Genomic DNA, 115,343 nt, shown 5'->3' with positions numbered 1-115,343 from the left:
AAACAGTGACCAAAAGGCAACGGTAGACAAACTGTCCAAAGAGTTTGCCGCAGAACTCAATAGCATGGGTATCAAAGTAGACGCTCTTGACAAAAAAGTCGACAACATGGTTAAGATCTCCGGCGACGCCCGCGTACGTTATTTCGCGGCTGACGACGCCAAAGACAACGAGGATTATGCCGATTACCGCGCTCGCGTAAGCTTTGACGGCAAAATCAACGACAATATGAAATTCAATGCCCGTCTTTCCAGCGGCAGTGCATTATCGGAAGACAAAGGACCTGGTATCTCCCTGGAAACCGCTAATGTCAGCTTCAACGCCCTTGGTCTGAACAACACCATTGGCCGTCAGGACATTAAACTTGGCTCCGGCTACCTGCTGGACGGTCAAATGAACGGTATTGCCACCAAAGCCGGCGGTCTGAAACTGTTTGCCGGTAATGCTTCCTCGAACGCAAAGGTGAATGATTCCGCAAGCCCGTATGCTAACGGTGTAACTACTCTTACCACTACTCCTGCTACTGTCTGGAACAAAGTATATGGCGCTGAATACGGCACCAACATTCTCGGCGCTCAAGTTACTGCCGATTACCTGAAAAACAACACCAGCAAAGATGAATTCATCGGCGCTAACGTTGGTTTCAAACTCTTTAACGGCGTAACTGCCAACGCTGAATACTTCCAAAACAGCGGCGACAACAAGAACGACGCAACTGCCAAAGCTTATGGCGTAAAACTGAACAACCTTGGCCTCTCCGCCACTTACCGTGATGTAGAAGCTAACGCAGTTACTCCGTTCAGCACAATGTTCACCAGCACCAACACCCAGTTTGCTGATCTGAACGGCGGCTTCAAAGGTATGGAATATCAGTTCGACAAAGCTCTTGACAAAAATGCTACTCTTACTGTGAAATACCAAGATTTCGAAACCCAAGACGGTGCTAAGCTTCCTGCTCGCACCAGCGCTGCTGTTAACGTTAAATTCTAAATCAAGCATTCCGCAGCAACAACGGACGCCTTCGGGCGTCCGTTTTGTGTTTTGGGGCTGTTTGTGCTAGTATCAGAATAGAGGGCAGCTAATCAGGATATAAGCAGGTTGTTCATAAATGTATAAGTTAGACTGGAACGATAAGACATGATAAAAAAGGAATAGAAGGAAATTCTCTTACATAGAGTATGAAGGGGGAAGCCAAATGCAAGAACTTCAGATTCTTGCCGTTGATCCGGGACGGGAGAAATGCGGCCTTGCCGTGGTACATAGAGAACAAGGTCCTGTCTATCAGACAGTCATTGAGACAAACAAACTGACCGCCACAGTCACCTTTCTTGCGCAAATGCATATGCTAACTACGGTAGTGATTGGTGATGGTACGACATCGCGCTCGGCGCAGCAGGCCCTGAAAAGCGTCAGAATGGCAGGAAAAGCATTAACCGTTATTCCGGTGGGGGAATACCGTTCGACAGACGAAGCCCGCAAACGCTATTGGCAAGCACATCCTCCCGCCGGTTGGAAGCGGCTGCTGCCGACAACCATGCTGGTTCCGCCGGTACCCGTGGATGATTATGTGGCAGTTATCCTGGCGGAACGTTATTTTGGCAAACGCTAACGCCGTATTGTTAAGATTTAGCAAAAAAATGTTATTTTTTTGTAAAAAATTCTTAACAAACAAGCAGGAATATATATAACAGCATAGAATACATTATTATGTAAAAAGTTCCAACTATAACATAGTTTGGTCTTTTCGCCTGGATAGACAGGCGTTGAGATAAGAGCATAAACCCGGGAAGATTGATTTGAGGAAACATGGCCACTCAGATTGTCTCTTCTTAGGTAAAGGCTCAAAAATACAAAACCTAAGGGGGAAACAAAAGAATGAAAAGACAAACCGCTATGGCTCTGGCAGCAGTATTTGCTATGAGCGTAGCAGGAACCGCTCTGGCTGCTCCTGCAAATCCGTTCGTTGATGTACCGGCAAAACACTGGTCCTACGACTCCGTTAACCAATTAGTTAAAGCCGGTGTAATTTCCGGCTACGGCGACGGCACCTACAAAGGCGACAAAACTCTTACCCGTTATGAAATGGCTACTATCGTAGCAAAAGCAATGGCTAACAGCGACAAAGCCGATGCTCAAATGAAAAAAAACATTGAAGCTCTGAAAGCCGAATATGGCGCAGAACTCAACAATCTCGGCGTTCGCGTTGACAACCTTGAGAAAAATGCCTCCAAAGTAAAGTTCACCGGTGAAGTTCGTTCACGGTATGATTGGCAAGATAAGAAAGACGGCCAAACCTTTGATAATACTGACGAACGTACCCGCCTTCGTTTATACATGGAAGCGCCTATAGATCCAAATGTTACTTTCCATGGTCGTTATCAAGCTGAAAGTGGATGGGGTACTGGTGCTGAATCCAAACTGGATCAAGCTTACATCACTGGTAAACTAGGCGGACTTGAATACAGCTTTGGCCGTCAGCCTGTTTGGCTGGGTCAAGGTATGATTGCCGATGTTTCAGATAGTAATGACGGTTTGTTCTTGACTGCTGGCAAAGATGTTAAAGTTACCGTAGGTGCTTTTAAACGTGATGTGGCTGGATATGCTACCGCTAAAGATTGGGGCTTTGACTTAACTGATCCAGACGATTTAACTGATTGGAATAATTTGAAAAATAGCGTTGAGAAAAATTTCTATGCGGCCAATATCGATGCAAAACTTAATAAAAACCTCAATTTGTCCTTGTCCTATTTGGCAGATAAAGAGTCTAATATCTACAAAACCACATCTGCTGGCTTAAACTATACCGGCTTGAAAAATTTCACAATTAGTGGCGAATACGGTCAAAATGATTCGGATGCACTACAAGGCGAAAAAGCCAAAGCCTGGATGGGAAAAATCAAGTATGCCGGTGCCCAGAAAGATAAAGTAGGCTCTCTTGGTGTATGGGCTGGCTATAGAAGCGCTGAAGTTGGTTTTGATCCTGCCGAACTTACCACTCTTGATTGTGGTAGAAGATTAGACACCTCTTATGGCATTTTAGATAATGTCAAAGGTCCTGAATTTGGTATTGAATATACCGTATTCCGTAACGGGATACTTACTATTCAATACAATGACCTTGAACTAAAAGATGTAATCGCTACTACTGGCAATGGCACTAACAAAGATAAAAAGAGCCTCTTCGCTCAATTAGTTTATACTTTCTAAATCTAAGTGTTATATAAAGCCGCTAACTTTTGGTTGGCGGCTTTATTTTTTACAAAAAAATTTAAAAAAGCTAAAATATTATTTTCCATAGCAGGAATATGATACATAATGTAGAATATATTTCCCATGAGTAAACTACAGCGAGAGAAGTATGAGGAAACATGGACACTCATAACAGTCTCTCCTTAGTAGCTCAAAAATAAATTTCCAACATTCTAAGGAGGAAAAAACATGAAAAAACAAACCGCTATGGCTCTGGCAGCAGTATTTGCCATGAGCGTAGCAGGAACCGCTCTGGCTGCTCCTGCTAATCCTTTCGTCGATGTACCCGCAAAACACTGGTCCTATGACTCCATCAACCAATTAGTTAAAGCTGGTGTAATCTCCGGTTACGGTGACGGCACCTACAAAGGCGACAGAACTCTTACCCGTTACGAAATGGCTACTATTGTAGCAAAAGCTATGGCTAACAGCGACAAAGCCGATGCTGCAGCCAAAAAACAAATTGAAGCTTTGAAAGCTGAATTCGGCTCCGAACTGACTAACCTCGGCGTTCGTGTTGACAATCTGGAAAAAAATGCTTCCAAAGTAAAATTCACCGGTGAAATCCGTGAACGTTATGAGTATAGTGATGATGCTGTTGCCAAAGCTGGCGACACTGACAAATCTGTAGCTAAAACCCGTGTTCGTTTATATATGACTGCTCCGATTGACAAAAATGTAACCTTTAAAGGCCGGTTGGCCGCTGAATCTGAAACTGGTGCAACGGACAGTACAGGTACTGCGGACAATAACGTGAAACTTGACCAAGCTTACATCACCGGTGAAGTCGGTGGAGTGACATATAACTTTGGTCGTCAACCGATTCTTCTCGGACAAAAAATTATTATTAATAACTCTGGCAACAATGACGGCTTAGTGTTAAGCGCTGGTAAAGATGTTAGAGTGACTGCTGGTGCCTATAAATTATCATCGACTAATTATAAAATTGGCAATGTTGATTTCAAATTGAACCAAAACCTCCATCTTACTGCTTCTTATCTGGCAGACGACAAAGATGATAATTCTAACAAGTATAAAGATAGTGCCGTTGGTTTGAACTACACTGGCTGGAAAAACTTCGCAGTTACTGGTGAATATGCACAGAATAGTGCAGATTATGTAAAAAATAATAATGATGGTGATAAAGCAAAAGCCTGGGCTGCTAGACTCAAGTATAAAGGTGCAACCAGTGCTAAAGGTTCCTACGGTATGTGGGTTAGCTACAGAAAAGCTGAGAATAATTTTGACCCCAATAAGACCAACTGGAATGATTTCACCGATAGCGTCAGCTGGGTTAACGGCATGGCCGAAATGAACGATGTCAAAGGTTTAGATTTTGGTGTTGAATATGCATTGTTCAAAAATGGTATTCTGCGTGTTCAATACAGCGACTTGACTGATGAAAAAACTGGTGATGTTGATAAGAAAAACATGTTCGCTGAACTGGTTTACACTTTCTAATTTTTCAATCAAAACAGGAAACCTGCTAACTCTGTTAGCGGGTTTTTCCTGTTTTGTCTATTAATATGAAATTTTCCATGTACTATGGAATGTCATGTCTATCCAGAAAATTTTTTCTAGCAGGATATACCTTTTTTGTGGCGAATTAATCCCTATATAATTCGTCAAGGAGGAATCAATCTGCATGATCAATAAAAAAATTACAGCGATAATTACCACGCTGATGCTTATCATTTCTGCACTTGCTGTACCTGTTTTCGCGCAAGCGGACGGTCAGCCTACGGTTATTGGCAAGCTGGCTGTTATTGAACGGTCAGTCTACGGTTCGACCCAAACAGGGGCTTTAGCAGATAGAATCAATAAAGTGGAAGAAGATATTTATGGGGCCAAAGTCCAGGATGCGCTGTTGCCGCGGGTAGACAAACTGTATAGCCACGTGCTGGAAACATCCGACCAGTCGCCTTCTATGCGTACCAAACTGAATGCGGTAGAATGGAATTTAACGCATCGGGTCAGCGACAGCCCGATTAAGGCACGGATCGAGAGCCTGGAAACCACAATGAATGGCAGCCCAGAGACCGGCTCCATGGATTCACGTCTTACCAAGCTGCTTAAACTTTCCTATACAGGCGGTCAATTTGAGGTAGCTGCCACGACAATACCCAAAGATACGTTAATTAAAATTAAGACTTTGTCTACACTTAACAGCAAAACCAGTAAAGTCGGCGATTCGGTGGCGTTAGGCATTGCCGAAGATGTAGTGATTGACGGTGTATTGCTGCTGCCGCAGGGGGCTGTGGGCAATGGTAAAGTCACCAAGGTGGAAGCGGCTAAAAATTTCGGACGTGATGCGAAACTGGAAATCAGTTTTGATCATGTTACCGCTATGGACGGCAGTAAAGTGGAAACATTGCTTGGCGACAAGGCGAAAAAGGAAACCAAATCTCTGGCCACAGCAGCCGGAGCCAGTGTGGCCGGTATGATTGTTTTGGGACCTGTAGGCATCATTGGCGGCGCGTTTGTAAACGGTAAAGAGGCGAACATACCGATTGGCAGTCAGCTTTACATACAGACCAAAGAGGATGTTACAGTTTATGGAATTCGAGTTAAATAGTAGGTAAGATTTAAGCAAAAAGCCGCATTTATGCGGCTTTTCTACATATTACTAGCCATAAAATGAAGGAATAGCGCCATAGGTATAGAATTATTTCTAGATAGTATACCTATCTTGTGATATTAAATGACAGGAGAAGAGCAAGCGTTATGCCTAATAATAAAATGATACTTGGCGTATTGGCATTAACCATTGTTTTTGGCGCTTATAATATCAGCCATGCCCAAGAACAAACAACCACTCAGGAGCAGTCGACGACCCCACAGTCAACGACTCAGCAAACAACGACCCAGCAGCCGGCAACTCAGAAGTCAACAACACCGCAACCACCTATTGTCATTGAAGCCAATGAATTATCGTTTAGTGATGAGACCGGTGATATTTTGGCAAATGGCAAGGTAGTTATTACGAATCAAGGGCAGCGGCTAGAAACGGAACATCTAGATGGAAATTCAAAGTTGAATGAGATCTGGATTAATGATACGGCTACATTTTCGGAAACCGGTACTTCGCCCAGCAAGTCCAGCAACCTTACCGGCAATCATGTAATTTACAACTACAAGCTGAAAACCGGCAGTATGGAACAGGCTAAAGGCAAGATTGAGCGTAAGTATGTATCCGGCGAAACAATCAGTGTGCTCCCGGACAAATATCTGATCAGTCACGGGACAGCGACAAATTGTCCGGCCAAAATTCCCGATTATCATGTCAGTGCCGACAAGATAGAAATCTGGCCTGAGGATAAAATGATCGCCTATAACGCCAAATTTTGGATAGGTAATACGGTTATTTTTTCATTACCCAAATATCAGCAGGGCTTGGGTAAAAATGCAGGTGAATCGTCTTTCCCCCGCATCGGCTATGATGGTGACCAGGGCTTATATATAAAACAGCATCTGGAATACCCGTTTACGAATAAATTTTTTGCCTATGCGAACCTTGACTACTATAGCAAAGCCGGCTATAAACCGAGCTACGGCTTGGTGCGGCGCGAAAAGAACTTCTCTGTGGAAGTGGTTGACGGGCATTTTCTTGATAATGATGATAACTGGATTAAAAAAGAACCGGAATTCAGATTTTCTTATCATTCCCGGCGTTTAGGACAATTGCCGGTAAGCTACACGTTTACCGCCAGCTATGGCAAATGGATAGACAGTTCGAAAACAAGCTGGCATCAGGAGTATGAGGTTTACTTTACCCGCGATCCGATTAAACTAAATAGTACAATGAACTTGCATTTAGGTACTGGCTATGAAATTATTCATGAAAGCTATGACAATTCCGTGCAAAATATTTTTAAATATGACATCACGGTAGATAAAAAATGGTCTGACCGCTTCACAAGTTATGTGGGGTATCATTATACTCAACCGAATAAAACACTGTTTGCCTATGACAGTGATGACATGAATCGTGAACTTGATGCAGGGATTACTTATAAAATCGACCACATGAATTCAATTGGAGTAGTCCGAAATTACGACTTGGATAGTAAGAAAGTTGAGGATTTGAATTATATCTGGTATCGGAATCTTCACTGTTGGCAAGGTACGCTTACTTACAAATCCAAGGAAAATAAGTGGAAATTTGATATAACTACCACTCGCTGGTAATACCACCCCGTGAAAGGAGCCTTATTTGTGTCCCAGAATCTAAGCCGGCTTATCGATAACTTGCAGCAAAAAAAAATCATGGTGATTGGCGACATGGTAGCCGATGTCTATTTGGAAGGAGCGATTTCCCGAATATCCAGGGAAGCTCCTGTTCTCATTCTTGAACATGCCGGCGAAACTGTCGTACCCGGCGGCGCCGCTAATGCCGTGCATAATGCCGCTACTTTAGGGGGGCAGGTGTATGCCGTTGGGGTAGTTGGTAATGATCAGGCCGGTCAGCAGCTTGCGCAGCTGCTGGGCGATAAACAGGTGAATACCCAGGGTTTTATTACCGATCCTTCCCGGCCAACGATTACGAAAACCCGGGTAATGGCCGGCGGACAGGCCACCGTACGCCAGCAAGTGGTGCGCATTGACCGGGAATGTAAAGAAGCACTGAATGCAACAGTCGAACAAAGGCTTTTGCAGTATATAACCGAGCATATCCGGCAGATGGATGTCGTAGTCATGAGCGACTACGGCAGTTCTACCATTTCGCCGGCAGTCAGGCAGGTGGTGATTGACGCCTGCAATCAGGCTGGCATACCCTCCATGGTGGATTCGCGCTACAATATTATGGACTACAAGGGAATCAAGTTTGTTAAACAAAACGAGTCAGAAGCTGCTGCTGCCTTGAAAATCAGGATTCGTGACCAAAATTCGTTAAACCAGGCTGGGCGGCAGCTGTGTGAACAGTTACAGGCGGAGGGTGTGTTAATTACCCAAGGCCCGGAAGGTATGACCTTGTTTGAGCGGGCCGGCGCCATTTCTCATATCCCTGTGAGCAATAAAAGTGAAGTATATGACGTGACCGGCGCGGGGGATACGGTTGCCATTACCATGATGCTGGCATTGGCTGCTGGTGCTACAGTCTATGAGGCCGCTTGTTTGGCTAACTTTGCCGCCGGTGTTGTCGTGCGCAAGCCCGGGACGGCAACAGCTACTCCGGCTGAGTTAAAGCAGGCGTTAGGAGATATCACGTATGAGCATTGTTAGCCGCGCTGACATCAGCACACTTGCTGCCACTGAAAAAGCCGCCGGTAAAACCATCGTATTTACCAATGGCTGTTTTGATATTCTCCATGCCGGGCATGTGCGTTACCTAACCGGCGCCCGGCAATTAGGAGACTGTCTCATTGTCGGTTTGAACAGTGATAAGTCGGTGCGCAGCTTAAAAGGCCCGACCCGTCCGGTTAACAGTCAGGACGACCGGGCAGAAGTATTGGCGGGACTGCGGGCAGTTGACTATGTGGTTATTTTTCATGAAAAAACAGCGGAAAACATTATCAATGAAATAAAACCGGATATCTATGCCAAGGGGGGCGACTACTGCGTCAAGGATTTACCGGAAAGCAGAGTCGTGGAAGCGAACGGCGGACGCATTGTTCTTCTGCCGGAAGTTGTGGGACGATCATCTAGCCGGATCATCAAAAAAATCAGCGACCAGACGTCGTAAAAACCGGCGATTGCCAGATGCATTGTCTGAATGAAAGAACAAGAATGAAATAGAGGGATAATTTGAATATTTTACTCTTTTTTTCACAGCCCTGGCGAGTTGGCGGGGCGGAAACGCACGTGGAAGCCTTGATCAAAGGGTTGCCTCAGGATAGGATATTCCTGATCGTCAATAAAGGCAGCGATGAGCAAAAACTTGCGAACCTACAGCAGAATTACCCGGAACTGCGAATTTATAGGCTGCAATTTCGCGGGCTTAACGCATTTAGTTGGATAAGCGATTTTATTAAAATCATATCCATCATAAAAGAACACCAGATTGACGTCATTAGTGCCCAGCAACGTACCGCCGGAATCTGGTCATGGCTGCTGCATAAGTTTACCGCAGTCCCGTTTACTGTTACTATGCATGATGCCTGGCACAGGGCTCTGTTTTGCAGACTGTATTCCCGCCTGTTTCCGACGATGATTGTGGTCAGCAACAACTTGCAGGCAATACTAACAACCAAATTCGGCTTTCTGAAATCACAAATCCACTTAATTAATAACGGGGTGGATTTTTCTAAGTTTGTATCCCAAAATAAAGAGGCAAGCCGGGCCGCTCTGGGACTACCTAAACAACAAAACTTAATAGTTCATGCTAGCCGCTTAAGCAGTATTAAGGGAGCGGTAGCGCTCAGCCTGATTGACTGCATGCGCGAGGTGGTCCGGTTTATTCCCGATGTCCGGCTTGTTATTATCGGCGAAGGCCCGCTGCGGGATGCTATCGAGAAAAAAACGGCTGCTTTTAACGCTCAATATGGTGATGTCATTCAACTAGAAAAGTTTACAGACACCATTACAGGGTGGTATAATTCTGCTGATGTGATTGTTGGCGAAGGACGGGTAGCGATCGAGGCCCTGGCCTGTGAACGCCCGGTTGTGGCAATCCGTAATGCCAACACCTTTTTGGGAGCGGTAACCGCTAGTAATATTGGGGAAGCGATGGAAGCTAATTTTGATAAAGCCGTCCAAACAGTAACGCCTAAGGCATTGGCTGCCGAAATTCGCACCGCGTTTTCGCTCGACGAAGAAGAATGTGCCTGGATAGCGGACGAGGTCCGGCAAAAACTAGGCATTGACAAAATGGCTGCTAAGTATAAAATGATCTTTAGTAGTCTTATTGACAAGCATTAAGACTTACATAGATGTAAAGGTGGTAACCTTGCGAAAGATATTAATTATTAACCGTCTGGGCATTGGCGATGTCGTGCTGACTACCCCGCTGGCTCAAGGAATTAAGGAACTGTACACAGCCAGGGTCGGCATGGTGGTGGCTCCTAAAGCACCGGATGTTGTGACAAATCATCCTTATATTGATGATGTTTTTCCTTATCGGCTTCCTTCCAAGCGGGAGATGATTGACCGGATCAGGGAAAAAGGATATGAAGAGGCGCTAATTGTTGACGGACGTTTTTCCTCAACGATGCTGGCAATCAAAGCCGGTTGCAAACCTATTCATCCGGGATTTGAAATATCCATCGGCCCGCGCCGCCTGTTTACGGGAAAGCGGCGCGCCGAATCAGCCATTGTCGACTATACCGCCTTTCTTGCCTATTTGGACGCCAGCAAGCCTGTTCCCGATTTGCCGGCGCGGGTGGGCGATGCAGATGAGGCGAGCAGGAAAAAGGTGGCAGACTGGTTTGCGGTTCACCAGGCAATGGCGGGTAGGCTGATATTGGTGATTCCCAAAGGTCTGTCTGAAAATAAAAACTGGGAACAAGCCTATTTTTCCGAAGTCACCGGCTTTCTTAACCAAAAAGGCTATATACCGGTATATTTAGGCGCTAAGCATGACTGGGAGTATATTGAAGGAATTGCCGGCGAGAAAGTGAATTGTGCCGGAACCTTTACCCTGCGGGAACTGCCGCTGCTGGCCTGCAAAGCTCTTGTCTGCATTTCTGTTTGTACAGGTCCTATGCATGTGGTGGCCACCACCGGGGTGCCGATTATTGCTTTATACGGTCCCACAGCGCCTAAAAGGTGGGCTCCCCGGAGCGCTCAGGTGCTCCAAAGCCAGCGGGCCTGTGTACCTTGTGAAAAGCTTACCTGTGACCAGTCAGTCTTCAGAGCCTGTATGCAAGAAATTCTGCCTGAACGGGTTGTTCAGGCAATTGACAGGATTCTTGCGGCCGGACCGCAGGAAAAGTATGAGAAATAAGGAGCATGGCAAATGTTTTTTAAAACACTTAAGATCGTGCTGCTCAAACTGCTTGAGCGAGCAGCCTATCTGATTATTGGCTGGGGACTGATTATTCCTTTGACTTGCCTGATACCCAAAAAGAAAAATCTGGTCCTGTTTAAGGGATCCTCCAATAATGTTAAGTACTTATTTTTCTATGCCTGCCAACAGGATAAAGAGCAGGAGACAGAAGTCTATTACCTGACGCGAAATAAAAATGTGATCCGGCAGTTTGCCGAACACGATCTGCCGGTGATAAAATACCCGAGTCTTGCAGCCCTCTGGAAAATGTTGCGGGCAGGCAGCTATATCATCGATAATCATATTTCCGCGCTTAATTATTATATTTTTTATCGCAGTAATAAGATTCAGCTCTGGCATGGCATTCCTTTAAAACAAATTGGCCCATCTTCCATTAAAGGCTTAAAAAAACTACCGCCAAGCCTGCTAAAAGAAATCGGCCAAAAAATTGCATTTTACCCTAAATATGATATTTTTATGTCTACGTCTGATTATTATACCAATGAAATTTTTGCGTCAACCATCAAAACCAAACACTATGTGGATTACGGTTACCCCCGTAATGACATGCTGTTTCATCCAGTGCCGGTAGATAACGATTTATTAGGAACAGATACCGCCAACAACCAGATTATCCGGCACTTTAAAGAGCTGGGCGGGCAGGTGGTGCTGTTTGCGCCTACTTTCCGGGATACGGGCGGTGATCCGATTTCCGACAAGGCCATTGAGTTAAACCGCCTGAATGCTTTTGGTGAAAAACATAATCTCTTGTTTGTTTTTAAATTCCATCCGACGACACCGGCTCATTCGCTGATCAAGGGCTTGTCCCATTGCCTTGAATACAACAAGAGTAAAGACATTTATCCGGTGATGAATCTGATCGATCTCATGGTTACCGATTATTCGTCCATTTATCTGGATTACTTACTGTTGAAACGCCCGGTTTTATTTTTTCCCTATGATTATAAAAAATACACGGAAAAAGACCGGGATATTCAGGTTGACTATAACTGGATTACGCCCGGACCGAAATGTTCGACCCAGGAGGAACTGGAACAGGAAATTACCGCCATGTTGATTAACAAAGAGGATAAATACCAGGAAAAACGCCGGGAGATTCTGAATATCGCTTTTAAGTACCAGGACGGAGAGGCTTCCAGGCGCATTTGGGACGTCATCAAAGCGCACAATCAAATCGCCTGACAGGTGGAAAGGACCAGCCCATGGGCAAGGAAATTCCTATTTTAATGTATCATTCGGTCAACGATGTCCCGCATGATCGCAATACAGTATTAACGAAAAACTTTTCCCGGCAATTGCATTACCTTCGCACGGCCGGATACCATACGATTCACTTGTCGGAATTGCAGGCCTATAACGAGTCCGGTGCGCCGCTGCCGCCTAAGCCTGTGATTCTTACTTTTGACGACGGTTACGAGGATAATTATACATATGCTTTGCCGCTGCTGATAAAATACGGTATGAAGGCAACCGTTTTTCCGGTGGCTTGCTGGGTGGGACAGCCCTGCGGCTGGAAAAGGAAACCCGGTAACGACCGCCTAATGTCCTGGGAGCAAATCAAGGCCTGGCAGGCGGCCGGCATGGCGGTGGGCGCGCATACTGTTCACCATGTCCGGTTAAGTTCACTGTCAGACAAGGAGATTGAGTCCGAACTAACAGAAGCGAAAAGCATCCTGGAGGGAAATCTCGGCACAGCGATTGAATTTTTATGTTATCCTTATGGCGATTTTGACGATAGAGTTAAGTTTTACGCCCGTCAGACGGGCTACAAAGCGGCCCTCGCCATATTTGCCGGGACTTCGCCGCGGCATCCTGAGCTGTTTGCCTTGCCGCGGGTCGGGATTTCATCCCGGGTTCCTTTGTGGGAATTTACCTGTAAGATTGCTTATCCCCGGCTATTTGTCGGGGCACGGCTGCTGGAAACGAAATTTAAGAATTTGTGGAGGCATTCTAAGTGAAACTTTTTATTTTGGCTGCAGGCAAAGGCACAAGACTGTGGCCGCTTACCAAAAACACCCCTAAATCTCTGATTGATTTGGGGGACGGAACAACCATTCTGGAACGACAAATTACCACGGCCATTGAGTCTAATTTGTTTAATGAAATTATCATTATTACCGGCTATAAGGCTGAACAGATTGATGCCAAGGTTGTGGAATATGGCAAAAACATTAAGATTACGACGCTTTACAATCCGTTTTTTGATTCCAGCAACAACCTGGTATCGTTATGGTTAGCCCAGTTCCGGATGCTGGAAGACGACTTCATTATAACCAATGGCGATAATATTTATAAAGAAAATGTGCTAACTAAAATTGTAGCCGACGAGGAAGAAATCATTCAGGTTACCGTGGACTTTAAAGACAGTTATGACGAAGACGACATGAAAGTCAAACTTGATGGCAGCGGCAACATTGTAAGAATCCATAAAGATATCGCTTTGGCGGAAACCGGTGCCGAATCGGTAGGATTGGCCTTGGTAAAGGGTGCCAGACAACGGAGAATCTATGTCAATAAATTGTGCCAACTAGTAAAAAAAGAGGAATATATTAATAAATTTTGGCTGGAGACCTTCAATTCCTTGATTGAAGACGGGATAACGATTAAAAAGACAGCCATTGAACAGCAGGATTGGAAAGAAGTTGATTTTCATCCTGACATGGAAAGCCTCAAAAAGCTGATCTTGAGTGGTTTCTAATGGCAGGCGCAACGTATCCTCATATTTTGCTGGTTGTACCGCGTCTTAATATTGGCGGCGCCGAGTCCTATGTCGCCACCACCGCGGTTGCTCTGGCGCGGCGAGGATACCAGGTTACCGTTGCCTCCTGGGGCGGGCAGCTTGCTGCCAGATTGAAGGATGAAGGCATCCGGCATTATCTGGTTCCCATCAGGTTAAACAGCTATCTGGCCTCCTGGTGGCTCTATTATATTATCAAAAAACACAATATCAGCCTGGTTCACGCCAATTCGGCGGCAGCCGGCGCGGCTGCCCTGAAGGCCTGTCGGCGGCTTAACATACCGCTCGTGTATACTGCGCACGGTGTATTTGGCTACAACCGACAGGAAATGGAACTGGTTCATGTCGATAAAATTATTTGTGTAAGCAATTTTGTCCGGCAGCGTTCCCTGGCAATCGGGATTCCGCCTGAAAGATTAGTCACTATCTATAACGGAATTGATCTGACAAAATTCGTACCCCAGCCTGAGCGCACCCTTCTGGTACGGCGGGAATACGGACTGCAAGCAACTGATTTTGTGTTGGGAATTGTTTCGCGTATCAAAAACCTCAAAGCCAAAGGCCATGAGGATATGCTGCAGTTGCTTGCGAAATATAGTGGACGGCAAACCCCAAACTGGCGCCTGCTTGTTGTGGGCAAGGGAAAAGGCGAGGTGGAACTTAAACGGGAAGCCAAACGCAGGGGCTTGGGCGATAAGATCTGTTTTGCCGGGCATCAGACCGATGTACCCCAGATCATGCAGGCTATGGATGTTGTCGTATTGCCGTCTGATTTTGAGACTTTTGGCTTGGTGCTGGCGGAAGCCATGGCCATGGGGAAGCCGGTCATTACCTATGCGGTTGGCGGAACGCCGGAGGCCATCGAAGATGGTGTTACCGGTTATCTAGTGCCTAAGGGCGACATTGACGTCTTGTATGAGCGGATTAACAGATTGTACACTGATCCCCAGTTGCGGAACAGAATGGGACAAAACGGCATAACCCGTGTCCGGAAAATGTTTGACAGTGAAAAAATGATGGAACAAATTATTGCCGTATATGATGAACTATTGCCAGTCAAACCCACATCTAATGTTTGAAATGAGGAAGCTCCTATGAACAATGTTTTTGTGGTGGGTACCCCGCTGCAATTATTGTCAGCCTATATTTTGGCCGGTGAATTTTTTCCGGAGGCAACCAACCAATTGTTGCTTATTAATCCCCGGCAGGAAAAGCTCTGGCATTCCAGTACCTCCTTACAAAGAATGGCCAGTGATCAAACAATTTGGTCACAGATTGTTTCGATTAACTACTGGCTGCGGCGTGACTATGTATGGAACTATCCCCGGCAAATGCGGGCAATGCGGGAACGGTTGACTGCCTTCGGTTCGGTGACTCAGGTATTTTTAGGATCAGATAAGATCATTCAAAACCAAATTTTGGTTGAACTGCTGGGCTGTACCCAGTATGCCCGGCTGGAAGACGGCATATGGTCTTATCACAACCGGGACAGGCGCGAGCTAAGCAAACTGTGGCAGTATATCCGAATTAAATTTTTTCGCCATATTGGCGGTATTTCCAGCCAAATGCAGCACAACTTCGGCGGGGTAGGTCACGGCAGAGCGGCGAATGCCGATTACCTCTTTAAGCCGGAACTGCTGGAAAGACCCTCGCCCGCTGCCGTGCAGATTGAGCGGGCGGCCGTACAGCGGGTGATGAGCAGGCTAACGCAGGATATGCAGAGTATCGCCGCCATGTCGGACAGTAATTGCCTATTGTTTTTAGGCAGTACTTTTGTGGAAAGCAATGATTTGTCCCCGGAAGAGGAGCGCAAGCTGATAGGTAATGTCTATCAGCTCGCCTGTACGGCGGGGATGACCATGGTATATAAACCCCATCCGCGTGAGGATGCCGGCAAGGTGGAGAGTTATGCCCGGGAATACCCGGAATTGACTGTTGTGCGGGTTAATGATCCGATTGAAGTAATTTATGCCAAACATCATAATTTAAAGTGCGTAGTAAGCATTTGCTCGTCTGGCTTGCTGTATGCCGATGTGTTTTCCCAGGATATTGTGCCTATAGGATTATTTAAATTGTGTTCTCTAAAACAGTGCGACGCTGTCCTTGCCAGAATGATGGAAAAGGCCGGTGTCATGCTTCCAGAAAATTTAGCTGCGTTGCGGCGGGTATTGGATAAAAAAGAAACTGTCACCTTCTAGTTTTAGAGGTGACAGTTTCTTTTTTACCGCCTTATTTCTGTTGCGTCGGAATCAGTAACTTTACCAGCTAGCCTTTCCTAACTACCTGCACTCCGGGCATTAACATGGTAGATGATAAAGATACCGCTACTGTTTATAGTATAAGGATACGATACTTGAAAATTTATGAAGGAGTTTCAAAGAGTTTCCGCGAAAAAGATAGTCATAACTGCAAAATATATCCAAGGGAGCCAAAATATGATTATCAATTATGAAAATATTGTCAAGTATTACTGCAAAACACATTTGCCGTTTTTGTATAAGTTGAAGGAAAAGCACAAACAAAATAAATACCGGCGGAAAGTGACGGCGGCCATTGCTAAATACCGTGACCAATATCGCCAAAACGGGGTTTATCCCCTTTTTACCGTGATCGAAATCGAAACATTGAACCGGTGTAACAATACTTGTTCATTTTGCCCGGTTAACAAGCATGCTGATACCCGTGAATATAAAGCAATGGATCAAGAGTTGTTTGTAGCAATCTTAGAACAGTTACAGGCACTGCGTTACACAGGTACGGTGCATCTGTATTCGAATAATGAACCGTTTCTTGACAACCGGATTATTGATTTTGCAAAGCTTACGAAAGAATATGTACCCCAGGCCCGTTTGAAGATATTTACGAACGGGACGTTGCTGACACTTGATAAATTCAAGGCTATTATACAATATTTGGACCGGATTGTCATTGATAACTATAATGATGATCTTCAGCTTATTCCCACCATTGAAACTATCTACCAACATGCCAAAAACAATTCTGTATATAACGACAAAGTTCGAATTCGTCTACGAAAAATACATGATGTTCTCAGTACCAGAGGAGGCCAGGCACCTAATCGGGCCAGCGAAGAAATCTCCAGTTTGCCCTTTGGCTGTTTATTGCCATTCCGTCAGATGATTGTTCGTCCTGATGGCAAGATCAGCCAGTGCTGTAATGATGCTTTGGGCAAAATCACCATGGGTGATTTAACCCGCGAGTCAATCGCGGCTATATGGCAAAACTCAAAATATCTTGCTTTGCGGGAACAAATCACCCAGGGGCGGGCCGGGCTTCCCTTATGCGACAACTGTGACTCACAATTGTAATTTCACTTGACTTTGCCTTGTAATTTGGCGAAAATGTAGGGAAGCGATTCTAAAACAAGAGGAAAAACAAAATGAGCTATAGCAACATCCTTATTGTCAAACTGAGCGCGATCGGCGATGTGATTCATGCACTGCCGGTGGCAACGGCCTTAAAACAACAGTTTCCTGCCGCGAAGATCACCTGGGTGGTTGAGAAACCAGCTTATGACCTATTAACCAATAATCCGTATATTGATGAACTTGTTATTTTTGATAAGGCTAAGTATAAATCACTGGGCGGCTTGCTGAAACACGGACGGGCATTGGCCAGGCAGCTCAAAGCTAAAAAATTTGACCTGGCGCTTGATTTGCAGGGTTTGTTTAAAAGTGCCGCCATCATCTATCTTAGCGGCGCAACGACCCGCCTTGGCTACTGCAATATGCGCGAGCTGAGCCATTTGGTGAGTCGGCCAGTTTTTGGACCCAATCAAACAGGCCATGTTGTGGACAGGTATCTTGATGTGGTCAGAGCGCTGGGCTGTGAAGTAAATCAGCCGGTTCGTTTTCCCATTCAGATTACCGCCGAGGAAGCGATGTCTGCTGAAGCCGTTGCTACTCATGCCGGTCTGCGTCAGGGTAACCGCTATGTTGTTTTGGCGCCGGGAACAAATTGGCCGACAAAGTGTTGGCCGGTCAGCCACTTTGCTGAGTTGGCGAACATGCTGTGGCAGGATCAGATTATTCCGGTATTAATCGGCGGCAGGGGCGACCAAAGATTATCGGAAGATATCAGTCAATCAGCAAGTATTCCACCGGTCGACTTAACCGGTAAAACCGGCTTAAAGCAACTGGCTCATGTTATTAAACAAGCTGTTTGTTTTATCGGCGGCGATACCGGACCGATGCACCTAGCAGTTGCAGTTAATACCCCGGTGATTGCTCTGTTTGGTCCAACCGATCCGTTGCGCAACGGGCCATACGGAGCCGGAGCCGGCCACCAGGTTTTGCTGACCGACAGAGCCTGCCGGGACTGCTGGAAGAGGGAGTGCCCCCGGCATGAAATATGCTTGGATGTCATTACGCCTGGCCAAGTCTATCAAACTGTCGGTGCCGTTTTAACAAAATGTAGTGCCACTCCCCCAAAAAATTCAACAATCAAAAGCAAGAAATAATTGACAATTAAATTAATCCAAATTATACTAAAATTGTAAATTTATCTAAAAAGTATATAATCGGCAAACTTTCTGAAAAGGAAGGACGCAAAGCCATGGGTCTAACGATATGATAGAATCTAAGACAGCCAGGTTGCAATCAACAGCAATCTGGCTTTTTTTATTATTACTTAGTCCTAGACCAAATATAAGCGGGAAAGGTGAGGTTAATATGAATGACCATGGCCGAATCAATGAGTTGATTATTCAATTAGAAAATTTGGGGTATTTGCGCTATCAAATTCAAGATATGGTACAAGAAGTTATTGGGACAGCTAAGTTAGAAAATTTATCACTAGAAGAAGAAAAAGATGTTATTGAAGCACTCGAGGAGCATGTTAGTTTTGCAAATAAATGCCGTAAAGCAAAATTATGATAGGTAACAGGAATATCGTTTGACAAATGAAAAAGTCCGAGCTACACTAAATTTGTTGTTATAACTACGATTTAGTCTAAAGGAGTAGCTTATTCATGCTGGATTTACATTGTCATATTATACCAAACATTGATGACGGAGCGAAAAATCTGGAGACTTCCCTGGAAATGTTGCGTATTGCCCAACAAAACGGCACAAAAGGTATTATTGCCACTCCCCATGCTATTGAGGGTGAGTGGCTGCCTTCCTGGAAACAGATTCTGGAAGGTTGCGAATTGCTTAGGCAAGAGGGTGCCAAAGCAGGGCTGGATATTCCCACTTATCCGGGTGCAGAAGTAGCGATTCACCAGGATATTTTGAATATTATTCAAGGACCGGGGCCGTATTGCCTGAACGGTGGCCGGTATATGCTGGTTGAATTGCCGGCCATGGAGATACCCGGTTTTACCGAAGATTTTTTCTTTACTCTTCAGACTAGGGAAATTACCCCGATTTTGGCTCATCCGGAACGTCATCCTATTCTCGCTAAAAATCCGGAACTATTAGTGGAATGGATACAGAGGGGGATTATGACACAGATTAACGGCACTAGTCTTATCGGTAAAATGGGCGAGCGGGCCAAAAACCTGGCCGAACTTTTACTCCAAAGAGATATGGTTCATTGTATTGGCTCAGATGCGCATAGTGCCGGACACCGCAATCCTGATTTAACTGCTGCCGTAAAAAAGGTGGTATCTATTGCCGGTGAAAAAAAAGCCAAGTGCATTATCGCCACCAATCCGGAGAATGTCATTAACAGCAGGGATGTGGAAATGTTTGTAGTAAAAGAAGGGAACATATCGAAAAAAACAAATTTTTTTAAAAAATTACTTGCCCGGTTTATCAGTTAAGTAACTGGGTTGTAGAATTTATTAAGAAAATGTTGGTAAAAAGTTAATAACCCTGTTATAATATAAAATGAGACAAAAGTCTCAGCAAATAAGTGGAATTGTCTGGAAACACAGAAGTAATTGCTCAATTGACCTTACTAGACCATGAAGATATCAAGTTTAGAGTATTGTGCAAGAAGTAGCTTATGGGTCAAAAATAGATGACCTTGCCCTCGAAAAGGTTAACCGGATTGTAGAGTATTTAAAATATTACCTGCTATTTGCGAAGAAATGTGGAAAATAAAGCTTAGCAAATAGCTAGAGAGCTAGAGGAGCATCCTCGACTTAAAAGTCGGGGTGTTTTTATGCTTTTTGGATTAAATTACTGGGAAATAATACTATTTAGATGTTCGAAATTATGGTAAAGGATTTTGTAAAAAAATAGAGAAATATAATCCGTAAACTTAATAGAATTGGAGGTTAATGAGTGAAAACCAAATCCGGTGTCTTAATATTAGTGTTGCTTTTTTTTATTGTTTTTAGTGTATTTCCAGTTTATGCGCAATATTATCAGCTTGCCCCGGGGGATGTACTTGAAATTAGCGTTTGGGGCTATGAAGAATTGCAAATAAAAGAAGTTCCGATTAGGCCGGACGGGCGCATATCTTTTCCGCTGGTCGGCGAAGTACAAGCCGCAGGTCTGTCCCCGGTAGCGCTAAATCAAATAATAACGCAGCGCCTGCGCAATTTTGTAAAAGATCCGATTGTAACTATAAATATACTCAAGTTACGGACAACCAGGGTTTATGTACTGGGAGAGGTAGCAAAACCCGGTATGTATGAACTGGAAAAGCAGCACAACCTGCTGGATGCCATAGGTATTGCCGGCAGCTATACGAAGTATGCCGCTAAAAAAAAGGTCTTTGTCATTCGTAAAGACCAGACGGGGAAACCTCTGAAAGTTAACTTATTGCAGTTGCTGGAAAAAGGCGATATGTCGCAAAACGTGGAATTGGCCGATGGGGATGTTGTTTTCCTTAGCGATAACGGCCGTATTGATTTTGCCAAAGACATTTTGCCGTGGGTTTCTGCGACATATCAAATCCATGAGATGCAGGATGACAACTAAACATCTGCATCATCTAATTAGAATTTGGAGGCTGACCAGTGGAGGAAACAACCTTAGATTTGCGAGATATTATCAAGACTCTAAAAAAACGGCGTAAGCTAATCCTAAATACGTTCTTGCTGTTCGTGATAACAACCCTTATAGTCAGCTTTTTGATACCCCCTACTTATGAAGCCGAGACTACGCTGAGAATTAAGCAGCCTAAGGGATTGGCGGATTCCTTGCTTGCCGACTTGCCGACAGGCAATCCGATGAGTACCAAGCAGCTTATGTCTACTTATGCCGAGATAATAAAAAGCCGGACGGTCGTTCAGGAAGTCATTGATAAAACGCAGGCTGATAAAGAAGAGCCGCCTACATATGAGGATATGTTGAAAAGGATTACTACACAGCCTCTGAAAGATACCGAAATCCTGAATATCAAGGTAAAGGCCAAATCGCAGGAAGAGGCGCAAACCGTAGCCAATACCCTTGTTCAAGTCTTTCTTAACAGGATGACCGATTTAGTCCGCTCCGAACAGTCAACGGTGCGGGGGTTTATCGGCGAAAGGATGCGGGAGTCAAAACAGGAACTCGAGCAGGCTGAGGACCGCTTGCAGAAGTACAAATATCAAGAGAAAATAGTATCTCCTTCCGATGAAGCCAAGGCGATGGTAGACAAACTTTCTGATGTGGATAAGCTTGCCGCCGATAATCAGGTCGCTCTGGCTTCGGCTCAGGCTAAGATGAGCAGCACGAGCCAGCAATTGAGGCAGGAAAAAGCAGGTTTTATTGCCGACAGCCCTTTGATTCAGCAATATAAAGGGAAATTGGCCGACCTGGAAGTACAGCTTGTCAGCTTGTCGCAAACGTATACCGGCAAACACCCTAAAATCATTGAGCTGCAAGCCGCTATTGCGGAAACCAAAGCTAAACTCAACACCGAAATAGCGCGAATAGTTAATTCGGAAGCTCCCTCGGTGAACCCGGTCCACCAGGGACTATTGCAGGAAAATCTGCAGTCGGAAGCCGAAATTGCTGTTTATACCGCCCGCAAACAAGCAATTGACAAAATTATGGCGGCAGGCCAGCAACAGATTGTCCAATTGCCGGCCAAAGAGCAAGGGCTTGTCAAAGTGATGCGTGACGCGAATGTTGCTCAGGAAATTTATATTATGCTGGCGAAACGCTATGAAGAAGCCCGTATCAGTGAAGTTATGCAACCAACCGATGTGCAGGTGATCGACATAGCGATTGCACCGGAAAAACCGGTGTCGCCGAAAAAAATGTTGAATATTATTATTGGCTCTATTTTAGGACTCTTTGTAGGAACGGGCTTGGCTTTTGGTCTGGAATATATGAACAGATCGATACGCACGGCCGACGATGTCCGGCAATATCTTGATTTGCCGGTATTGGGAAGTATTCCGGATTTTGATGCAGAAGAAAAAAGGAGTTCCGGCAGTCAATGGAAAAATTTTACTGGACTATTCCACAAAGATAGGCAAAGGGGGATGTAAACGATGGCACATATTCGCAGGCTAATTGTTCACGAACAGGCTAAATCTCCCATTGCGGAAGCTTTCCGGACATTGCGGACCAATATTCAATTTGCCAAAGCAGACGGCGTCATCAAAACAGTCATGATGACAAGCGCCGGTCCCGGCGAGGGAAAATCGACAACTATGGCCAATCTTGCCGTGGCTTTTGCTCAGTCAGGCAAAAAAGTAATTCTCATGGACTGTGATCTTAGAAAGCCGGTTGTACATAAAATTTTTGGTGTAAAAAATAAAGGCCTAACGAATATTTTAGTTGATGATATCCCAATCGACAATATCATTCAGCAGACTGAGGTGCCCAATCTCCAAGTAGTTACTAGCGGACCTATTCCACCGAATCCGTCGGAATTGCTGGGTAGTTCTAAAATGCAGCAGATCATTAACCAACTGAGAGATAAAGCCGATATCCTGTTTTTGGATGCGCCGCCTACAGTTGCTGTTACCGATGCATCCGTGCTGGCTGCTAAGGTTGACGGTATTGTACTTGTTGTGACTTCCGGCATTAATCGCCCAGAAATGCTGCAGAGAGCAAAGGAATTATTAGTAAAGGCAAAAGGGACTATTCTGGGAGTTGTATTAAACCGGGTGGAGATTGAAGAAGAGCATGCATATTATTACTATTATTATGGCAGCGGTGATCATACCCAAAAACGATCACATAAGAGGAGTGAGTGATGATATGCCCCCAGAGACTGAGACGCTTGTTTTGGAGCAACGATTTGCATTATCCAACGCAAATCGAATAGGAAAATGGATTGCACCGATAGTGTTGTTTTGTGTGGACTATGGAGCTGTTGTTGCTGCATTACTGTCAGCGTTATTTCTGCGGGATAAGGTTCTTCTTGGCATTATGCCACAATTGCAGCATGCATATATACCGGATAGTTATATATTTTTTTTAATCCCGATCATGTACTTGGGTTTCTTACTATATGAAGGGCTTTATTCGAAACGGTTGCCTTTTTGGCAATGTGTAGAAATAATATTTAAGAGTTCCTTGTTTGCCACATTGATGACTGCTAGTATTCTTTATTTTACCGGAGTGGCGAAAGAGACATCCCGTTTATTTATCTTATTTAGTTGGATTTTTTCTTTTCTGTATTTGTCAATTACTCGCCATGTGACGAAAAAGATACTATTGAAATTTGGGCTGTGGCAAAAATCGATAGTTGTTATTGGAGCCGGAAGAACAGCGGAATTATTAGCAAAAACTTTTAATGATGAACCTGGTATGGGGTATAAAATAGTTGGATTTATTGAAGATAAAGACCGGCCTCTATTAGATGAATATCCACATTTGGGTTCATTTTCAGATGTCGAACAAGTAATTCAGACTACTGGGGTGCAAGATGCCGTTATAGCTGTACCGGGATTAGAACGCGAGCAGTTACTTAATTTAGTTTGCCGCATTCAGCCCTATGTCAGAAATTTGACGATTGTTCCTGATTTATTCGGTGTTCCACTAAGCAACATGACAGTGGAAACCTCGTTTAATGAGAGAATGGTCATGTTAAATGTTTGTAATAATCTTGCCGAGGCTCGCAACCGTATGTTTAAAAGAATTTTTGATCTTCTTATTGGCATACCAATTTTAATTACTATAGTACCTGTATTGATTATATTGAGCATTATCGTAAAAATAGATTCACCGGGTCCGGTATTGCATATTGCAAAGCGATTGGGGAAAAACGGCCAGGAATTTTTGTGTTATAAATTTCGTACGATGTATGAGAATTCTGATGATATCTTATTAAAGTATTTTGCGCATAATTCCATAGCGGAAGAGGAATGGAATAATTTCGCAAAATTGAAGGGCTATGATCCACGGGTAACACATATGGGCAAATGGTTGCGTAAATTTAGTCTTGACGAGCTGCCACAAATTTTTAATGTCTTGAAGGGTGAAATGAGCTTGGTGGGACCCCGGCCTTATTTACCGCGGGAAAAAGAAAAAATGGGGTATTTTCTTCCGGCGATTTTGCAGACTGTGCCGGGGATAACTGGCCTATGGCAGATAAGCGGCCGTAATGAGATTGATTTTAACGGACGGTTAAGAATGGACGAATGGTATGTTCGAAATTGGTCAATGTGGCATGATATTGTGATGTTGATTAAGACAATCAAGGTTGTTGTGACGAGAAAGGGAGCTTACTAATGGGTAAAATATGTGTTGTTGGACTTGGCTATATTGGATTGCCTACAGCCAGCTTACTTGCTACGAAGGGATTTCAAGTACATGGTGTGGATTGCTTAAAAGAGATAGTAGATAGTATTAAAAATGGTAAAGTGCATATTTACGAACCTGATTTGGATGTTTTAGTGAAATCTGCAGTTAATAGTGGACATTTGCAGGTAGCTACACAGCCGGAAGAAGCGGATGTTTTTGTTATAGCTGTACCAACTCCTTTTCGAGATGAACATAAGCCGGATTTATCCTATGTCGAGGCAGCTACCAGGGAAATTGCACCCTATATAAAATCTGGCGATTTAATCGTTTTAGAGTCAACTAGTCCGGTGGGAACAACTGAAAAAATTGCTCAATGGCTGCGGCATGAGCGTCCTGATCTTTCTATTCCGTTTTATAAACAAATTGATTATGAAAAAGATAAAAATCAAGGTCAAGTATTTATTGCTCACTGCCCGGAGAGGGTGTTACCCGGATGCATTCTACGCGAGTTGATTGAGAATGATCGCATTATTGGCGGTCTAGATAATTCTTCAGCCCAGAAGGCACTAGCTTTTTATCAAACCTTTGTTCACGGTCAAATCTTTCTTACCGATTGCCGTACCGCAGAAATGGCAAAGTTAACGGAAAATGCATTTCGCGATGTGAATATTGCTTTTGCCAATGAACTATCGCTTATTTGCGATAAACTAGAAATTAGCGTCTGGGAATTAATTGACTTAGCGAACCGGCATCCACGCGTAAATATATTGCAGCCTGGTCCGGGAGTTGGCGGCCATTGTATTGCCGTAGATCCATGGTTTATTGTGGATTCAGCTCCAGAACAGTCAAAATTAATACATGCTGCCCGGCTCGTCAATGATAATAAACCTAAATATATTATAGAAAAGGTTATTCAGAAGGCGGAACGATTTAAAAAGCCGGTTATTGCTTGTCTAGGTTTAGCTTTTAAACCAGATATCGACGATTTGCGGGAAAGTCCGTCAGTAGAAATCGTTAAAACTCTAGCTAAAAACAGAATTGGTGAAATATTGGCTGTTGAGCCGCATATAAAACAATTGCCGCTTGCGTTGCAACAGTATCCCGATATTATATATACGGATACTTCTCAGGCAGTACAACAGGCGGATATCATATTATTATTGGTGGATCATAAAGCGTTTAAGCTTATTGATCGAAATATGCTGAACGAAAAAATAGTTATTGACACCAGGGGGATGTGGCGTTGAAGCAAGTGCTTATAAAAAAGGGACAGGCCATTGTAGAGGAAGTGCCATCTCCTCAGGTAGAAGCGGGACAGATACTGGTAAAAGTAGAGCGCTCCTGCATATCGATTGGTACTGAGATGAGCGGCGTACGCAATAGCGGAGTGCCTCTGTGGAAAAGAGCGCTTAACCAGCCTGAAAACGTAAAAAAGGTACTGAATTTGGTGAAAACCCAAGGCGTAGCAAAAACAACAAGCCTGGTGAAAGGAAAGCTGGATTCGGGTGTTCCTACCGGATATTCCGCAGCAGGAAAAGTAGTCGGGATTGGTTCCGGTATACATGACATAAAAATTGGTGATAGAGTAGCGTGTGCAGGCTCACAGTGCGCTTTTCATGCAGAATATATCAATGTGCCACGTAATCTTGTTGTTAAAATGCCTGATAACGTTCCGATGGAGGAAGCAAGTACAGTCACCCTCGGAGCGATTGCTCTGCAGGGAATTCGCCGGGCTAATCCGACATTGGGTGAAACCTTCGTAGTAATCGGGAACGGCATATTAGGGCAATTGACGGTTCAAATGCTTAAGGCTAACGGCTGCCGGGTGATTGTCAGCGATTTAGACCGCCAAAGAATCAAAATTGCTCTCAAGAATGGGGCTAGTTTTGGCATTCACCCTGAAGATGGACTGGATGTTGAGCAAGTTGCCCGCATCACTGCCGGAATAGGTGCCGATGGAGTAATCATCACGGCAGCTACCCCTTCCGACAGTGTAGTGTCAACGGCTTTTAAAATGTGTCGCCGCAAAGGCAGAGTGGTACTGGTAGGAGATGTTGGGTTACATCTAAACCGGGAGGATTTTTATCAAAAAGAAATTGATTTTTTCATATCGACATCCTATGGGCCAGGCAGATATGATCATCATTATGAAGAAGAAGGATTGGATTACCCGGCAGCTTATGTTAGATGGACTGAAAACCGTAATTTGGAAGAATATATTCGCCTGCTTAGTGAAAATAAAATTCAAGTCCGCTCAATGATACAGGCTGTTTATCCGGTTGAACAGGCCACTGAGGCTTATAATAGGCTGAGCAATGGTGAGGATAAACCGTTGATGGTGTTGCTGTCATATCTGGAGGATGAGAATTCAAGCCCATTAAATAAAGTCATGATATCTTCTTGTGCTTCTGGCAAAGACAAGGTGAGGATTGCTTTAGCAGGTGCCGGTGGATTTGCCAAGGGAATGCACTTGCCTAATATAAAGGAACTGTCTAATCTGTATCATTTGCAAGCTGTGATGAGCCGGACCGGTCATAACGCTATGAGCACAGCCAAGCAGTTCGGGGCATCTTATGCGACAACTAGTTATAACGAAATACTAGAGGATAAAGATATTGATGCGGTATTAATTGCTGCCCGGCACAATTTACATGCGAATATGGTAATCCAGGCACTAGAAGCAGGCAAGCACGTATTGGTGGAAAAACCATTAGCCCTAAATGAGCGGGAATTGATACATGTAAAAGCTTTTTACGAGCAAGAAAAAAGTGATAATGCCCCTGTATTATTAACGGGTTTTAACCGTCGCCACTCAAAATATGCGAAAGCAATTTATGACAATATATCAAAACGTACGAATCCCCTGATGATTAACTATCGAATGAATGCCGGCTATATCCCGTTAGATAATTGGGTGCATACCGAAGAAGGCGGCGGCCGCAATATTGGCGAGGCTTGCCACATCTATGATCTGTTTAATTTCTTGACGAATAGTAAGGTATTAAAAGTTCAGGCACAAACCTTAATGCCTGCGACAGGCTATTACAGTCCTAACGATAACTTTGTTGCAACTGTATCTTATGAGGATGGCTCTGTAGCAACGTTGACATATACAGCTCTGGGTGCGAAGGACTACCCTAAAGAACATATGGAAATATATTGTGATGGGAAAGTTTTTGTAGTAGAAGATTACAAGAAGTTAACTACTTATGGTATTAAGACAAAAGAGATTCAGACTAAGAATAGCGAAAAGGGACAAAAAGAAGAAATTGAAGCTTTTGCTCAATGTATATTAAAAGGTGGAGAATGGCCTATACCTTTGTGGCAGCAAGTGCAAGCTATGGAAATCGCATTTGAGGTGGAAAAAATTTTCTAGTGCAGGGAGTTCTTTTATGTTGAGTATGCTTAAAAAATTTGTAAAGAAAAACCGCTATATTGAGAATACCGCACGGAACTTAAGAAATATACGACCGTTAACCAAAAGATTGTCAAGCCATTTTTGGGATTATTATGCATTGTTAAATGAAACCCAGTATTACGAACCACAATATATACAAGAACTGCAGTTTGAGTTATTGAAGAACACACTAAAACACGCATATTTAAACAGTAAGTTTTATCGAAATCTATATGATAAATATGGGGTTAAAATAAGTCAAATACAATCATTTGAAGATTTTAGAAGTCAAATTCCGATAGTTGATAAATCGCTGCTGAAAAATGCCGGCGGTTTAACAATTAAAGTCCCTGACATGTATAAAATTACCACAAGTGGGACAAGCGGCGCACCATTTCAATTTTATGGAGACAGAGAGAGCCGTGAAAAAGAACTGGCTGCTATATATCACCAATGGAGTCGAGCGAATTTTACGCCGGATTTTTATCGAATCGAGATGCGCGGCTTCCAAATTGAGCCTATTGCAGAATATCCGGATTTAAATTTGACCAGATTTTCTATTGTAAATATGAATGATAATATGGAACAAATGGTCAACTATATCAACGAAAAAGAAATAGCGTATTTTCATGGCTATCCGAGTGCTATAGCCAAGTTTGCAAAATTGCTTAATGAAAGCTCATTAAAGTTGATTTCGCCAATTAAGGGTGTACTGTTAGCGTCAGAAAATATGTATGAATGGCAAATAAAAGAGATCGAAGATTATCTTAACCCAGAAAAGATAATAGCACATTATGGTAATTCGGAGCAAGTGGCACTCGGCGCTTGGTGTGAAACAAATCGGAGTTACCATTTTTTGCCTTTATATGGGTATGTTGAAAAAGGACTAAATAATGAACTTATTGGTACAGGCTTTTTAAATAAAACTACACCATTTATAAGATATAGAATGAATGATCTTGTATTAGATTGGACGGAAGAAGTATGTCCGCAATGTGGGCGGGGTTATACACCTGTTATTAAGCAGATCGGCGGTCGCTTGGAAGATTACTTGATAGATGAAAAAAGTGAATTGATCCCTCCGGCTGTAGTTACCTTCCCATTTAAAAATTTAAATGTAATGAAAGAAGTTCAAGTTTTCCAAATAATAAACAAAAATATCATTCTCCGTTATACGATACAAAACAGCTATGACAGAGAAAAGCTAAAGATTGACAAAAATCAATTAACTATAGGATTTAAAACTATGCTTGGCGAGTCGATTGACATATTTTTTGAGGAAGTAGTTGAAATTACATTAACTGATGCCTGTAAATTCAAATGGATAATATCGGAAGCCCATCAAAAATAAACGGGAATCTACCTAAATGTGTGGTGCAAATTTTGAAGAACAAGAAAAAAATCGCTATTATTGGCCCATATCCTCCGCCTTATGGCGGGATATCTGTTCATATTCAGCGGGTATTAGCGCAGTTAGAGAGTTCGGAAATAAGATATTATGATTTTTATAATGAGACAAAAAATAGTGGATATCATGGAAATTTTTATTTATTTTATAGCAAAATAACGAAAATGTATTCTTTATTGCGTTTATTTTTATCTCCTTACAAGCTGATCCATCACCATTCTCCAGATTTGCGTATTAGAATTATTTTAGGGATATTGGGATTAATGGGGAAGAATGTATATTTACATATACATGGTGCTTCCTTAAAAAATGCATTAAATGCTGGTGGAATTAAAGGAATACTAATGCAGAAAGTCATAAAACATGTCCATATTTTAGCTGATAACTATGAGATTATGCAGATAGCAAAGAAAAATCACGCCAAGTCGGTAACTATGATAGATGCGTTTATACCTCCCCTTTATAGTGAAGCTATTTTTACGGAATTTTGCGATAATCATGTATTGAATACTGATAATTATGATGCAATCATTAGTATGGTAGGCTGGTTTACTTATTACAATCAAGAAGATTTATATGGATTTGATTTATTAGTAGAAGTAGTAAAAGAATTAGCAGTCAAATATAAGATACTAGTACTTGTGAGCATCAATGGAGTGATAGCACAGAACTTACATGATGATTTTGTTGAAAAAATTGAAAAAAATAATCTTGTGGAGAATTTTTATTTAATATATGAAGATTTAACGGAGGTTTGGCCTATATATCTATTGTCTGATGTATTTTTACGCTTAACAAATACGGATGGTAATGCACTTTCAATTAATGAATCTTTGTGGTTTGAGACTCCTGTAATTGCTAGTGATTGTATTGATAGGCCGAAGGGAACGATTTTATTTAAAAATCGGGATGTTAAATCATTAGAAAAAAAAATCGAGCAAGTTATATTGGAAAGAGCAAATTTATTAACTTGTAAACAAAAAATAGAAAAAATGAAAACAAAAAGATTTACAAATCGTTTATTTAAGGAGATTTATCATGTTGAAGAATAAAAAAATTTTGGTAACAGGTGCTGATGGGTTTATTGGTTCTCATTTGACAGAAGAGTTAGTACGGCAAGGTCATGAGGTTCGTGCTTTTGTATTTTATAATTCATTTAACTCCTGGGGTTGGCTGGATTATAGTGAAAAGAGTATTAAAGATTCCCTGGATATTTTTGCCGGTGATATACGGGACCCGCATGGGGTGAAAACTGCCATGCAAGGTTGTGATATTGTTTTGCACCTTGCGGCTTTAATTGCAATTCCCTATTCTTATCATTCTCCCGATAGTTACGTGGATACAAATATCAAAGGAACATTAAATATTTTGCAGGCAGCCAGAGAATTGGAAGTTGAGAAAATAGTCCATACTTCCACCAGTGAAGTCTATGGAACAGCAAAATATGTTCCGATTGATGAGAATCATCCATTGCAGGGGCAATCTCCGTATTCGGCTACCAAAATTGGCGCAGATCAAATGGCAATGGCATTTTTTCGTTCTTTCCGTACGCCGGTGGCGATTATTAGGCCGTTCAATACTTATGGGCCAAGACAATCGGCTAGAGCAGTTATTCCCACTATTATTACGCAAATTGCCAATGGCATTAACAATATAAAATTAGGAGCCTTACATCCCACTCGTGATTTTAATTATATAAAAGATACAGTCAGTGGTTTTTTGGCTGTTGCTGCTTCTGAGCAATCAGTAGGGGAAGTTATTAATATTGGCAGTAACTATGAAATATCTATTGGTGAAACGGTAGAAGTCATTGCTGAAGCGATGAAAACAAAAGTTAATATTATTTCCGATGATATGCGTGTGCGACCAGATAAAAGCGAAGTAGAGAGATTATGGGCTGATAATGCAAAAGCATTCAATTTGACTGGATGGAAGCCGCAATATGCTGGTAAAGATGGATTTAAGAGAGGTATACAAGAAACTATAGCATGGTTTACCAACCCAACAAACTTAAAACAGTATAAAGCTGATATTTATAACATATAAGTAGTCTGTTGATACAATAAAGCATATGCAAAATGATTTAATATAGATAAATATATATGTTCGTTGCGAGCGTTGATAGTCGAAGAAAAGCGTGAAATTTATTAAGGGGAGGCCCTATCATGGAAGCTGTGATTTTGGCAGGGGGTAAGGGGACCAGGCTAAAGCCGTATACGGTTACACTGCCTAAGCCGTTAGTGCCGGTAGGTGAAAAGCCGATACTTGATATTGTGATTAATCAACTAAAAAAGGCGGGAGTGACCAAAATTACCATAGCAGTCAATCATATGGCTGATATTATTATGGCTTTTTTTGGAAACGGGGAAAAGTATGGAATTGACATATCTTATTCGTTTGAAGATAAGCCGTTGAGCACAGTTGCTCCTATTAAACTAATCGAAGGTTTACCGGAAAACTTTTTAGTTATGAACGGCGATATATTAACCGATATTAACTATACAGATTTGTTTCAGTCCCATTTGAATTCAGGAGCTGACTTGACCATTGCCACATATAAAAGAGAAGCAAAAATAGATTTTGGAGTATTGGATATTAATGAACAAAAAAAAGAAATAATCGGCTTTAGGGAAAAACCAAAGTACCATTTTAGTGTCAGTATGGGTGTGTATGTTTTTAGCCGTTCAGTGTTAGATCAGGTGCCTTATTATGAGGCATATGGATTAGATAATTTAGTGCTGGATATGTTAAAAAGCAAGAAGAAGATTAATAGTTACTTATTTGATGGTTATTGGTTAGATATTGGCCGGCCGGATGATTATGAGCAGGCTAATACGGATATTGAAAACCGGTCTTTTTAATAAACTTAGGTGGTTGAATAATGATGCACAATATTCTAGTCACAGGATGTTCCGGTTTTATTGGGACACATGTTATAAATGCTTTAACAAAAGCTTATTCTGAAGACTTAATATATGGTATAGATCTTAAAGTTAACAATATAAAATTAACTGACGGGTTAGATGCTATGCTTACTGAGAAAAACATTAAGCAAATCAGTCAGTTTATTATGAAGCATAAGCCGGATATAATTATTCATTGTGCAGGTGTGCTAACGAATGACAAATCATTAGCTCTTGCAAGTAATTTTAATGCTACCAAACTATTAATTGCTGTTTTATGTCAAGCTGACGTGAACTGCGGGTTTATTCAAATCGGTTCTGCGGCTGAATATGCGCCTATTCCATATCTACAGAAGGTTGATGAACAGTTTTCTACAATTCCCCAAAATGCTTATGGAGAAAGTAAATTACAAGCTAGCCTGTTTGTTCAAGAAATGTCACGAAAAAAAATAATAGACGGAGTTGTACTACGACTTTTTAATCCCATAGGATCAAATATGAATCAAAATACTATTGTTGGAAAGCTATGTAAATCTATTAGCGAAGGTAAAGAAATAATTCAATTTGGAAATTTAGCTACATATCGCGATTATATTGATATTAGAGATGTTGTAAAAGCTATAATTTGTGCTATTGATAATATAAAAAATATTAGTGGTGAAATCATTAACGTTGGTAGTGGAGCGGCTAAGCTTACACGCAAGTTAGTTAATGATATCATATGTGCCAGCCAGACCAAAATATGTTATACGGAAGATAGTTGTGGATCCAATAGGTCTAACCTGACAATATGGCAAGAAGCCAATATTGATAAAGCAATAAAGTTATTAAAATGGAAACCAACGATCATATGGGAAGATACTATAAAAAACATTGCTGAGTCTAATTTTGATTAAAAGCATTTCAAAGACAAGGAAATGGTATTGCTTGATAATTGGTGTGGGTATGCTAAAAGAAATAATTAAGCATTGATTAGGAGAAAGAATGTTAAATAATTGTAGACTTTGTGGATCAAAAAAAATAATGGCAATAAAAAAGATTAAAAGTCCTTGGAATTTATGCAGTGATTTATCTTATACATTATATGGATGCAGTGATTGCCAATCAAAAATGTTCGATCCTGATGAGCATTCTATTAATCTAAATGATTTTTATAATGAACGAAGTAAAAATAAGAATTATTTGGATGAACAATTTACTTATTCAAAATATTGGATGCATGAGGTAAAAACAATTAAACAGTACTTACAGAAAGATCCACGATCAATTTTAGATATTGGCTGTAGAAATGGAGATTTTTTACTTCATTGGCCCCAAGGTATAAAAAGAGTAGGAGTGGAGATTGCCAAAGATTTTGCCCATATTGCTCAAAACAGAGGCATAATTATTATTAATGATTTTATTGAAAATATTTCTTTTGAGGAAAAGTTTGATATTGTCACTTGTTACGCTATTTTAGAACATTTAAATAATCCTACACCTTTTATGGAAAAATTAAATAATTTAGTATCCCCCAATGGTATATTAGTAATAATGGTTCCATTTTATGATTGTTTAAAAGTAAATTTATTAGACAAATTGAATATTAGATGGCATATGTATTCGCCTCCGGAACATGTGAATTTTTATTCTGAAGAATATTTAGACAAGTTCTTTAATAAATTTGGTTTTAGCTTACAACAAAGAAAATTCACATCAGGAGGAATGTTTAATCCTTTACAAGGAATTCCAATATTAGAGAAAATTGCAGGAAAGTTAATGTGGTATGTTGATGCATACACAAAACTTAATAAATACGCGGTTTTTGACCACATGTATTGTTATTATGTTAAACAATAACCTAAAGGGAAAAATGCAAAATACTCAAAAAATAACAAGGTTGCTTCATTTACTACAAAATAAGAGTTTTTTTCATCTTTTATCTGCGAATTTACTTACTCAGTTTCTTGGTTTTGGTACAGTTGTTTTTATTGCTAAATTAATATCTCCTACTGAAATTGGCCAAATAAAAATTTTGCAATCTTATATTGCGCTTTTTGTTATATTAGCCGGTTTTGGATTTAATACTTCAGTATTAAAATATTGCGCAGAGAATATTTCACAAGAACAACGATGGGGGATATTTAATTATTCAGTAAAATGTTCTTTAGTTACAACTTTATGTGGCTACTTATTATGGTTTTTATTTGATTCTTATAAAATTATTTTATCAACGAGCCAAATTGGCAGTTGGATTTTAATTTATGGATTATTGTTGCCATTTTCAGTAATGACTAATCTCGGAATGATCTACTTACAGGCCGTGAAACAAGTGAGGAAAATGGCAAAAGCCCAAAGCATAATTAAGCTGCAATCCTTTCTGATTATTGTTGGCAGTACATATTTCTGGGGGATTAAAGGCTTTATTGCTTCTACGGTATTTGCTTATTTTATTGGCATGATACCTGTTTTTCGAGAAATCGGTTTTTCATTTATTTTTTATAAATCTTTTGTACCGAGAAGTTTTTTATCTATTGCAGTGTTTAGCATGTTAGGAAATATCGTCTCTTTAATCGGGCAATATGGGGATATTTTTATTTTAGACCATTTTTGTCCTGACAAGGAACAAATAGGCTTTTACTCGTTGGCTTCTATTTTTTTGATCGGAGCTATGCAGGTTACAGGGACAGTGCAATCTATTGTAGCACCGTATTTTAGCGAGCATAATCGAGACAAAAGATGGGTTTATAGCCAATTGATCAAAAATCAACTTCGTATGGTAGTATTAGCCATATTAGTGGCATTAGGAATTTATATTTTTTGCTATTATTTTATTCCTTTTTTTTATGGATATAATTATATAATTACTTTTTTGTATTTAAAAATATTACTCTTGAAATATATTGTCTATTCTTCTTATGCTGTAACAGGAGTTTGTTTAGTTGGGCTAGGCTTGATAAAATACAATATTGGAGTAGTTTTTATTTCTACACCCATTGGTCTGTTTTTGTCCTATTTATTGTTACAAAATTATGGAGTCATTGGTGTTGCTTATGCTCAGTTCTTTACAGCGATATTTATTTTTATATTACAAATAGCTGTGACTAAATTTGCTTTGTCCAAGTATTTCAGATTTCTCAAGTAAAGTGTGGGCTAAATATGCTATACTATTTAAAAAAAATCAGGAACTATACTTTTAAAGAAATAATTTTAAAAAGTAAAATTAGGCTGAACTATAGGATGCGTTTTAGCAAAGATCTGTTTGGTCCAACATATAGCAATAAAAAAATAAAATTAGAATTTTCTTGTATAGGGAGTTTAATTCATTTACCATATACACCTGATAATGTAGAGTATATATCTAATTTATATGTTACCCACTATTTTGATCTTTTGGGCTCAGGTTGGGTTCAAGTAAAGAAAGGCATGGATTGCTTGGGTTTAGAGGGGTACAGGTATGAAGATTTAACAGTAAACGGATATGAAGGCAATATGATAAACCGCGCAAATCGCAGGGAGTCAGAAGCTATAAGGATTTTAATAGATAAAAAGTATATTCCGATTGACTGGCAGCTGGACTTTAAGTCCGGCTATCGCTGGTCGGAGAAGACATGGTATATGGAAATAAAATACGGGCATAAGCCGGGGGTCGATATTAAGGTTCCTTGGGAATTAGCACGTATGCAGCACTTGCCTATACTTGCTTGGACATATGGATTTATAGCTGAAGATAAAGAAAAATATGCCAGGGAGTTTCGCAACCAAATATTGGATTTTGTTGTCGAAAATCCCCCCCGATTTGGCGTTAATTGGCGTTGCACCATGGATGTAGGCATACGGGTAGCTAATTGGTTAGTAACCTATGATCTGTTTAAAGCATTTGGCACCGAGTTTGATGATGAATTTGAAGCGGTATTTGCCCGGTCTGTCTATGAACATGGCAGGCATTGCTATGAAAACTTGGAGTATCATCCTAAATACAGAAATAATCATTACCTGTCCGATATTGCAGGGTTGTTATTTGCGGCAAGTCATTTAGAAAGCAATAGTGAGACGGATGTTTGGTTGTCTTTTGCTGTTCAAGAACTAATTAGCGAGATGGATTTTGAATTTAATCCCGACGGCAGCAATTTCGAGGCATCAACCAACTACCACCGATTGTCGACAGAAATAATGTTGTATTGTGCTATCTTATGTCTTACATTACCTGCAGAAAAAAAGCGTGCATTAATGAATTATGATTTTAAACTTCACAGAGTAAAACCAAACCTCAAGCGTCCTTGTGAACAAGAATATAACATCAACACTACACAATTATTGCCGGATTGGTTTTGGGAGCTGTTAGAAAGAGCCTGTGAATTTACTCTGCACATGTTAAAGCCTAGCGGTGACGCCCCGCAAATCGGAGACAATGATAGCGGCCGTTTTTTCAAAATATGGCCCAGTTATCTAAAACGGACAGTTGCTGAAACGATAAATATATACGAAAACTTAGAAGGATATAGTGAATTGCCACTTGATGCAGAGTATTGGGATGAAAATGTATTAGATCATCGCCATATTTTAGGAGTGGCCGGCGTTTTGTTTAACAGGCAGGATTTCTTAGCATACGTTGAACCGGACAATCCGGAAGTTGCTCTGATAAAGGCATGGCTGAAAGGTAAAACCATTAGCTCTTATCGGCAAAAAGAACAGCTAAGAAGGCCAAGAGCTCAAGGAAGAAAAATTAATAATTTGTCATCTGGAGACATCTGTGATTGGCTAGCTATGTTGAATAAAGAATTTGGCAAGCCTGTAACATATGAATTTACGTCAAACAATAAGGAAAAGGAGTTAACTGATGGGTTAGCAATATACTCTTATCCCGATTTTGGACTATATATTTACCAATCACCGTTGCTATATTTAGCTGTAAGATGTGGCAGCATCGGCCAAAACGGTCTAGGTGGACATGCTCATAATGATCAATTGAGCATAGAACTTACTATCGATGGTGGAGATATAATTTCCGACCCGGGGACATATCTGTATACGCCTTTACCGGCAAAAAGAAATAAATTTAGATCGACTGGTGTACATTTTACACCCCTGGATAAAGACAAGGAGCAAAATGATTGGATTGCTGGTCAAAGAGGCCTTTTTCAACTATTTAATAAAGCAAAAGCTGAGACTAAATATTTGGGGATAGACGGATTTGTTGGCATGCATAGTGGTTTTGGCAAGCCTGTTTATAGAGTGATAAAACTACAGGGGAATCATGTTTATTGTTATGACTTCAATGTAAATGAAAAGATACAGATTGGGAAAAAATCATTTTCAAGAGGGTATGGAAAATGCGAAGAAAAAAGGTGTTAATGGCTTGTGCTAATTATTGGACATCGCCATTTCAAGTTGGCAGTCACCATATTGCTAGAGGATTTGTTGATTTAGGGTGGGATGTAGCCTTTGTATCAGATCCTATTTCACCGTTACATTTAGTGAACGGTTTAACCTCTGAATTGAGAGAACGGATATTAATTCATCAACTGGGTGGTATCAAAGATCTAAACGGACGAGTCTGGGCATATGTGCCTAGTGCAATGATAACGCCACATAATAAATTATTATTACGTAATGATTTAGTTCAAAAATATTGGCGTTATGTATCTTGGCCAAATATTATTAAAAAAATTAAACAAGCTGGGTTTGGAAAGGTAGACCTATTATATTTTGATAGTGTGAATCAGGCTTTTTGGGTAGATGTTTTACCACATAAGTATTCATTGCTTAGAATTGCAGATAATAATCATCAATTTAATAAATTTACGCAATCAATGATTAAAATGGAAAAATGGCTTGGACGACATGTTGATATAGTAGCTTATACTGCACGCGGTCTTAAAAATTATGTTGACAATCTTGAACCTAAAGAAACGCTTTATTTACCAAATGGTGTGAACTTCGATCACTTTGTTAATGGGGATCGTACTTTACCTAATGAATATAAAACAATTAACAGACCTATTGCTGTTTATATAGGAGCAATGGATGTTTGGTTTGATTATGATTTAATTAATATAGTAGCGCAACAATTGCCGCATATTTCTTTTGTCTTTATTGGGCCGGAAAGAATGGCTAAAGAGCGTTTGAGGTCTAGGTCAAACATACACTTATTAGGAAAACGATTGTATAAAGAACTTCCAACTTATTTGCATAATGCGGATGTAGGTATAATTCCCTTTAATGTTAAGGATTATCCTCAGTTGATAAACAATATTAATCCATTGAAGTTGTACGAATATATGGCGGCTGGGTTACCTGTAGTATCAGCGAGGTGGAAAGAATTGGAGTTGGCTGAGACACCTGCATATTTATATCGAAATAGTAAAGAATTTATGGATATATTTAAAAAATTGAATTTAGAAAATATAAGTCATTTAAAATATATTGATTATGCATCTAAACATAATTGGAATAGTAAAGTTGGGATATTAAATGAGTTGTTTAAAAATTAGTCTTACAAATATTGAAAAATATAATTTGATAATTTTTACTTTTTTATTATTATATTCAAATATATTTTCTCGAATTCTTGATTTGTCAATATTTAATATTTTATTATATGTAATTGGGCTTATTGCAGTTTGTATTAATGTTATGAATAACCATAAAATATCATATTTAAAATTACTCTTATATAGTTTATGCTTATTTTTCTTTACTTATAGTATTATTGATTTTCGTAGTGATTTTATTACAAATTTACTATCATTAAAAGATTTTTGTTTTCCTATATTGTGTTTACTAATTGGCGAAAGTATGGGCAAGTATAAAATTGATATAGTGAATTTATTTAATAAATTATTTTTATTTTTTGTAACTTATGGCATTATACAAGAAATAGCATTTTATACTAATAACCTTGAAGTATGGCTACCTTGGGATTATAAAATAATAATTGATTTTCTCGAATCAGGTGACAATGGAAATTTGTTTCAGGGGGGGTTATTACGCTTTTTTGGGGTTATGAATGCTTTTGTAGAATATCAAGTCTTTATTATTTCAATAATATTATTATTAATGCTATACAATCAGTACATTCATAATAGAAATGTTTTTAAAATTAATATTATATTATCATTAATATTTCTTTTATTAGCACTTGAAAGATCCCCCATAATAATGTTATTTATATGGGCGTTTATTTGGAAAGTACCTAGTTTTTCAATTGATCTTAAAAGAATGGGGAAATTAATTGTATTTATTTTATTTATATTTGTTAGTATATTTTATTTTTATTCTAATTTATACGAAGATGAGATTACCGGTATTGCGTTTCAACGTATAGTTAATGTTATAACCTTTAATTTTGGAAATGACGCGGCTTTTGAGGAAAGAGAGAATGTTCATTGGAAATTTGCTTGGGAACTATCTAAAAATAATTATATTGGTATTGGACCAGGAACAGTCGCTCCGTCAGCAAGCCAATATATAGGATATGTTGGTCCTCATAACAATTTTTTAGCTTATCATCTTGCATATGGTTTATTTGGCTTGATGCTCTTTATTTGTTTTTTAATGCTAATACTTAAAAAGTTTTCTAATTTGAATAAAAATATTCAATTATTTGGTTATGGAATGTTTTGTGCATATTTTGGAATGGCTATTTTTAATATGCCTTTTGTTGGGAAGAATGGAATTTTGTTTTTTATTATAGTGGGTTTTTTATTTAATAACAATTTTAACATCCCTCAAAATACCTATAGAGCACATCGATAAGTTTTTTTATCCCAGTTTTTCTTCTATTGTTAGGCGAAGTGGTTTAGAAATATTAAACGGGGGCGAATATTATTATTAATGTCTATATAAACGCTCGTTTTTATAGTCAAACAATTACAGGTGTACAGAGATATGCTAATGAATTAGTAAAAGCATTGGATATTTTGATAAGTAAAGGATATATTGATGATACTAAATATTCGTTTAAGATGTTAGCTCCCCGTAATATAAAAATGACACCGGAATTTAAAAATATTCCATTAAAAGTAGTAGGTCATTTGAAAGGAATATTTTGGGAGCAATTAGAACTTCCATTTTTCTCTAGAGATGGATTGCTTATAAATTTTTGCAATAGCGCTCCGTTAGTTAAAACTAATAGCATTGTTACTATTCATGATGCGTCAGTATATGGAGTTTCTAGTGCATATTCTAAAAAGTTTCAATTATGGTATAAATTTCTTTTACCAATTTTAGGACGAAGAGTGAAAAAGGTAATTACTGATTCAAGCTTTTCAAAAAATGAAATTGTTCATTATTGCGCTATTCCGTCAAATAAGATTGACGTAGTGTACTTGGGAAGGGACCATATATGCAATATTAAGCCGGATAACAAGATTTTAGACAAATATAAGTTAGGGAAGAAAACATTTCTACTAGCTGTAAGCAGTATGAATCCCAATAAAAATTTTCATTCAATTGCTAAGGCTATTAAGTTGTTAAAACATGAAAATTATAAATTTGTAGTTGCTGGTGAGAGTAATTCGACAATATTTAATACATATGAGGAAGCATTTGCAGCAGATGTCATAAAATTAGGGTTTGTAACAGATTGTGAACTTAAAGCATTATATGAAAACGCCAGTTGTTTTATTTACCCTTCTTTTTATGAAGGTTTTGGATTACCGCCGGTTGAGGCGATGGCATGTGGCTGTCCGGTTATTGTATCTGATAGAGCATCTCTTCCTGAAGTTTGCGGAGATGCCGCATTGTACTGCAATCCGTATGATGTTAATGACATAGCATTAAAAATGAAGCAGCTTTTGGATGATCAAGTTTTACAAGAAAGTTTAAGGAAACAAGGTTTAAAAAGGGCCGAAACTTATAACTGGGAAAGTTGTGCGAAAAAAGTTTTTTCGCATATTACGGAGGTATGTTCTGGTGAAAATTGCCATTGTTCATGACTGGTTAACTACATACGCGGGCGCAGAGCGGGTATTGGAGCAAATGATTAAAATTTTTCCGGCGGCAGATTTATATAGTATAGTAGATTTTGTACCTGATAAGCAACGTGATTTTTTACAGAGTAAAAAGATATCGACATCTTTTATACAATATATGCCTTTTGCTAAAAGTAAATATAGATCATATTTGCCTATAATGCCGTTAGCGATTGAGCAGTTCGATATGGCGAGATATGATCTCATAATATCAAGTTCGCATGCGATCGCTAAGGGAATATTAACTGGACCTGATCAATTGCATTTATGCATGTGCTATTCACCAATACGCTATGCCTGGGATTTACAGCATCAATATTTAAAAGAAAGTGGTTTAGACAAAGGTATAAAAGGATGGACTGCAAAATGGATTTTACATAAAATGCGACTTTGGGATTATAGAACAGCAAACGGAGTTGACGGTTTTATTGCAATTTCGAATTTTATAGCAAAGCGGATATGGAAATGTTATCGTCGTCATTCTACGGTAATTTATCCGCCGGTTGATGTAGCGGCTTTTGATTTGTGCACACAAAAAGATGAATATTATCTTACGGCATCCAGAATGGTTCCTTATAAAAAAATAGATCTGATTGTTAGGGCCTTTAGAGAAATGCCTGAAAAAAAACTGGTAGTTATTGGCGATGGACCAGACTATAAGAAAATAAGGGCAGTGGCCGGGGAAAATGTTGAATTGTTAGGGTATCAATCTTTTGATAAAATGAAAAGATATATGCAACATGCGCGGGCTTTTATATTTGCTGCGGAAGAGGATTTTGGCATTGTTCCTTTAGAGGCTCAAGCATGCGGTACCCCTGTTATTGCGTTTGGTAAGGGAGGAGCGCTGGAAACAATTTGTGGACTGGATAACCCAAGACCAACGGGTGTTTTTTTTGAGGAACAAACCGTTCCATCATTGGTTCAGGCTGTTTGTCAGTTTGAAAAGGAACGTATTTTACCTCAAGCTTGTCATGATAATGCGCTTCGTTTTGCTCCCGGGCGATTTCAACAAGAATTTAAAACTTATGTTAATAAACAATTGGAAATATTTAGAAAAAATAGTTTTATGGAGGATACATTTCTATGAAATCAGCACTAATTACCGGGATTACCGGTCAAGACGGGGCATACTTGGCTAGCTTGCTTTTAGACAAAGGTTATAAAGTATACGGATTAATGGCTCGGCGGGCCACGTCCACAACTTGGCGCTTGGAATTCTTAGGCATTGAAAATGAAGTGGAACTTATTTATGGTGATTTGACTGATTTATCGTCAATCATTCGCGCAATAAAGGTAGCCAAGCCATCGGAAGTCTATAATTTGGCAGCGCAAAGCTTTGTTGCCACATCCTGGCAACAGCCGGTGCTAACTGCGCAGACAACTGGGGTTGGGGCTTTAAATGTGCTTGAAGCAATCCGGTTAAGCGACCCGGCAATAAAATTTTATCAAGCTTCTACCAGTGAAATGTTTGGTCTGATTCAAGAACCGATGCAGTCGGAAAAAACACCGTTTTATCCGCGAAGTCCTTACGGGGTTGCAAAACTGTTTGGCCATTGGATGACGGTGAATTATCGGGAGAGTTTTGATATGTTCGCCTGTAGCGGTATTTTGTTTAATCATGAATCACCTTTACGGGGGATAGAGTTTGTCACCCGTAAAGTGACGGATGCGGTCGCTAGGATAAAATTAGGGGTGCAAAGTGAACTTCGACTGGGTAATATTGATGCTAAACGGGACTGGGGTTTTGCCGGTGATTATGTTAGAGCTATGTGGCTGATGCTGCAGCAGGACAAACCGGATGATTATGTTGTCGCTACCGGAAAAACAACTACGGTCAGGGATATGTGCAAAATAGCTTTTGAATATGTAGGTCTGCATTACGAGGATTATCTTGTTATAGATCCGCAGTTTTATCGTCCGGCCGAGGTTGAAGTTCTATTGGGAAACCCGGCTAAAGCTAAAGAAAAGTTAAATTGGGAACCGGCAACTAGCCTGGAAGAACTTATTCAAATGATGGTATCGGCAGATCTTGAACGGGTTAAGAAAGAAGCAACATCTAACGATAATCTTGTAAAGTATGCAGCGGCTACTAAACAATGAATAAAAGAGGTTGTGTATTCAAATGCGGGTATTGGTGACAGGTGCAAGCGGGTTTGTGGGTAGTTATTTAGTGCCGGCTTTAGTTGAACGAGGTCATGAAGTATATGCCGGGGTAATGGATACAAATTATCGTCAATTTAATTCGGCAGAATGTATAAGTTTTGACATCATCGATCAGCATGAACTGAGAGAAGCTATTAAGTCAACTAATCCAGACGGTATTATCCATTTGGCGGCGCAGAGTATGGTAAGCCGTTCCTGGGAGAAACCGGATTTAACCGTAAAGATTAATACCATTGGGACTATAAATCTAATCGGAGCAGTGAAAAAATATGCTTCCCACGCTAAGGTTATCACGGTTGGAACCAGCGAAGAGTATGGCCTAACCGGAAAAAAGGGTATACCATTAGATGAAACAGAGGCATGCTTACCTCAGAATCCTTATGCCGTCAGTAAACTAGCTGCCGGTCAGCTAGCACTTCAATTAGCACATAAGGAAAACCTAAATGTTATTCATGTGCGGCCGTTTAATCATTTTGGACCGGGACAAGCCAGGGGATATGTGGTTAGCGATTTTGCATCGCAAATAGCGAAAATTGAACAGGGATTATGTTTGCCGAGTCTTTGTGTTGGTGATTTAAGTACGCAAAGAGATTTTACCGATGTCCGTGATGTTATTGAAGCATATGTCAATTTAATTGAAAATAAGGTTGAGAACGGTATTTATAATGTTTGTTCAGGTACTCCACGGCGGATTGAAAATATTTTAACATTTCTAATAAAAGCGGCCCGGGTACCTATTGCTGTTCAAGTAGATCAGCAACGGTTTCGCCCTTCGGAAGTACCGTTTTTTGTTGGTTCAGCCGCTAAATTGCAGAAGTGTTTTGGGTGGAAACCGAAACATAATTTTTTAGATAGTTTAACTGAAACTTTAAACTGGTGGCGAAAACAAGATTTAACCGTCGCCGCAACCGAAAAGTAAGGGACCATTTAGGCATTAGAAAAGACGAAAACAGTTTGTAAACAGTACATAAGCAAGATTAAAGAGCATTAAGAAAATACGATAGGAATATAATCTATTTTTTTGATGTTTCAATCTCATTTTGATTTTACGAGAGTATTGGCAAAAAAAGAAATGCTTATAACTAATTAAGTATGGTATGGAGTTTATAGTATTAAGAATAGTCTTACAAGATTATGAAGGATGAAAATGATGATTTACGTTGTAAAGTTTTTTTACAATTGGCTATTACCTCCTGGTATTTTTATAACTGGGTTGCTATTTTTAGGCATATTATTATTTAAACGCTGGAAAAAAGCGGCAGGATTTACATGGTTGGTTGCTTTCACAATTTATCTGCTGTCTATATCTCCCTGTGGCGATATGCTGATCCAATCGCTGGAACAACGGTATCAACCGCCAGGTGAAGTAACTGACCGGGATGTTATTGTAATGCTGAGTTATGGGGCAACAAAAGATACACCTGATGTCAGCGGAATGGGGCAATTGTCGGGAAGCAGTGCTAACCGGTTGTTAACGACTGTGCGTTTGCATTTAAAAACAAGATTACCGATTATCATTTCCGGTGGCCAGGTATTTAGCGACTCTGGCAATGAAGCCCAAATATCGAAAAGAATTCTCATGGACTTAGGCGTACCGGACAATCAGATATTTATTGATGATAAAAGTCTGACTACGACGGAAAATGCATTATATACGAAAGAGATACTCTTGCAGCATGGGTTTAACAGTCCTATCCTGGTTGCATCGGGGTTTCATATGCCACGGGTGGTGATGAACTTTGAACGCGTCGGCATGGATGTTTTGCCTTATCCGGCAGACTACCGGGTTTCCCGGACAACGCATTTGTATTTCAATAAATTTTCACCAAGTTCTGGTGCTTTAAGTAATTCAGGAACAGCACTTCGCGAATACCTGGGGATAGCGGCTTTGCGTTTTAAAGCCCAGTAGCCGTAGGCATAAGGGGTGGATCCCTAACTTTTGGTCAGTGGGTTGAGTGTTTCGATAGGAAAAAAGCCAGTATGATCGAATTTATTTTATTATTATTAATGGGAGTGTGATGAATTTGTCATTGAAGAAATCGCTGGCCGCAAGTCTATTAATTGGGCTTTTGTCGACCGGGGTTCAGGCGGCACCGTCTGATTTTGTTTCACCCAATGTTCCTTTGACCAGTCCACTATACGGATATATTGAAAAATTCGATGGCATGGGTTATCTTACCTCAATGCCCAACGGTACGAAGCCTTATACCCGGATGCAGATGGCCCAATGGCTGATCGAAATTCAGGCAGAGTCCCGGAAACGGCCTTTACCGCCCTATATGGCCGATATGGAAAAGGAATTGGAAAAGGAATTAACGGCTGAAGTACAGATACTATCCGGGGAAAAGGCAGATTTATCGTTGGAATTACGGGAAGTTCAGCTGGAACTGGGTACCTATCATGGCGATACGGTAGGCTATCGTAAGGGTGATGCTGGCCCCCGGGCCAGCTATCAGCCGCTTAATGGCAATAATAATGGGTATCGCTATGGCCAAAATGGCAATGTAATTGCCCAGGCGCAGTTATTCGGAAAAATTAGTCCCGATATGGTTATTGCCTTGGAACCGCGGTTTAGTTATGATGAAGACCAACAGGGCGAAGCAGCCCTGACCAGCGGGTATGTGAAGACCCGCATCAATGGTATGGGCGTTCAACTGGGGAAAGATCCGGTTTTCTGGGGACATGGTGCCACAGGGTCATTAATTCTTGGCAATAATATGACGCCATTGACTTCCATTAAATTATCGAATCTTGAGCCATATACCAGCAATGGTTTTTTCCGTTTTCTTGGTGAGATGAATTTTACGGCTATGTATAGTGAACTGGAGAGTAACCGGACGAAGCTGAGCGCCAACGAAGTGGACAACCCCTCGTTTGTAGCAATGAGAGGAACATTTACTCCGCAGCGGAACTTTACTTTCGGATTGTCGTTTACCTCCATGGTAGGCGGCAATGGGCATAGTTTAAGTAGTGGTGATTATAGGGATTGGCTGTTAGGCCGTAACGCTGATGCCGCTGCTGATAAATGGAATAATATTGCCGGGCTGGATTTTAAACTGCGGCTGCCTAAATGGAATGGTGTTCAGGTGTATGGTGAACTCTATGGTGAGGATCAAGCCAACTATATGCCGTCAAAAGTAGCAGAAAGAGTAGGGGTATATATTCCCAAGCTTAATAACGATGGTACTTGGGATATGAAGGTAGAATACGCTCATACCAGCAATTGGTGGTATAATCATCAATTATATACGAATGGATATGTGTACAAGGGCGATATTATTGGCGATCCGTTAGGCCACGATTCAAATCAGTATTATGTAAAGGTAGGCCGTTATCTGGACACGAACAGTCAGATATCATTAAATGTTAATTTTGTCACGATGGACAGGTCGGCGGTTGTTTCCCAAACGATAAAATCCGGTTGGCTGGCCTATCAGACTAAACTGCGGGAGAGTGTTTTCCTCGACAGTCAACTCGGTATAGCGAGGATCAATAATGCCGGCTTCGTTAGTGGACATGAAGATACTAATTATTTTGCCGGGGTTAGTGTGCGCTGGCAGTATTAGTTATTAATCTTTGCAGGATGCGGAGTCTTTGTCATTGCAGGAACGGAAGTTGGTTGATTATGAATGTACTGGTAACAGGTGGCGCCGGCTATATAGGCTCTCATACCTACTATCCGACAATCGATGGTACAGGGGTTCGGGATTATATTCATGTTATGGATTTGGCCGAAGGGCATGTGGCCGCACTTGACCATCTAACGACAGGTGTACATATTTATAATTTGGGGACAAGCCAGGGACTTCCGTGCTGCAACTGGTGAAGACATTTGAGGAGGCCAATGACATTGCAGTGCTGTATGAGATTGTTGACCGTAGGCCGGGAGACATTGCCGAATGTTATGCGGATGCGACAAAAGCTGGAAAGGAATTACAATGGAAGGCGAAACGGGATATAGTGGCAATGTGCCGGGACGCCTGGAGGTTTGAGTGCCAGGAAAGCTAAATACATGGGAACCGTAAATCAGCGGGAAAAACCAACGAAAAGGTGTAGAAAAGAGGCCATATGGAGCCAATAAAAAAAGCTAAGATAAAATATCTGATCTTGCATTGGGCAGTTATATTGATCTGGATAGCATGTATTTTTGTTTTTTCGGCTCAGCCTGTAAAAGAGTCTAATGGTTTAAGTCTGAAGGTGACTAAGATTATCATCACGGCGGCAGCCTTTGTAATACCAATTCATCGGGATGCGGGAACGATTGAGCGGCTGGCTGTAAAATATAATGGATTTATACGGAAACTGGCACATGTTACGATATATTTTCTGTTAGGATTATTACTGACCAGGACTCTTAGAATAAGCGGTATGAAGGGGAAAAAGATATATCTCCTGGCATTGTTGCTTTGTTTGGGACGAATTCCATCAGGTGTTTGTAGCAACGGGGCGGAGCGGGCAAATATCTGATGTGCTGCTGGATACTGCAGGTGCTGCTATGGGGATAGGCATATTCTGGTTGTTTAGTGGAAACAGAAGTAATGAGTTATTATGAAAAGACAAAAGAGATCTGAAATGAATTTTTTTTATTAAACAATTCGTACTATAAGGTACGCGTCTTTATCCGGTTACTAAATCGGATTAGTAAACAGCTGCCCCGGGAGAAGTCATGAAGAAGAACGTGTATGGGAAGTATTTATTGCAAATTGCCGGAGAGGACTAAGGAGATTTAGAAGCATATGAATGATTCTACTGCGAAAACTCCCCCTGCACAGGGGTATCAGTTACCGAGAGAAAATGACCTAAAGCCCTTATGAAATAAGGTTTTGTAGGTATTGCGAACAGGGATTTTCTGCTTGAAGTCGAATATTATTATTATAAACATAACGATATTTGAAAGTGAGCGAATATAAATGTTTCGCAAAAATAATTCACACCTTCAGGAACGCTTGTTTGATGACTTCCAGCATTTACACCCCAGTCAACAAAAACGCTTAATGGCCAGTTGGGCTCCCATATTTTACGAACACGTTTTCAGCCAGATTGATGAAGCACCCTTTGCACCGTTATACTCTGCCGATAATGGCCGTCCTAACTTCCCAATCAATATCCTGCTATCGCTCGAATTTTAGAAGCCACTAGGGACGGTTCTGATTGACAATTATTTTTTGATGGTATATAATGGCATTGGGTGATGGCTATGCCAAGAAGTGCTAGGATACCTAGTAAAACAGGTATTTATCACATAATGTTACGTGGTAATGAACGAAGAGATATATTTCTAGACGATGCAGATAAATTGACCTTCATAGATTTCTTGTATTCGAAGAAAGCGGATGAAGGTTGCTTGTTATATGCCTATTGTCTAATGGATAATCACGTTCATCTAGTGATAAAAGAAGGGTGCAATGGCATTGCTAAACTTATGAAACGAATTGGAACAAGCTATGTAAAATACTTTAATCAAAAATACCAGCGGGTTGGACATCTATTTCAAGACCGGTATAAAAGTGAGAATATAGAAAATGACAGCTATCTCTTAACGGTTATCCGCTATGTTCACCAGAATCCTGAAAAGGCTGGTATAAGCAGGAGCGAAACGTACAAATGGAGTAGTTATCAGGCCTATTTAAGTGGACCGGGGGTAACACGATATTTACCTGAAATGGCTGAAGTTTTAAGAATGTTCGGCCGGGAAACAGAGGCAGCTCTTAATCGGTTTCGGCAGTTTCATGCAGAGTATAACGGTGAAGTATGCCTTGATATTCGAAATTGCAGTGAAGAGGATGAGAAAATAGAGGCTGATGTTCGAAGGTTATTAGCGGATACTTTGCAAAGTACCGGACTGACATTAAAGGATATGATTAAAAAAGAGAATGCGTTAATTCTCAAGGAGTTTTTACTTAAACTAAGAAATAATACCGGCTTATCAGGCAGAAAGCTATCACAGTTAACCGGAATAAATAGAGAAACCATTAGAAGGGCACTACTCACGTTTAGCTAACCGAACCTGCACGGGGTTAGGTAGTGCGATTTGAAAGTATTGCGGGTTTGAATAGACAAATCGTAGAGCTTTTGTTTTAAGCATTACTATGCAAGAAGATTAAAGCGTCATTATCCGTATTAGAAAGAGAGGCCAATTCAATGCCAACCATGCTTGTAACCGGCGGCGCCGGCTTTATTGGCAGTAATTTTATCCATATTGCATTACAGAATTCTGCGATTCGGCTTATTAATTTAGATAAGTTAACTTATGCAGGAAATTTAGATTCGTTAAAGGATATCGAACAAGATTCCCACTATATTTTTGTTGAAGGGGATATTTGCGATAGTGGGTTAATTAATGATATTTTTACTCAATATCAGCCTGACAGCATCGTTCATTTTGCTGCTGAGTCGCATGTGGACCGCTCAATTGACGGGCCGGGAGAATTCATTCGTACGAATATTCAGGGAACATTTGCGTTATTAGAGGAAGCACGCAAATATTGGCGAGAGTTGGATAAGGACAAACAAAACCAGTTTCGGTTTCTGCACATTTCAACCGATGAGGTATATGGCTCATTAGGAGACACCGGCTATTTCACGGAAGAAACGGCCTATGCGCCGAATTCCCCATATTCCGCATCCAAGGCGTCGTCTGATCATCTGGTACGAGCCTATTATCATACCTACGGACTCCCGGTACTTATGACCAATTGCTCCAATAACTATGGTCCCTATCAATTTCCGGAGAAGCTGATACCTTTAATGATTTTAAATGCTTTGGAAGGTAAGCCACTGCCTATCTATGGCAATGGACAAAACGTTCGGGATTGGTTGTATGTAGAGGATCATTGCCGGGCTATTCTCAGAGTTTTGGAAGCGGGAAAACCAGGAGAAAAATATAATATCGGCGGACATAATGAAAAGAAAAATCTTGATATTGTACATATATTGTGTAATATCTTAGATGAAAAGCGGCCACGTAATGACGGTAAATCCTACCGGGACCAGATTACCTATGTAAAGGATCGTCCTGGACATGATCTGCGGTATGCGATTGATGCATCTAAAATTCAAAAAGAGTTGGGATGGGTGCCTGCTGAGACCTTTGAGACTGGGATTATCAAGACTGTGGAATGGTATCTGAACAATTTGGAATGGTGCCATAGAGTGACTGACGGCAGTTACCGGCGGGAGAGGATTGGGCTCGGGGCGCAGGGCGCGGAGTGAAAGGCGCAGGGCGCATGGCACGGGGCGCGGGGCAGAAGGCACAGGGCACGGGGTGAAGAGTACAGAGCACGGAGTGCGGTGCATAAGGCCTTGTTCTTCGAGCCTCGAGCCCTGTGCCTTGCGCCAATAGCCCTCAGCTCCGAGCTTTCGCCCTGTGCCCTGCGCCAATAGCCCCGCGCCACTTTAGGAGGTTCTTTATGTCTAGTTTTCGAGACTTGCGGGTTTGGCAAGATGCAATGGATTTGACTGTTCAAGTGTATAAAATGACGGAGCAAATTCCGCAACATGAATTGCATGGATTGATTTCGCAGATGAGACGCAGTGCAGTTTCTGTACCCTCGAATATTGCGGAGGGTTGGGGAAGAAAGCGAGATAAGGAATTTAATCATTTTTTAGATATTGCACATGGAAGCTTATGTGAATTGGAAACACAGTTAGAATTAGCGCAACGCTGTTATTCAGTTGAAATAAATAATTTAAGCTCGCAATGCGAAGTGGTGCAAAAACAAGTACGTGCTCTGAAAAAGACAGTAGGGGAGTAGGGACGGGGCGCAGGGCGCATGGCACGGGGCGCGGAGCACGGAGTATGGGGCACGGAGCCAAGAGCCCATCCCCCTGCGCCATTATATGGAGAGGAATGAAAAAATGGCTATAAAAAAAGGAATTATCCTGGCCGGTGGGTCAGGCACTCGCCTCTATCCGATTACTAAATCGATTAGCAAACAATTGATGCCTGTTTATGATAAGCCTATGGTATATTATCCTTTGTCCACGTTAATGTTAGCCGGGATTCAGGATATTTTGGTGATTACGACGCCGCAGGATCAGGAAAGTTTTCAACAGTTATTGGGAACAGGCGAGCAATGGGGAATTAATCTGTCTTACGCAGTTCAGCCCAGCCCGGATGGATTGGCGCAGGCTTTTCTCATAGGGGAATCCTTTATTGCCGGTGAGGCTTGCGCCCTGGTACTAGGGGATAATATTTTTTATGGCTATGGCTTTAGCGAAAAGCTGCAAAAGGCGACACAACAAGAGCAAGGGGCTACAGTTTTCGCCTATTGGGTGAAAGACCCGGAACGGTATGGAGTGGTGGAGTTTGCTGCAGCAGGCAAGGCCGTTAGTCTGGAAGAAAAGCCGCAAAAACCGAAGTCCAATTATGCGGTCACTGGACTGTATTTCTACGATAATCAGGTTGTGGAACTAGCAAAAGCTGTGAAACCATCGGCTAGGGGAGAACTGGAAATTACTGATTTAAACCGGCTGTATTTAGAACAGAATAAACTTCGGGTAGAGACGTTAGGCCGGGGCTATGCCTGGCTGGATACGGGAACTCATGAATCACTTTTGCAAGCTTCCAATTATATTGCGACCATTCAGGAGCGTCAAGGGCTCATGGTAGCCTGTCCGGAAGAAATTGCCTATCGAATGGGGTATATTTCCCGGGAGCAATTGGCCGCTCAGGGTGATTTGATGAAGAAAAACGGATACGGCAAGTATTTACTTCAGATTGCTGGCGAAGAGAAGTAGATTCAGGAGAGTGTGTGCATATGAATGTGATAAAAACCAAGCTCAATGAAGTACTTATTATTGAACCCAGAGTATTTGGTGATAGTCGGGGCTTTTTTCAGGAAACATGGAGTAAACCGAAATATGAAGTTCTTGGTATAAAAGAAGAGTTTGTTCAGGATAATTTGTCCTATTCCACTCGTGGGGTTCTAAGAGGGCTGCATTACCAGAATCCACATTCTCAGGGAAAATTGGTATCAGTCGTGCAAGGGGCAGTATATGATGTAGCGGTTGACATCCGGGTTGGTTCGCCGACTTTCGGCCAGTGGGTAGGGGTTGAGTTATCAGGTGATAATCATCGTCAATTTTGGATTCCGCCAGGATTGGCTCATGGTTTTTGCGTACTAAGTGATACTGCGTATTTTACTTATAAATGTACGGATGTGTACACACCGGCGGCAGAGGGGGGCATTATCTGGAATGATCCGGATATCGGTATTCAGTGGCCAATCGGCGATGCGGTGCTTTCGGATAAGGATCAGGTGTATCCGAGGTTAAAAAATATAGCAGCTGATAAGCTGCCTGTTTACCAGAGATGAATGAGGGCGGTTTGTTAACCGCCCCGTCTTTATATATGGGGTGAAAGGATGATATTATGAAAATATTGGTAACCGGTGCTAATGGTCAACTTGGCTGCGAAGTGGCAAAGCAGGGACGCGAACAGGAGTTGGTTTTGACTGACTGTGATACACTCAATATTACTGATGGAATAGCAGTAGCCAAGTGTATGCGGGACATTAAGCCTGACGCAGTGATTCATTGTGCGGCATATACCAACGTAGACGGAGCGGAGACTGATGAAGACGCCGCTTTTCGGGTGAATGTTGTTGGTGCTCAGAATTTAGCTGCCGGCTGTTTAGAAACCGGAGCGCGGATGGTATATGTCAGCACTGACTATGTATTTGACGGAACAGGCAGAAAAGCATACCGCGAATTTGATATGGTTAATCCGCAGACGGTATATGGCCGGACAAAATGGCAGGGAGAGGAAATGGTGCGGCAAATCCTCAGTCGGCATTATATTGTACGTACCGCTTGGCTGTATGGCGAGGGCAATAATTTTGTGCGTACCATGCTGAGATTGGCAAACGAGCAAAATACCTTGCGGGTTGTCAATGATCAAATAGGTTCGCCCACGTCCACTGTGGATTTGGCGACAGTTATATTTAAGTTGCTGCAAACAGATGGGTATGGCACTTATCACGCCACCTGCCAAGGACATTGCTCTTGGTATGATTTTGCCTGCGAAATCTTCCGACAAGCAGGCAAACAGGTAAAAGTTGAGCCGGTAACAACCGCGGAATTTCCCCGCCCGGCCAAGCGCCCGGCCTATTCGGTGCTGGATAATTATATGTTGCGGATGACTATCGGTGATCCGGTCAGGGGATGGCAGGAGGCACTTCAGGTATATTTGAAGAATCATAGTAGTTGCTAAGTGTGGTTTAGTTAGATCTGTTGCTGCCTATACGAACAGACTGATGGAGGAGTGAGGGGGTTTGTATGTTAATCTATCTCAACAAAATCATAGCGTCGTTTCTACTGCCGCCAGGATTAATTCTAGTGTTGCTCGGATGGCTGAATATTGGGTTCTATAGAAGGAAATATTTTTTTGCAAAAATTTTGAGCTTGGTCGTTGCTGTATTTTATCTCATGACGACACCATATGTTAGTGATGGTTTGATAAGAAGTCTCGAATCGCAATATAGGCCAATTCAGAATCCAACCGGCGATGTCATTATTATGCTGGGGGGCGGGGCAACAGGCGATACGCCTGACATAGACGGGATCGGCCATTTATCCGGCAGTGCGGCCAATCGGTTGTTGACAGCCGCCAGACTGCAGAAAAGACTTAATGTGCCGGTAATTGTTTCCGGCGGCAAGGTTTTTGAGGATACTGGCACAGAGGCCTTGATTGCTCAGCGAATGTTGTTGAGTTTGGGAATACCGCAAGACAAGATTATTATCGAAGATCAGAGCCTGAACACTACACAAAACGCTCTGTACGTGAAACAGATTATAGAACAAAGGCACTATGAACAGCCGATATTGGTGACATCTGCTTTTCATATGCCAAGGTCCGTGATAAATTTTCATAAAGTGGGGCTTGCGGTGGAGCCATATCCAGCGGATTACAAAGTAAATGCGAATAGTAGTGCATCCTTGTTCAAATTTTTGCCAAGTGATGGTGCAATATATAATACTTGTACTGCTTTACGGGAATATCTGGGAATGATAGCGTTGGAATTTCTTCATTAAGAGTTGTGCCGTCAAGGAAATTTGGAAATAATAATGCGCCGCGATTTTTGGCTTCTGAATGGATTACTGCAAGAGATCAGCCAGGCCTTGGCGATCAGTGGTAGGCGAGAAAAATCAATAAAAAGGTGCAGGAAAAAGGTCGTATGGAGCAAAACAGAAATGGTAAAACAAAATATTTGATGTTGCATTGGATTCTCATATTGATCTGGATATCATGTATTTTTTCTTTTTCGGCCCAGCCGGCAAGAAACTCTAATGGCTTAAGTCTGAAGGTGACTAAGGTTATCATCACGGCGGCAGCCTTTGTGATGCCGATTCAGCGGGATGCAGGAACGATTGAGCGGTTAGCAGTAAAATATAATGGACGTGTACGGAAGATCGCACATAGTATGATATATTTTCTGTTAGGATTATTGCTGACTAGGACTCTTAAACTAAGTGGTATAAAAGGGAAAAAGATATATTTTTTTGCGTTGTTGTTTTCTTTGGCATATGCAGTCTCAGACGAGCTGCATCAGGTGTTTGTGGCAGCGGGGCGAAGCGGGCAAATATCTGACGTGCTGCTGGATACTGCCGGTGCGACTATGGGGATAGGCATATACTGGTTGTTTAGCGGAAACAGAAATAAAGAGTTGCTGTAGAAATATGTAAAATAGTCTGGAATGAATTGTTTTATTAAACAAAATATGCTATAATTTGGCAGAAGAAGCCAGCATGTTACCGAATTGGTAGAAGCTCACTGTTGGATAGCTTGACAGTGGGCATTTTTTGTTTTAATGATTTGTGGGAGCGTGATATGCAATGTTATGGAAGAGAGCGTTGGCAGTTGGTTTGCTGCTTGGGGCTTTGACAGCAAGCGTTCAGGCAGCACCGTCCGATTTTGTTTCGCCTAACGTACCTTTGTCAAGTCCGCTGTATGGATATATCGAAAAGTTTGACGGATGGGTTATCTTAAATCGATGCCGACCGGGACTAAGCCTTATACCCGGATGCAGATGGCTCAGTGGTTGACCGAAATTGAAGCGGAAGCACAAAAACGTCCCTTGCCGCAATATCTGACAGATATGATGAAAGAGCTTGAACAGGAATTGGCAGAGGAAGTAAAGCTTTTGTCCGGGAAACAGGCGGATTTGTCCTTTAAATTGAAGGAAGTCGGGTTGGAATTGGGTGCCTACGATGGTAATACGGTGAAGTATTCTGGTCCACGGGCTAGCTATCAGCCGCTTAATGGCAATAATAACGGTTATCGTTACGGGCAGGATGGCAATCTGATTGCTACGGCGCAGATATCAGGTAAACTTGGCCGGGATGTAGTTGTTGCCTTAGAACCACGTTTTAGCTATGATGACGATCAAAAAGGGGATATTGCCCTAACCAGCGGGTATGTTAAAACCAGAATAAACGGGATATCTGTTCAATTAGGCAAAGATCCGGTTTTTTGGGGGCATGGTGCTAGCGGATCCTTAATTCTTGGCAACAATATGCAGCCACTTACTTCCATTAAGTTTTCCAATCTTGAACCTTATACAAGTAAAGGATTCTTCCGTTTTTTGGGAGAAATGAATTTTACGGCTATGTATAGTGAACTGGAGAGTAATCGGACGAAAATGAGTGCAAATGAAGTGGACAGTCCATCGTTTGTGGCCATGCGGGGAACTTTTACGCCGCAGCAGAATCTTACTTTCGGACTAACGTTAACCTCAATGCTCGGCGGAAAAGGAAATAGCCTGAATCACAGTGATTGGAAGCATTGGTTTCCGGCGATCAATGATGATGTTGCTAATGATAAATGGAATGATATTGCCGGATTTGATATGAAAGTGCGGCTGCCGAAATGGAATAATGTTCAGTTGTATGCCGAATACTATGGTGAAGATCAGGTCCACTATAAACCGGCAAAGACTGCCAGGCGAGTGGGCGTGTATATTCCCCGGCTCAGCGACGATGGTGCCTGGGATATGAAGGTAGAATGCGCGAACACCAGTAATGTCTGGTACATTCATCAATTATATACCAATGGTTATGTATACAAGGATAATATTATCGGCGATCCATTAGGACATGATGCTAGGCAATATTATGTAAATATTGGCCATTATTTGGACAAAAACAGCCGACTGTCCTTTAATGCAAATTATGTTACTATGGAGAGGACGGCTGCTATTTCACAGACTATAAAATCCGGCTGGCTGGCTTATCAGACCAAACTGCAGGATAACATGTTTTTGGATGGCAAATTAGGTATTGCAAAAATAAGTAATGCTGATTTCAGTAGTGGCCGTGGTGAAACTAACCATTTTGCCGGAGTTAGTCTGCGGTGGCTGTATTAAATGTGTTACATCAAAAGTAGTTAATTATATATGTTGGCAAAAGATTCTACTATTACCAGGTAGAATCTTTGTTTATCTTAATTTGTAATCAGTTTTACCGGGACAATATAGCTGTTGGCTAGAGGCGGCAGCTATTGATTATAAGAGATTGTTGATATAATATAATAAGGTAATAGGCAAAGGGTGGGGGCAATTACTGATTTTGGCTAAACGGAGATAGATTGTTAAATTTCACTCCGTTGCAAGAGATGTTGTTAAGTATAATCTTTTTATCATAATTAACTGTATAATTAATATGGTTAATTATATTGTTTCGATGATGATTTAGGTCAAGTCAGTGGACATACTCCTTCGCCACTACATCAAAGAATATTGAAAGAGGTCAAAACAGCTGCCCAGGGAGAAGTCATGAGGAAGCGTAGAAACCTATCATGAAAAGAATCATGACGAATATTGAAAACCTTCAGGAGAAGCGATTATAAATGATGAAATTGTGGTGATTATTGGATGAACATCTCGATTGCTATGTGTACTTATAACGGGGAACTTTATTTGGAGGAACAACTGGACAGCATCAGGCACCAAACCCGCTTGCCGGACGAATTAATTGTGTGTGATGATGCTTCGCAAGATGGAACATTTACCATTCTCAAAAAGTTTAAGAATAAAGCGGAATTTACGGTTACTCTGCTCAGAAATGAAAAAAATATAGGATCAAACGCAAATTTTGCCAAGGCCATACAACAGTGTTCTGGCGATCTTATATTTCTAGCCGACCAGGATGATTATTGGCTGCCTCAAAAAACGGAAACAATAGTCAAGGCGTTTCAAAACAACCCTGAAATAGGGATGGTTTTTACTGATGCAATAGTAACGGATAAAAACCTGAGGCCATATCCTTACTCTTGTGGATTGTGGGAAAACGTCGGTTTTGACTTACATTATCAAAAGCTTTTATGGGCTGAAGAGCCATGGCTGGTTTTTAGTAGAAAAAGTATTGTAACAGGTGCGACAATGGCATTTAGAGCCAAGTGGAAGGATATATTTCCCCCTATCCCTAACCTTTGGGTGCATGATGAATGGTTTGCCTTCGTTTTATCATTGGTGTGTCCTTTTGACTTTTTAGCGGACAAGCTCATGTATTATAGATTACATCCAAAACAGCAAATAGGTGTAAATATACGCAGTTCCCAGCACAGTATTTTTACTCGTTTACGTAAGGTCATATTTCCGGAAGGACACCGGCGCAAATGCAGCAAGCGGATAAGGCACATGGATGAGGCTTTGCTATATATCGGAACACTGCAAGCTTATTTGCTTAATCCAGACAGTTTATCTCATTTACAAAATCAATTGGCACATTGGAAAAGCCGAATTTCCTTGAAGGGAAGTCCGCTCAATAGATTGGCAACAATTAGGGAAGAGATAAGACTTGGCCGCTATAAACAATATTCCGGGTCGAATAGTATGGCGTTAAAGGATTTCATTGAATTTTAGGAAAAATTTTGGCAACATTTATCGAGTCAATAAAGCTGACTTAGATCAGCTAGTGAGGACCTAGTGAAAGGGCAAGGATGAGGGTGTACTTTAGCACGCGATTGCTATGGCTGAGATCGAAAAATCTTTTTACTGCCGGCTTCTTGGCACTGGATTTTATTATATCCGCTAGCAGGGCTTTGGCACCCCGTATAGCTATTTTTTCATAGTTGTATCCTTTAGGAAGTTCAAGGTGATTAATATATTGCAGGCATTTAGCATACATGTCTTCATCATTCACACAAGATATAAACGCAATTTGCTGATTGTTCATTATGAATCACTCCTTTAGTTGTGACATAGCATCATTAATAAATTTAGTAAGATGATATATTATTCAGAGAGAGAAGCATATTTTGCATCATTAAAATATAGAACGTATTGCAGAATATTGTATAAGGAGGCCCTACTGCTTTGAAAGTTCTTTTGCTAGGTCCAAATTATTTCAATTATGTAAGCAGCATTGCAAGAGCTTTAAAAAAATTAAATGTAACGGTTGTTACTATTCAATATTACAACGATGTTTATCAAGAATGCAATCACCTACAAAAAAAGTTAGATCAACTGGGAGTAACTAACTGGAAAGCAGCCCGTCTGAGAGAATGGAACGAGCATATAAGTAAAACTGCGCGAGATTTTAAACCTGACGTATGTATTGTGTGCAATGGAATGATTTTAACAACCCAAACTCTCCAAAATATCAAACAGGGTAATGCAGAATTAGTATTATGGCTATTGGACGGCCTGAGACGCAACGCCGTTTTCGAGAACAATCTTAAGCTATATGACCAGTGTTTTGTTTATGACCAACAGGATGTTGCTTATGTTACGCAAAAATATGATATTCCCTGTACCCATCTTGTTAGCAGTTATGATCCGGCTATTTATTACCCTAAACAAAACAACAGAGATATTGATATTTGTTTTATTGGTAAAACAACACCTAAACGGCTGGAAATTTTAAAAGCGGTAGCGGAGTACGCTAAAGCGAAGAATCGCTCTTTCGTTACCTATGGCAATTATTGGAGTACCCGGCATTATTGGAAGAAATATCTATTTAAAAGAAGATATGGTCCCTTGGCTTCTTTTGTTGTGAACACAATGATTAGTCCCGAGAATCTAGCCGATCTCTATCGACGTAGTAAGATTTGCTTGAACATTCACATTGCCGAACACGACGGGCTTAATCCCAGAACCTTTGAAATTCTGGGGACGCGGTCTTTTGCCCTTGTTGATGATAAACCCGAATTGTCACAGCATTTTGAGATGGGAAAACATCTGGCAACATATTGTAATAAAAATGATCTGCTGGAAAAGATTGATTATTACCTTGAAAATACAGATATACGGGAAAAAATTATGGAAGATGGCTATTTGTATGTTCGCGATAAATACGATATCAATACTACGGTAAATCGAGTTTGGAATATAATTAAAGCAATTTGAGAGAAACTATAGAATTTGCCGGTAGAATAACATGCCGGCAAAAGCGGTGCCGGTAGTCAGGCAGTAGGCAGTATTGGAAGGCTGAAAACGATTGCAGGAGAGGCGGTTAAATGATTATGAATATATTGGTAACTGGCGGTGCCGGTTATATAGGTTCCCATACCTGTGTTGCTTTGCTGGCGGCAGGCCATGAGGTAATTGTGGCTGATAATCTGTGCAACAGCAAAGCGGAGACCCTGGACAAGGTCAGAAAGATAGCAGGCCGGAAAGTAACGTTTTATCAGATCGACGTGACCGATGAGGCGGCGGTGGATCATGTCTTTTCCAGTCACAGCCTAGACGGTGTGATTCATTTTGCCGGGCTGAAAGCAGTGGGGGAATCGGTTGAAAAACCGCTTGCCTATTACTATAACAATCTGGTAGGCATAATGGTTTTGGCAAAAGCCTGCCAGAAGTATGGAGTCAATAAATTTATCTTTAGTTCATCAGCTACCGTATATGGTGAGAATAATGTTCCATTTGTTGAAACTATGAAGCTTTTACCAGCTACAAATCCATACGGAGAGACAAAAGCTATGAGCGAAAGAATTCTAACTGACATAGCTAAAGCAGATTCCGGCTTCTCAGTATCTCTACTACGGTATTTCAATCCTGTAGGCGCCCATGAGAGCGGCCTGATCGGCGAGTCGCCCAACGGCATACCGAACAATCTGATGCCGTATATTACTCAGGTGGCCAAAGGCAAACTAACTAAGCTGCGGATTTTCGGAAATGACTATCCAACAATTGATGGTACAGGAGTCCGGGATTATATTCATGTTATGGATCTGGCCGAGGGGCATGTGGCCGCACTTGATCACCTGACGGCAGGTGTGCATATTTATAATTTGGGAACAAGCCGGGGTACTTCTGTGCTGCAACTGGTGAAGGCCTTTGAAGAGGCCAATAACATTACAGTGCCGTATGAGATTGTTAACCGTAGACCGGGGGACATTGCCGAATGTTATGCGGATGCGACAAAAGCTGAGAAGGAGTTACAATGGAAGGTGAAACGGGACATAGTGGCAATGTGCCGGGACGCTTGGCGGTTTGAGTGCCAGGAAAGCTAAAGAGGCTTAGGGGTAACAAGCTTAGCTACTGAATGAAGCTTCCGTTTTTTCAAGTTGCCGGCATATTGCTGAATGTTTTTAAGCATTGCTGGAAAGCTATGAAAAAATTGGAGGAGATGGATATATGACATTACAACTTAGCCAAAAGGAAAAACAGTTATTGCAGGATCAACAGTCTCATGAGAAGGTTTGTATTGAAAAGTACCAGAGCTTACGCCCAGCAGGATACTGATACGCAACTGAAACAATTATTCCAATCCTATGCCCAGCAGGAACAGCAGCATTTGAGTACGATTAACTCTATACTGAGCGGTCAGGTACCCAGCATGAACCAAGGCCAGCAGCAAGGGCAGCAAATGCAACAGTCGCAGCAAACCGGCAACACTCAGGCAACCGCGGGTACTTCTTCAACGGCCAATCAGAAAGACACAACGCTATGCAACGATATGCTGATGACCGAAAAATATGTGTCCGGCGCTTATGATTCCGCGATATTTGAGTTTGCCGATTCGAACGTGCGCCAGGCCCTGAATCATATTCAAAAGGAAGAGCAGCAGCACGGCGAGGGAATTTATAACTATCTGAGCAGCAAAGGCGCATACAACATAGGGTAACCGTCAAACAAGAACGTGCATAAAAATAGAGCCAAACTTGATGTATAATGATAATCGAGTTTGGCTCTGTCTGTATTTTATTTGAAACCTGCGGACTCCGATGATACATCCTGGTTTCGGTACAGGTTACCAAACAAAATTAACTATAAACTTAAAACTGGCTTAAAGATATTTAACTTACATTCCTAATTCATTCAATATTTGCTCTTTCACGCATGCAAAATGCCGCTCGTCCGGGTTACGCCAGGAACCCTCTGTTAAATACATATAACGGAGATAATACAGAAACTTATTAATTAGGTTAATATTTACAGGTTTATCAATAACGTCAAGGTATTCTGCTAATGTATTGGGATCTGTTACGTTTGTTACTAACCCAGGAATGTTATAAAATGCATTGCCTAGGGTAATAACAGGTTTATGATAAAGCAATGCTTCAATTCCTACTGAAGAGTTAAGAGTAATGACCCCTTTGCTTTGCTTAATCAAGTCTTCAGTCAAATAATCATTGGCAAAAACAACATTGCACTCACGGTATTGTCGTCTTAACTCAGTATAATCTACCCGGCTATAATCACTGGGGTGCTCTTTTACCACTATCCTTAATGGCACAGTCGTTTTCTGATTAAATTGTTCAACGGCATGACACACATATTTAAGTAATTGCTCCATTGTCATTATTCGCGGTGAAAATAACAATACCTGTGTATCATCATGTACTTGAAATGGTACAAATATATAATTCTCCGGTAATGATATTTTATTACATATTTCCCGTCTATTTAGCAGGGAAGAGAGCTTGGTGAATTTCGATTTATTTTGTCGTTTTTCCCTAACATTTAAGGACTGCGTAGTTAATAATTGGAGTTTGGCTTGATCGATAGTAACACTTTCCCAAAAAGTTAGTGGCAAACCAACCAGACTGTTACCGAAATTTACGCCTTTGGAATCTATTGTAGTTGTATTAGGTAGAACTCCGTTTTCAAAATATAAAGTCCGGATTCCCATCAATTTGGCAATATATCCAGTAACTGCCAGTGGCACCCTTGCACCATTCCACATACAAACCAAGTCAATAGAGTGAAATTGCATGTAATTGTTTACTTTATCTGCTATAGATAATGCATGTTTTTTTAGCAAATAGGAATTCATCAAAAATCGCCGTCTAAGACTTAACTTTTTGCTATATTTCCTCAAATTAACATAGTATTTAATAAGTACCTCTAAATCAGCATCGCTAATGGTTAATCCCTGTAATCGCGATACATTTTTAAAGATATCCTTTAATTTGATAGTTTCTCTAAGTTTTAAGTAGTGGACGTTAAATTCATCGGTAAGTATAGCTCCTACTTGTCCGAAATATTCACGCTGCCTTTTGCCCAGATAAATAAAAAGTATATTTTTTTTGTTATTTATTTTTAGTTTCCCCCTGTGGTCAGTAACAGATTCTGGCGAATGCATTACATCAAACATTTTATTCCTCATGCCGGTGTCGAATTTTTTTATGCCTGTATTCGTTTATGCAAAATTCCCTTAATATCAAAATACTCTTGTCTTTTAAGGAATTTAATGAATACGGCACTTTATTTCCATATTCAATATTTTATCCTTATTCGTTATTTACCGGTAAAATTCCTTCCATTAACATTTGAGATGCAGTCGGGTTTTCGCAACTGAAAGCCACTGGGGACGGTTCCGATTGACAACAGACTTGGAGGAACATGCGGGGTCAGGCTTGAGTTAAACAAAAAAATTGACTTATTTACAGTCAGTCTGCTAAACTGAAGCAAAGTAAGGTTGGCAGGTGAGAAGGATGGCTGGCAAGAAAATCAAGGATACACTGCGGCCTTCTCGGTTGCATAGACACGAATTAAGCGAAAAAAAACGAATGACTCTTAAGATAGTTTAGTTTCTCATGCAGCAGGATGAAGATGAGCTTTTTCGAAAGCATTTGGAGGAACATGCGGGGTCAGGCTTGAGTTATACAAAAAAATTGACTTATTTACAATCAGTCTGCTAAACTGAAGCAAAGTAAGGTTGGCAGGTGAGAAGGATGGCAAGAAAACCAAGGATACACTACGAGGATGCAGTCTATCACGTAATAGCCCGAGGAAATAATAGGGCATATGTATTTGAAACAGATGAAGAAAAGACAAAATATCTAGAGATATTAGCAGACTATAAAGAACGATATGGTTTTCGATTGTACGCATATGTGATTATGGACAATCACGTACACCTACTGCTCCAAGTAGGTGAAACTCCATTGGCAAAAATTATGCAAGGCATTCAACAGAGATATACGCAGTATTACAATTGGCATCGTAAACACAGCGGGCACGTATTTGAACAACGCTATAAGGCGTTTTTATGTGATAAAGAGAGCTATATAATGACTCTGCTATGTTATATACATCAGAATCCAGTACGGGCAAAGATAGCAGAGGGAATCGACTATAGGTGGAGCAGCCATCAATACTATGTTAGAAGAATGTATGGATTAGTAAATGTAGAATTCATATTGAATATATTAAATTCAGATTCAGAGAAGGCAACAGATCAATATCTGAATTTAGTAGGGACAGTTATTGATAAACCGGAATATAAAAGTGGAAACGAGGAAGAGAAAGAAGAACAGAAAACTTTCCTCAGAACAGAAATGGAAAAAAGACAGATGGAGCTAACCTGGGAACAGCTAATTGAGAAGATTGTTGTAGAGGAAAAAGTAAATCAAGAACAGTTGGTAGGAAAGTGCCGGATACGGCAGGTGGTGGCAGCAAGAAAACGCTTGATTTATGAAGCAATAAAGAGAAATTTAATGACAAGAACACAGTTAGCCCAAATACTCCAAATTGATCCAGCCAATATTACAAGGATTTGGCAAGAGTTAACAGACAGTTAAGAAAAAAAGAAATAAGTCAAAAAACATATAACTCAAGCCTGACCCCGATCCCTGCTGACAACGAAATCAGAGAGCTTCGCAGGGCATTATAATTCTGGAATAAAATATCTTGGGTGATATCTATGCCAAGAAATACTAGGCACCGTTATTATAAAGTATTGTCATATGCTGAGTTTATTGGTCACTCGGTTGCAAAGAGATGTTGTTGAGTATAATCTTTTTATTCAAAAAGCTATAGGGCAGGAAAAATAGTTATGGTATAATTATAATGCATTGAAGTAAGGAGGCTGCCTATGAGTGAGGAACGTTTTGACCATATTGAAAAAATGATGGTTCAGCTGATTCAAATCGTAGGCCACAATAGTGCCGTTACAGAAGGGCTGCGCCAGGACGTCAGCGGCCTAAAGCAGAATATGGCAGCTCTTGAAGTTAAGATGGAGAAGGGTTTTACGGATATTATTAATATGGTACATTTACTTGGAGAAAAATTAGAGGAATCATTGACGTAGTGCCACACAATGACGTCAATGATTCCTTTTCTGGTTATGAAAAATAAAATTAACTTGCTCATTGGTTGTTTCGTCTTATTGATGATAGCTGCTGCTTCCTTAACTGCCTGCGCTCAGGCGAATGTCCCGCCTGTATCCGCCGGCAGGCAAGCGGCAATTACGATTGAGTGCCAAGCTGATGTGTCGGAGACGGAAGCCGCGGTGATTGAACGGGTGGCAGGGGAAACGATGCGCTTTTTTCAGGAGGCCGGTCTGAACACGAAATCACTTATTCAGATTATTCTGGTACGCAACCGGCAGGCCTATCTGTCGAAAGTGATGGCAAGGTTTCACATTAGTGAGATCGAGGCGGCCAGGGCTATTAAAGGCACTGATGCGGTTGCCGAGCCGGGACGGATTATTATTAATATGGACGGAGTTCCGTCCGACAGGCAAAAGACTTTTTTGACTGCCCATGAAACCACCCATCAGGTACAGCGCAACCTTGCCGGCAATCAGGCGGCTGCTGTGAAATGGCTGCTGGAAGGAATGGTGGAAACGGCTGGGGCGCAGGTGGTAGACCGCATGGATTATAGGTAAAGGCGAGAGTGCGGAAAATGCTTTTTATCATAGCTTTGGAGTGAATTTAGCCGATTTCGAAACCGAGATGACGAGTTCCCTGAGGAAGGCGTCCTAAAAGTTTTCCAGGCAATATGGTATAATAAGTCATCGTCAGGAGCGAAACTGTCTGCTGACATGCTCATACAGGGGTGCCATTACTTCGATAAAGTCCGGTTCGTCCGGCCAGTCCGGCGGTTTGCCGAGACGGTGCAGCAGCAGGCAAGGGGACTGGGGGGGATTGGTGGCAAGGGGAAGGTCGGCGAGATTGTCGCCAGTTTGCCAATAGTTTTTGATGATATGTGCAAGATTAGGGGCTTGCGGTGAATTTTCTATTCGCAGTGAGTTATCCGGTGCTGGTGACAAGAGCGCTTGTTGCAACGAAGATCTTTTTTTCGTCAGGTCGGCTAGCAAGGAGTCTTTTGTTTTGCCGCGCAGCAGAAAGATGACGAAGGGGTCTTTTGTCAACTCCTGACCCAGGATGTAGAAGATGGCAGCAATGTGTTTGCAGGGATTGGCTATGTCGGGACAAGAGCATTCGGCGGCAATTTCTTTTAGTGATTGCGGGAAGAGCGAAAACCCGGCCTTGTGGAAGATGTTTTCAATATCTTCCGGCATTTCGCCGGTTATGATAGCAGCGGAAAGAGCGGCCTGACTGGCGATGATTGTGATGATACTGTCCCATATTTCAGGTGGGAATGCTTTTAGCCGGATTTCCACCCGGTAGGGTCTGGCACGCGAGCCTTGCACCCGGGCGGTAATCCGGCTTTTGCTGATTTCGATGTTTAGCACGTGTCCCTGACGGGCGTAACGTAGGCCTCGCTGCAGGCGGTTTTCCAGTCCTTGCGCTGCCAGAAACTTTGTCCAGTGGTCCATATTATTCTCCTTCCAATTCTGCTTCGCGCAAAGTCAGGATGTCTTTGAGTTCACTTGTGGATAGTTGATTTAGCCAGGATTCGCCTGTACCGATGATGGTTTCGGCCAGGCTTTTTTTGCTTTCGATCATGGCATCAATGCGTTCTTCCAGCGTTCCCGGACAAATGAATTTGTATACTTGGACATTTTTTGTTTGGCCAATCCGGAAAGCGCGGTCGGTGGCTTGGTTCTCTACCGCCGGGTTCCACCAGCGGTCAAAATGGAATACAGTGTCTGCCCGGGTTAAGTTGAGGCCTACGCCGCCCGCTTTTAAGGATAGAATAAAAAAAGGTTGCGCAGCCTGTTCGTCACAGAAAGCGGTGACAAGCTGATCCCGCTCGCTTTGTTTGAGGCCGCCATGCAAAAAGGGAACCGTTACAGGGAATATTTGTTCCAGGTATTGCCGCAGCAGTTCGCCCATCTGGGTATACTGGGTGAAAATGAGGGCGCGGCGGTTTTCTTCGCAAAGTTCTTCCAGCATTTCTATAAGACGGGTTAGTTTGCCGGAACGGTTGTCGAGAAGGCTGCCGTCTTTTAAAAAATGCGCCGGGTGGTTGCACACTTGCTTGAGCTTGGTCAGGGTGGCGGCAATTAGGGCTTTGCGGGTAAAGATCGTGGCAGCTTCAATTTGCGGCAGCATTACCTCAAGGACAGCGGCATAAAGTGTGGCCTGTTCCTTGGTTAGTGGGCAGTAAATTTTTGTTTCCTGTTTTTCCGGCAGATCGTGAATGATGGTTTTATCAGTTTTAAGCCGGCGCAGCAGGAAGGGTTTAATAAGGCGCTGCAAGGAATGTTGGCGTTCTTGGTCGCCAGTGCGTTCGATAGGAGTGGCATAGCGCTGCTTGAATTGGATCAATGTTCCCAGGTAGCCGGGATTGATGAAATGCAAGATCGACCATAGCTCGCTTAACCGATTTTCGACAGGCGTTCCTGTCAGGGCAATCCGGGAAGTGGCTTTGAGTTGATTGATACTGAGGGTTTGTTTGGTTGACGGATTTTTAATGTTTTGGGCTTCATCCAGAATGACGTTATCCCAGGTAAACGAAGTAAACAGTTCTTCGTCCCGGAGGGCCAGGGTGTAGGTGCTGATGACAACATCGGCGGTTTGTGCCGCTTGCAGAAATTGGCCGCCTGACAGGCGGTTGCTGCCGTGATGGACGATCAATGTGAGGTTAGGGGCGAATTTGGCAATTTCCCGCCGCCAGTTGCCAATAACTGAGGTTGGGCAGATGATGAGGGTGGGTGCTTGCTTGCTCCCGGTTTGCTTATTGTGCAGCAGATAGGCGATGATTTGAATGGTTTTGCCGAGTCCCATGTCATCAGCCAAACAGGCGCCCAGCCCCAAGCCTCGCAGGAAGCAGAGCCAGCTCATGCCTCGCAATTGATAGGGGCGCAGGGTGCCCTGAAAGGCAGTCGGTGCAGCAAGTTCGGGGAGCGTTTGCTGCCCGCTCAGGCGCTGCAGGAGGGTTTGCAGGTGCCCGGTGGCCTTTACCGTGATTAAGGGGGAAGTGTCAGGCTCTGTTTGTTCATCAGGGTCAAAATCGCCGTCATTGAGGCTGCAATGCAGCAAGCTGCTGAGGGAGATAAGTCTGTTGTTATTTTGCCTGTTGCGCAGCATGGCAAGCGCGGCAGCGGCTTGGGCCGGGGATATTTCCAGCCAGCGGCCTGCCATTTGTACCAGGGGAAGCTTGTATGCGACGATATTTTCCAGTTCAGCCAAACTTACTTGTTGGTCGCCGATCGTGGCCTCCAGTTTATAGGCAGCCAGTGCATTTAGTCCTAAAAAAGAATTTGCGGGGAAATCTTCAGCCTCGACCGTCAGTTTAATGGGGGTGGTTTCTTTGTGCCACCAATTGGGGACAATAATGCCAAAGCCTGACTGCTTAAGAAATCCGGTGCTTTCGGATAAAAAGGCATAGGCATTTTCAGTGGTTAGGTCAACCCCGGTGGGGCAGGGTTCGTGTAAGACGGCAGTAATTGGTGCAAAGATTTTGGCGGCTGCAGCCAAATCGCACAGTAATATTTGCTGCAAGCCGGGGTTTTGCTGGTCTGCCCAAACGGCTTCAGCCGGAACGAGCAGGCTGAGGTCATCGGCGGGCTGAAGGAAAAAGTTGAGCCGCCAACCGGAATTAGAGGGTTCTTCCAACCGGAGACAAGTGCGAAACAGCTTGTTTTGTTCTGAGGCAGGCCAAAGATTTTGCTGCCAGCGCAGCAGTGACTGATGAAACTGTTCGGCCTGTTTGGGAGGAAGCTGCAGACTAAGGTTATTGTTCAGCGTCAGTAGCTGCAGCCAATTGTTCATGGGAGCGGATAATGCAGCATAAGCATTTTTTAAGTCATGGTGATCATAAATAGCAAGCGCTTCCTTTACACAGCTGTTAACCATCGCATTGAAAAAACTGGTAACAGTTTGTTTTTTGTCCGGACGGAAATAATGCAGATTGGCAGAGGGGGTATATTCTTTAATATGGCAAAAGGATTCAGGCATTGCCTGGACGATGCGGTCAAGCGTGCCGGCTGCTTCTTCAAGATAAGGCTGCCAGCAGGCTTGATACCAGGTCGTTGTGCGGTAGGTGTGCTTGGCTAGCATGGGCACATATTGTTGTTCCAGGATTAGACGGCGGGTTAGCGTCAAGAGGATTACAAGGTAAGTAAAGTCGGCTCCGGGTAGGGCCTTTGGGGGCGGTGCAGTACCGATTTTGGCAAGCAGCGGGAGTAATGCCGCTGCTTCGGACGGGGGAAAGGAAAGCCCGGAGAGCTTCCAGGGGTGAAAGGCTGCCTCTGTAGGCTCAGTCTTCTGGACGCAGGCGGCAAGGCATTGTGGCGAAGGGAAGGGACCGGTTATGCCGGAAGGAAGAAAGAGTATGGATACTGTAGCCAGGCTGCGGTAGATAACGTGAGTGCCCTGGTCGTCGGTATAATGGTTAAAGAGGTTGCGAAGTTCGTTGACCGGTGCGGCGAAGGGGTGGAAGCGGGTTTTTCCGGTGTCTGTGGACAATTTTTTTTCTTGGAAAGCGGCGAGAATTGCTGTGTCTTCCGCCCAGAGAAATAGCCGGGGAATGGCGCCGTCATTTTTTTCCTTGATCCAGGCAGCATGTAGGATTAGCATGAAGGCTTTATTGCTCCTTTTTATGAACGGTTGATTATAGATACAGAAAAAGTTATCTAAAGGTGGTTTCGCTTAGTACAGGAAAATATCCTGCCGTGTGGCATCTTTTCTAATTCAGCCCCCTGTGCCGGAAAGGATAAAGCGGGTTGTTTTGGTCAGAACGGTTATTGACCTTGCTATAACAGCCGGGTACAATATATTATAGAGAAAAAATGGGATATAAGTCCTTAATTGTTTGAGGAGTGGATATTGATGGAGGAAATCAGTAAGGAAATTCGGGAAAAGTCGACTGTGGAAAAAGTGGATGGTTTGGCAAAGCAATTGTCGAAAAATTGGGCAGCGGTAAAAAATGCGGGAAGTGCCTGGGATTTTCGTAGTTTTGACAAGGCGCTGGCCGTTTATTCCGGCAGAGTGGAGGAATTGACGCAATCTTGGTCGATTTATAGACAGGACTTAGTGCAGGAAATGGAGCAAAACGGCCGGTATGTTGAGAGTGAAGAGTACCGCCAGGAGTTGGAACAAGCACTGCTTGCCGCGGGGATACCGCTGCAGGGATCGTTTCCGCAGTATGAGTTTGTCCCCTTTAAATTGACGGTGGCTGTTGAAGAAAAGGAAATTCGTCTGGCCATTGGACGTAAGCAGGAAAAAACGGTGGCAATGCAGCCTAAACAGGTGACGAAATGGGTTGGGGTCAGGTATCAGAAACTGATCGGCAAACGCTTTGACGGGACAGGCTTTATGCGCGAACTATTAGGCGCCTACAAGGTAGCTAACAGGCTTGCCTACCGGGAAGGTAATGTACTCTGGGGACGGGCAGTGGCGCTGGAAGAACTGTATGAGTTGTTGACCTTGAAACGCGGTTCGCGGCAGGAGTACCCGAAGCCGTTGTTTTTGTTTGAATTGGGGCGGCTAAAGGAGCAGTTTGAAATGAAGCTGGATGAGTACCAGTTTGAATTTGGTTTTCCCCGCAAGCAGGAAAAGGCGGTGACGATTGTTGACAGCCGGGGACGGGAGAGCCGGGTCAGCAGTCTCACTGTCCATAAGGTGGTTGAATAGCTATGCTTTTTTATGACCGGGACTTGGCGGCACTGCAGGCAGGGGAACCTCCCTACAGTCCGGAGTGGCTGCAGGGATTAACCCTGGGGCGTGAAGTGTGGCTGGACACCTTTAAACGGCACTATCTGCAGAATTATATTGCCAGCGGCGGCAGTAAAGTTAAGGTGCTGGTGGGCAGCGAGGGGATTGGCAAGACCCATCTGCTGCGCTGTGTGGAAGCTGATGCCCGCAGTCTGGGATATGCCGCGGTATACTTATCGGTGAGGGAAATGGAATGCAGGATTAATGATTTGCCTAATTTGTATCGGAGTATCTTTCAAGGTTTGAATCTTACAGCGCTGGTAAAAGGCTTGTGTCTTAAAGTAGCGGAAAGGCTGGGTTACGGCAAGGAGCGTTATCAGGGAGAAGGCAGGCTGCTGCCGCTTTTGATTGAAGATGGGTTCGCCCGCTATGATGCCGAGCGGGAAATCCGGAATGCGGCAGTCAGGACTTTCCGGGAAATTGACTTTGGTCCGTCATTTGTTACCTTTGCATATACTACGGCGTATGATGGACTGACGGCCGGGATGGACAGTGATTTGTTTCAATTGCGTCTAAAATGGCTGTCTGGTGAAAAACTGGATAAGCAGGAACAGCAGGAGACAGGATTGCTGGAGCAGCTAAAACGGGTAAATGCCCGGTATTGGCTGAATTCATTGATTCGGCTATTGGAACAGGCGGGTATGCCGGGACTAGTCGTGTTGATTGACGATCTTGAGGCGATTACCGAGCGAGTGCCGGAAACGGGTAGGTTTCGCTATACACCGAATGCCATTAAAGATACCTGTGAGTTGTTTCGCCAGATGATTGACGATGTGGAGCTCTTAAATGGCCTATTGGTGGTTTTGTCAGGGCAGCGAGCGATAATTGACAATGAACGGCGCGGATTCAAAAGCTATGAAGCGCTCTGGATGCGCCTGCAGACCGGACTGGTGCCGTCAACGCGGTTTAATCCATTTGCTGATATTGTGGATGTGGATGCTCATTATGACGCAGTTGGCGACGATTTTCCCGAACGGTTATCAGCTCGCTTGTCGCAGTTCTTTAAGCAAAAAGGATTTGAGCGGCGTTACCGGGAGGGTATGCCGGATACTTCACAGGAAAGTGTACTCAGGAGAGCGGTGATGGAGAACGCGCTGCTGGCGGCAAGGAGTGAGGAAAGCCATGGAACAATATGATGTAAGCAGACTGAATGCTGTGCGGGTGGTAGAATCACTGAGAGCCGGTGTACCCACCCGGATTTCGACACGACGTTTGCCGGATTTGCGACCAAATCTTACAGACTCTATCCGTTCGGATTTGCTTACTTTTTCCGAAGGCCGTATTCCACGGGGGCGAATTGTCTGGGGACAGTATGGTCAAGGGAAGACGCATGCATTGACAACAATCGAGCATATTGCGCTTGATATGGGGTTTGCAGTCAGCATGGTTTCTTTAAGCCGCGAGGTATCCTGCCATAATTTGCTGCAGTTTTTCAGCAGGGTAGCTCCAAGAGTCAGGACACCGGATTCGACGATTATGGGGATTGAACGGGCGCTGAGTGCAGGCAGTATCGAGGACTTAGAGAATAGTCTGGTAGTTGAACCGGAACGCTATACACATCCCTTGCCTGCCTTGGTGTTGGAGAATTTTTTCCATACCAGCGGCGAAGAGCAAAACCTATTGTATGGCGATCTGACAGGGATTAGGTTGCCGATGCCTGAGTTAAAACGAATCCATCGGGCGGCCCGCCAGGCGAATTTTCCTAAGCTGCCTCCGTTCCGGGTTGGTGAGCATGCGGGTGCGTATTTCGGGGTAATGGCAGATGCTATCCGGCTGTGCGGCTACAATGGCTGGGTGATTCTGATTGATGAACTGGAACTAGTCGGTCGCTTAGGTGCACTTGGCAGGCTTAAGGCATATCGCAATTTGGCTTGGCTGCTTAACTGGGCGGAGTCGATGCAGTATCCCATTTATACTTTGGCAGCTGCTGCTACCCGCCTGCAAGATGATATTTGGTACGGCGGTGGCAAAGATGACCGAACGATTATGCCTGCGATGGCAGAGGAACGTTTTGGCGAGGTGGCCAGGCGGGAAATGGAGGTTTTCTTTGAGCGGGCGATTGGCAGTGATAGTCCGGTGGTGGCGCCTGTTGGCAGTGATGTTTTAATAGAAATGCTGGAAACGCTGGCTGATATTCATGGTATTGCCTACGACTGGATTCCGGTGCTTGATGTGCGGGTGCTGGTGGATGAACTCGGATCGCAGCCCATCCGTACCTATGTCCGGGCAGCCTTGGAATCGTTGGATATAATGTATATTTACAATGAAACAGTAAAAATGACGGCAGCAGAATTAACAGAACAAAGACTGGAAGAAGAGACCGATTTTTTAGCTGATGCTGCCGATGATGTTTTATAAACCACTGGGGACGGGGGGCAGCAGGTGAATTCTCTGGACATTCGCTGGAAGCAGCGGTATTTTTGGCAAAGCTGGCTGCTGCTAAGGCGAAAAGAAAGAGTTTTAATTTTCCCAATCATTTTTTGGGAATAGTCGCAGGCGGTTGCCTGCGGGAAGAATGCTTGCTGGATATTATCCGGAATCTGCCGCAAGGTGTCAGCGAGGTTATGGTTCATCCTGGCGATAATGATGCTATTCTTAGCGCGGAATGTGGCTGGTCACATCATTTCCAGGAAGAACTAAATGCCGTTTGCAGTACGCAAACGGCTAACTTTTTACAAAAGAATAAGATTGAAAGCCACTGGGGACGGTTCCAAAGCCACTGGGGACGGTTCCGATTGACAACAGACTTGAAATGGAATATAATGTAAAAACAAGCGAATCGAATAGGAGCATGATTCATAAGGTAATGACAGGCCGCTGGGACAGTTTTGAAAGCTACTGCTATTTTTACTTTTTATACCAATATGATATACTGAAGGAAAAGCCGTATTAGGAGTTGAGTATTGTGAGTAGTAACGCTATAAAAAATGTCAAAATTTATACTTATAAGGACTATTTAACATGGCCTGAGGGTGAGCGTTGGGAACTTATTGACGGTACTGCTTACGCTATGAGTCCCGCACCAAATCGGCTGCATCAGGAAATATTGCGCGAACTTATGTTTCATTTTACAGGATATCTTAAAAATAAAACCTGTAAAGTGTATCCAGCTCCATTCGACGTTAGATTACCGCGAAAAGGGGAAACAGATGATGCTGCATCCACTGTGGTACAGCCGGATATAACAATAGTTTGTGATTCCAATAAGCTTGATAAGAGAGGGTGTAAGGGTAGTCCGGACCTTATTATTGAAATATTATCGCCATCTACCGCCAGTTTCGATGTGATTAAAAAACGCGGACTTTATGAACAGAACGGCGTTTTAGAGTATTGGATAGTAGATCCGGTACACCAGATAATAACCAGATTTTATATAAATGCAGAGTTATCCAAATATAGAGAAGCAGAGTATTTTAGCAAGGACGACACAATACATCCCATAATTTTTCCAGACCTCCAAATAGATCTTAAAGATATATTTCAAGAAATACTAAATACCAACGGAGACGGTTTGGAGTGAAAGACAAAGGGACAGAAGAAGCATTGGGGACAGTTATGATTGGCAGTTGATTTTTGCCGGTATATTATGTTTTTGGGTGATTTCTATGCCGCGAAATGCAAGGCAACTTAGTAAAACAGGCATTTACCACGTAATGATACGTGGTAATGAACGAAGAGATATATTTCTTGATGATGAAGATAAATTGACCTTCATAGATTTCTTGTACTCGAAGAAATCTGATGAGGGCTGCTTGTTATATGCCTATTGTCTCATGGATAATCATGTTCACTTGGTAATAAAAGAAGGGGGCAGTGGCATTGCTAAACTGATGAAACGTATTGGCACAAGCTATGTAAAGTACTTTAATCAAAAATACCAGCGGGTTGGGCATCTGTTTCAAGACCGTTATAAAAGTGAGAATATAGAGAATAACACCTATTTTTTGACGGTTATCCGCTATGTTCACCAGAATCCCGAAAAGGCCGGCATAGCCGGAAAGGAAGCGTATAGTTGTTTGAAATCATTCATAAAGGTAATAGCAGAGGGCGGAGAAATTTCCGATATTTTACTAAAAAGGGAAGTAGATTGATTATGAACATACTGGTAACAGGCGGTGCCGGCTATATAGGTTCCCATACCTGTGTTGCTTTGCTGGCGGCAGGCCATGAGGTAATTGTGGCTGATAATCTGTGCAACAGCAAAGCGGAGACCCTGGACAAGGTCAGAAAGATAGCAGGCCGGAAAGTAACGTTTTATCAGATCGACGTGACCGATGAGGCGGCGGTGGATCATGTCTTTTCCAGTCACAGCCTAGACGGTGTGATTCATTTTGCCGGGCTGAAAGCAGTGGGGGAGTCTGTTGAAAAACCGCTTGCCTACTACTATAACAATTTGGCAGGCATTATGGTTTTGGCAAAAGCCTGCCAGAAGTATGGAGTGCAGAAATTTATTTTCAGTTCATCGGCTACCGTATACGGTGAAAATAAGGTTCCTTTTGTGGAAACCATGAAACTTTTGCCGACTACCAACCCGTATGGCGAAACAAAAGTTATGAGTGAAAGAATTCTGACCGACATAGCCAAAGCCAATCCGGACTTTTCTGTGTCCCTTCTACGGTATTTCAATCCTGTGGGCGCCCATGAGAGCGGCCTGATCGGTGAGTCGCCCAACGGCATCCCGAACAACCTGATGCCGTATATTACTCAGGTGGCTAAAGGCAAACTAACTAAGCTGCGGATTTTTGGCAATGACTATCCGACAATCGATGGTACAGGGGTCCGGGATTATATTCATGTCATGGATTTGGCCGAAGGGCATGTGGCCGCACTTGACCACCTCACGGCAGGTGTGCATATTTATAATTTGGGGACAAGCCGGGGTACTTCCGTGCTGCAACTGGTGAGAGCTTTTGAAGAGGCCAATGATATTGCAGTGCCGTATGAGATTGTTAACCGCAGGCCGGGAGACATTGCCGAATGTTATGCGGATGCGACAAAAGCTGAGAAGAAGTTACAATGGAAGGCGAAACGGGACATAGTGGCAATGTGCCGGGACGCTTGGCGGTTTGAGAGCCAGCTATTTGATTTATAAGGGATTGTTGATATAATAAGGTCAAGAGGAGAGCGGGACTGTGGCTGAAAAAATATGCGAGAAGAGCAGAAGGGGGATGGGGAATGTGTCAGATGGACTCAAAGGATGTTCGCTGGAAACAACGGTATAGTAACTATAAGAAGGCAATGGGACAGCTGACAGAGTTTGTTGAAAAGCCTGATTTAAATAAGTTTGAAGTGCAAGGGCTGATACAATGTTTTGAATACACATTTGAACTTGCTTGGAAAACTGCCAAAGATTATTTGGAGGCGGAAGGGTTTAGTGTAAAAAGTCCCCGTCAGACGTTACAAACGGCGTTTCAAGCAGAATTAGTGCACGATGGTCACACATGGATCGATGCTCTGGAAAAGAGAAATTTAATGGCTCATACCTATGATGAGAGTGTGGCGCAAGAAGCCGAAAGGCTTATCCGAAGAAGGTATTATCCCATATTGAAAGCGCTGCAGAAAAAATTGGAAAATATGCACTAGCTTTTGGAAAATGGAGGCAGATTATGGGTTATGGCCTTAATAATACAGATTTAGCCTACATCATTTCGGTGATAGAAGATTTTAATGAAATAGAGAAAGCCGTTATTTTTGGATCGAGAGCCAAAGGAAACTACAAGATTGCCTCCGATGTAGATATCGCTATATTTGGTACTGATATTTCTTTTTCTACAATAGCACGCCTTCATTCAATGTTGGAAGAGGAAGGACCATTACCATACTTCTTTGATATTGTAGATTATACGCATTCTACTCACAAAGAACTGAAAGAGCATATTGATCGGAATGGAAAGACTATTTTTGACCGCCATAAATGCACGAAGGGACAGACGTTAGGCAAGCACGAAAAAAGTTGATATCATTGCCGGAAAGACGGTTGCTTGATTGTGAATATAACAAGCTGAAAAGTGACGTTTTATAAGATCGACGTGACCGATGAGGCGGATCTAAGATTTTGACCGGCATGAGTATGTTGATGTACAAAGAGCGCTACTGAAGGAGCTTCAGTTTTTTCAAGTTGCCGGCATATTGCTGAATGTTTTTAAGCATTGCTGGGAAAGCTATGAAAAAATTGGAGGAGATGGATATATGGCGTTACAACTTAGCCAAAAGGAAAAGCAGTTATTGCAGGATCAACAGTCTCATGAGAGGGTTTGTATTGAAAAATACCAAAGTTATGCCCAGCAGGCTACCGACTCGCAGCTGAAACAATTATTCCAATCCTATGCCCAGCAGGAACAGCAGCATTTGAGTACGATTAACTCTATCCTGAGCGGTCAAGTACCCAGCATGAACCAAGGCCAGCAGCAAAGGCAGCAAATGCAACAGTCGCAGCAAACCGGCAGCATTCAGGCAACCGCGGGTACTTCCTCAACGGCTAACCAAAAAGACACAACGCTATGCAACGATATGCTGATGACCGAAAAATATGTATCCGGCGCTTATGATACCGCGATTTTTGAGTTTGCCGACGCCAACGTACGCCAGGCTCTGAATCATATTCAAAAGGAAGAGCAGCAGCATGGCGAGGGAATTTACAACTATTTGAATAGCAAAGGCGCATACAACGGTTAAGCAGTAAGAGCATTGTCCAACAGGCAATGCTCTTACTGTTTCATCGCAAGTTATCGTTTTGGGTAATTTTACCTAGACTATTTCCATATGATAGATTATAATAATTAATAAATAATGACTATTAACGTATAAAGGGAGATGTCCTATGATATGGAAAGAGAAATACAAAATCGGCATTCCGGCCATTGACCGGCAGCATGAAGAACTGTTTAGACGTGTCGCTGATTTTGTGCAGGCGATTCGTCAGGAAGGCCGCTGGGAAGAAAAAATAGACAAGGTGAAGGATACCATGGCGTTTCTCCAGGAGTATGTGGTAACTCATTTCAATTATGAAGAAAAGTATCAACAAAAGTTGGGGTATCCGGACTGGGAAGAACATCGTAAGATTCATGAAGCTTTTAAGGCCGATGTCCAAAATATGGCGCAAGAATTCGCGGCCGCCGGCTATCATGAGGATGCCGTGCAAAAATTAGCGGGCAAATTACTGGCCTGGTTGATTAATCATGTAGTTGCGGCCGATCAGAAAATGGCGCAATATGTGACAGAACAGGGGTTGGAAAAGATATGAAGGCAGAATATGTCAATCCGGTCTTTAAGGCTGTTACCGAAGTTTTTAAAGCGATGTTAGATCTTGAAGTCAGTCGGGGCGCAGCCAAGACGTTAGCCGGCGGGAAGCCGGAGGTGGAAATCCAGATTAAGGTGACGGGAGATGTTGCAGGTTCCATTTTGTTTCAATTTCCCCAGGAAACAACATTAAATATTGTGCAAATCATGTCAGGCATGGAAATAAAAGAATTAGACGGCTTCGTTACTTCCGCCATGGGGGAAATATCTAATATTATTAGTGGCAATGCAGCCAGCTATTTGTCCAAGCTTAATTATCACTGTGATATTATGCCGCCGCAAATTGAGGTGGCCGCTAGGGCGGTATCCCCGCAGTTTTCCCGGGAGGCATTGGGAATTCCCTTACATACCAGTATCGGGGATATGAATATCTATATTTCTCTTAGCGAGGCAAAATAGATCTTGTTTTGGCTAATATAAAATTGAGCCGGGAAGGCTCTTTTTTTCATTGCGGAAAAAGTGACAGGTGAAAAGGGGCAGGTCAGGTAGGCGGTTCCTGGTTAGCGCGAAACCGTTTATTATAGATGACGTTAATCATAAAACTGAGACAACTTACATAGGAGATTAATTCCGCCAGTTCTTCAAATAATTCGTTTTTGGCGCCCAAGAGGCCGTGACTGTGGTGCTCAAACAGGTCGGCCAGAACCAGGAAAACAACGAACAGGCAAAAATCAAGGGCGGGAAGGTTTTCCTGCTTCAACCAGCGCCATAATTCCTTATGCAAACCTGTTGCCAGGAAATAGGTACCGGCGCTGAGAAGAATGACGGCTATAACCGGATAGACATAAGGGCCGAACCACAGCGTTTTCAGGGGCGGTATTTTGTCCGGACCCACAGCGTAAAAAACGCGCCCCCAGCTAAGTTCTCTGGCAGCACACATCAGCCAGACGACACTTGTCAGGGCGAATAGCCGGCGGCGGTCTGGAGAGAGTTTGGTCTGCCATAATGCGCTGACTGCTACAACTGCCGTAACAACAAATATCCCGACCTGAAAAAATTCCAGCGGCCCATTTTCAGTTCCATACTCCGGCGGCAGTTGCCAGCCAAAGCTGACGGCAAACAGCAGCGCGGCCAGGCTAAGAACGGTTGCCGGTGTAAATCCACAGCAGCGATGCCTCCATTTTTCCATTAGAATTCCTCCGTTTCGAGCAATGCGTAACCAAATATTATCTATATTTCTCTATATATAATAGCGTATCATGAAAAATGTCACAAGCGGAAAGTATACTGGTAGTGTAGTATATTAAACAGAAGCGATAATTGAGCTAAAGATTGACTTGAATTGGCTATTCGGGCAGAGTACAATTAAATATAGCTTCTAGTAGTAAAAGGGGGAACCTAATGAAACTCATTATTTTGGCAGGTGGCGGCGGCTCACGTCTGTTCCCGCTGTCCAGAACCTGCATGCCAAAACAATTTTTGAAACTTGGCAATTCGGACTCACTGCTGACGCAGACCGTCAAGCGATTTTTGCCACTTATTAAACCTGACGAGATGCTTATTGTAACCAACAAGGAATATATTCACCATGTAAAGACCGAATTGACGGCCTGTGGCGCCGGCAGCGCCCACATACTCTTAGAGCCTGTCGCTCGCAATACGGCGCCGGCGATTGCGCTGGCGACAAAATTTTGCCAGGATGAATTAGGGGCAGGGGACGATGAAGTTATGTTTGTGACTCCTGCCGACCATATTATCCATCCCATTGATATTTTTATCAAGAATGTGCGGCAAGCAGCAGACCTGGCGGCACAGGACAGAGTTGTTACCTTGGGGGTTAAGCCGGACAAACCCGAGACTGGTTACGGGTACATTCAGGCAGGCCAGGTAGTGGGTACAGGTTACCAGGTAGCTTCTTTCCGGGAAAAACCGGATAGGGAAACGGCGGAACAATATTTGGCGGCAGAAAATTATTACTGGAACTCCGGTATGTTTGCCTTTACTTGCGGCTGCATTACGGAAGAATTCCGTGAGCATGCGCCGGAGATTTATCAGCTTATGTCCGCTTCCTTTAAAGAAGTAGTCAACCAATTTGACAACATGCCGAATATTTCCATCGATTATGCGGTTGCGGAAAAATCGGCGCGGGTTGTCATGGCGCCGTTGACTGCTTATTGGAACGATATCGGTTCCTGGGACGCGATCTATGATGTCCTCGATAAAGACTATGCCGGCAATGCCATTAAGGGCGATTGCCTGCCCCTTGATTGTGCCAACACGCTGATGCTGGGAGGAGACCGCCTGATTGCCGGCATCGGACTTGAGGATGTACTGGTGGTTGAAACCAATGATGTGATTGTGGTCGCCAAGCGCGGCGAGTCGCAGAAGGTCAAAGATGTTGTTGCGGAGCTTAAGGCGCGCGGCAGGCGTGAAGTTGACGAGCACACGACCATGTACCGGCCTTGGGGAAGCTATACGGTATTAGGCGAGGGCACCGGCTATAAGCTGAAAAAAATTATAGTAACGCCCGGTCAGCAGCTTAGTCTTCAATTGCACTACCACCGCAGTGAGCATTGGATTGTCATTTGCGGGACAGCCCGGGTTACCATCGGTGAACAGCAGCAAATGGTGCATGGGAATGAAAGTGTCTATATTCCGCCTTCCACCAAACATCGTCTGGAGAATCCCGGCAAGATACCGCTGGAGATCATTGAAGTGCAAAACGGCAGTTATCTGGAGGAAGATGACATAGTCAGGTTTGACGATGTATACGGACGGGCCTAATGGTAAAGCCGCAGCATATGCTGCGGCTTTTACCGTGTACATTCTTACTGGGCCCGCTTCAGCGCAGGATTTCAGCCTCATGCTGGGCGGTATCGGCGGCTAGTTTTCTCAACATCTCAGAATGGAGAGCCTGGGTGTTTTCCATGCGGTCGCATCTTTTACCCAGGACGGTAATCATCTGGATGACATCGTTAAATCCTTTTTCCATTCTGTTACCCAGATCGGTTACCCTGTTTTCCAGGGCGATTATCTTGTTCTCCAGGTTAAGCAATTTGTTTTCCTGATTGAGAAATCTCACTTCCAGCTTATCCACTTTGGTTTCCAAAGAATCCATTCGTTGACTTAGTTCTTCGGTTACGGCATTGTTGTGTCCTACCATTTTGACAAGCTGTTCCATGAGGGTTTGCATTTGGTCAAGCTGCTCTCTTAGTTTCATCCTCTCACCCCATTCTAAACTTCAAATCTGCCGGTCTAATTCCTTTATCTCTATTGTAGAATAAAAGCGGTAAAAAAGAAATAAAAAATTGGCGAATGAGCAGGATTAAGCTCGATAAAATACTGGGAGAAGATTCCCTGTTTTACAGGAATACTTTTCAACGATGTAGTATATAGTATAGGGTTGATAACAGGAGGAGCGTGACAGTGTGCAGATTAAACGTGATGCATTTAAAGCGTACGATATTCGCGGGAAGATTCCCGAAGAACTAAATGAAGAAATGGCCTACCGGATTGGACGGGCCTATGTGGATGTTATTGGCGCGAAAAAGGTGGCTGTTGGTCATGATATCCGGCTGTCAGGTCCGGCGCTGAGGAATGCGCTGGTTAAGGGACTGAACGAAGCTGGCTGTGATGTTGTGGATATCGGGCTGTGCGGGACAGAGCAAATTTATTTTGCGACCGCGCATCTTAAACTGGATGGCGGGATTATGATTACGGCCAGTCATAATCCGAAAGACTATAACGGGATGAAGCTGGTGCGGGAAGAGTCCAAACCGATCAGCAGCGATACCGGCCTTAAGGATATTGAAGAAAAGGTTGTTACCGGTGATTTTTCGCCTGTTGTCGGGAATAAGCCGGCCGGTACCGTTACCTATGCAGATATCATGCAGGCTTATGTGGCGCATTTACTGACCTATGTGGACAGGGAAGCGCTTACACCGTTCAAGGTCGTGGTGAATGCCGGCAATGGTGCTGCCGGGGCCGTACTTGACGCGCTGGCGCCGCATTTGCCGTTTGAGTTGGTCAAAATCAACCATCAGCCGGACGGCAATTTTCCTAACGGAGTGCCCAATCCTTTGTTGATTGAGAACCGGGAAGTTACTGCCAAGGCAGTACGGGAAAACAAGGCTGATGTCGGTATTGCCTGGGACGGCGATTTTGACCGGTGCTTCCTGTTTGATGAAAATGGCGCCTTTATTGAAGGCTATTATCTTGTCGGCTTTTTGGCACAGGCCTTTTTGCGGCGTTATCCGGGAGCTAAAATTATTTATGACCCGCGCCTAACCTGGAATACCGTGGAGCTGGTGACCAAGGCGGGCGGCATTCCGGTGTTGTCCAAGAGTGGCCACGCCTTTATCAAGGAACGGATGCGCAGGGAGGATGCCGTCTATGGCGGTGAAATGTCGGCCCACCATTATTTTAAGGAGTTTTCATACTGTGACAGCGGCATGATTCCCTGGCTGCTGGTGCTCGAGATTCTTTGCCGCGAGGGCAAACCCTTGTCTAGACTCATGCGGGAACGGGTGGCCTGTTATCCGGTAAGCGGGGAAATCAACAGTACAGTGGCAGATGCCAGGGCAGTCATCCGGCAGCTGGAGGAAAAGTATGCATCGGGGGCCCGCAAGGTTGAAAAAGTGGATGGCCTGAGTGTTGAATTTGATACCTGGCGGTTTAATGTCCGCATGTCAAATACCGAGCCGGTACTGCGGCTGAATGTGGAGTCAAAGTGTGATGTCAAGCTGATGAAGGAGAAAACGGAAGAATTGTTGGCTCTGATACATGCGTAATGCAGGGCAAACTTATAGAAAGGACTGAGTTTATTGTCTAAGTCGCAACAAAAAATCAAAAAGGCTGTTATTCCGGCCGCCGGCCTTGGCACCCGCTTTTTGCCGGCTACTAAGGCGCAGCCCAAGGAAATGCTGCCGATTGTCGATAAGCCGGCCATTCAGTTTATTATTGAAGAAGCTATTCAATCGGGAATTGAGGAAATCCTGATTATAACCGGGCGGAACAAGCGGGCCATCGAGGATCATTTCGACCGGGCGATTGAACTGGAAATGACCTTGAAGGCGCAGGGAAAATACGAGCTCCTCGGGCTGGTGGAGGAGTTATCGGAGGTTACCATTCACTATATACGCCAGAAAGAGGCTAAAGGGCTGGGACATGCGGTGTTGTGCGCCAAGCAGTTTGTCGGCAATGAACCGTTTGCCGTATTGCTGGGTGATGATATTATCGATGCAAATGTGCCTTGTCTGCGGCAACTGATGGATGCCTACGACGATTGCCAGGGAAGCATTCTGGGCGTGCAGGAGGTGCCCCGGGACAGGGTGTCAAGCTACGGCATTGTCAAGCCTGAGCCGGTGAAGGAGAATCTGTGGCGGGCTGTTGATCTGGTGGAAAAGCCGTCGCTTGCGGAAGCGCCGTCGCAGCTTGCTGTCCTGGGCCGGTACGTCATCGAACCGGAAATCTTTTATCTGTTGGAAGATACGCCGCCAGGCCGCGGCGGGGAGATTCAACTGACGGACGCGTTGCGCCGTCTGGCGGCCTTTAAACCGGTCTACGCCTACAACTTCGACGGCAGACGCTACGATATTGGTGATAAGCAGGGCTATTTGGAGGCAACGGTCGAGTATGCTTTGAAACGTCCTGACCTTAGAGACAAGTTTTTACGCTATTTGCTTAAGACCGTAGGGCAGTTAGGGAAAGAAGCCGTCGCTGCCGCCAACCCGGAATAAGCGAAAAACGACCCATACTTCATAGACAAATCTGTTGTGGGAGGTAATACATTGAGTAAACAAGCCGGGGAAATTACTTTGCCATCAGGTTTTTCGTTTGACTATCGTCATTTGTATGGTGAACAGATGGTTAACTCCCGGGATATCGCCGCGATCAGTGAGCGGTTAGCGGCTGCTCATGCAGCTGTTAAGCACATGCGGGCGACCGGCGAGGTACGCGGGCATTTGTCTAAGGACGGTCAGCCGGAAAGGGTGTTATTTACTCAGTTGCCGTATGTGCGGCCAGGCAATCTGAATAGTCCGGCTTCCATCGCCCGGCTGAAAGAGTTCGGCCAATCGCTGCAAAACAACGTCCATGCTATAATATCCTTTGGCATCGGCGGGTCTTACCTTGGCAACAAGGTATTGTTTGATATTGGCTGCGGCGAATTTTGGAACAGCAAAGGCACGGAGGAGCGGCGGGGATATCCCAAGCTGTATTTTAGCGGCAACAATATGGATCCTCGCCGGACGGCGGAACTGATCGAGCATATTACCTATGAGGCAAGGACTACGGCATGCCACGGGACCTATCGCGTTCTGCTGCTGGTTATCTCCAAGTCGGGTTCTACGCTGGACACCATGTCCACCTTTATGGTGGTTTACGATGCCTTGAAAAAAGCGAACCCGGCGATTGAGGTCCAGGTAGCCGCTGTTACCGATCCGGCTGCCGGTGCGGCAGAAACGTTGCTGCACAAACTGGCGGTTGAACAGGGCTGGCCGCTATTCAGCGTGCCTGACGGCGTAGGCGGCCGTTTTAGCGTATTTTCCGAAGTGGGGCTGGTGACGGCCGTAGGCACCGGTTTTGATATTGACGCTTTTTTGGCGGGCGCGCGGGCGATGGATGAGGCCTGCCGGACAGATGACATCTGGTCCAACCCGGCGATGCTCAATGCGGCGCTCAAGTACCTGGCGGCTGCCCGTTACGGACGCAATATTGAAGTATTCATGCCTTATGGCGATTATCTTAAGTCGGTCGCGGAGTGGTATGTGCAGTTGCTGGCCGAATCACTGGGCAAACGGACTGACCGGTCAGGCCGTGAGGTGCTGTATGGCCGGACGCCGCTTGTTGCCGTAGGCACAACCGACATGCATGCCCAGACGCAGCAGCATCAGGACGGCCAACGGGATAAAGTGGTACAGTTTATCAAGATCGCCAACTGGCAAACAGACCCGGTTATCCCGGATGCATTTCCCGCCGCCGCCAAGCTTTCCCAGATGGCCGGCCTGCGCCTTAGTCAGGCGCTGGATGCCGCCCGCGAGGCCAATGCGGAGGCCCTCAGCCAGGATGGCCGCTTTAATGCCACCTTTATCCTGCCGGCGATGAATGCCTATCATCTGGGTGAACTCTTATATCTTTTAGCCTTATCGGTGGCCTATGAAGGCGAGCTGGCCGATGTGGATGCTTTTGACCAGCCGGGGGTGGAAGCCTATAAAAGGCTGCTGGGACCAATGCTAAAGCAGTTGCACGGCAAGTGAATACTTGGGGCTAAGGCTTGCAGGAGAATCGTTAATAAAGTCGAATAGTAAACATAATACGTAATTTTATATAGTTGTAATTGACGATTTTTTTGCACTATACCTAGTAGGAGGCGAGCCTTTTGCCCATTAGACTGGTTATTGCCGATGACCATGCGCTTCTTAGGCAGGGAATTAAAAATGTGTTGTCGCTAGAGTCGGATTTGGATGTGGTTGGCGAGGCTGCAGATGGCGACGAAGCCATCCACGCGGTTGAGAACCTCAAACCTGACATATTGTTGCTTGATGTGAATATGCCGCGTATGAACGGATTGGAAGTGACGCGGCGGCTTAAGGACGCTCACGCGGCTGTGAAGGTTATTATCTTAACCATGCATGATGATGAAAATTATGTGCTGGAAGTCATTAAGTCCGGGGCGGTGGGCTACCTTCTCAAGGATATTGAGCCGGGCATGCTGGTCAAGGCCATCCGCATTGTTTATGAAGGGCAGTCTTTTATTTATCCGACGCTGGCCCAGCGGCTGTTTGGCGAGTTTTCCCGCCAGGAAGAGCGCCGCCATGAAACACCGGCAGGTATGGCGCGACGCCGGGAAGAGCGGCTGACTTACCGTGAAGTGGAAGTGTTGCAACTGATTGGCCAGGGAATGAGCAATCAGGAAATAGCCCATAAGCTTTTCTTGAGTGAGAAAACAGTCAAAAATCATTTGACCAATATTTTTCGCAAGATCAATGTTGTCGATCGTACGCAGGCCGTTTTGTACGCGATTAAACATAAGATTGTCGTGTTGGAATAATAGCATTTTCGCAGGTTGTGCATATACTATCCTATCCCGGAACAAAGGGGGTAGGATCGTTTGTTTTTATCATATTCTGCAACGGTAATCCTGCTTTCGCTGGCGCTGTATGGTTTATGGTATATCCTTAAAGATGCTTGGGGCTGGTTCACTACCTTGGAGTTTGTACGGCTGCCGACTGCCAGCTTCGTGATTTTGGTTCATAATATGGAATACGAAGTGGAAGACTTGATGCGGTTTTTGATCAAAGAAATGGCGGAAGGCGGTCACGAGATAGATGTTGTGGTGGTGGACTGTGGCTCTGACGACTTGACGCCTACGATTTTACGGCGACTGGCCGGAGAAATGCCGGCCTTAACCGTGGTTAATTCTGTATCTATGGCGCGCCCGGTTGCGGAAGCTTTGCCCCTGTGCCGCGGTGCTGTGGTTCATGTGCTGGATTTGACCAGCCGGCTGAAAAGCAAGCAGTTTATGGCTGTGGTGTCGTCGTTGTTACGGAAGAATCAACGGGAGGTTGCGGTCAAAGGGGGGGCAGACGGTTAGCAGTCGTTTGCACGGTAGTGTTTGCTGCCTGATATTGTTTGATGCTCAGAATGTCATTAAAAACGTCGATTAATTTTACGGCCAGAGTCAAAAGCTCGGGCGCATAGCCGGGAAAGGCTTCCCGCAGGACGCCGGCTGCAGAAGCTGTCTGGTTGGCGGGAGGCGTATTGGCGACCAGATGCGCCAGGGCTAACTGGTGATTAACCGTAGCGACTGTCCATAGCACCGGGAGTGTGGCCTTGCCAGACAGTGTAACTGTCGTCTGGTAAGGCTTGTTTGTGCTGGCAGCGACGGCGGTAACGGCATGATAGTTGATGTAGCCGGTGGTTGCATCGCCAGCTACCCGGGGCTGACGGACTTTTACCGGCACGAGGACAAGTCCGGGCGCGAGCGGCAGCGGTTCCAGGTTTGTCCGTTTCGTAATTTCGCGGGTTTGGGTCCTGAGTACGGCCAGGTCAATGGCCCGGCTCTTGGCCAGCCGTTGAATGACGGTACGGATACGGGACTGCACGGTGGTTGTGCTGCCGTCGGCAGAGACGAGGGCGGTTGTGTCGCCTGCGTCGTCATAGTATGGCACGATGGCCGCGATCTGTGCGTAAGCGGGAAAAAATTGAGACATGCATACTACCCCCTGCTTATCAGGAACATATGTTCCGTTCTTACTTCCTATAGTAACAGAAAAGGAATATATTGGCAAGTGGCGATGCCGGCGGCAATCGCCTACTTGTATCTGCCGTCATTAATCGTTACAATAGTAGGTGGCAGACAGGGAGGGAACACATGAGTTTACTGGAAGTTCGAGGCCTGAGCAAGGCCTATGGCATACAAAATATTTTTACAGAAATCAATTTTCAAATTCGGCGTGGTGAAAAGGTAGGCTTGATCGGGCCCAACGGTGCAGGTAAGACCACCTTGGTGCGCTGCATACTGGGGTTTGAAAAACCGGACAGCGGCCATGTTGTGCTTACGCCGGGTGAGCGGATCGGCTATGTGGAACAGGATACCGGCCTGGGCGGCAGTACGCTCTACGACGAATTAGTAGGCGCTTATGGCGATGTGTTGGGCTGGCAGCAGGACATGCGCCGCCTGGAAGATGAGATTGCCGGCGAACAGGATACCGGCAGGCTGGAAAAATGCATGAAGGAATATGCTCAGGCTGTCGAGCGTTTTGAACGGGGCGGCGGCTATGAATATGAGAATACCGTACGCCGGGTGGCGTTTGGGTTAGGTTTCTCGGAAGAAGATCTGGCGCGCCGCACAGGTGAGTTTTCCGGCGGGCAAAAGACACGGATTTGTCTGGCGCGGGCGCTGATTCGCCAGCCCGATTATCTATTCCTGGATGAACCGACGAACCATCTTGATTTGGGAATGGTGGAGTGGCTGGAGGACTTTTTGACAGGCTATGCCGGCGCCGTGCTGGTTATTTCCCATGACCGCTATTTCCTGGATACCGTAGCGGAACGGATTTTAGCCGTGGAAAATGGCACGCTTGCCGAGTACGCCGGCAACTACAGCGAATATCTGGAGAAAAAGGCGCAAAAGTTGGCCGCCCAGGAAAAGGCTTATGCCAAACAACAGGCCTTTATTGCCAAAACCGAAGAGTATATTGACCGCTACCGGGCAGGCATAAAATCTAAACAGGCCCGCGGGCGGCAGAGTCAGCTCAGCCGCTTGGAACGCCTGGCCCGGCCGGAAGACAGTAAAGGCTTCGACTTCTTTGCCTTTAATCCGCCGGCGGAGTGTGCCGAACGGGTAGCCGAGCTGGGCGAGGTTAAGGCCGGCTATCGGGATAAAATTGTGCTGAACGGCGTATCGTTTTTAGTCCGTCGCGGCGACGGCGTGGCCCTGATTGGACCCAACGGAGCCGGGAAGACGACACTGCTTAAGCTGTTAACCGGGGAACTTATGGCAAATAGCGGCAAAGTAAAACTGGGCAGCCGGGTAAAACTGGGATATTTTGCTCAGGAGCATGAAACACTCACTGACAGCAATAGTGTACTGGACGAGATTATGCGCGAATTTGCCTTTAGCGAGGAACGGGCGCGGCATTATTTGGGAGCTTTCCTGTTCCGGGGCGAGGATGTCTATAAGCTGGTTGGCGATTTGTCCGGCGGGGAAAAAGCGCGGCTGGCTTTATTAAAACTTATGCTGACCGGCGCTAATTTTCTTATCCTCGACGAACCGACCAACCATCTGGATATTGCCGCACGGGAGGCAGTGGAAGAAGCCATCATGAATTTTCCCGGCACTTTTTTGACCGTATCGCATGACCGCTATTTTTTGGATAAGGTGGCCAATCGTATACTGGAATTAGAGAATGGCCAGTTAAGCGAGTATGCCGGCAATTATAGTTATTACCGGGAAAAGAAGGCGGCCATAGCCAGTGAGGCGACGCAAGCGGCCAGCCGGCATGCCGCTGCCGGGAAAAAACAAAACGGCAAGCAGGAAAAGACGGTACAAACGCCGGCTGGGGTTAATAAAAACGGGGGCTGGCGCAAGCCGGATACGGCAAAACAGGCCAAAAAGCTGGAAGCGGAAATTGCCATGCTGGAACACGAACTGGCTGCCCTTGAGGTCAGGTTAAATGATCCGGCCAGCCATGCCGATGTTGAACTCAGCCGGGAACTGGCTGATGAATATGCGGCCAGGCAAGCCGAGCTTGATGAAAAATACAGTGCCTGGCTGGAGTTGACAGAGGGATAGCCAGTAACTTCGTATTTGCAAGTAAGGGGTAGTTTGGTTTTAATCATCAATGACCGGACGCTTAAGTGAGCGTCCGGTTTTGTTTAGCCGCCTTGGTTTGGGGGTCAACTTAAGCCAGGTCGGCTTTTGTTTTTCGTTTACCTAGCATGCTATTCTGTTGCCAGGCGCTAATTTAGAGGGACCGGTTCCTCGCCGTTAGGTGAGGATAGTGAATTTGGAACAACTGGTTAACAAAGCTCAAGGCAGACAGGATGGCGAGGACGCTTTTGCCGAGATTTGCCGGCGGTTTACCGGCCTGGTGAAAAAGTATGCCAACCAGCCGCATGTGGCTGCTGTCAGGGAGGAAGCCCTGGCCGAAGGCTGGCTGGCAGTGGCGGAAGCCGTACAAAGTTATGATCAGCATACCGGTGTCCGCTTTGCAGGGTTTGTGGAAAGCCGGGTGAAATATGCGGTATGGAACTTGTTTAAAAGGGAGCGGCGGCGTTGGCAGCAGGAACTGCCAGTAAGCGGAGGTGGTAGCGGGGACGAGGAACGGGAGAATACGAGTTGGCTGGAAACGTTGGCCGATGATCAAAATGTGGAAGAACTTGTAGAGAACAGTTTTACGGTCAAAGCCGTTCAACAGGCAATCGGTACCTTGCCGGCTAAGCAGCGCGTGGCGGTAGTGAGAACTTTGCTTGAAGATGCGCGGCTGTCCGACGTGGCCGCCGAACTGGGAATATCGTCCCAGGCAGTCTGCAATTTGCGGCAGCGGGGATTAGCCCGTATAAAAAAGGAATTACGATAGTTTTTCTTTTTGCCCCGTTTAAAAATCGCCCCCTCCGGAATGTATGAGAGTGTAAGGGGGTGAGCAAGATGGCAGTAGTAAAAATGCCGCAAAGCGGCAAAATGATTCTCAAAGTGCAGACCGGCGTAAATGCCGCCGGCAACCCGGTATTCCGTCTCCGCACGTTTAATAATATCAAAGCAAGTGCGGCGGACGCCGATGTGTTTGCCGTAGCCCAGGGGTTAGCCGGGCTGCAAAAACACACACTGGTCGACACGGTTCGCCAGGACTTGAACAGTCTGGTCAATCAGTAAACACAGTACGAAAAATGGGGAAAGGAGGAGGTAAGCCATGACCAAGACATTGGAACTGGTTTTCCGGACCAGTGCAGGCAAGGAAGCGGTGATCAGTCTGCCTGATCCTAAGGACGATATCACGCTGGCACAGGCGCAGACCGTTATGCAGGATATGATCGCCAAGAATATTTTTGCCGTCAAAGGCAGTGAACTGGCCGAACGGGTTGAAGCCCGTATCCGCAGCCGCGAAACGGTAGCATTAACCTAAGACCACAAAGCGCTCCGGCCTGGGCCGGGGCGCTTTGCGCTACGAACGCCAAGAAAATATCGAAAGGAGTGAGCCGGTATGGAGCAGTTGCTTAGCTATGCTTCCAGTTATGGCTTCCCTATGGTTGTCGCCGCCTATCTTTTGGTGCGCATCGAGGGACGGCTGGAAAATCTGGCAGCCAGTATTAACGATTTGGCCAAGATCCTTGCCGAGAGGCTGTAGCGTTAACAATGAAAGCCCTGTTTGCTAGATAATGGCAAACAGGGCTTTTGCGTGTGGTATCCGTTTAAGGAGAGTGATAGTTGCTACTTTACTTAATGAGAGAAAGAAACATAGCAGTGATGTAAACACAGGCAGACAGAATCGCTAGCGGAAAGATCAGATTTCCCATGTGATTGGGGCGTTTGAGCGCACGATTTTGGAAATAATGATACGTGTACATATTTTCTTTCATGACTGCATGCCTCACAATTTGTAATTTGATATAATACTATATACAATCAGTCAATATATAATACTCTGCATATGTCGGAAAATCCTGCCGGCATAGTAAAAAATTGCAGGATTTTTGCGGCAGGGCTGCGAATAGAGGAAAAAGAACTTACGTTTGGGAGTATATTGAGTATGGGAGTTGCTGCAGTGGAAAACAAACTGGAAGGTACAGTTGAAAATATAACATTCCAGGCGCCTGACGGCAGCTTCACCGTATTTCGTCTCAAGCCCGGCAATGAAGTCGGCAGCGTGGCGGTGACCGGCAACTTTCCGCCGCCGCTTGTCGGCGAACAGGTTAGTTTGACCGGAGACTGGGTGGAGCATGCCCGTTATGGCCGTCAGTTTAAGGCCGCGAGCTGCCGGCGGATTGCGCCAACCTCGGAAAAGGGGATCGAACGTTTTTTGGCGTCAGGTGCCATTAAAGGGATCGGCCCGGCTATGGCGGCCCGGCTTGTCAACCATTTTGGGGCCCGCACCCTTGAGGTGATTGAGCTATTTCCCCACCGGCTTGCCGAAGTTGAGGGAATAGGCAGCAAAAAGGCGGAGCAGATTCGCCAGTCTTTTGCGGAACAGGCCGAACTGAAGGAAGTTATGCTGTATTTAGAGATGCGCGGCGTCACCGGTGCGTATGCGGCCCGGATTTTTGCCTGCTACGGATCTGATTCGATAGCCGTTTTGGAGGCCGAACCCTACCGGCTGGCGGAAGAGGTAAAAGGCATTGGCTTTCGGATTGCCGACCAGATTGCTATGGCGATTGGCTTTGATAAGCGGCAGCCGGCGCGGCTGGCAGCCGGGGTGCAGTTTGCCCTGCTGATGACCGGCCAGGCGGGGCATTGCTGTGTGCCCGCCGAAACGCTGACTGCCGAAACGGCCAAACTGTTAACGATAGATGCGGCGGAGATTGCGGGAGTAGTCAGTGAGCAAATCCGGTTGGGTAAGCTATACACTGAGGATTTCCACGGTATGACCCTTGTCTATCCCCGGTATTTATTCCGGGCGGAAAAGCAGGTGGCTGAACGGCTGCTCACGCTTAAGGACAAGGCCAAGCCGATCAGTGGCGTTGACAGCGAGACACTCGTTAATGACTGGGAGGCTTTGACGGGTGTACCGTTGGCTGCTGCCCAGCGGGAAGCCTTGGCAGCAGCTTTGAATCATGGTGTGCTGGTGCTGACCGGCGGACCGGGAACCGGCAAGACGACAACCGTAAAAGGTATTTTAGCGTTATTGGAACAACACGGCTTTAAAATTGTGCTGGGAGCGCCTACCGGACGGGCGGCCAAGCGATTGGCCGAGACAACCGGGCGGGAGGCTTCCACCATTCACCGGCTGCTGGAAGCCGGGGGCGGCGTAGAAGAAGAGCCGATGTTCGCCAGAGACGAGCTCAATCCGCTGGATGCCGACGTTGTTATCGTTGATGAAACCTCGATGATGGATATGCTGCTGATGAGCTGCTTTTTGCAGGCGGTGCCGGACGGCTGCCGGGTGGTGCTGGTCGGCGATGTCGATCAGTTGCCGGCGGTTGGTCCGGGCTCGGTACTCAAAGATATTATCCGTTCGGGGGTTATTCCGGTCGTGCGGTTAACCGAAGTGTTCCGTCAGACCGGTGAAAGCATGATTGTGCTGAATGCTCACCGCATCAATCACGGACGATTGCCTGAATACGGAACGAGAGATTTTCAGTTTCGGGAGATTGAGGGCAGCGAGGCGGCGGCGCAGGCCATTGTCGAGCTGTGCCAGCATGAACTGGCGCAGGAGGGCTTTGACATCTGGCGCGATGTCCAGGTGCTGTCGCCCATGCACCGTCAGCCGTGCGGTGTGGAAAATCTTAACCGTTTGCTGCAGGCGGCGCTGAATCCGCCGGTTGACGGCAAAGACTACCTGCAGAGTGTCAATCAGGTATTGCGCGAAGGCGATAAAGTGATGCAAATTCGCAATAACTATATCAAGCGGGTTTTTAACGGCGATATCGGTTATATTCTGGCCATTGCGGACGGCAAAGTCATGGTCCGCTATCCCGAAGACGACGTGGTGTATGAAAAAGGCGAGTATGATGAACTGACACTGGCCTATGCGATGAGTGTCCACAAAAGCCAGGGAAGCGAGTATCCTGTTGTTGTGATGCCGCTGACGCCCGGCCATCATATCATGTTGCAGCGCAATCTGCTGTATACGGCTGTCACCCGGGCCAAAGAGCGGGTTATTTTACTGGGAACGCGGGCGGCGCTGAACACGGCTGTCCTGAGTGACAGGACCCGCCGCCGTTACTCCCTGCTGGCTGAACGCCTGCGGGGCGAGTCATTATGGTAAAAGCATGGTGGCAGGCTCTGCTTGCCCTCATTTTTCCCGCACGGTGCCCGGCCTGCAATCGCTGGACGGACGTTCCCGGCTGGTGTCCGGCCTGTATTGCCCAAATTGCGAAACCACGCCAGGTGGCTTTGCTTCTTCACAAGCTCAGATGGCTGGACGAATGTTTGACAGTAACCGACTATACCGGTTCGGTGCAACGTCTTATCCGGGATATCAAATTCCGGCGTATGACCAGGCAGGCGGCCAAGCTCAGTCAATTGCTGCGCTGCGCAATCGCTGCCGACCGGTATGGCGATATTGACTATGTTGTGCCGGTGCCGCTGCACGCGGAGCGCCTCCGGGAACGGGGATTTAATCAAACGGAGCGGATTTTCAAACCCTGGTCGTCAGACTGCGCTCTGGTATGGCGCGAAGCGCTTATTCGTACAAGGCCTACTGCGCCGCAATGGCAGCTCGACCTAAAACAGCGCCGCAAAAACATAAAAGGCGCGTTTGCCGTAACGCGCCCTGAACTGATACAAGAAAAACGTATTCTGTTGGTTGACGATATTTTTACCAGCGGGCAGACCATGGAGGAGTGTGCCAAGGTGTTGAAACAGGCCGGCGCAGTTACGGTAAAAGGGTTAGCCCTGGCGAGCGGGGCACGGTAAGCCGCGTGTCTCCCTTATCCCAACGCGTCAATAAATGCCCGGACAACCTCGGGGTCAAACGCCATGCCGGACAGGCTCAAGAGCTCACCGACAGCTTCATCCTTGGTTTTCACCCAATTTTGTGTACAAGGATTAATAAACCGGTCATAATGGTTGGCGACGGCGATAATCCGGGCGCCGAGCGGGATATTTACCCCCTTCAGCCGTTTGGGGTAGCCCTTGCCGTCAAACCGCTCATGGTGAAAGCGGATATAAGGAATAAGCTCCTGACAGGAGGGGATATTTTCCAACATGTAGCTGCCGGCGTTACAATGATTTTTGTACGTACTCATTTCCCGGGTTGACAGATAGGGGACTTTGGCCAGCACTTGGTTGGGTACCGTTATCTGGCCGACATCATGCAGCAGGGCAGCCAACCGGATGCGGTCAATTTCCTCTCTGGGCAAACGCATCTTGGCGGCGACGCTCACTGCATAGTTGGCTACCTGATGACTGTGTAAAGAGAGCTTGGCGTTTTTCAATTGAATCAGTTGCATGAAATTGGCAATGATGCCGTTCAAGGTTTCCGAATCACCGGCATAAATCTCTGGGTCCTGCATCAGCGTTAGCATACACACGACAAACTGCCTTTCGTTAGAGGCCAGTTGGCTGGCCTCCGTAATTTAATCACATGAAGTTTTTCTTGCAATGTATTACATTTATTTACAAGGAGCTGTTTTGACACAGACACAGAGACTCCTTTAATTGTTTGTTAACAATTTAGCTAAAAGACGATATAAAATAGGCAATATTGTTAATTAGCTAAAAACCGTCATAATCCTGCCTGTCAAAATAAAAAAATCTCGATTTATTGAGAAATGAGTCTAAAGCCCTAGGCTAGAATACAAAAATACTATATAATAACAATAACGTTAACTAGATAAAGGGGGGCCAACTCATGGGACTAGCCAATTGTCCGGAATGCGGTAAGCTTTATGTTGAAAATGCGGCGGGAATTTGTCCGGAATGCTACCGCAAACAAGAAGATGACGCAGAAAAAGTGGTTGAATATCTGCGTGACGTAGATAAGGCGACTCTGGAAGAAATTCATCAAGCCACCGGCGTAAAGCACAAAATCATCCTGCGCCTGCTTCATAGCGGCCGCATCATGGGCACTGCGATTTCTTATCCTTGTGAAACCTGCGGCACCTTGATTGACCAGGGCCGCCTGTGTGATAAATGCAGCAAAAATATTTTGGAACAGATGAAGCCGGAAGAGCGAAAGCAAGAGCAAGAGCCGCAGTCGCCAACGATAAAAACCCGTTCCCGGATGTATGGAAATTTGGAAAAAGATCATTTTAAATAAAAAAAAGAAAATAAATTTATAATATTTGCAGCAAGGATTTAATATCCTTGCTATTTTTTTCGATATAATACTAGAAGAAATGTAAGAGTTTGTGAGGTGCGGAAAAATGATTAACCCAAGCCAGGGCGTGAAAAACATTGTTAAGGCCTATGGTGACCAAAATATATTGGCTAAAAGCAATAAGGTCGAAAAGACGGTTTCCAAGCAGCAGCCTGATGAAGTTGTTCTATCCAGCCAGGCTCAGGAATTCGGGCAATATTTACAGAAAATCAAGGCAATGCCGGAAGCGCGTGAGGACAAGGTAAAAGAACTAACCGACAAAATTGCTGCGGGAAACTATCAGGTTGATTCAGGGAAAATTGCTGAAAAAATCATAAGCTATTCACGACCGACTAACACGTATTAGAGGAGGACATTGTGAAAGAAAAACTCGACAGGTTGTTTAATCTGTTAGCAAAACTGCTTGCTTTGTATCAAGGCATCTTAGAATTGGGTAAGAAAAAACGTGAAATTCTGACTGCAGGCGGCAAACCTCAAGAACTTGAAATGATCACTAAGCAAGAAGAGGTTTTGATTCTGCAAATTGGGAAAATGGAAAAAATGCGTGAAACTGTGGTTCAGGAAATAACAACTGCCAATAATGCGGGCGGGAAGCAGTTGACGCTGTCGCAAATCAGGCAACTGGCCAGTGTGGATGCAAGTGGGCGCTTTGAACAGGTTACCGAAAATCTAAAAACAGTCGTAAATGAAATTGCATCCCTGAATGAGATCAATACCCGTCTCCTGCAACAAGCAATGAATTTTATCAATTTTAATATTAATATGCTGGCACAACATGCCGCTGACCCCACTTATGCTCCACAGGGTCAGGAAAATAAACCGGCGCAGGCCAGAACTTTTTTTGATCAGAAAGTATAGGAGTTGATACAATGCGATCTACTTTTGGCGGTTTAAACACTATGCTGCTCGGGCTTTATGCGCAGCAAACCGGTCTTGACACAGTGGGACATAATGTTTCCAATGCCAGTACGGAAGGATACTCCCGGCAAACTGTCAATCTGTCCGCGACTGATCCACAGACTATCTATGCCAATGGCAGGAGTTATCAAATAGGCAGCGGCGTACAGGTTCAGTCTGTCATACGGGCCCGGGATATTTATATCGACAAACAAATGTGGAAGGAAATTTCCACACTGAATAATGCCCAGAGCAACGAGACCTATTTATCCAAGATCGAGAGTATTTTTGGCGAGAACAGTACTACCGGCATGCAATCGGTGTTGAACTCCTTCTGGAGTTCCTGGCAGACTCTATCGACCAATGCATCTGATGATGGCACCCGCACCACAGTGCGCGAGCGCGGCGTTGAATTGGCCAATGCCATACAACTGGCGGCCAAGCAACTGAAAAATGCGGGTAACGATATCAATTCGGCTGTTGATTTGAAAATTAATAAAATTAATCAAATTACTGCCGAAATGGCCAGCTTAAATAAACAAATTGTCAATGTTGAGGCTGGTGGTACTGATCATGCCAACGATTTGCGGGATAAACGCGACCTCTTGGTTGATCAGCTTTCCGCTTTAGTGGATACCCGGGTATATGAAGAAGCCAATGGCAGCTACACCGTTCAATCAGGTGGGACGACCTTGGTTAACGGCAACAGCAGTGCTACCTTAAAAACCGAGAAAGTTCAGGATACTGACTATAATGATTATGAAATTACCAGCAAGATTTATGTAGATGGAATGCCAGGCCAGTCATTGAAATTTACAAACGGGGAGATCAAAAGCCTGCTGGATATGCAACAATCTGATCAAACCGGTTTGAAAATGTATTTAAATAGTCTCAGCACGATGAGCCAGTTTTTGTTGCAGGATTTTAACGCTGTACACCGTAGCGGCTATGGAACTGATAATTCTACAAATAATAACTTTTTTGGTAAGTCAACAACTGACTATGCATCCAACGCCACCAGTTCTTATACAAAAAATGACTGGATTAAAGCACTTGAGGTAAATCCGGATATACTTGTAGATGGCGGTAACGCTAAAATTGCAGCTAAATCATCCGGCGGCGGTATTGGCGTTACCCAGACTAATGCCAGCGGCAGTACAGCCACGGTTTTTGCTACAGGCAAATATACCATGGGAACAACGCCTACAGCGGTGATGGTTAAAGTAACCAATCCCGCAACTCCGGGAAGTATCAACACAATACAATACTCCACAGATGGCGGGCACACTTGGAATGGCACGGATATTGCGCTAGATGCCAACCATCATGCGCAAGTACCGATTAACGGTCTTTCCGTGGATTTATATTTTTCCGCCAATACCAATAATGTGAGCGGCGATACCTATAGTTTCTCTTTAACCAATCACAGCGCCGACAGCAATTTTGTCATTTCGCAAAGCAATGCCGGCGGCGGCGCTGCCAATATTGTCAGCGCAACCGGAACCTATACGAACGGCGATACGGCTACTTCGATTGTCGTCCAGCCTTATGATAGTACGACTGCCAGTATTGATACGGCTACCGGCACGATTAAACAAATTAAATACTCCACAGATGGCGGCACTACCTGGTCAACCACGCCGGTTGCCGTTAACTCCACAACCGGAACATTTTCTTTTCTTGTTAACGGAGTTACTTTGACAATGAAAATTGCGGCTAAAGTTGGCAATAAAGCTACAGACCAATATTCCTTTACTCTCTCAAAAGGCAATGTGGCGAGCGGTGACAATGCCGTGCTGTTAGGAAAACGTTTGAAGACCGACACTTCTTCAACTCTTGGTAATTCATCACTTGACGGCTATTACAATTCTTTAATCGGCACGCTTGGCGTTCAAGGTCAAAACGCCCAGCGCACGGTTGACAACCAGCAGACACTGGTTGATCAGATTAATAACTGGCGTGAATCTGTTTCCGGCGTTAACCTTGACGAAGAAATGACCAATATGATTAAATTCCAAAAAGGCTATAGTGCGGCAGCCAGAGTCCTCACAACGATGGATGAGATGCTGGATAAATTGATCAACGGCACCGGCGTTGTCGGCCGATAAACGAGGTGAAAATTTTGCGAATATCTAGCAATATGATGCGATATAATTTTTTGCGTAGCCTCAATAATTCTATGGAAACGCAAAATAAACTCCAGGAGCAGCTTTCTGACGGAAAATCACTGCATCGTCCGTCCGATGATCCGGTCAAGGCTGTACGGAATTTAACATTTAAGACCAGTCTGACACTCAATGAGCAATATACGCAGAATTTGCAGGATGCCAAGTCCTGGATGGAAAATACTGACGGGGTCATGTCAGACCTGAGTTCCGTAATGATTAAAATCAAAGAACTGGTAGTCAGTGCCGATGATACCAAGCCGACAGACGCGTTAAACACCATTGGTACCCAGATTGACGGTTTGATTAACCAAATGGTGTCGCTGGGCAATACCAAAATCGGCGACCGGTATTTATTTGGCGGGCAAAATGATTCGACACAGCCGTTTGTGCGCAAAACGATTAAAGATCCTGATTCGGACTTAACCAGAGAAGTGATTGTCTATAATGGCGATGACAGTAAAATTTCCATGCCGATACAAGCCGGTGCCGTCAATCCTACGCAAGACAGTGTGAATTTGACCGGTTCGGAAGTATTTGGCCCAACTGAGACTATATACGGACAGCAAACAATGAGTGTGCTCAATCATTTGCTGGAAATCAAAAACGAACTGGCCAAGACTTCGAGTGTAACCCAGACTAACGCTAATGGTGGAATTGGCACAGTCGGTGGCAAGTATACCGGTGCCGGTTATAAAAATTTTGATGTCCGGATTGATAATGTGGATGGTACTGGCCGTGTCACGGCGGCATCCTACTATGATAGCGACAATAACACTTGGAAAAGTACTGCGGTTGATAGCAGTAATAATCCCGCTGTCATTACGTTGACTGATGGCGTTACGTTTAATATTGCCGATAAGCAGGAGAGTTTACCGGCTAACCCCGGGAACCATGTTGGCAACGTCTATTCGTTCCGTGTGCCGCAGGAGGCTTTTACTGTTGCCAAGAATAATGCTTTAGGCGGTGACGCGGCGATTACCGGTACATTATCAAGTACGGGCACGATACCTAACAATATTCGCATTGATAGTGTTGACAGCTCAGGTCAAGTTTTGACGGCATCGTACTCCAGTGACGGCGGCAATACCTGGACCAGCCTGAGCAACTATGATGTGACCCAAACCAACTCCTCCGGCTCTCCCGCTACAGTGACAGGCAATCGCACGGCGGGTTCTACCTACACGGTCAATATTACCGGCGTGGATGCAACCGGTAAAATAACCGGTGCCACTGTTGCGGCCGGGGCAATACCAAGCGGCCTTACAGTTAGTGCTATCACCTATGATGTTGCTACCAATTCTACTACCGGCAGCACTTCCACAGTAGCCAATATCCAATTATCAACAGGCGAGGTATTACATATACCAACAAATTTGGCCAATACAACCGGCGATGCCTACACGGTTACGGCTAAAGCCAATGACTTTATAAAAACGACCGGCACTGCTACCGTAATTAATCTGCCAAATGGGTCAAATATTAGTGGCTTGACTATGACCATCAACGCGGATTCAGACAATAAGGTCAATGATACTTATTCCTTCGATTTGCCCCAGGGCAAAGGTCCTGACGTCAACTGGTTATCCAGTGTGGCTACCCAGTATGTGGATGACGATCACAACATGCAGCTTAAAGCCCAGACAAACTTGGGTGCGCGCATGTCCATGTATGAAATGGCTTATAACATGCTGGAAAATCAGAACGTCGTTATTAATACCGATATTGCCAATACGGAAGACATTGATTTGGCTAAGGCTATTACTGACTTTAATACCGCCCAGAATATCTACCGCAGCGCGTTGGCTGTAGGCGGAAAAATTATGCCGACTTCGTTGGTTGACTTCCTAAGTTAAAGGAGGATGATCTGCCATGCTTCTAGTTAAGATACATCAACAGGATGCAAAGATACGGATGGCTACAACGGATCCCTTACTGTATCTTCATATTGCTGACCCTAAAGTGGAGATATCTTCCGAACCCTTGCAACTGGAAATTCATCAACCGGCAGCCGAAGTAATTATTGATAATTACCCCAGTGATTATTCCCGGGGGATAAAAAACTTTATGGATTTTGAACGGGATAACGCCCGCAAAGCTATGGAAAATGCTTATGAAGCTGTGGGGAAGATTGCCAGCGACGGAGCAAGGCTAGCCAGAATAGAAAACAAAGGTACGCTTGCTCAATTGGCAAAGGAAGCAATGAATCCCAAAACCGTAGAGATTAATGTGGGCAGTGTTGCGGAGCCGACGCTCCAGGTGACAACGCATGAAGCGGAGATTAAAGTGATTCCCGGACGTCAGAATATTAACTTGAAACCAGGCTCGGTTACCGGAGACTTGCGGCAAGGATCGGTTCATGTGACCATGGTGCAATATCCGCAAATATATTATCAAGTTGTTGACAGCAGCGTTGATATTCAGACTTAGCAAATTAGAGCGAGGAGTACATTATGTTAATTCATACAACCCGGTTTGGCGATATAGAAGTGTCTGAGGACATGTTATTACAGTTCCCCCATGGTTTGCCAGGTTTTCCGGACGAACGAGAGTTTGCTTGTCTGCCTGTAGAAGAGAATAATCCTTTTGCTTTTTTGCAATCGGTGAATGAACCGAATTTGACTTTTACTTTAGTAGACCCATTTGCTTTTTTTCAAGACTATGAGTTTAGTCTTGACGACCAGGTTGCCAAGGAAATCGGACTAACTGCTACGAATCTTCCTCGTATTTACAATATCGTCAGCGTACCGGCCAATCCGGAAGAAATGACGGCAAACCTGCTGGCGCCGCTTATTATTAATACCGAAAGCAGAAAAGCTATCCAGATGATTCTGGAAAAAACTGCCTATACTACCCGTCATCGCTTGTTTCCCAATGGGTTTGATAAGCAACCGGGCAAGGGGGGCAAATGATATGCTGGCGCTTACGAGAAAAGTGGGCGAAAGAATTGTCATACGTGATGACATTGTAATCACGGTTGTTGATATTAAAGGTGAGAATATTCGCCTTGCCATTGAAGCTCCCCAAGAGATAAAGATTTACCGTGGAGAAATCTATGATGCCATTGTTAAGGAAAATAAACAAGCGGCTGCACCAGCTCAAGCTGGTGTTATAGAAGTTTTGAAAGATATCAAAATTAACAGGCCATAATACATCCTGTTTCGTTGCCAGGGAGGCGGCGACAGATGTATCTATAAAAGCATAGTAAAAAGCACGGAGGCGATTTTCATGGATATACAAACTGTGGCCACTTACCCAACCGGAAGAGTAATAATTCCAAAGTCAGCATCGACTCAGTTTGAAATAGTTTCCCATCAGGACAATATTGGCGAGCAGCAAGACCTTGAAAAAAAAGATGAAACAAAGCTGTTGCCAGAAAACGAAGTCCAAGATATGACTGATGAGCTAAATGATTTTATGGAGTACATTAACACCGACATAAGATTTGTTTTACATCAGAAGACGGAAACATTGATGGTTCAGGTTGTGGATGTGGCTAAAAATAAAGTACTTCGTGAGGCGCCTCCAAGGGATTTTCTGGATAGTTTAGCAAGGCTTCATGAATTTGTCGGAGCGTTGCTGGATAAAAAAGTATAAAATAATTTTGATTTAAGGGAGGGTTTAGTATGACAAGCAGTATAAATAGTACGAATAGTTTAATGCGTACATATGGCTTAAGCGGTTCCGGCATAGATGTAGATTCCATGGTAGAAAAACTGATGACTGCCGCACGGCAGCCCTATAATAAACTGACACAGCAGCAGACCCTGGTAAGCTGGCGAAAGGAAGCCTATAATTCTTTTTATACCAGTATTGGCAGTTTTCGTAACGATAAGATTTACAACTTTCAGATGAAGAGTACGCTGGCGGCCAAAACCGTAGTTTCCAGTAACAGCTCAGCCGTAACGGCTACCGCCAATGGCGATGCCGCGCCCATTAATCATAGCGTTAATGTGCTGCAACTGGCCAGTGGCGTAACGCAAACCAGCACAGATAAGATTACAACAGGCACGGATAAAAGCACGATAGCTAAACAATTTGGTGTAAGCGGCACGTTTTCTATGCAAATTAACGGCAAAACCATCACCGTTGATTCTTCCAAAAGTATTAATGAATTAGTTAGTTCAATTAATAAAGCAGGCGCCGGTGTTTCAGCTACTTATGATGCGAATCAAGACCGTTTTGTTATTTATACTAATGGGATTGGCGCCAGTACCGGTATTGATTACAGTGGCAGCAGCACGCAAGGGTTGGATTTTATTACGAATAAATTAAAACTGAGTGCACTTAACAATGTTACGACTAGTGGCGTTACGAGCAGTTCCGCCATTGGTTTTTCCGATACCGCCAATTTAGCAGGCCAATTTGCCGGTTTGGCCGGAAGTTTTAACCTAAAGCTCACTATGGGTGATGGTACTGTTGCTAATATTGCGGTGGATACCACCAAGACTTCACTGAGTGATATTATTAATCAGATTAACAATATAAAAGATGCTAGTGGCAACCAAGCCGCTTTTGCCAGTATGGACAGCAGCGGCAAATTTATTCTTAAAGCAAAAGATGACGCCAATCCCATTCAGCTAACCGGCAGCGACGCGGCAGCTATTTCTTTTTTGAATAATCAGTTGAAGCTCACTTCGGTGGTGGATGATACTGCAGTGATTGGCAGTACCGGCGTAAGCAGTTCGGAACGGGTGGGCACAGATTTAAATGCTGCTATTTTTCCGGGCAACGACACTGCTTTTGAAATAAAAATTTCCGACGGTACGAATACACAATCCGTTACACTTCATTATAATAATTCCATGCAAGAAATTTTAAATGCGATTAATGCAACCGGTTTAGCCACGGCTACGTTCGAACACGGCAAGTTCTCGCTAAAAGCCAAAAATAGCGGTGCTATTTTGGATTTAAGCGGCAGTGATGCTACTGCCCAGAATTTTCTAACAAACGGGTTGCTGCTTACTTCACAAAAAGGACAAGATGCGCAGGTAAAAATTGATGGGGTTCTAACTAACCAATCGAAAAATTCCTTTACCATGGCCGGTGTTACCTATAACCTGCAATCAACGGGCAATGCCAGTATTATGGTGCAAAACGATACAGAAAAAGTAATCAGCAGCGTTAAAACCTTTGTTAATGATTACAACACTATGCTGGCATCCATAAATACTAAGCTTGATGAAAAATATGACAGAAATTATCTGCCCCTGACCGATGATCAAAAAGACGCTATGAAGGACGATGATGTTACTCTCTGGACGACGAAGGCAAAAACTGGCCTTTTGCATAATGATTCTATTTTAAAAACCTTGCGCGATTCTATGCGCAGCGCTTTTACAGATGCTGTATCCGGTATTGACGGCAAGTATAAAAGCGCGTCAAGCATTGGGATTACGACAAGTTCCGACTGGACAGAAGAAGGCAAGCTGTATGTGGACGAAACCAAGCTGCGGGCTGCATTAGAAGACGATCCCGATGCTGTTTACAAAATCTTTGGCACAACTGACAATAGCAGCAGTAGTACCTCTGACTCCAGCTTTAATGCCAGCCGCAATGGGATTGCGACGCGGTTGTATAAATATACAAATACTGCCATAAATGATATTGTCGACGAAGCTGGCACTAAGTCCGCTACTGCCGGTGATTTAACAAGTGTACTCGGCAAACAAAATAAAGAATATGCTGATAAAATTTCGACTATGAGTAAGAAATTACAGACTTTGGAAACCCAATATTATAATAAATATAGCAAGATGGAAGAAGCATTGGCGAAGCTGAACCAACAGACCAGCCAATTAAGCGCTATGCTTGGTTCGTAATTTGACAGTTTCCTATGGTTTGGAAAGGTTGAACCAATAATAAGGGGGATATTGTCATGGATGCCGCAACCACAGCGAATGTTTACAAACAACAGCAAATTATGACGGCGCCGCCGGAAGAACTGACCTTGATGCTGTATAACGGCGCAATCCGGTTTATTACAGAAAGCCTGCATGCCCTGGAAGAAAAGGATCTTGAAAAAGCCCACCACAAAAACATGCGAGCGCAAAATATAGTGCATGAGCTTATGGTGACAACGGATACTGATTATGAAATTTCAAAAAACTGGTTAATTATTGAGGAATATATTCTGCACTGTTTGGTGCAGGGGAATATCAACAAAGAGAAAGCGCCGCTGGAACAAGCCAAAAAACTGCTGACAGAATTCCGCGATACGTGGGTGCAAGTCATCAAGCAAGTGCGCCGTGAGCGGGCGGAAGCGAAATAAAATGAGTAATCAAGAACTACAACAAAAGTGGCAGGATTATTTATTTTTGACCCGGGAAATGAATAAATTTCTGCTGCTGAATGATTTAGATTTATTTCATTCCTTAGTCGACCAGCGGGGTGATCTGCAGCAGCAGATCGAAACTATGCCTGATGAGGCGTATTATAATTCGGATGACGGAAAAATGCTGCTGCAAGTGATAAAAAAAACAAATGCGGCCATGCTGCAGAATTTTCATAAAGTCTTTAACTCCATGAAACAGCGGGAGAATGTTGCGAAACATTACGAAAGCAAGATAAATTTTGTGGGAAATTATTTAAATAGCAGTACATAACTAAAAAATACCAACTTTGAAATTAGGGCCAATCGTAAAGTGAATTGGCTCTAATTTATTTATGTAATAACAATGTTTAACTTTAGGAAGCTTACAAAGTTGAAAAAACTGTCAGATAATACAACATTGAATTAAATATCGCCAAAAAATGTTGGAAAAATATTAAATAACCTCTTATTATTTTATTAATTTCTACGATATTAGTATTGTAGGGACAAAAACACTCTTAGTTCACAACCGGCCGGGGTGAGCAAGAGTGTGCCGCAACAAATACATTTGGGCAAGGATGCCTGAATATTACAATCAGGGAGGAACATAACTAATGATCATTAATCACAATCTTTCCGCAATGAATACCCTTAATGCGCTGAACAAAAACAGCAGCGCTGCCAACGCTTCACTGAAAAAACTGTCCACTGGCTACCGCATCAACGGCGCTTCTGACGACGCTGCTGGTCTTGCTATCTCGGAAAAAATGAGAGGTCAGATCAGCGGCTTGAAACAAGCTTCCGCTAATGCGCAAGACGGCATTTCTTTATTACAGACAGCAGAAGGCGGTTTGGATCAAACTCATAGCATTCTTCAAAGAATGCGCGAACTGGCTGTACAGTCAGCCAACGATACCAATACCACTGATGACCGTCAAAAAATCCAAGCTGAAGTTGACCAACTGGCCAAAGAAATCAGCCGTATCTCCAATACCACGGAATTCAACACCCAGAACCTGCTGGCAGGCGGCCTGAGCGACACCTTCCATATCGGTGCCAATGCCAACCAAAACATGGCCATTTCTGTAAGCGCTATGGATGCTCAGTCTTTGGGCGTAGCCGACAACATTATTACGGCTGCTTCCGTTAAACAAAACTCTTCTGGCTTAAATATTTCCAGTGTATCGAGAAGCTTGGATGACAAGACTACTTATACTGTAAAGATTGCCAGCCATACAGCTGCTACGTACACTAGCGCTGTAACGCAGACTTATAAGGATAGTGGTTCATCAGCTACTTTCAGCATTACCGCAGTAAGTAACTATACGGGAACTAGTAATGCTAATTACTTAGTAAAAGTTGCTAGTACAAGTACTGCTGGTACTGCTGTAAACAGCATTACCTATTCTACAGACAATGGTACTAGTTGGACTACGGTAAATGGTGACTTTACCACTGGTGTAACGATTGATGGTATGCAGATGAAATTCTCTAATGCTGCCATTAAAGCTGGCGACACTTGGAGTTTTGGAGTTAAAGCATCACAAACCACTCTTCAACTAACTGATGCTTCGGGTAATGTTGGCTCTTCAGTAACCGTTCACAAAGGCGATACCTCTGCAACTGTTGGTGACAGTAATTTAGATAAGACAGTAAGTCTTTCCTTTGACTATAGTAAACTAGCTGCTACTGGCGTGACGACAACCTTTGTTTCTAAATCAATTGATTCTACGGCGGCTGTATTAAATAATAAAGATGTGGCTGCCAATGCAACTGTAGTAGCAGGCATCAATGTAAGCACACAGGCTAATGCCAATAAAGCAATCACTGCTATTGATAAGGCTATCAATGCTGTATCTAAACAAAGGTCTGCCTTAGGTGCTTATCAAAACCGCTTAACTAACACAATTGATAACTTGAATACTTCTAACGAAAATATCACATCCTCTGAATCCCGTATTCGTGATGTAGATATGTCGGAAGAAATGACGACTTATCAGAAAAACAGCATTCTACAGCAGGCTGCTAACGCTATGCTGGCTAAAGCTAATCAACAGCCGCAAACTGTATTGCAATTACTGCAAGGTTGATTTGTTAAGTTGTTACAACTTAAAAGAGACTCTGGAACTTCCAGAGTCTCTTTTAAAATCATTTTACAGAAAAAATAGTAGATTATAGGTTATATAGAAAATTTTTTTAGAAGAATTTTGTCTATAGCCTATTATTTATGATAATTTAAAGTTTGCTAACATTCAAGGGAGGCCTTCCTATGAGATTAAGTATATGTATAATGGTAAAAAATGAAGAGAAGTATTTTGAACGTTGTCTGGTAAGCCTCCAACCACTCAGGGATGCTGTTGAATCCGAACTAATTGTCGTAGATACGGGTTCAACAGATTCAACCGTAGAAATAGCCAAACATTTTACAGATAAAATTCACTTCCATCCTTGGAATAATGATTTTTCGGCTATGCGCAACATAACACTTAGTTATGCAAAAGGTGAATGGATTTATATTACAGATGGCGATGAAATTTTAGAAGTGTTCCAGCCACTGATCGATTTTTTACACTCGCCTAAAAGAAATCAATATGGCGCAATGGCTATCACCGGAAAAAATATCGTTGATTTGGAAACAGGTGCATATTCATCTCAAGTTGGTTTTAGGTTGTTTAAAAACGACGGCTATTTTCATTATGAAGGAGCCGTGCACAATCAGGCAGTATTTAAGGGTGAGACGCTTGCCATACCGGAAGTATCTGTACTTCACTATGGTTATGTAGCAAATGATAAAGAATTGATGGAACGCAAGTTTTTACGTACCAGTGCTATTTTACACAAAGAACTGGAAAAAGACCCAGAGAATATCTATTATTGGACGCAATTATCAGTCACTTATGCTATGCATAGTGATTATACAAAAGCAATTGAATATGCCGAAAGAGCTTATTCTTTATTACCCGAAATTAGGACTCACAACTATATGTTTGTGCTTTTGCAACTGATTTTAGTCTATCAACATCAAAATCAGTACGACAAAGTAGCTCAGTTTTGCCGGGAATCTCTATCGATCAAAGAAGGCTATTTGGATGTATATTACTATTATGCCGAATCACAAGCTATGCTTGATAATTATCCGGAAGCCATGCGCTACTTTGAAAAATATCTTCACTTACTGGAGGTGCGAGAACAGCAGCAAGAGCGAGACGTTACGGTTATTGAATATTCTTTAACTTTTGTGCAATTGGTTTATTATAATATGTCGCGAATGGCAAAGCGTGAAAGGCTTTATGACCAAGCTTTATATTATGCGGAAAAAATAACTGATGAACAGTATCTTGGTGACAATATATTGACGATTATTGAACTATATATAGCTACCGATAAAATTAACGAAATGTATACCTATTTTAAAACACGCATCAGCGATAGGCATCAAGCTGCTTTTTTTGAGCAATTAGCAAAAGCAATGGAAAAAGTTGAAAAATCAATGAAAATTGCAATTGCTCATATTTTCTCTAATATTAATTCCGAGTTTGGTTTATTATGTGGGTTAATAGAAGAAGACCATAACGGTTATATTTCACCAGATACGCAGTTTGCTGTAGAACAATTGGAGTTAGTCAATATCCCCGTTTATTGCAGTGATATACTTTTTTATCTATTAAAATGGGATTGTCCGTTAACTAACTTAATAACTAATTTTAAAGAGGTATGGTTAAGCTGCGCATTTGATTATATTGCAAAACACCACGAGGATTTGAGTGAGTATTTGTATACCTATTTGCAAAAGCATGATGATAGTAGACAGTTTTGCGATTACAAGTTAAATAAGACATTAGCCCGGTATGCATTACTACTAAATAAACTGGATGATGAACAATATAGAAATGTATTTAACAAGTACCTGCAAGAAGGTATTAATTATCTACAAACGGTGTATAGTACCTATGTATTTGATAATGAAATGGTTTATGAACTAAAGAATGATGAAGAAGTATTTTTATTGTATATGTATTATGCTCAAATTAATCGAAAAAACAATCAAAATGAATATGCTAAATATCTTCGCATGGCTTTAGCGGCTTTCCCAGCCATGAATCGTGGCATTCAGATGCTGCTAAAAGAAATGCAAAACGCCATTACAGTACAGAAAAATGAGTTTGATGAATATAAAACCCAAGTCAAATCCACTATTTGTCAGCTTATTGATAGCGGAAAAATGGACGAGGCTAAAACTATTCTGAATGAATACAAAAATATTGTGCCTAATGATATGGAAGCTATATTATTAGAATCAAGAATTCTTTTAAATTAATAAATATCGAATAGATGCTCAAAATTGACTAAAAGGAGTTCGACACAGCAGAACTCCTTTTGTCTAAGCAATAGGTTACATTTGCTAAGAAAGTGTGGATGTTATGACGGAAAACCTTGAGATGATCAATTTGCAGGTGAAAGACAATATATTAAAGCTTATCAATATTGAAAAATTCCAAGAAGCGCAAAGTTTATTGAATGAATATATGAAGATGGTAAATAACGATGCGGAAGTTTATTCAATACAGTGTGTGCTTCATTTAAAACATGGAAATATTGAAGCGGCACAGAAAGCTGCAGAACAGGGATTAGAGATAAATCCCCAATATTTTGATTTACTATATAATCTGGGATATATCGCAGAGATGAAAAGTGAAATAGAAGCAGCATATAACTTTTATACTAAGGCGCAAAAAAACGCAAAAGCCAATCAACAAATAGAAATAATTCAAGCTGCTTGCGAACGAATTGCCGTTATGATGCCTTTAATTTCCACTGATAAATTAGCAATTATTTGTATAAAGGGATTGGACAGCTTTATACATGATATAAGCCGTGAACTCTCTAAAAGATATGTTGTTAAAAAGTATATTATAGAGAATGATCAAGAAATTCATGCTGCCATTGATTGGGCAGACATTATATGGCTTGAGTGGGGAAATGAGTCAACTATCGTTGCCACACAATATCCGGGAATAAAAAATAAAAAAGTGTTTGTTCGGATTCATGGATATGAAGTGTTTACAGACATGCCGGCAAAAATTAATTGGTCTGTAGTGAATAAGTTAATATTTGTTGCTGAACATAAACGAGAAGTGTTTTTTCAACGATTTGGAATGAGTATTTCTAAAGAAAAAACATGCGTTATTCGTAATGGGATAGATATTGATAAGTTTAATTTTACTAAAGGTAAAGAGAAAAATAAAAATATAGCATGTATTGGCAATATTAATTATCGCAAGGGCATAGATCTTTTGTTGCAATTTTTTTATGAGTTAATTCAAAATGATTCTGAATATAGATTGTTTATTCGGGGAGATTATCAGGATTTGCGGTATCAAATGGCTATAGATACAATGCTCCAGGAATTACAGTTACAAGATAAGGTTATATTTGTTGACAGAGTGGATAATCTTAATAATTGGCTAAAAAATATGAGTTTTATAGTGTCTTCATCAATTGAAGAATCCTTCCACTACTCGGTTGGAGAAGGCATGTTGGCAGGATTAAAACCTGTCATTTTTGCTTGGAGAGAAAGTAGAGATATTTGGCCTAGTGAATTTATTTTTAAAAATAGTTTTGAGTTTAGAAAAATTATTTTGGATAATTCATATGAACCTGAATGTTATCGGCAATTTGTGATTGATCATTATTCGCTAACAAAGCAAATACACGAAATTTATGAGCTCTTGAATGCGAAAGAAACGTGTAAAAAAAAGAATCCTTTAGTCACAATTGGTGTAACTAACTATAACGCTGAAAGATATATAGATGAATGTATTACTTCGATGCTAAATCAAACCTACACAAATCTCGAAATAATTGTGGTTGACGATGTTTCAACAGATAAATCATTTAAAAAGTTGCAGAAATTCGCTAGAAAACATAAAAATATTAAGGTAATTCAACATAGCCAAAATAGTGGAAGCCCAGATTTGGCTCGTCAAGAAATTATTGATAGTGCTAAGGGCCAGTATTTTATGCTATTTGATTCAGATGATTTTTTTGCGGATAATGCTGCTATTGAAAAGTTAGTACGAAAAGCGAAAGAGGATGTCTGTATTGATTATGTATATTGTGATTTGAGTATTGTAAATGAGCAGAGTATTAAAATAAATGAATGGCAGTTCCAGCAATACAATGCGGAGCAAATTGTACTTGAAACATTTAGACGTGGTGGGTCAGGAATTCTAACTATGAAAGGGTTATTTAAAACAAAATTTTTTAAAGATAATAATATTCCATATTTAAGTAATGGTACTGCTGGCGATACATTAACTTCCCTTTTATGCATGCAAAAAGGTATGAAAATAAAGTATTTGAGTGAGCCCCTAATTGCGTATCGTCAGCACCAGAACAATTTTACCTTTGATATGAAAAAGAGAATTGATTCAATTGTTGCTGTATTAGAATATATTGTAGCTAACTTTGATGAGAAAGTTTATTTTTCCGACTCAAGTTGGGATAAGTATAATAAAATTAATCGGGAAACTAATAAATATTACCTAATTACGCAACTATATTATCATGTGTTTAAACAATACTACGAAGGAAACTGGAAACCGTGGGAAGATGGTAACGCTCCCCAAGAAAGTGAAAAGATAAAAGAATATTTAATTCCCCTAAGGAATTTAATTATGTCTTATAGCCAAAAAATAATTAATACAGATTGCTATAACCAAGAACTAAATGCTATACGTGAATATTTAACCCATATTTATAATATTGCTTCATCTTCTGCAGCAATAATGACTATATGTCAAGAAAATACGAGACTGAAGTTTTTATTGCGTAGAATAGAAAATTGCATTGATGTAGATTCTAGTGTACAGCAGATTATTGAATTATTAACTCATAACGCAATGTCAATTTCTTCGCTTATTCTCCAAACCAAGCAATGTACCGTTTCGGTAGATCAAGTATTGAATGATATTGGAGCCGTTCTTTATAATAAAAACTATGTAGAAGACGCGATAAAGGTATTTCGGTATGCATTTAATATAAATTCTGAAAATCAAGATGTGCTTATGAATTTGGGAATTATTTACTTTATGCTAGGTGATAAAGTAAAAGCAAAAGAACATTTAACTAAACTAAAGTACAAAACTGATAACATAATTCAAATACTGCAACAAATTGAAGTGTGAGGGTCTTTTGATGGATGATAAAAAAATATGTTTCATTTGGAATGTTCAAAATGAAGAATATTATCAGGAGTCAGCTAAATATATAGATAATCTTATAATACCTCGCGGATTTCAAGTTGATAAAGTAGTAGTGAGTAATAAAAACTATGCTAAAGCTTATAATCAGGCTATAGCTAAAACTAATGCGAAATATAAGGTTTATTTACAGGATAGTTTGTTTATTTTCAATAAGAATTTTCTTAATGATATTCTTAGTATTTTACAAAATCCTCAAATTGGTATTTTAGGTATATTAGGTGCAAAAACCATACCAACAAGTGGAATTTGGCAGGAATCACGGCACAAGATAGGCAAGAAATATATAGGAAATAACGCGAAAGTAGAGTTAGTAACATTTAATACAATGAAAGAGATTTGCGAAGAAGTAAAAGTATTAGATGGTTGCATAATGGTTACACAATATGATGTTCAGTGGCGTGAAGACATATTTTGCAGCAAGTATTACCACGATGTTGGTCAATGTGTTGAGTTCAGGAAAAAAGAATATAAGATAGCTGTTGTTAATCAAGAAAAACCCTGGTGTTTATATGATAATATTGCAGATGACAACAAAGCAGAGTTTGAACGCGATAAAGAAATTTTTTTAAATGAGTACTCGAGAGATATTTATCCTTTAGTTAGTATTTTGATACCAACCTATAACGAGCCAGAATATTTTAAAATTGCATTAGAGAGTGCTATTAATCAAACCTATAGGAATATAGAAATTGTTGTTGGTGACGATAGCACGGATAATCGTACTAGAAACTTGATGGAATTATATTTAAAGAAGAATAAAAATATTAAATATATAAATAATAATGGTCAATTAGGAAAATATGGATATAATAATTTGAAAAATATATATCATCTAAGTAATGGAGAATATTATAATATTCTTTTGCATGATGATATTTTTCATCCTAAAAAAATTGAAATAATGATGAACTATTATATTGAATTAGAAAATATAACACTAGTTACTTCGTATCGACAATTAATTAATGAAAAAGGAGAATTTTTACCAGATCGTGCAGCAACACAAAAGTTGTTTGACCAAACTACAATTATAAATGGAAAAAGTCTAGGTAAATTTATTTTGACTAATTTTTTAAATGTTATAGGAGAAGGTACTACTGTTCTAATAAAAAAAGAATATACTGCTGGTATGTTTGGCGTATATTTTGACAAGCCATATGAAGCTTTAGGTGATATAACACAATGGCTGGAATTATTAAGAAAAGGAAATGCTATTTATATTAGTGATACTCTGAGCTTTTTTCGACAACATAATGGACAAAATACTAATAACGATTACTTGAAAATAAAAAATGCAATTGATAGCTATGGTTATATCAATGACTCATATAAACATAACTGCTTTATTGAAACAGAGAATGAATATAAGAAAATTTTGAGTACATGGCTGGAAGCTAATTCACATTTTATGCTTGAGTTATCCGCTAATCAAACTAATAAACTTTATGATGAAGAAACAGTTCATAAATATTTATATTGTATTAATACTGCTAAGACGCTTTTATCAATAGATTAGGAGAATTTATTATAAATAAGGTAAATGCTTTCAGAAATCGATTAATCCACGATAGTCTTATATGAAGAACCTTGAAAAATTCCAAGCAATTAAATGGTAATGTACTGAATCAAAGGAAGAAATTACCAAAAAAATACTAAGGATGTGTTTCATAAAAATGAGAAGATTTTGTAATTCAAAAAGAGTTGTTGGCATTAATACTGTCAAGAAGCATATTTTAAACCGTTGATGAGCAGGAAGGTGAATTGGCAAAACTACTGAATTTTGGAACGCATTTCAGGGGTATGAAGACCGAGATCTTACAGGTTAAAGATGTAGATAGTGAAATTGTTTGGAGGAATATATGAGATTTCAAACAAAAATTGAGGCAATTGAGTATTATTTGCCAAAAAATACCTTAAGTAACGAAAATTTAATAGAAGAAATGAATTTGCAATGGTCATCTGAAGAAATTTATAGAAAGACAGGTATCAGCAGTAGGCACATAGCAGATGCGTTTGAAACTTCTACAGACTTAGGTATTAAAGCTGCACAGCAACTATTATCGGCAGGTATATGTAGAGCTGATGATGTTGACTTTTTGTTGTTTTGTACGCAAAGTCCAGACTATTTTTTGCCAGCTTCGGCGTGTTTGATTCATCATCAATTAAAATTGCGCGCCGATTGTGGAGCGGTTGATTTTAATCAAGGATGTTCCGGTTTTATTTATGGTTTGGCTATTGCAAAAGGATTGATTGAATCCGGCATGGCCAGGAAGGTATTACTGCTTGCGGCTGAGACTTATTCAAAGTATATTAATTCACAAGATCGTTCGACAAGAACTATTTTTGGCGACGGAGCGGCAGCTGTCTTATTGGTGGCATCGTCCTCTAGCGGTCTGGGATCTGTTGTAGTTGGGACTGACGGCGTTGGAGCGGAGAATTTAATTGTTCCTGCCGGAGGTGCTAGAAATCCTATAAGAAATGAACAACTTATTGAACAGGCTGATGAGAACGGCAACATTCGCAGTAAGGCCAATTTGTATATGAACGGGCCGGAAATTTTTAATTTTACGTTGCGGGTAGTGCCTAAGGTTGTACAAGACATTTTGGATAGAGAAAACAAAACAATTGATCAAATTGATTATTTTATTTTTCATCAGGCAAACAAGTTTATACTTGACCATTTGCGCAAAAAGCTGAAGATAGCTGAAGAAAAGTTTTGGATTGATCTTAGTGAGTGCGGTAATACTGTATCGGCCAGCATCCCAATTGCGATAAAAATGGCACTTGATGCTGGGAAGATTAAGGCAGGGGATCAAGTTATGTTGGTAGGTTTTGGGGTAGGCTATTCATGGGGGGCCTGTTTGATTGAAATATAGCAATTGATGGGAGTGTTTTTTTGTGATAGAAAATAAAGCATTTTATGAAAAATTTGCAGAGATGCTAGAAATCTCTCCAGCAAAGGTTAATGAAGGTCTGGTATTAAAAGATACTAGTTGGGATTCATTGGCGGTAATGGCGACTATTGCGATGATAGATGATATTTATAATGTAACCGTTCCTGGGAAAAAATTATCACAATGTCAAACAGCTGGAGATATCTTGGCTCTTGTACAAATGGAAACAAGTAAAAAGGCGGACATATAATGCAAAGTAGGGAAGATATTGTAATTGTGGGACTTGGTGAAATTGCCGAAATTGCAATGGACTATTTTTCCTATGATTCACCTTATAAAGTTGTGGCATTTAGTGCTGAGAGTAGTTATATAAAGGATAATACTTTTTTAGGGTTACCTATTGTTGAGTTGGAAAGCATAACAGATTATTTTTCACCAAAGACATATAAAATTTTTGTAGCCATCGGCTATGATAGTTTAAATCGTGGGAGAGCCAGATT

At 42.9% G+C, this 115,343-nt stretch carries 113 protein-coding genes, 1 pseudogene and 1 riboswitch (1 of these 115 running past the window's edge); of the genes and pseudogenes, 105 read left to right on the top strand and 9 right to left on the bottom strand.

The window, feature by feature from the left end:
* The 3 genes from BLR65_RS05150 to BLR65_RS05140 form a co-directional block, all read left to right on the top strand.
* Positions 1-988, top strand: the 3' portion of a protein-coding gene (locus BLR65_RS05150) for an S-layer homology domain-containing protein (RefSeq protein WP_093793120.1). The gene continues 239 nt to the left of window position 1, outside the view; only the last 988 of its 1,227 coding nucleotides appear in the window; the start codon falls outside the window, past its left edge; it ends in the stop codon at positions 986-988.
* 205 nt (positions 989-1,193) lie between these two features.
* On the top strand, positions 1,194-1,607 hold the full coding sequence (locus BLR65_RS05145) for a RuvC family protein (protein WP_093793119.1): 414 nt from the start codon (positions 1,194-1,196) through the stop codon (positions 1,605-1,607).
* A gap of 266 nt (positions 1,608-1,873) precedes the next feature.
* Positions 1,874-3,205, top strand: a complete 1,332-nt coding sequence (locus BLR65_RS05140; RefSeq protein ID WP_093793118.1) for an S-layer homology domain-containing protein — start codon at positions 1,874-1,876, stop codon at positions 3,203-3,205.
* 2 nt (positions 3,206-3,207) lie between these two features.
* Here the strand turns inward: BLR65_RS05140 and BLR65_RS29500 are convergent, their stop codons facing one another.
* Complete coding sequence (locus BLR65_RS29500) at positions 3,208-3,378, bottom strand: hypothetical protein (RefSeq protein ID WP_169716874.1); 171 nt, start codon at positions 3,376-3,378, stop codon at positions 3,208-3,210.
* Between the two features lie 58 nt (positions 3,379-3,436).
* Here BLR65_RS29500 and BLR65_RS05135 point away from each other — a divergent pair, with 58 nt between their 5' ends.
* The 52 genes and pseudogenes from BLR65_RS05135 to BLR65_RS04885 all read left to right on the top strand — a co-directional run bounded on the left by BLR65_RS05135 (position 3,437) and on the right by BLR65_RS04885 (position 58,213).
* Complete coding sequence (locus tag BLR65_RS05135; RefSeq protein WP_093793117.1) at positions 3,437-4,708, top strand: S-layer homology domain-containing protein; 1,272 nt, start codon at positions 3,437-3,439, stop codon at positions 4,706-4,708.
* Positions 4,709-4,892: 184 nt separating this feature from the next.
* The gene (locus tag BLR65_RS05130; protein WP_093793116.1) at positions 4,893-5,822 is read left to right on the top strand and encodes a hypothetical protein; all 930 of its coding nucleotides are present in this window, start codon (positions 4,893-4,895) and stop codon (positions 5,820-5,822) included.
* A gap of 149 nt (positions 5,823-5,971) precedes the next feature.
* On the top strand, positions 5,972-7,435 hold the full coding sequence (locus tag BLR65_RS05125; RefSeq protein ID WP_093793115.1) for an LPS-assembly protein LptD: 1,464 nt from the start codon (positions 5,972-5,974) through the stop codon (positions 7,433-7,435).
* Positions 7,436-7,462: 27 nt separating this feature from the next.
* Entirely contained in the window at positions 7,463-8,470 is a 1,008-nt protein-coding gene (locus BLR65_RS05120; RefSeq protein WP_093793114.1) for a bifunctional heptose 7-phosphate kinase/heptose 1-phosphate adenyltransferase, read from the top strand.
* Positions 8,457-8,930, top strand: coding sequence for a D-glycero-beta-D-manno-heptose 1-phosphate adenylyltransferase (rfaE2, locus tag BLR65_RS05115; RefSeq protein WP_093793113.1), 474 nt, complete (start codon positions 8,457-8,459; stop codon positions 8,928-8,930). Before BLR65_RS05120 ends, rfaE2 begins: the two co-directional genes overlap by 14 nt.
* A 62-nt stretch (positions 8,931-8,992) precedes the next feature.
* Positions 8,993-10,105 (top strand): glycosyltransferase, encoded by a 1,113-nt coding sequence (locus tag BLR65_RS05110; RefSeq protein WP_093793112.1) that lies wholly within the window; start codon positions 8,993-8,995, stop codon positions 10,103-10,105.
* Between the two features lie 28 nt (positions 10,106-10,133).
* Positions 10,134-11,129 (top strand): glycosyltransferase family 9 protein, encoded by a 996-nt coding sequence (locus BLR65_RS05105; RefSeq protein ID WP_093793111.1) that lies wholly within the window; start codon positions 10,134-10,136, stop codon positions 11,127-11,129.
* A gap of 12 nt (positions 11,130-11,141) precedes the next feature.
* The gene (locus BLR65_RS05100; protein WP_093793110.1) at positions 11,142-12,374 is read left to right on the top strand and encodes a CDP-glycerol glycerophosphotransferase family protein; all 1,233 of its coding nucleotides are present in this window, start codon (positions 11,142-11,144) and stop codon (positions 12,372-12,374) included.
* Positions 12,375-12,394: 20 nt separating this feature from the next.
* Positions 12,395-13,150 (top strand): polysaccharide deacetylase family protein, encoded by a 756-nt coding sequence (locus BLR65_RS05095; RefSeq protein ID WP_093793109.1) that lies wholly within the window; start codon positions 12,395-12,397, stop codon positions 13,148-13,150.
* The gene (locus BLR65_RS05090; protein ID WP_093793108.1) at positions 13,147-13,890 is read left to right on the top strand and encodes a phosphocholine cytidylyltransferase family protein; all 744 of its coding nucleotides are present in this window, start codon (positions 13,147-13,149) and stop codon (positions 13,888-13,890) included. Before BLR65_RS05095 ends, BLR65_RS05090 begins: the two co-directional genes overlap by 4 nt.
* A complete protein-coding gene (locus BLR65_RS05085) occupies positions 13,890-15,008 on the top strand; it encodes a glycosyltransferase family 4 protein (protein WP_093793107.1) in 1,119 nt (372 codons plus the stop codon). The genes BLR65_RS05090 and BLR65_RS05085 overlap by 1 nt, the downstream gene beginning before the upstream one ends.
* Before the next feature lie 15 nt (positions 15,009-15,023).
* Positions 15,024-16,127, top strand: coding sequence for a polysialyltransferase family glycosyltransferase (locus tag BLR65_RS05080; RefSeq protein WP_093793106.1), 1,104 nt, complete (start codon positions 15,024-15,026; stop codon positions 16,125-16,127).
* Positions 16,128-16,364: 237 nt separating this feature from the next.
* The gene (locus BLR65_RS05075) at positions 16,365-17,258 is read left to right on the top strand and encodes a radical SAM/SPASM domain-containing protein (RefSeq protein ID WP_093793105.1); all 894 of its coding nucleotides are present in this window, start codon (positions 16,365-16,367) and stop codon (positions 17,256-17,258) included.
* 71 nt (positions 17,259-17,329) lie between these two features.
* On the top strand, positions 17,330-18,409 hold the full coding sequence (gene waaF / locus BLR65_RS05070; protein WP_093793104.1) for a lipopolysaccharide heptosyltransferase II: 1,080 nt from the start codon (positions 17,330-17,332) through the stop codon (positions 18,407-18,409).
* 52 nt (positions 18,410-18,461) lie between these two features.
* Positions 18,462-18,550, top strand: a riboswitch (cyclic di-GMP riboswitch).
* Complete coding sequence (locus tag BLR65_RS05065; protein WP_169716875.1) at positions 18,519-18,824, top strand: hypothetical protein; 306 nt, start codon at positions 18,519-18,521, stop codon at positions 18,822-18,824. (Overlaps the previous riboswitch by 32 nt.)
* 95 nt (positions 18,825-18,919) lie before the next feature.
* Positions 18,920-19,714 (top strand): tyrosine-protein phosphatase, encoded by a 795-nt coding sequence (locus tag BLR65_RS05060; RefSeq protein ID WP_093793102.1) that lies wholly within the window; start codon positions 18,920-18,922, stop codon positions 19,712-19,714.
* A 466-nt stretch (positions 19,715-20,180) separates the two neighbouring features.
* Entirely contained in the window at positions 20,181-20,822 is a 642-nt protein-coding gene (locus tag BLR65_RS05055) for a polysaccharide biosynthesis/export family protein (protein WP_093793101.1), read from the top strand.
* 38 nt (positions 20,823-20,860) lie between these two features.
* Positions 20,861-22,321 (top strand): GumC family protein, encoded by a 1,461-nt coding sequence (locus BLR65_RS05050; protein WP_093793100.1) that lies wholly within the window; start codon positions 20,861-20,863, stop codon positions 22,319-22,321.
* Between the two features lie 3 nt (positions 22,322-22,324).
* The gene (locus BLR65_RS05045) at positions 22,325-23,035 is read left to right on the top strand and encodes a CpsD/CapB family tyrosine-protein kinase (RefSeq protein ID WP_093793099.1); all 711 of its coding nucleotides are present in this window, start codon (positions 22,325-22,327) and stop codon (positions 23,033-23,035) included.
* A complete protein-coding gene (wbaP, locus tag BLR65_RS05040; protein WP_245692444.1) occupies positions 23,028-24,515 on the top strand; it encodes an undecaprenyl-phosphate galactose phosphotransferase WbaP in 1,488 nt (495 codons plus the stop codon). Before BLR65_RS05045 ends, wbaP begins: the two co-directional genes overlap by 8 nt.
* Positions 24,515-25,774 (top strand): UDP-N-acetyl-D-mannosamine dehydrogenase, encoded by a 1,260-nt coding sequence (gene wecC / locus BLR65_RS05035; protein ID WP_093793097.1) that lies wholly within the window; start codon positions 24,515-24,517, stop codon positions 25,772-25,774. The genes wbaP and wecC overlap by 1 nt, the downstream gene beginning before the upstream one ends.
* Before the next feature lie 5 nt (positions 25,775-25,779).
* Entirely contained in the window at positions 25,780-27,903 is a 2,124-nt protein-coding gene (locus BLR65_RS05030; protein ID WP_245692466.1) for a bi-domain-containing oxidoreductase, read from the top strand.
* Between the two features lie 16 nt (positions 27,904-27,919).
* Entirely contained in the window at positions 27,920-29,275 is a 1,356-nt protein-coding gene (locus BLR65_RS05025) for a phenylacetate--CoA ligase family protein (protein ID WP_093793095.1), read from the top strand.
* Positions 29,245-30,384: a glycosyltransferase family protein gene (locus tag BLR65_RS05020; RefSeq protein ID WP_143122506.1), complete on the top strand. Its 1,140-nt coding sequence runs from the start codon at positions 29,245-29,247 to the stop codon at positions 30,382-30,384. The genes BLR65_RS05025 and BLR65_RS05020 overlap by 31 nt, the downstream gene beginning before the upstream one ends.
* Complete coding sequence (locus BLR65_RS05015) at positions 30,371-31,378, top strand: NAD-dependent 4,6-dehydratase LegB (RefSeq protein ID WP_093793093.1); 1,008 nt, start codon at positions 30,371-30,373, stop codon at positions 31,376-31,378. Before BLR65_RS05020 ends, BLR65_RS05015 begins: the two co-directional genes overlap by 14 nt.
* A 119-nt stretch (positions 31,379-31,497) precedes the next feature.
* Complete coding sequence (locus tag BLR65_RS05010; protein WP_093793092.1) at positions 31,498-32,193, top strand: nucleotidyltransferase family protein; 696 nt, start codon at positions 31,498-31,500, stop codon at positions 32,191-32,193.
* Between the two features lie 20 nt (positions 32,194-32,213).
* Positions 32,214-33,131, top strand: a complete 918-nt coding sequence (locus BLR65_RS05005; protein WP_093793091.1) for an NAD-dependent epimerase/dehydratase family protein — start codon at positions 32,214-32,216, stop codon at positions 33,129-33,131.
* 88 nt (positions 33,132-33,219) lie between these two features.
* Positions 33,220-34,074 carry a class I SAM-dependent methyltransferase gene (locus BLR65_RS05000; RefSeq protein WP_093793090.1) on the top strand — a complete coding sequence of 285 codons (855 nt, stop codon included), beginning with the start codon at positions 33,220-33,222 and terminating at the stop codon, positions 34,072-34,074.
* A complete protein-coding gene (locus BLR65_RS04995) occupies positions 34,061-35,359 on the top strand; it encodes a lipopolysaccharide biosynthesis protein (RefSeq protein ID WP_176772694.1) in 1,299 nt (432 codons plus the stop codon). The genes BLR65_RS05000 and BLR65_RS04995 overlap by 14 nt, the downstream gene beginning before the upstream one ends.
* Before the next feature lie 95 nt (positions 35,360-35,454).
* Positions 35,455-37,569: a heparinase II/III family protein gene (locus BLR65_RS04990; RefSeq protein ID WP_169716877.1), complete on the top strand. Its 2,115-nt coding sequence runs from the start codon at positions 35,455-35,457 to the stop codon at positions 37,567-37,569.
* Positions 37,548-38,708, top strand: a complete 1,161-nt coding sequence (locus BLR65_RS04985; RefSeq protein WP_093793087.1) for a GumK N-terminal domain-containing glycosyltransferase — start codon at positions 37,548-37,550, stop codon at positions 38,706-38,708. The genes BLR65_RS04990 and BLR65_RS04985 overlap by 22 nt, the downstream gene beginning before the upstream one ends.
* Positions 38,709-39,036: 328 nt before the next feature.
* Positions 39,037-39,972 carry an O-antigen ligase family protein gene (locus BLR65_RS04980; RefSeq protein ID WP_218130621.1) on the top strand — a complete coding sequence of 312 codons (936 nt, stop codon included), beginning with the start codon at positions 39,037-39,039 and terminating at the stop codon, positions 39,970-39,972.
* 155 nt (positions 39,973-40,127) lie between these two features.
* Positions 40,128-41,153 carry a glycosyltransferase family 4 protein gene (locus tag BLR65_RS04975; RefSeq protein ID WP_093793085.1) on the top strand — a complete coding sequence of 342 codons (1,026 nt, stop codon included), beginning with the start codon at positions 40,128-40,130 and terminating at the stop codon, positions 41,151-41,153.
* The gene (locus tag BLR65_RS04970) at positions 41,131-42,276 is read left to right on the top strand and encodes a glycosyltransferase family 4 protein (protein WP_176772693.1); all 1,146 of its coding nucleotides are present in this window, start codon (positions 41,131-41,133) and stop codon (positions 42,274-42,276) included. Before BLR65_RS04975 ends, BLR65_RS04970 begins: the two co-directional genes overlap by 23 nt.
* On the top strand, positions 42,273-43,289 hold the full coding sequence (gene gmd, locus BLR65_RS04965) for a GDP-mannose 4,6-dehydratase (RefSeq protein ID WP_093793084.1): 1,017 nt from the start codon (positions 42,273-42,275) through the stop codon (positions 43,287-43,289). Before BLR65_RS04970 ends, gmd begins: the two co-directional genes overlap by 4 nt.
* A 22-nt stretch (positions 43,290-43,311) precedes the next feature.
* The gene (locus BLR65_RS04960) at positions 43,312-44,271 is read left to right on the top strand and encodes a GDP-mannose 4,6-dehydratase (protein ID WP_093793083.1); all 960 of its coding nucleotides are present in this window, start codon (positions 43,312-43,314) and stop codon (positions 44,269-44,271) included.
* A 402-nt stretch (positions 44,272-44,673) separates the two neighbouring features.
* Entirely contained in the window at positions 44,674-45,261 is a 588-nt protein-coding gene (locus BLR65_RS04955) for a YdcF family protein (RefSeq protein WP_245692442.1), read from the top strand.
* A 115-nt stretch (positions 45,262-45,376) separates the two neighbouring features.
* Positions 45,377-46,918, top strand: coding sequence for a capsule assembly Wzi family protein (locus BLR65_RS04950; protein WP_169716878.1), 1,542 nt, complete (start codon positions 45,377-45,379; stop codon positions 46,916-46,918).
* 59 nt (positions 46,919-46,977) lie between these two features.
* A complete protein-coding gene (locus BLR65_RS30755) occupies positions 46,978-47,178 on the top strand; it encodes an NAD-dependent epimerase/dehydratase family protein (protein WP_245692441.1) in 201 nt (66 codons plus the stop codon).
* Positions 47,175-47,360, top strand: a complete 186-nt coding sequence (locus BLR65_RS30750) for a GDP-mannose 4,6-dehydratase (protein ID WP_245692439.1) — start codon at positions 47,175-47,177, stop codon at positions 47,358-47,360. Before BLR65_RS30755 ends, BLR65_RS30750 begins: the two co-directional genes overlap by 4 nt.
* 60 nt (positions 47,361-47,420) lie before the next feature.
* Positions 47,421-47,784, top strand: a pseudogene (locus BLR65_RS04940) (VanZ family protein); the annotation flags it as partial.
* Positions 47,782-47,904: a VanZ family protein gene (locus tag BLR65_RS31700; protein ID WP_169716879.1), complete on the top strand. Its 123-nt coding sequence runs from the start codon at positions 47,782-47,784 to the stop codon at positions 47,902-47,904. The pseudogene BLR65_RS04940 and the gene BLR65_RS31700, both read left to right, overlap by 3 nt.
* 639 nt (positions 47,905-48,543) lie before the next feature.
* The gene (locus BLR65_RS04930) at positions 48,544-49,353 is read left to right on the top strand and encodes a transposase (protein WP_093793078.1); all 810 of its coding nucleotides are present in this window, start codon (positions 48,544-48,546) and stop codon (positions 49,351-49,353) included.
* A 140-nt stretch (positions 49,354-49,493) separates the two neighbouring features.
* Positions 49,494-50,564, top strand: a complete 1,071-nt coding sequence (gene rfbB, locus BLR65_RS04925) for a dTDP-glucose 4,6-dehydratase (RefSeq protein ID WP_093793077.1) — start codon at positions 49,494-49,496, stop codon at positions 50,562-50,564.
* A 197-nt stretch (positions 50,565-50,761) separates the two neighbouring features.
* Positions 50,762-51,106: a four helix bundle protein gene (locus BLR65_RS04920; RefSeq protein WP_093793076.1), complete on the top strand. Its 345-nt coding sequence runs from the start codon at positions 50,762-50,764 to the stop codon at positions 51,104-51,106.
* Between the two features lie 103 nt (positions 51,107-51,209).
* Positions 51,210-52,091 (top strand): glucose-1-phosphate thymidylyltransferase RfbA, encoded by an 882-nt coding sequence (gene rfbA / locus BLR65_RS04915; RefSeq protein WP_093793075.1) that lies wholly within the window; start codon positions 51,210-51,212, stop codon positions 52,089-52,091.
* 20 nt (positions 52,092-52,111) lie between these two features.
* Positions 52,112-52,669, top strand: a complete 558-nt coding sequence (gene rfbC, locus BLR65_RS04910) for a dTDP-4-dehydrorhamnose 3,5-epimerase (protein ID WP_093793074.1) — start codon at positions 52,112-52,114, stop codon at positions 52,667-52,669.
* A 56-nt stretch (positions 52,670-52,725) separates the two neighbouring features.
* Positions 52,726-53,565, top strand: a complete 840-nt coding sequence (gene rfbD, locus BLR65_RS04905) for a dTDP-4-dehydrorhamnose reductase (protein WP_093793073.1) — start codon at positions 52,726-52,728, stop codon at positions 53,563-53,565.
* Between the two features lie 185 nt (positions 53,566-53,750).
* On the top strand, positions 53,751-54,386 hold the full coding sequence (locus tag BLR65_RS04900; RefSeq protein ID WP_245692437.1) for a YdcF family protein: 636 nt from the start codon (positions 53,751-53,753) through the stop codon (positions 54,384-54,386).
* A 143-nt stretch (positions 54,387-54,529) separates the two neighbouring features.
* Entirely contained in the window at positions 54,530-55,027 is a 498-nt protein-coding gene (locus tag BLR65_RS04895) for a VanZ family protein (protein WP_093793071.1), read from the top strand.
* Positions 55,028-55,327: 300 nt separating this feature from the next.
* Entirely contained in the window at positions 55,328-56,716 is a 1,389-nt protein-coding gene (locus BLR65_RS04890; RefSeq protein ID WP_093793070.1) for a capsule assembly Wzi family protein, read from the top strand.
* A gap of 507 nt (positions 56,717-57,223) precedes the next feature.
* Positions 57,224-58,213: a glycosyltransferase family 2 protein gene (locus BLR65_RS04885; protein ID WP_093793069.1), complete on the top strand. Its 990-nt coding sequence runs from the start codon at positions 57,224-57,226 to the stop codon at positions 58,211-58,213.
* A gap of 49 nt (positions 58,214-58,262) precedes the next feature.
* On the opposite strand, the gene BLR65_RS04880 is transcribed toward BLR65_RS04885, so the two are convergent.
* Positions 58,263-58,526 (bottom strand): glycosyltransferase, encoded by a 264-nt coding sequence (locus BLR65_RS04880; protein WP_093793068.1) that lies wholly within the window; start codon positions 58,524-58,526, stop codon positions 58,263-58,265.
* 140 nt (positions 58,527-58,666) lie between these two features.
* Here BLR65_RS04880 and BLR65_RS04875 point away from each other — a divergent pair, with 140 nt between their 5' ends.
* The 3 genes from BLR65_RS04875 to BLR65_RS04865 all read left to right on the top strand — a co-directional run bounded on the left by BLR65_RS04875 (position 58,667) and on the right by BLR65_RS04865 (position 61,421).
* Positions 58,667-59,698: a CgeB family protein gene (locus tag BLR65_RS04875; protein WP_093793067.1), complete on the top strand. Its 1,032-nt coding sequence runs from the start codon at positions 58,667-58,669 to the stop codon at positions 59,696-59,698.
* Between the two features lie 110 nt (positions 59,699-59,808).
* The gene (galE, locus tag BLR65_RS04870; protein WP_245692436.1) at positions 59,809-60,807 is read left to right on the top strand and encodes a UDP-glucose 4-epimerase GalE; all 999 of its coding nucleotides are present in this window, start codon (positions 59,809-59,811) and stop codon (positions 60,805-60,807) included.
* Between the two features lie 194 nt (positions 60,808-61,001).
* The gene (locus BLR65_RS04865; RefSeq protein WP_245692432.1) at positions 61,002-61,421 is read left to right on the top strand and encodes a spore coat protein; all 420 of its coding nucleotides are present in this window, start codon (positions 61,002-61,004) and stop codon (positions 61,419-61,421) included.
* Between the two features lie 177 nt (positions 61,422-61,598).
* Here BLR65_RS04865 and BLR65_RS04860 read toward each other — a convergent pair whose 3' ends face one another.
* Positions 61,599-62,894: a capsular polysaccharide export protein, LipB/KpsS family gene (locus BLR65_RS04860; RefSeq protein WP_169716881.1), complete on the bottom strand. Its 1,296-nt coding sequence runs from the start codon at positions 62,892-62,894 to the stop codon at positions 61,599-61,601.
* A gap of 580 nt (positions 62,895-63,474) precedes the next feature.
* Here BLR65_RS04860 and BLR65_RS04855 point away from each other — a divergent pair.
* The 3 genes from BLR65_RS04855 to BLR65_RS04845 all read left to right on the top strand — a co-directional run bounded on the left by BLR65_RS04855 (position 63,475) and on the right by BLR65_RS04845 (position 65,411).
* Positions 63,475-64,323 (top strand): transposase, encoded by an 849-nt coding sequence (locus tag BLR65_RS04855; RefSeq protein WP_093793065.1) that lies wholly within the window; start codon positions 63,475-63,477, stop codon positions 64,321-64,323.
* Between the two features lie 293 nt (positions 64,324-64,616).
* On the top strand, positions 64,617-64,832 hold the full coding sequence (locus tag BLR65_RS04850; protein ID WP_093793064.1) for a hypothetical protein: 216 nt from the start codon (positions 64,617-64,619) through the stop codon (positions 64,830-64,832).
* Positions 64,833-64,868: 36 nt separating this feature from the next.
* A complete protein-coding gene (locus tag BLR65_RS04845) occupies positions 64,869-65,411 on the top strand; it encodes a hypothetical protein (protein ID WP_176772690.1) in 543 nt (180 codons plus the stop codon).
* A gap of 132 nt (positions 65,412-65,543) precedes the next feature.
* On the opposite strand, the gene BLR65_RS04840 is transcribed toward BLR65_RS04845, so the two are convergent.
* A complete protein-coding gene (locus BLR65_RS04840) occupies positions 65,544-66,305 on the bottom strand; it encodes an SWIM zinc finger family protein (protein ID WP_093793062.1) in 762 nt (253 codons plus the stop codon).
* A gap of 1 nt (position 66,306) precedes the next feature.
* Positions 66,307-69,453 carry a DEAD/DEAH box helicase gene (locus BLR65_RS04835; RefSeq protein ID WP_093793061.1) on the bottom strand — a complete coding sequence of 1,049 codons (3,147 nt, stop codon included), beginning with the start codon at positions 69,451-69,453 and terminating at the stop codon, positions 66,307-66,309.
* Positions 69,454-69,705: 252 nt separating this feature from the next.
* Here BLR65_RS04835 and BLR65_RS04830 point away from each other — a divergent pair, with 252 nt between their 5' ends.
* The 12 genes from BLR65_RS04830 to BLR65_RS04775 all read left to right on the top strand — a co-directional run bounded on the left by BLR65_RS04830 (position 69,706) and on the right by BLR65_RS04775 (position 78,288).
* Positions 69,706-70,509: a hypothetical protein gene (locus BLR65_RS04830; RefSeq protein WP_093793060.1), complete on the top strand. Its 804-nt coding sequence runs from the start codon at positions 69,706-69,708 to the stop codon at positions 70,507-70,509.
* Positions 70,510-70,511: 2 nt separating this feature from the next.
* Complete coding sequence (locus tag BLR65_RS04825; protein ID WP_093793058.1) at positions 70,512-71,726, top strand: BREX system ATP-binding domain-containing protein; 1,215 nt, start codon at positions 70,512-70,514, stop codon at positions 71,724-71,726.
* Positions 71,713-72,948: a BREX system ATP-binding domain-containing protein gene (locus BLR65_RS04820; RefSeq protein WP_093793055.1), complete on the top strand. Its 1,236-nt coding sequence runs from the start codon at positions 71,713-71,715 to the stop codon at positions 72,946-72,948. Before BLR65_RS04825 ends, BLR65_RS04820 begins: the two co-directional genes overlap by 14 nt.
* A gap of 62 nt (positions 72,949-73,010) precedes the next feature.
* Positions 73,011-73,358, top strand: coding sequence for a ChbG/HpnK family deacetylase (locus BLR65_RS04815; RefSeq protein ID WP_093793053.1), 348 nt, complete (start codon positions 73,011-73,013; stop codon positions 73,356-73,358).
* Between the two features lie 137 nt (positions 73,359-73,495).
* The gene (locus tag BLR65_RS04810) at positions 73,496-74,110 is read left to right on the top strand and encodes a Uma2 family endonuclease (protein ID WP_211285147.1); all 615 of its coding nucleotides are present in this window, start codon (positions 73,496-73,498) and stop codon (positions 74,108-74,110) included.
* An 85-nt stretch (positions 74,111-74,195) separates the two neighbouring features.
* The gene (locus BLR65_RS04805; RefSeq protein WP_094607918.1) at positions 74,196-74,681 is read left to right on the top strand and encodes a transposase; all 486 of its coding nucleotides are present in this window, start codon (positions 74,196-74,198) and stop codon (positions 74,679-74,681) included.
* 2 nt (positions 74,682-74,683) lie between these two features.
* The gene (gene galE / locus BLR65_RS04800) at positions 74,684-75,682 is read left to right on the top strand and encodes a UDP-glucose 4-epimerase GalE (protein ID WP_093793049.1); all 999 of its coding nucleotides are present in this window, start codon (positions 74,684-74,686) and stop codon (positions 75,680-75,682) included.
* Positions 75,683-75,774: 92 nt separating this feature from the next.
* Positions 75,775-76,173 (top strand): nucleotidyltransferase substrate binding protein, encoded by a 399-nt coding sequence (locus tag BLR65_RS04795; protein WP_093793168.1) that lies wholly within the window; start codon positions 75,775-75,777, stop codon positions 76,171-76,173.
* Positions 76,174-76,196: 23 nt separating this feature from the next.
* Positions 76,197-76,547, top strand: a complete 351-nt coding sequence (locus BLR65_RS04790) for a nucleotidyltransferase domain-containing protein (RefSeq protein WP_093793047.1) — start codon at positions 76,197-76,199, stop codon at positions 76,545-76,547.
* Positions 76,548-76,779: 232 nt separating this feature from the next.
* A complete protein-coding gene (locus BLR65_RS04785) occupies positions 76,780-77,265 on the top strand; it encodes a spore coat protein (protein ID WP_093793045.1) in 486 nt (161 codons plus the stop codon).
* A gap of 145 nt (positions 77,266-77,410) precedes the next feature.
* Positions 77,411-77,833, top strand: a complete 423-nt coding sequence (locus BLR65_RS04780; protein WP_093793043.1) for a bacteriohemerythrin — start codon at positions 77,411-77,413, stop codon at positions 77,831-77,833.
* Positions 77,830-78,288 carry a chemotaxis protein CheX gene (locus BLR65_RS04775; RefSeq protein ID WP_093793041.1) on the top strand — a complete coding sequence of 153 codons (459 nt, stop codon included), beginning with the start codon at positions 77,830-77,832 and terminating at the stop codon, positions 78,286-78,288. The genes BLR65_RS04780 and BLR65_RS04775 overlap by 4 nt, the downstream gene beginning before the upstream one ends.
* A gap of 82 nt (positions 78,289-78,370) precedes the next feature.
* On the opposite strand, the gene BLR65_RS04770 is transcribed toward BLR65_RS04775, so the two are convergent.
* Positions 78,371-79,018: a hypothetical protein gene (locus BLR65_RS04770; protein WP_093793039.1), complete on the bottom strand. Its 648-nt coding sequence runs from the start codon at positions 79,016-79,018 to the stop codon at positions 78,371-78,373.
* A 212-nt stretch (positions 79,019-79,230) separates the two neighbouring features.
* On the opposite strand from BLR65_RS04770, the gene BLR65_RS04765 reads away from it, so the two are divergent.
* Positions 79,231-80,613: a mannose-1-phosphate guanylyltransferase/mannose-6-phosphate isomerase gene (locus BLR65_RS04765; protein ID WP_093793037.1), complete on the top strand. Its 1,383-nt coding sequence runs from the start codon at positions 79,231-79,233 to the stop codon at positions 80,611-80,613.
* Positions 80,614-80,671: 58 nt separating this feature from the next.
* On the opposite strand, the gene BLR65_RS04760 is transcribed toward BLR65_RS04765, so the two are convergent.
* Positions 80,672-81,049 carry a hypothetical protein gene (locus BLR65_RS04760; protein ID WP_093793035.1) on the bottom strand — a complete coding sequence of 126 codons (378 nt, stop codon included), beginning with the start codon at positions 81,047-81,049 and terminating at the stop codon, positions 80,672-80,674.
* 208 nt (positions 81,050-81,257) lie between these two features.
* Here BLR65_RS04760 and BLR65_RS04755 point away from each other — a divergent pair, with 208 nt between their 5' ends.
* From BLR65_RS04755 to BLR65_RS04735, 5 genes are all read left to right on the top strand, one after another.
* A complete protein-coding gene (locus tag BLR65_RS04755) occupies positions 81,258-82,619 on the top strand; it encodes a phosphohexomutase domain-containing protein (protein ID WP_093793033.1) in 1,362 nt (453 codons plus the stop codon).
* Positions 82,620-82,652: 33 nt separating this feature from the next.
* Positions 82,653-83,567, top strand: a complete 915-nt coding sequence (galU, locus tag BLR65_RS04750; RefSeq protein WP_093793031.1) for a UTP--glucose-1-phosphate uridylyltransferase GalU — start codon at positions 82,653-82,655, stop codon at positions 83,565-83,567.
* 126 nt (positions 83,568-83,693) lie between these two features.
* Positions 83,694-85,085, top strand: a complete 1,392-nt coding sequence (locus tag BLR65_RS04745) for a glucose-6-phosphate isomerase (RefSeq protein ID WP_093793167.1) — start codon at positions 83,694-83,696, stop codon at positions 85,083-85,085.
* 122 nt (positions 85,086-85,207) lie between these two features.
* Positions 85,208-85,879, top strand: a complete 672-nt coding sequence (locus tag BLR65_RS04740) for a response regulator (RefSeq protein ID WP_093793029.1) — start codon at positions 85,208-85,210, stop codon at positions 85,877-85,879.
* A 60-nt stretch (positions 85,880-85,939) separates the two neighbouring features.
* Positions 85,940-86,422 (top strand): glycosyltransferase family 2 protein, encoded by a 483-nt coding sequence (locus BLR65_RS04735; protein WP_093793027.1) that lies wholly within the window; start codon positions 85,940-85,942, stop codon positions 86,420-86,422.
* Here the strand turns inward: BLR65_RS04735 and BLR65_RS04730 are convergent.
* Entirely contained in the window at positions 86,400-87,119 is a 720-nt protein-coding gene (locus BLR65_RS04730; protein ID WP_143122505.1) for a hypothetical protein, read from the bottom strand. The genes BLR65_RS04735 and BLR65_RS04730 overlap by 23 nt on opposite strands.
* An 83-nt stretch (positions 87,120-87,202) precedes the next feature.
* On the opposite strand from BLR65_RS04730, the gene BLR65_RS04725 reads away from it, so the two are divergent.
* From BLR65_RS04725 to BLR65_RS04695, 7 genes are all read left to right on the top strand, one after another.
* Entirely contained in the window at positions 87,203-89,125 is a 1,923-nt protein-coding gene (locus BLR65_RS04725; protein WP_093793022.1) for an ABC transporter ATP-binding protein, read from the top strand.
* Between the two features lie 208 nt (positions 89,126-89,333).
* On the top strand, positions 89,334-89,912 hold the full coding sequence (locus BLR65_RS04720) for an RNA polymerase sigma factor (protein ID WP_245692428.1): 579 nt from the start codon (positions 89,334-89,336) through the stop codon (positions 89,910-89,912).
* 68 nt (positions 89,913-89,980) lie between these two features.
* A complete protein-coding gene (locus BLR65_RS04715; RefSeq protein WP_093793020.1) occupies positions 89,981-90,205 on the top strand; it encodes a DUF1659 domain-containing protein in 225 nt (74 codons plus the stop codon).
* A 37-nt stretch (positions 90,206-90,242) separates the two neighbouring features.
* A complete protein-coding gene (locus BLR65_RS04710; RefSeq protein ID WP_093793018.1) occupies positions 90,243-90,455 on the top strand; it encodes a DUF2922 domain-containing protein in 213 nt (70 codons plus the stop codon).
* 78 nt (positions 90,456-90,533) lie between these two features.
* Positions 90,534-90,677, top strand: a complete 144-nt coding sequence (locus BLR65_RS04705) for a YvrJ family protein (protein WP_093793016.1) — start codon at positions 90,534-90,536, stop codon at positions 90,675-90,677.
* Positions 90,678-91,079: 402 nt separating this feature from the next.
* The gene (recD2, locus tag BLR65_RS04700; RefSeq protein ID WP_093793014.1) at positions 91,080-93,254 is read left to right on the top strand and encodes an SF1B family DNA helicase RecD2; all 2,175 of its coding nucleotides are present in this window, start codon (positions 91,080-91,082) and stop codon (positions 93,252-93,254) included.
* Positions 93,248-93,904 carry a ComF family protein gene (locus BLR65_RS04695; protein WP_093793012.1) on the top strand — a complete coding sequence of 219 codons (657 nt, stop codon included), beginning with the start codon at positions 93,248-93,250 and terminating at the stop codon, positions 93,902-93,904. The genes recD2 and BLR65_RS04695 overlap by 7 nt, the downstream gene beginning before the upstream one ends.
* A 14-nt stretch (positions 93,905-93,918) precedes the next feature.
* On the opposite strand, the gene BLR65_RS04690 is transcribed toward BLR65_RS04695, so the two are convergent.
* Positions 93,919-94,503, bottom strand: coding sequence for an HD-GYP domain-containing protein (locus BLR65_RS04690; RefSeq protein ID WP_245692426.1), 585 nt, complete (start codon positions 94,501-94,503; stop codon positions 93,919-93,921).
* 338 nt (positions 94,504-94,841) lie between these two features.
* Here BLR65_RS04690 and BLR65_RS04685 point away from each other — a divergent pair, with 338 nt between their 5' ends.
* From BLR65_RS04685 to BLR65_RS04595, 19 genes are all read left to right on the top strand, one after another.
* Positions 94,842-95,249, top strand: a complete 408-nt coding sequence (locus BLR65_RS04685) for a flagellar protein (protein WP_176772689.1) — start codon at positions 94,842-94,844, stop codon at positions 95,247-95,249.
* 106 nt (positions 95,250-95,355) lie between these two features.
* The gene (gene flgM / locus BLR65_RS04680; protein WP_093793009.1) at positions 95,356-95,655 is read left to right on the top strand and encodes a flagellar biosynthesis anti-sigma factor FlgM; all 300 of its coding nucleotides are present in this window, start codon (positions 95,356-95,358) and stop codon (positions 95,653-95,655) included.
* Between the two features lie 11 nt (positions 95,656-95,666).
* A complete protein-coding gene (locus BLR65_RS04675; RefSeq protein ID WP_169716882.1) occupies positions 95,667-96,167 on the top strand; it encodes a flagellar protein FlgN in 501 nt (166 codons plus the stop codon).
* A gap of 11 nt (positions 96,168-96,178) precedes the next feature.
* Positions 96,179-98,314 carry a flagellar hook-associated protein FlgK gene (gene flgK, locus BLR65_RS04670; protein ID WP_093793005.1) on the top strand — a complete coding sequence of 712 codons (2,136 nt, stop codon included), beginning with the start codon at positions 96,179-96,181 and terminating at the stop codon, positions 98,312-98,314.
* A 5-nt stretch (positions 98,315-98,319) separates the two neighbouring features.
* A complete protein-coding gene (flgL, locus tag BLR65_RS04665; protein ID WP_176772688.1) occupies positions 98,320-100,227 on the top strand; it encodes a flagellar hook-associated protein FlgL in 1,908 nt (635 codons plus the stop codon).
* Positions 100,228-100,243: 16 nt separating this feature from the next.
* Complete coding sequence (locus BLR65_RS04660; protein ID WP_093793001.1) at positions 100,244-100,801, top strand: DUF6470 family protein; 558 nt, start codon at positions 100,244-100,246, stop codon at positions 100,799-100,801.
* A gap of 23 nt (positions 100,802-100,824) precedes the next feature.
* A complete protein-coding gene (gene fliW, locus BLR65_RS04655) occupies positions 100,825-101,283 on the top strand; it encodes a flagellar assembly protein FliW (RefSeq protein WP_093792999.1) in 459 nt (152 codons plus the stop codon).
* Position 101,284: 1 nt separating this feature from the next.
* Positions 101,285-101,521 carry a carbon storage regulator CsrA gene (gene csrA, locus BLR65_RS04650; RefSeq protein WP_093792997.1) on the top strand — a complete coding sequence of 79 codons (237 nt, stop codon included), beginning with the start codon at positions 101,285-101,287 and terminating at the stop codon, positions 101,519-101,521.
* 78 nt (positions 101,522-101,599) lie between these two features.
* The gene (locus tag BLR65_RS04645) at positions 101,600-101,968 is read left to right on the top strand and encodes a flagellar protein FlaG (protein ID WP_093792995.1); all 369 of its coding nucleotides are present in this window, start codon (positions 101,600-101,602) and stop codon (positions 101,966-101,968) included.
* 29 nt (positions 101,969-101,997) lie between these two features.
* Positions 101,998-104,193 carry a flagellar filament capping protein FliD gene (gene fliD / locus BLR65_RS04640; RefSeq protein WP_093792993.1) on the top strand — a complete coding sequence of 732 codons (2,196 nt, stop codon included), beginning with the start codon at positions 101,998-102,000 and terminating at the stop codon, positions 104,191-104,193.
* Positions 104,194-104,249: 56 nt separating this feature from the next.
* A complete protein-coding gene (gene fliS, locus BLR65_RS04635) occupies positions 104,250-104,642 on the top strand; it encodes a flagellar export chaperone FliS (protein ID WP_093792991.1) in 393 nt (130 codons plus the stop codon).
* 1 nt (position 104,643) lies between these two features.
* The gene (locus BLR65_RS04630) at positions 104,644-104,976 is read left to right on the top strand and encodes a hypothetical protein (protein WP_093792989.1); all 333 of its coding nucleotides are present in this window, start codon (positions 104,644-104,646) and stop codon (positions 104,974-104,976) included.
* A 322-nt stretch (positions 104,977-105,298) separates the two neighbouring features.
* Positions 105,299-106,774 carry a flagellin N-terminal helical domain-containing protein gene (locus tag BLR65_RS31325; protein WP_093792987.1) on the top strand — a complete coding sequence of 492 codons (1,476 nt, stop codon included), beginning with the start codon at positions 105,299-105,301 and terminating at the stop codon, positions 106,772-106,774.
* Between the two features lie 179 nt (positions 106,775-106,953).
* A complete protein-coding gene (locus BLR65_RS04620; protein ID WP_093792985.1) occupies positions 106,954-109,002 on the top strand; it encodes a glycosyltransferase family 2 protein in 2,049 nt (682 codons plus the stop codon).
* 103 nt (positions 109,003-109,105) lie between these two features.
* Positions 109,106-111,871, top strand: a complete 2,766-nt coding sequence (locus BLR65_RS04615) for a glycosyltransferase (protein ID WP_093792983.1) — start codon at positions 109,106-109,108, stop codon at positions 111,869-111,871.
* Positions 111,872-111,881: 10 nt separating this feature from the next.
* Entirely contained in the window at positions 111,882-113,465 is a 1,584-nt protein-coding gene (locus BLR65_RS04610) for a glycosyltransferase (protein WP_093792981.1), read from the top strand.
* A 343-nt stretch (positions 113,466-113,808) separates the two neighbouring features.
* Positions 113,809-114,825: a 3-oxoacyl-ACP synthase III family protein gene (locus BLR65_RS04605; protein WP_093792979.1), complete on the top strand. Its 1,017-nt coding sequence runs from the start codon at positions 113,809-113,811 to the stop codon at positions 114,823-114,825.
* Positions 114,826-114,847: 22 nt separating this feature from the next.
* Positions 114,848-115,093 carry a phosphopantetheine-binding protein gene (locus BLR65_RS04600; RefSeq protein ID WP_211285148.1) on the top strand — a complete coding sequence of 82 codons (246 nt, stop codon included), beginning with the start codon at positions 114,848-114,850 and terminating at the stop codon, positions 115,091-115,093.
* Positions 115,093-115,343, top strand: a 251-nt coding sequence (locus tag BLR65_RS04595; RefSeq protein ID WP_218130620.1) for an LbetaH domain-containing protein, incomplete at its 3' end; no start/stop codon positions are given. The genes BLR65_RS04600 and BLR65_RS04595, both read left to right, overlap by 1 nt.

The sequence above is a fragment of the Sporomusa acidovorans genome (assembly GCF_900101845.1).
Taxonomy (GTDB): domain Bacteria; phylum Bacillota; class Negativicutes; order Sporomusales; family Sporomusaceae; genus Sporomusa; species Sporomusa acidovorans.
Note: the sequence above shows the minus strand (reverse complement) of the source record. Positions and strands in the feature narration are given on the sequence as shown.

Coding starts and splice junctions, on each gene's coding strand:
- BLR65_RS04995 (WP_176772694.1), top strand. CDS start 34,061: ATGTTAAACAATAACCTAAAGGGAAAAATGCAAAATACTCAAAAAATA.
- BLR65_RS05125 (WP_093793115.1), top strand. CDS start 5,972: ATGCCTAATAATAAAATGATACTTGGCGTATTGGCATTAACCATTGTT.
- BLR65_RS04885 (WP_093793069.1), top strand. CDS start 57,224: ATGAACATCTCGATTGCTATGTGTACTTATAACGGGGAACTTTATTTG.
- BLR65_RS04695 (WP_093793012.1), top strand. CDS start 93,248: ATGGTAAAAGCATGGTGGCAGGCTCTGCTTGCCCTCATTTTTCCCGCA.
- BLR65_RS05145 (WP_093793119.1), top strand. CDS start 1,194: ATGCAAGAACTTCAGATTCTTGCCGTTGATCCGGGACGGGAGAAATGC.
- BLR65_RS04990 (WP_169716877.1), top strand. CDS start 35,455: ATGCGTTTTAGCAAAGATCTGTTTGGTCCAACATATAGCAATAAAAAA.
- BLR65_RS05065 (WP_169716875.1), top strand. CDS start 18,519: ATGATAGAATCTAAGACAGCCAGGTTGCAATCAACAGCAATCTGGCTT.
- BLR65_RS04645 (WP_093792995.1), top strand. CDS start 101,600: ATGGATATACAAACTGTGGCCACTTACCCAACCGGAAGAGTAATAATT.
- BLR65_RS04710 (WP_093793018.1), top strand. CDS start 90,243: ATGACCAAGACATTGGAACTGGTTTTCCGGACCAGTGCAGGCAAGGAA.
- rfbB (WP_093793077.1), top strand. CDS start 49,494: ATGCCAACCATGCTTGTAACCGGCGGCGCCGGCTTTATTGGCAGTAAT.
- BLR65_RS04775 (WP_093793041.1), top strand. CDS start 77,830: ATGAAGGCAGAATATGTCAATCCGGTCTTTAAGGCTGTTACCGAAGTT.
- BLR65_RS05130 (WP_093793116.1), top strand. CDS start 4,893: ATGATCAATAAAAAAATTACAGCGATAATTACCACGCTGATGCTTATC.
- BLR65_RS04860 (WP_169716881.1), bottom strand. CDS start 62,894: ATGTTTGATGTAATGCATTCGCCAGAATCTGTTACTGACCACAGGGGG.
- BLR65_RS04760 (WP_093793035.1), bottom strand. CDS start 81,049: ATGAAACTAAGAGAGCAGCTTGACCAAATGCAAACCCTCATGGAACAG.
- BLR65_RS04840 (WP_093793062.1), bottom strand. CDS start 66,305: ATGGACCACTGGACAAAGTTTCTGGCAGCGCAAGGACTGGAAAACCGC.
- BLR65_RS04850 (WP_093793064.1), top strand. CDS start 64,617: ATGAGTGAGGAACGTTTTGACCATATTGAAAAAATGATGGTTCAGCTG.
- BLR65_RS04880 (WP_093793068.1), bottom strand. CDS start 58,526: ATGAACAATCAGCAAATTGCGTTTATATCTTGTGTGAATGATGAAGAC.
- rfbC (WP_093793074.1), top strand. CDS start 52,112: ATGAATGTGATAAAAACCAAGCTCAATGAAGTACTTATTATTGAACCC.
- waaF (WP_093793104.1), top strand. CDS start 17,330: ATGAGCTATAGCAACATCCTTATTGTCAAACTGAGCGCGATCGGCGAT.
- BLR65_RS04780 (WP_093793043.1), top strand. CDS start 77,411: ATGATATGGAAAGAGAAATACAAAATCGGCATTCCGGCCATTGACCGG.
- BLR65_RS05005 (WP_093793091.1), top strand. CDS start 32,214: ATGATGCACAATATTCTAGTCACAGGATGTTCCGGTTTTATTGGGACA.
- BLR65_RS05020 (WP_143122506.1), top strand. CDS start 29,245: ATGGATAATATCGGAAGCCCATCAAAAATAAACGGGAATCTACCTAAA.
- flgK (WP_093793005.1), top strand. CDS start 96,179: ATGCGATCTACTTTTGGCGGTTTAAACACTATGCTGCTCGGGCTTTAT.
- BLR65_RS05015 (WP_093793093.1), top strand. CDS start 30,371: ATGTTGAAGAATAAAAAAATTTTGGTAACAGGTGCTGATGGGTTTATT.
- gmd (WP_093793084.1), top strand. CDS start 42,273: ATGAAATCAGCACTAATTACCGGGATTACCGGTCAAGACGGGGCATAC.
- BLR65_RS05060 (WP_093793102.1), top strand. CDS start 18,920: ATGCTGGATTTACATTGTCATATTATACCAAACATTGATGACGGAGCG.
- BLR65_RS04770 (WP_093793039.1), bottom strand. CDS start 79,018: ATGGAAAAATGGAGGCATCGCTGCTGTGGATTTACACCGGCAACCGTT.
- rfbA (WP_093793075.1), top strand. CDS start 51,210: ATGGCTATAAAAAAAGGAATTATCCTGGCCGGTGGGTCAGGCACTCGC.
- BLR65_RS04855 (WP_093793065.1), top strand. CDS start 63,475: ATGGCAAGAAAACCAAGGATACACTACGAGGATGCAGTCTATCACGTA.
- BLR65_RS04830 (WP_093793060.1), top strand. CDS start 69,706: ATGGAGGAAATCAGTAAGGAAATTCGGGAAAAGTCGACTGTGGAAAAA.
- BLR65_RS05000 (WP_093793090.1), top strand. CDS start 33,220: ATGTTAAATAATTGTAGACTTTGTGGATCAAAAAAAATAATGGCAATA.
- BLR65_RS04615 (WP_093792983.1), top strand. CDS start 109,106: ATGACGGAAAACCTTGAGATGATCAATTTGCAGGTGAAAGACAATATA.
- BLR65_RS05095 (WP_093793109.1), top strand. CDS start 12,395: ATGGGCAAGGAAATTCCTATTTTAATGTATCATTCGGTCAACGATGTC.
- BLR65_RS04985 (WP_093793087.1), top strand. CDS start 37,548: ATGCGAAGAAAAAAGGTGTTAATGGCTTGTGCTAATTATTGGACATCG.
- rfbD (WP_093793073.1), top strand. CDS start 52,726: ATGAAAATATTGGTAACCGGTGCTAATGGTCAACTTGGCTGCGAAGTG.
- BLR65_RS30755 (WP_245692441.1), top strand. CDS start 46,978: ATGAATGTACTGGTAACAGGTGGCGCCGGCTATATAGGCTCTCATACC.
- BLR65_RS04955 (WP_245692442.1), top strand. CDS start 44,674: ATGCTGATCCAATCGCTGGAACAACGGTATCAACCGCCAGGTGAAGTA.
- fliW (WP_093792999.1), top strand. CDS start 100,825: ATGTTAATTCATACAACCCGGTTTGGCGATATAGAAGTGTCTGAGGAC.
- BLR65_RS04835 (WP_093793061.1), bottom strand. CDS start 69,453: ATGCTAATCCTACATGCTGCCTGGATCAAGGAAAAAAATGACGGCGCC.
- BLR65_RS29500 (WP_169716874.1), bottom strand. CDS start 3,378: ATGAGTGTCCATGTTTCCTCATACTTCTCTCGCTGTAGTTTACTCATG.
- BLR65_RS04805 (WP_094607918.1), top strand. CDS start 74,196: ATGCCGCGAAATGCAAGGCAACTTAGTAAAACAGGCATTTACCACGTA.
- galE (WP_093793049.1), top strand. CDS start 74,684: ATGAACATACTGGTAACAGGCGGTGCCGGCTATATAGGTTCCCATACC.
- BLR65_RS04715 (WP_093793020.1), top strand. CDS start 89,981: ATGGCAGTAGTAAAAATGCCGCAAAGCGGCAAAATGATTCTCAAAGTG.
- BLR65_RS04605 (WP_093792979.1), top strand. CDS start 113,809: ATGAGATTTCAAACAAAAATTGAGGCAATTGAGTATTATTTGCCAAAA.
- BLR65_RS05135 (WP_093793117.1), top strand. CDS start 3,437: ATGAAAAAACAAACCGCTATGGCTCTGGCAGCAGTATTTGCCATGAGC.
- BLR65_RS05085 (WP_093793107.1), top strand. CDS start 13,890: ATGGCAGGCGCAACGTATCCTCATATTTTGCTGGTTGTACCGCGTCTT.
- BLR65_RS04960 (WP_093793083.1), top strand. CDS start 43,312: ATGCGGGTATTGGTGACAGGTGCAAGCGGGTTTGTGGGTAGTTATTTA.
- BLR65_RS04620 (WP_093792985.1), top strand. CDS start 106,954: ATGAGATTAAGTATATGTATAATGGTAAAAAATGAAGAGAAGTATTTT.
- BLR65_RS04920 (WP_093793076.1), top strand. CDS start 50,762: ATGTCTAGTTTTCGAGACTTGCGGGTTTGGCAAGATGCAATGGATTTG.
- BLR65_RS04685 (WP_176772689.1), top strand. CDS start 94,842: ATGGGACTAGCCAATTGTCCGGAATGCGGTAAGCTTTATGTTGAAAAT.
- BLR65_RS04745 (WP_093793167.1), top strand. CDS start 83,694: ATGGTTAACTCCCGGGATATCGCCGCGATCAGTGAGCGGTTAGCGGCT.
- BLR65_RS04630 (WP_093792989.1), top strand. CDS start 104,644: ATGAGTAATCAAGAACTACAACAAAAGTGGCAGGATTATTTATTTTTG.
- BLR65_RS05075 (WP_093793105.1), top strand. CDS start 16,365: ATGATTATCAATTATGAAAATATTGTCAAGTATTACTGCAAAACACAT.
- fliS (WP_093792991.1), top strand. CDS start 104,250: ATGGATGCCGCAACCACAGCGAATGTTTACAAACAACAGCAAATTATG.
- BLR65_RS04785 (WP_093793045.1), top strand. CDS start 76,780: ATGGCGTTACAACTTAGCCAAAAGGAAAAGCAGTTATTGCAGGATCAA.
- recD2 (WP_093793014.1), top strand. CDS start 91,080: ATGGGAGTTGCTGCAGTGGAAAACAAACTGGAAGGTACAGTTGAAAAT.
- BLR65_RS05080 (WP_093793106.1), top strand. CDS start 15,024: ATGAACAATGTTTTTGTGGTGGGTACCCCGCTGCAATTATTGTCAGCC.
- BLR65_RS05010 (WP_093793092.1), top strand. CDS start 31,498: ATGGAAGCTGTGATTTTGGCAGGGGGTAAGGGGACCAGGCTAAAGCCG.
- csrA (WP_093792997.1), top strand. CDS start 101,285: ATGCTGGCGCTTACGAGAAAAGTGGGCGAAAGAATTGTCATACGTGAT.
- BLR65_RS05025 (WP_093793095.1), top strand. CDS start 27,920: ATGTTGAGTATGCTTAAAAAATTTGTAAAGAAAAACCGCTATATTGAG.
- BLR65_RS31325 (WP_093792987.1), top strand. CDS start 105,299: ATGATCATTAATCACAATCTTTCCGCAATGAATACCCTTAATGCGCTG.
- BLR65_RS04660 (WP_093793001.1), top strand. CDS start 100,244: ATGCTTCTAGTTAAGATACATCAACAGGATGCAAAGATACGGATGGCT.
- fliD (WP_093792993.1), top strand. CDS start 101,998: ATGACAAGCAGTATAAATAGTACGAATAGTTTAATGCGTACATATGGC.
- BLR65_RS04610 (WP_093792981.1), top strand. CDS start 111,882: ATGGATGATAAAAAAATATGTTTCATTTGGAATGTTCAAAATGAAGAA.
- BLR65_RS04825 (WP_093793058.1), top strand. CDS start 70,512: ATGCTTTTTTATGACCGGGACTTGGCGGCACTGCAGGCAGGGGAACCT.
- BLR65_RS04725 (WP_093793022.1), top strand. CDS start 87,203: ATGAGTTTACTGGAAGTTCGAGGCCTGAGCAAGGCCTATGGCATACAA.
- flgM (WP_093793009.1), top strand. CDS start 95,356: ATGATTAACCCAAGCCAGGGCGTGAAAAACATTGTTAAGGCCTATGGT.
- BLR65_RS04890 (WP_093793070.1), top strand. CDS start 55,328: ATGGGTTATCTTAAATCGATGCCGACCGGGACTAAGCCTTATACCCGG.
- BLR65_RS04690 (WP_245692426.1), bottom strand. CDS start 94,503: ATGCAGGACCCAGAGATTTATGCCGGTGATTCGGAAACCTTGAACGGC.
- BLR65_RS04790 (WP_093793047.1), top strand. CDS start 76,197: ATGGGTTATGGCCTTAATAATACAGATTTAGCCTACATCATTTCGGTG.
- BLR65_RS05140 (WP_093793118.1), top strand. CDS start 1,874: ATGAAAAGACAAACCGCTATGGCTCTGGCAGCAGTATTTGCTATGAGC.
- BLR65_RS04820 (WP_093793055.1), top strand. CDS start 71,713: ATGGAACAATATGATGTAAGCAGACTGAATGCTGTGCGGGTGGTAGAA.
- wecC (WP_093793097.1), top strand. CDS start 24,515: ATGGGTAAAATATGTGTTGTTGGACTTGGCTATATTGGATTGCCTACA.
- BLR65_RS05045 (WP_093793099.1), top strand. CDS start 22,325: ATGGCACATATTCGCAGGCTAATTGTTCACGAACAGGCTAAATCTCCC.
- BLR65_RS04795 (WP_093793168.1), top strand. CDS start 75,775: ATGGACTCAAAGGATGTTCGCTGGAAACAACGGTATAGTAACTATAAG.
- BLR65_RS04895 (WP_093793071.1), top strand. CDS start 54,530: ATGGAGCAAAACAGAAATGGTAAAACAAAATATTTGATGTTGCATTGG.
- galE (WP_245692436.1), top strand. CDS start 59,809: ATGATTATGAATATATTGGTAACTGGCGGTGCCGGTTATATAGGTTCC.
- BLR65_RS04845 (WP_176772690.1), top strand. CDS start 64,869: ATGAAAAATAAAATTAACTTGCTCATTGGTTGTTTCGTCTTATTGATG.
- BLR65_RS04765 (WP_093793037.1), top strand. CDS start 79,231: ATGAAACTCATTATTTTGGCAGGTGGCGGCGGCTCACGTCTGTTCCCG.
- BLR65_RS04930 (WP_093793078.1), top strand. CDS start 48,544: ATGGCTATGCCAAGAAGTGCTAGGATACCTAGTAAAACAGGTATTTAT.
- BLR65_RS04705 (WP_093793016.1), top strand. CDS start 90,534: ATGGAGCAGTTGCTTAGCTATGCTTCCAGTTATGGCTTCCCTATGGTT.
- rfaE2 (WP_093793113.1), top strand. CDS start 8,457: ATGAGCATTGTTAGCCGCGCTGACATCAGCACACTTGCTGCCACTGAA.
- BLR65_RS05100 (WP_093793110.1), top strand. CDS start 11,142: ATGTTTTTTAAAACACTTAAGATCGTGCTGCTCAAACTGCTTGAGCGA.